Here is a 114876-nt window from a genome sequence, read left to right on the forward strand (position 1 = left end):
AAACTGAACAGGATTTAAGGTCGCGTCATGGCAGGCGCTGGCCTCCTGCCGTATAAGCAGGAAAACACATAACTTCGTCGCCTGAGAGCCCCGCGCTCTGCTATGCGGAAAGACAGAACCACCATGGATCAGCAGACGGCCAGCTCCAGCGACCGCCTTACGAACAGCACCGCCCAGTCCTCGCCCCCTCCCGCACGGTCCCGTCGTCGGCGCTGGATCCTCTGGGGCGCTGTTCTCCTGATCGCTCTTCTGATCCTTTTCGCGATTTTCCGCCCCCATGGCGCAACCCACAAGCATGGCCACAGCGCCGCGGCTGACGGAAACGTACAGCCCGTCGCCGTCGCGACCGCCCATACCGGCAACATGCCCGTAGTTTTTCAAGAACTCGGAACGGTCGTCCCAGTCACGAATGTGACGATCACGCCGCGCGTCAACGGCCATATCTCGGCCGTCTATTACAAGGAAGGCCAGCACGTTCATAAGGGTGATGAGCTCGAACTGATCGACCCGCGCCCTTACGAGGCCACGCTCTCCCAGTATCGTGGAACACTGGCCGCGGATATGGCGCAGCTTGAGAAGGCCCGCGTGGACAATGCCCGCTACCAACGCCTGATCAAACAGAACTCGACCTCCGCCATGACCGCGCGTGATCAGGAATTCACGGTTCAGCAACTTGAAGGTCAGGTCGAATTCGACCGCGCGAATGTCCGCAATGCCGAGCTCAACGTGATGTACTGTCACATCATTGCGCCTGTCGAAGGCCGTGTCGGTATCCGCGTGCTCGACGTCGGCAACTATGTGACGGCAGGCCAGTCCGGCGGTCTGACCATCCTGACCATGATGCAGCCCATCTCCGTGATCTTCACAGTTCCGCAGAACCAGCTGCAGGAGGTCATGAAATATCTGGACAAGACCGGCGAACTGTCCGTCGAAGCCTGGGACAGCGATAACACCCATAAAATCGCGACCGGCACCGTCAAGGCCCTCGACAGCCAGATCGACACGGCAACGGGTACGGTCCGGATGCGTGGCATCTTCGCGAACGAGGACGAGCACCTCTTCCCGAACCAGTTTGTGAACCCGCATCTTCTGGTCACGACGCTGCATGATGCCCTGCTCGTTCCCGGAAATGCCCTCCAGACGGGACCGGACGGACGCTTCGTCTACCGTGTCAAGCCAGACATGACCGTGGAAGTCGTGCCCGTCACCGTCGGCACGACAGACGGCACGAACGCCGTGATCGAAAAGGGCCTGAGCAGTGGGGACCGTGTCGTGACGGATGGTGTCAGCCATCTGCGCCCCGGCCAGAAAGTGTCCATCCCCGATACGTCTTCCCCGGCGGCACAGACGACGGAAGCCGAACACAAGAGCGCCAGCCAGCACCGTCATCACCGCGACGGACAGCAGAGTTCCGATGCGCCCCAGCAGAAGAACGACCCGTCCTCGCCCGCCGACACCGGCAACCACTGACCGACGTCCAGAACAGTCAAACAGGGAACATCAAGATCGTGAATCCGTCCCGCCTGTTCATCGAGCGCCCGGTTGCCACCAGCCTCCTGATGTTCGCCATCCTGCTGAGCGGCCTGCTCGGCTACCATTTTCTGGCCGTCTCAGCCCTGCCGCAGGTTGAATATCCGACGATCACGGTCTCGACTTTCTATCCGGGCGCCGGGCCGGACGTGATGAGTACGTCCGTCACCGCGCCGCTGGAAACCCAGCTCGGCCAGATGGCCGGTCTGGACCAGATGACGTCCCAGTCCTCCGGTGGCGCTTCGGTTGTCACGCTGCGCTTCGGGCTGGACATGTCGATGGACGTGGCCGAGCAGGAAGTTCAGGCCGCGATCAACAATGCCACCTCTCTGCTGCCGAGCGATCTGCCCGCCCCTCCGATCTATGCGAAGGTCAACCCGGCGGACACCCCCGTCCTGACGCTCGGCATTACGTCCAAAACGCTGCCGCTTCCCGAGGTCGAGGATTACGTCAACACGCGGCTTGAACAGAAGATCAGCCAGATTTCCGGGGTTGGTCTTGTCACCCTGTCAGGCGGTAACCGCAAGGCGTACCGGATTCAGGTCAACATCCCGAAGCTGACGTCCTACGGCATCGCGATCGATACGCTGCGCACCATCATCAGCACGGTGAACGTCAACTCCCCGACCGGTACATTCGACGGTCCCAAGCGTTCCACCTCCCTGCGCATCGACGGACAGATCCAGTCCGTCGCACAGCTCATGAACCAGGTGATCGCGTATCAGAACAACGGTCCGATCCGCGTACGGGACATCGCGACCGTCGTTGAAGGTGCGGAGAACGCACAGCTTGCCGCCTGGGCCAACCGCACACCTGCGCTGATCCTGAACGTGCAGCGTCAGCCCGGCGCGAACGTCATTGGCGTCGTGGACAACGTCCTGCGCGTCCTGCCACAGCTCAAGCTCGACCTGCCGCCGGGCATCGACGTCACGCCTCTGACCGACCGCACCACGACCATCCGCGCTTCCGTCAATGATGTGGAATACGAACTGGCGCTCGCCATGCTCCTCGTCGTGGGCGTGATTTTCGTGTTCCTGCGCAATGTTCCGGCGACGATCATTCCCAGCCTTTCCGTTCCGCTGTCTCTGATCGGCACGCTGGCGGCGATGTATCTGTTGGGTTTCTCGCTCGACAACCTGTCGCTGATGTCCCTAACTATCGCGACCGGCTTCGTCGTCGATGACGCCATCGTCGTGATCGAGAACATCGCCCGTTACGTCGAGGCCGGTGAAGACCGCTACACCGCCGCACTCAAAGGTGCGGGGGAGATCGGCTTTACCATCATCTCGCTGACGGTCTCGCTGATCGCCGTGCTGATCCCGCTGCTGTTCATGAAGGATGTCGTCGGGCGCCTATTCCATGAATTCGCGATGACGCTCTCCATCACCATCATCATTTCCGCTGTCGTCGCCCTGACGCTGGTACCGATGATGTGCGCGCGCCTGCTGTCTGACACGCATGCGCCCTCCACGAAAAACACGGTCTGGAGCCGCCTGTCCAACCGCACCGAGCGAGGCATCAACGCCTTGATTGCAGGATACGGGCGCTGGCTCGATGTCGTGCTGCGCTTCCGGGTCACGACCCTTCTGGTGACGCTCGGCACGATCGTTCTGACCGGTATTCTGGCCTGGACCATCCCCAAAGGCTTTTTCCCGACGCAGGACACCGGCGTCATCCAGGGCATCTCCGTGATGTCGCAGGCCATTTCCTTTGAAGGCATGAAAGACCGTCAGGCCGCCCTTGGAGACGTGATCCTGAAGGACCCGGATGTCGCCAGCATCTCGTCTTTCGTGGGCATCGACGGCCAGAACATGACTCTGAATGTCGGCCGCTTCCTGATCAACCTCAAGCCGCGTGAACAGCGCACGTCCAGCCTTGAGGCAATCATGCGGCGCCTGTCCTCCGTCGGGGATCAGGTGATCGGGGCGCAGCTTTACGTCCAGCCGATTCAGGATCTGTCGCTGGATTCCTCGATTTCCGCCACGCAGTACCAGTTCATGCTGGAAAACCCGGATTACGATACCTTCAAGACCTGGGTGCCGAAATTCGTGGATGCTTTGCGCAAGGAACCGTCGCTGCGGGATGTCACGTCGGACCTGCAGGCCGAGGGACTGGTCGCCCAGCTTTCGCTCGACCGTCCGACCGGTGCGCGATACTCAATCACGCCGCAGACGGTCGACAATCTCCTGTATGACAGCTACGGCCAGCGCCAGATCACGACGATCTATACGCAGTCCAACCAGTACCGCGTAATTCTGGAAGCCGACCCGAAACTCCAGACCGACCTGACGTCCCTGAGCCAGCTTTATCTGCCCGGCATTTCCTCGCAGGCCGGTGGCAGCACGTCCGGCCCGACGCGCCAGCCGACATCGGGGCTCGTGCCGCTGTCGCAGGTGACGACGATGACGCATGTCCTCGCCCCCCTGCTCATCAGCCATTTCGGCCAGTTTCCGGCCACGACGGTGTCGTTCAACGTCGCCAGCGGTTATTCGCTTGGGGCCGCGACCAACGCCATCGAGCGCGTGGAAAAGCAGATCGGCCTGCCGCCGGAGTTCCAGACTGCCTTCCAGGGCACGGCGGCAGCATTCCGCTCGTCGCTGTCCAACGAGGTCTGGCTGGTCATGGCAGCCGTGATCGCGGTCTATATCGTGCTGGGTATTCTCTATGAGAGCTATATCCACCCGATCACGATCCTCTCCACCCTGCCTTCCGCCGCCATCGGTGCGCTGATCGGGCTCTATCTGTTCGGGATGGATCTCGACATCATGGGCATCATCGGCATCGTGCTGCTGATCGGCATCGTGAAGAAGAACGCCATCATGATGATCGACTTCGCTCTCGAAGCCGAACGCCTGGAGGGCCATACGCCGCTTGAATCCATCAAGCGCGCGGCGATGCTTCGCTTCCGTCCGATCCTGATGACCACGCTGGCCGCCCTGTTCGGAGCGCTGCCCCTGCTGATCGGCACGGGCGTCGGCTCCGAGCTGCGGCGTCCGCTGGGTGTGGCCATCGTTTTCGGCCTGATGATGTCCCAGCTTCTGACCCTGTTCACCACGCCCGTCATCTATCTGTTCATGGATGAGCTGGGAACGAAAACCCGTGCCTTCATGCAGCGTCACCGCCGCAACAGCCCGCCTTCGCAGCCCCAAGCCCCCAGCCCTCACACAGGCGCTCCGTGAATCTGGTCCGCCTCTTTGTCCTGAGGCCCGTTGGCACGACGCTGCTGGCGGTGGCTCTCGTGATCGGCGGCGTCATGGGGTATTTCGCCCTGCCTGTCGCCGATCTGCCGGACGTGGACTTCCCGGTCATCATGGTGACCGCGAACCAGCCCGGCGGCTCCCCCTCCGAAATCGCGAGCACGATTGCCGGCCCTCTGGAGCGGCATCTGGGCGCAATTTCCGGCGTCACGGAAATGACCTCGGAATCCACGGTCAACCAGACGCGCATCACCCTTCAGTTCGACCTGGAGCGGGACATCAACGGTGCTGCGCGTGACGTGGAAGCGGCCCTGCAGGGCGCACGGCAGGATTTGCCCACCAGTCTGCGCAGCAACCCGACCTACATGAAGGCGAACTCCAACGGTCCGCCTATCCTCGCACTGACCCTGTCGTCCAGCACCCGGACGCCGCAGGAACTCTACGATTTCGCAAGCAACATCCTCATCCCGCAGCTCAGCCAGATCCAGGGCGTCGGCGATGTGGAGATCCGGGGCGCGTCTCTTCCGGCCGTACGTGTTGAAATCAATCCGCTTCGCCTGTTCCATTACGGGATCGGTTTCGAGGATCTGCGGGCCGCCCTTGCCTCCGCCAACGCCCATACGCCCAAGGGTTTTCTGGATGCCAATGGCGAGCGCATGATGCTCTCCACCAATGACCAGGCCACGGACGCGGAAGAATACCGCGATCTGGTCATCGCCTATCGCAACAGCCAGCCTGTCCGCCTGACGGATCTCGCGGACGTCAAGAACAGTGTCGAAGATCTTCGTCAGGCGGGGTATCTGAACGGCAACGCTGCCATCATCTGCACGGTCTTCTCGCAGGGTGGCGCAAACGTCATCAAGACGATCGACGGCATCCGTGGCCGCCTGCCAGCCCTTCAGTCCGCCCTGCCCGGCAATACCGACATTTCGATCCTGATCGACCGCTCCAAGACAATCCGGGCCTCGCTGGACGATACGAAACAGACGCTCGTCATTGCCGTCGTGCTCGTGGTCGTCGTCGTCCTGCTGTTCCTGCGCAGCCTGTCCGCCATCATGGTTCCGGCCATCGTGGTGCCAGTCTCGATCGTGGGAACCTTCGGGGCCATGGCGCTGATGGGATACCAGCTCGACAACATGTCGCTGATGGCGCTGACGATTTCGACGGGCTTCGTGGTCGATGACGCCATCGTCGTTCTGGAAAACATCGCCCGCTACATGGAGATGGGCTACGACCGGCAGGATGCCGCCATCAGGGGCACCACCGAAGTCGCGTTCACGGTCGTTTCGATCACGGTCTCGCTGATCGTGGTGTTTGCGCCGATCATGCTCATGGGCGGGATAGCCGGGCGCCTGTTCCATGAGTTCGCGATGACCATGGTCATCACGCTCTGCATTTCGCTGCTCCTGTCCCTGACGCTGACGCCCATGATCAGCGCCCAGCTCCTGACCCACACGGACGATAACGGTCCCGGTCTGTGGAAGAAGACAGGCCGTTTCCTCGAACGCATGATCAGCGCCACCACTTCGGGTTACGGCAGGTCGCTGGACTGGGCCCTGGGGCACCAGTTCCTGATCGCGATGTCGCTGCCCGCCACTCTGGTGCTTGCCGGCGTGCTGTATGTGAAGATGCCCAAGGGGTTCTTTCCCTCCGAAGATACCGGGCAGATCATGGGGCGCGTGGTCGCCGATCAGTCGATCTCGTTTCAGGCGCTTCAGAAAATCGTGGTCAAGGCCATGAAAAGCGTCGCGTCCGACCGGGATGTCGTCGGCGTTATGGGGGGCGTTGGCGGGCGTTCGGCCAATTCGGCGAACATGTTCATCGCTCTCAAGCCCAAATCCGAGCGTACGGACGATCTTGCGACCACCATCCAGCGCCTCACCCGCAGATTCTCTCACATTCCCGGCGCGCAGCTCCGTCTGATGGCGCCCGGCAGTGTCCGCACGGGTGCCCGCCCCGGCGACGCCGCCTACCAGTATTCTCTGGAAGGCCCCTCCGCCGAAGACCTGTTCGAATGGACGCCAAAAATTACGGCCGCCTTCTCGAAGCTGCCGGAACTCATGGATGTAACCTCGAACGTCGAACAGGGCGGTCAGGGGATCAACATCGCCATCAACCGCGATACGGAAGCACGCTATTCCGTCACGCCGCAGCTCATCTCCAACACGCTTTATGACGCATTCGGCCAACGCGCGGCATCCATTATCTACGGCAACCTCAACCAGTACCGCGTCATCATGGAAGCAGCCCCCCGCTACTGGCAGGACCCGTCGATGCTGCAACAGATGTGGATCAGCACCTCCGGCGGAACAGCGGCGGGTGGTACGGCATCGAACAATATCCGCGCGCGTGCCACAACGGCTGTCACGACCCTGTCACAGAGTGAACAATCCTATCAGAACTCCGTCGCTAACGCTCTGGCAGGCGGAAAGTCAGCGTCGAGCGGTGCGGCCGTCGCCACAAGCGTGGACAACATGGTGCCCCTGTCCGTCCTCTCACGGCAGCGCAACACCAATACGGCCCTGACCGTCAGCCATGATGGGCAGTCCGTTGCGACGACCGTGTCCTTCAATCTTGCGCCCGGTGTTTCGCTTGGTACTGCCGTGGATGCCGTGCAGGCTGCCATGGTGAAGCTGCATGTCCCCTCGGACATTCACGGCGGGTTTGCAGGCAATGCGGCAGCTTTCCAGAAATCCGCCGGCAGCGAAATCCTGCTGATCCTGGCAGCACTCGCGGCCGTCTATATCGTGCTGGGCGTCCTGTATGAGAGCCTGATCCATCCCCTGACAATCCTTTCGACACTGCCGTCCGCAGGCGTTGGCGCCATTCTGGCACTTCAGATCTGCGGGGAGGAATTCTCCCTCATGGCTATGATCGGCGTGATCCTGCTCATCGGCATCGTCAAGAAAAACGCCATCATGCTGATCGACTTCGCCCTCGTGGCGCAGCGCGAAGGCCTGTCGGCCAGAGACGCCATCCGTCAGGCCAGCCATCTGCGTTTCCGTCCTATCCTGATGACGTCTCTGGCGGCTGCGTTCGGTGCCGTGCCCCTCATCATCGGCAACGGATATGGCTGCGAACTCCGGCGACCGCTAGGGATCGCCATTCTCGGCGGTCTGGTAGTCAGCCAGTTGCTGACGCTCTACAGCACACCCGTCATTTTCCTGTATCTCGACCGGTTCGGACGCGCCATGGGCCGTCTGCGTGCCCACGTCGCTTCCTTTTTCCATCTCTCAGCCCGGGGAACACAGTCCTGATGCCCGCCCTCCGTAAGTCCACCCTGCGCACTGCCCTGCTGGGGGCGGCGACCCTGCCTTTCCTGAGCGGCTGTATCGGCGGCATGGTCGGGCCGAACTACCATCGCCCGAAAGCCATCATCTCCGCCAAATTCAAGGAGGCGCCTCCGCCGCCGGGCTGGCAGATGGCTGCGCCCGATCTGGCGAAAATGCCCAAAGGAGACTGGTGGACGATCTTCAACGATCCCGTCCTCAACGAACTTGAGGAACGCGTGGCGACGTCCAACCAGAGCCTGAAGGAATATGAGGCGCAGTACCGCAAGGCAGCTGCCACGATTGACTCGATCCGCGCCCAGCTTTTCCCGACCCTGAGCGGAAAGTTCAGCTTCAACCGCAACTCACAGGGCGGCAGCACGTCGAATGCCAGCAGCGGCATTCCCTACACCTCCAGCCAGTCCTACACGTCCAACACATGGACCACTGGCCCATCCGCCAGCTGGACCGTCGACGTCTGGGGCATGATCCGCCGGCAGGTTCAGCAGCAGGTTGCTGCCACACAGGCTGACGCCGCCCTCGTCGCCAACATGCGGCTGTCCTATCAGCTTCAGCTCGCGCAGGACTATTTCGATCTGCGCTATCAGGATAGCCTGATTGCGCTCTATGCCCGCAACGTGGATCTCTATCGCCACAATCTGGAAATCCTCCAGAACCAGCTTGATGCCGGTGTCGCGGATCCGGCGAGCGTCCTCCAGGCGCGCTATCTGCTGCAATCGACGCAGGCCAGCCTGTCCAACGCCCATATTGCCCGCGCGCAGTACGAACACGCCATCGCCATGCTGACAGGCCGTGCTCCGGTCGAACTCACACTGGCACCCTCTCCCCTCCCCGAAACGATCCCGGCAGCTCCTGTCGCCGTGCCCTCCATGCTGCTTCAGCGCCGCCCGGACGTGGCGCAGGCCGAGCGCAACATGGAGGCCTATAATGCGGAGATCGGATACGAGATCGGCGCCTTCTTCCCGCAGGTCACGCTCTCTGCGTCCTATGGCTATAGCGGCAATCCTCTCGAACAGCTGATCCAGGCTGCGACGCGCACATGGAGCCTTGGTGCGGCTGCAACCGAGACGATCTTTCAGGGCGGCGCACGATCCGCTGCGGTACGCAGCGCTGAAGCCGATTACGATAATGCTGTGGCAACCTACCGCCAGACGGTTCTGGCAGCGCTTCAGGACACCGAAGATCAGATGTCCGGCCTGCGCTATCTCGATCAGCAGCTTGCCTTGCAGAATGCTGCCGTGAAAACCGCACAGAGTGCCGTTCAGGTGTCAATGAACGAGTACCTCGCCGGAACGCAGATCTACACCACGGTCATCACGGCCGAACAGAACGCCCTTCAGTATCAGGAAACCCAGCTCAGCGTGCGACAGCAGCAGTTCCTCGCAGAAGTCAAACTCATGACGGATCTGGGCGGCGGCTGGACCACACAACAGCTTCCAAGCAAGGGTTCGCTCCAGACAGACAATCCTTTTCTTCCCTCCTTCATTCAGAGAGACAAGAACGGGAACTGAAGAGCATAAAAAAAGGGCGGGGCCATCGGCACCCGCCCTTTTCATTTCAGCCCTGAAAATCTCAGCTCTGAATCAGGCCCTTACAGGGCATGCAGGCCCGCGACACCGGCGAGAATGGCCAGCACGGCCAGCACGATGAAGACGATGAAAAACAGCTTGGCAATTCCTGCCGTAGCCGAAGAAATGCCCGAGAAGCCGAAAAACCCGGCAATGATGGAAATGATGAAGAACACAATCGCGTAGTGCAGCATGACGGTGGTACCTTGCCCAAGAGTTCGTGGTCATGTCGTAACGTCACGCGCCTGCGGAAGTTTAATTTTTCCCTAAAAGACGCTTTCCCAACAAAAACCCGATAAAAGATGCGGTCAGAAGCCAGAGTAGCGGCTGATCCACCATCAGATCACTGACAAGTGCTTCCGTTTCTCTTGCCCCCCGAGAAAGTTTTGCTGCCAGCCTGCTTCCGTAGGGGCATGTGTCCGCTCCTCCCCGCAGGCGTTCCAGATCAGCGCTCATAGGTCTTCTCCCTGCCATGACATGCTCCCAACGTAAAAAAGGCAGCCCGGTCACGGGCTGCCTTTTCTTTTACATCGTCAGAGCACTCAGGGGATGTCCTGAATCAGGGTCCTGCTCAGTGACCAACGGCAGGAGCGTCTTCACCCCGCAGCGCAGCCTCTTCATTGTAACGACGGGCTTCGGGAGAGATGGTCAGAGCCATCGTCATTCCGGCGGACAGAAGATAGATCACAGCAAACGTCCAGATCACATACTGCATGCCCGGCCCAAAGACCGCTTCACACCCGGCAACAACCGCCGGTCCAACCCAGGTGGATGCCCCGGCACCCAAACCAAGGATAGACAGCGCAGCCGCTTTTTCACGCGGACAGATCTGCGGCATCAGACCCGACAACGGCACGAAAGCGGCCACCGTTGCACCATAGAAAATCCCTGCCGCAGCCACCGCCCAGAAATTTCCCGGGAACCAGAGCGGTACGTAATAAAACAGTGGAATGGCCACAAAGCCACCGATCCCGCCGAAAACCGCCACAACAAAACGGTGTCCCAGCGTATCTGCCACCATGCCCGAGACAAGGTTGAACAGGATGTTGCTCAGGAAAATGAGTGACAGGAGGTTCAGCCACTGGGCAAGGGAGAAGCCAAGATGATCCACGAAAAACGCGGGCATGATCGCAAGGAACGCATATTCCGAAGAAGTATCAATCACGCGGACGATACCGGCAATCAACGTCTTCGGCTCACGCCACATGATACTCATGGAACCGAAGAAAATATCCTTGGTCGGAATATGGTCCGGAAGAAGGCGCTTCTTGCCTGTTGGCTCATGCGTGAACAGCAGCGCAACAAGACCACCCAGGATCACAAGCCCCAGGGAGCACCAGAAGGTGCGAAGTTCGCCAATTTCCGGAATGGCAAAGCGTGCAAACTGCGATCCCAGAGTGGGAAGACCTGCTGAGAAGGAAAACCAGAACCAGCCTGCGGCCGAGCCCAGCATGGCTGTCGGCGTAGCGGCAGCAATCCAGACAAGGAAACCGTATGCAAACAGCGGGTAGGCAAACCCTCGCAGCGTATAAAACAGTAGGATCATGGGTCCGCTGTTCGGCCCCAGCCCCAGAGCCAGGAACCCGACTTCAAGGACAGTCCATAAAATGAGGCCAAGCCACATGACTTTTTTTGGCCCCATGAGATCTGACAGAGGCCCGGAGAACCAGGCCGCGATCATCACGGTGATGCCATAAAACGTGAACATTTCATTCACGAAACCCTGCGTATGGCCGTGGTGCAGCATATAGGTATCGAGATACCCCGCTTCCACGCCATCGCCGACCATGAACAGAAGCTGACCTACGAACGCCCAGAAGAGCGCTCTGGGTATTCCAAGGGTTTCCGCCAACCCATGTTTCGGAGGGGAAGATTCGGACATTATAACGCTCTCCAAACGCTGGACGCATCACGAACCCATCCGGGCCTCATTGCCGGGATACATATTCGATGCGTCGTGGCAGGCCCTACGAGAGTGCTCGGACCTGTTTCTCAGAATTGTGCAGACCCCACACGAAGAACGACACAACATTCTTCAAAAAGGGAGAAACCGCATCCTGTAAGGAAGCGGAAATTCAGACTGCCTCAGAAAGAGACAGGAAAAATTCTGCAAAGAGTGGTGACTGCATATCACACAACATCGTGGCAAATAAACCACGAATCAAAAAAGGCCGGGACATTCCTGCCCCGGCCTTTCTCAATGCTTCAAAAACAGGAGCCTCAGGCGGCTTCCTGCTCCTCGGCAACGTTCTGCTTCGGTCCGCTGTCCTGGCCCTTGGCAGCGACATCGCGATCAACCAGTTCGATCACGGCCATATCGGCATTGTCGCCATAACGCACACCAGCTTTCAGAACGCGGGAGTAGCCACCGGCACGTCCCTTGTAACGCTCGGCAACAGCCGAGAACAGCTTCGTCACGACGGCATCGTCACGCAGCTGCGCGAAAGCCTGACGACGGGCGTGCAGGTCGCCACGCTTGCCGAGCGTGATCAGCTTCTCGACCACCGGGCGAAGTTCCTTCGCCTTCGGCAGGGTCGTCGTGATCTGCTCGTGCTTGATGAGAGCCACGGCCATGTTGCGGAACATGGCAGCGCGGTGAGAAGAGGTGACATTGAGCTTACGCCCGCTCACACCATGACGCATTGCTAGTTTTCCTTACCTTGAAAGTTCTCAGAACGTCTCGTCGAGACGCTTGGCCAGATCCTCGATGTTCTCGGGCGGCCAGGCTGGGACGCTCATGCCGAGCGACAGCCCCATACCGGTGAGAACTTCCTTGATCTCGTTGAGCGACTTGCGCCCGAAATTAGGCGTACGGAGCATTTCCTGTTCGGACTTCTGCACCAGATCGCCAATGTAGACAATGTTGTCGTTCTTGAGGCAGTTGGCGCTACGCACCGAGAGCTCGAGTTCGTCAACCTTGCGAAGAAGATTGCGGTTGAACGGCAGGTCATCCTGCGGTTCTTCATGCTGGACCGGACGCGGCTCATCGAAGTTGATGAACAGCTGCAGCTGATCCTGAAGAATCCGGGCTGCAAGAGCCAGGCTGTCTTCCGGCGTCACTGCACCGTTGGTCTCTACCGTCAGCAGCAGCTTGTCATAGTCAGTGACCTGACCGACACGCGTCTGCTCGATCTTGTAGGAAACCCGACGGACCGGCGAATAGATCGCATCGATGGGAATCAGGCCAATCGGGGCATCTTCCGGACGGTTTGCTGCAGCTGCAACATAGCCCTTGCCCATATTGACGGTGAATTCCATGCCGAGCTTCACGCCGTCATCGAGCGTGCAGATCACGAGATCGGGATTCATGATCTCGATGTCATGCCCTGCCTGGATCTGTCCTGCCGTCACTTCACCCGGGCCGGTGGCCGTCAGGATCATGCGCTTGGGGCCTTCACCATGCATGCGAAGAGCAAGCTGCTTGACGTTCAGGACGATGTCCGTGACGTCTTCGCGCACGCCCGGCACGGCGGAGAACTCATGCAGCACGCCATCGATCTGGATGGCGGTCACGGCAGCACCCTGCAGCGACGACAGGAGAATACGACGCAGTGCATTACCAAGCGTCATGCCGAAGCCGCGTTCCAGAGGCTCGGCCACGACAGTGGCGATGCGCGAGGCAACCGGTCCGGGCTCGACTTCAAGCTTCTCCGGCTTGATGAGGGACTGCCAGTTTTTCTGGAGAACCAAGGTCGTGGCCTTTCAAACAACGAAGCACGCCAAGGGAAATTGGCGGCACCTGGGCCCGCACCAGCGGTGCGGTAAAAGATGCAATCACTTACAGATGCTGCGTATCGCACGCGATACGCAGCAAAGCATCACTCAGACGCGACGACGCTTCCGGGGACGGCAGCCATTGTGCGGCACAGGCGTCATGTCGCGGATGGACGTAATGTTGAACCCTACGGCCTGGAGGGCACGAAGCGCGCTTTCACGCCCCGAACCCGGACCGGAGACCTCGATCTCAAGCGTTTCCATGCCATGCTCGCGCGCCTTGCGGCCGGCATCTTCTGCAGCGACCTGGGCAGCATACGGCGTGGACTTACGGGAGCCTTTAAAGCCCTGCGCACCCGACGACGACCAGGCAATCGCGTTGCCCTGTGCGTCAGAAATGGTGATCATGGTGTTGTTGAACGTGGAGAGCACGTGAGCAACACCGGAAATGATATTCTTGCGTTCCTTTTTACGGATACGCGGAGCAGCGGCCTTCGCCATGAGAGAGGTCGTCCTAAAAGTTTAAGCAAAAACGTCGATGAAGAGATCAGCCGCGGATTAGCGCGTAACCTTCTTCTTGCCAGCAATCGCCACAGCCTTGCCCTTACGGGTACGGGCATTGGTATGCGTACGCTGACCACGGACCGGCAGGCCACGACGGTGACGAAGGCCACGGTAGCAGCCGAGGTCCATCAGACGCTTGATGTTCATTGCGGTTTCGCGGCGAAGATCGCCTTCGACGCGCAGTTCAGAATCGATCAGTTCGCGGATCTTTACGATCTCATCGTCAGACAGCTCGTTGACGCGCTTGGCATCGGGGATCTCGAGCTTGCTGCAGATGGACTGCGCTGTCGCCGGGCCAATGCCATAGACATAACGCAGGGCAATGACGACCCGCTTGTTGGTCGGAATGTTTACGCCGGCAATACGTGCCACGCCTGTTACTCCCATTGAAGCGGCCTGAAGCCGCCTCAGACTGTTATATCCCCGGCCATAGCCAGGTCGATGATCTTGCAGCCAAACCTGTCACCCACCGATTCCGGCAGACGCACGAACGGTCTGGCTACACCTATGTCGAGGGCGCGCAATAGACTGCTCACCCCACCTGAGTCAAATAATAGAGATCACTTTTTCGTGATATCGTTCTCAGACTCAGTTTTTTACAGCGCCCGTCACGATGGCATCAATCGCTTTGCCAACGGCTTCAACGTCTTTCATGCCATCGACATGAAGCAGACGCCCCGCCTTCTGGTAATAGGGAAGGATCGGAGCAGTCTGTTTGCGATAGACGTCAAGACGCGCGCGGACAACCTCGGGATTGTCGTCCGGACGCCGCGTTCCGTCCTCGCCTCTGCGACTGGCGATACGGTCCACGAGTTCATCTTCGTTGACATCCAGAAGAATGACCGCACCGATTGTCAGACTACGATGAGACAGCATGGCGTCCAACGCCTCAGCCTGGCTTTCGGTCCGGGGGAAGCCATCAAGGATGAATCCGCGCTGGCAATCCGGTTGTGCGATACGGTTCTGGATCATCGCCACGATGATCGGATCAGGAACAAACTGCCCCTTCTCCATAATCGCCTTGGCTTCATTCCCGATTGCCGTACCCGCGGCCACCTCGGCACGCAGCATATCACCAGTAGAAATCTGCTTGAAGCCGTAAAGGGTTTCAAGCCGCTTGGCCTGCGTGCCCTTTCCTGCCCCGGGAGGGCCAAGAAGAATGATGTTCATCGACGCCTTGTGCCTCCCTGCACGCCACCCCGGCTTCCACGGCTGCGTTGCTTGCGGATCAGACCCGAATACTGGTGCGCCACCAGATGGGACTGAATCTGTGTGACCGTATCAATCGTGACTGAGACGATAATAATCAGGCTCGTGCCGCCAAAATAGAACGGAACATTGTATTTGCTGATCAGGATCTGTGGCAACAGACAGACCACCACAAGATACATCGCACCGATCGCCGTCAGACGGGACAGGATTTTGTCGAAATACGTAGCCGTACTTGCGCCGGGACGAATGCCAGGAATGAAGCCGCCCTGCTTGCGCAGGTTCTCTGCCGTTTCCTCGGGATTGAATGTAATCGCCGCATAGAAATAGGAGAAGAACAGGATCATTGCGGCATAGAACAGCATGTAAAGCGGCTGTCCCTGGCCTAACTGCTGGCCCAGGACCGAGAGCCAGCCCGGCATCGAGTGCCCGTTCATGAAACCGGAAATGGTCACAGGAATCAGGAGTACGGACGACGCGAAGATCGGGGGGATGACGCCCGCAGTGTTCACTTTCAGCGGCATGTGGGTGGAGTCACCGCCAAAGATACGGTTTCCGACCTGACGCTTCGGGTACTGGATCACAACCCGACGTTGAGCCTGTTCCATGAAGACAATGAAGCCAATGACGGCAATTGCCAGAACAAGGAAAATCACCACGAAAATGGGTGAAAGTGCTCCTGTTCGCCCAAGTTCGAAAAGGCTGGCCAGAGCATTCGGCAGATTGGCAACAATGCCTGCAAAGATGATGAGGGAGATCCCGTTCCCGACACCTCGGGATGTGATTTGCTCACCCAGCCACATCAGGAACATCGTGCCGCCAACAAGTGTCACCACGCAGGATGCGATGAAGAACGCTCCAGGGGCCACCACAGCATTCGCACCATGCGCCGTCATATTCTCAAGGCCGACAGCAATGCCGTAAGCCTGGAAAAGAGCAATAAAGACCGTAAGATAGCGCGTATACTGGTTAAGCTTTTTACGGCCCGCCTCACCTTCCTTCTTCATTGCTTCCATGGACGGAAGCGCCGTGGAAAGAAGCTGGATGATGATCGAGGCACTGATATACGGCATGATGTTCAACGCGAACACGGTCATACGCCCGAGCGCACCACCGGTGAACATGTCGAACATTCCCAGAATGCCACCCTGATGCTGGGCAAGAAGCTGCCCCATCACGGTCGCATCGACACCCGGAACCGGAATATACGTGCCAAGTCGATAGACGATCAGCGCGCCTAGGGTAAACCAGATGCGCTTTTTGAGTTCGGTCGCCTTGGAAAACGAACTCATATTGAGATTGGCGGCGAGCTGCTCTGCTGCGGAAGCCATCCACCTGTCCTTTCATGAAAACAGCGTCGCCGCACATAAGCACGGGACGCTGTTCACTATCCAACCCTAACCCGGGCCGAAGCCCAGGGAAGAAAACTCAGGCCTCAGCCTGAGCTTCCTTCTTGGTCTCGAGTACCTTGACGGTACCACCAGCCTTCTCGACTGCTGCCAGAGCAGCAGCAGAAGCACCGGCAACTTCGATGGTCACACCATGCGAAAGTTCACCATGGGCCAGGAGACGGACACCGGCCAGCTTGCTTCCGTTGACGAGACCAGCCTTGCGAAGGGTCTCCTCGGTGACGGTAGCAGCCTTGTCCAGCTTTCCGCTTTCGATGGCCTTGGAGATCGCGCCGAGGTTCACCGGAGCATATTCCTTGCGGAAGATGTTCACGAAGCCACGCTTCGGCATACGACGGTACAGCGGAAGCTGACCACCCTCGAAGCCGTTGAGCGACACGCCCTCACGGGCCTTCTGACCCTTGACGCCACGACCTGACGTCTTGCCCTTGCCGGACCCGATGCCACGTCCAAGACGCTTCTTGCGATAACGGGAACCCTCGTTATCGCGCAGTTCGTTGAGGTTCATTTCAACCCTCCACCTTGATGAGGTGGGCAACCTTGCGGATCATTCCACGCACGGCCGGAGTATCCTCCAGCGTACGCGTGGAACCAATTCCACGCAGACCAAGACCGGTGATGGTCTCAGCCTGGCCCGGTTTACGACCGATGACCGAAGCGATCTGCGTAACCTGAACGGTCTTGCCATTCTCAGCCATTTGTCACCTCCGCTTCCGTCTGGCCCTGCTCGCGCTTGCCAAACAATTCCGCAGCCTTCTTGCCACGACGGGAAGCAACATGACGCGGGCTGCTGGCCTTTTCGAGCGCAGCAAAAGTCGCCTTGATCATGTTGTGCGGGTTACGCGTTCCCAGGCTCTTGGCCACAACGTCGTTGACGCCAAGGCTTTCGAACACTGCACGCATCGGACCACCAGCGATGATACCCGTACCGGCTTCAGCAGCACGGACAACAACCTTGCCAGCACCGTAGTGACCGAACGTGTCGTGATGAAGGGTACGCCCCTCCTTCATCGGCACGCGGATCATCGTGCGCTTTGCACGCTCGGTTGCCTTGCGGATTGCTTCGGGAACTTCACGGGCTTTACCTGCTCCGTAACCGACGCGACCCTTCTGGTCACCGACGACGACGAGGGCAGCGAACGCGAAACGGCGACCACCCTTTACGACTTTGGCAACACGGTTGATGGTAACGAGCTTGTCGACCAGATCATCGCCCTGCTCGCGCTCACGACCACCACGGCCGCCTTCTCTTGGCTCACGTGCCATGTGTGATCCTCCTTAGAACGAGAGTCCGCCCTCACGGGCAGCCTCTGCCAGGGCTTTGACCCGGCCATGATACAGATAAGAGCCGCGGTCGAACACGACGGTCTTGACGCCAGCTGCAACACCGCGTTCGGCAATCAGCTTGCCGATAAGGGTGGCCGCAGAGGTATCGGCGCCGGTCTTGCCAGCATCGCGAAGCGTCTTTTCCAGCGTGGAGGCGCTGGCGAGCGTACGACCCTGGGCATCGTCGATGATCTGGGCATGAATATGCTTGCTGGAACGGAAGACCGACAAACGCGGCCGGCCGCCGCTCTTGCGACGAAGCTGGAAACGCAGCCGCTGACGGCGACGTTCCTGCAATCCTTGCTGCGATGCCATTACTTCTTCTTACCTTCCTTACGACGCAGAACCTCGGTCTCATACCGAACGCCCTTGCCTTTGTAAGGCTCAGGCTTGCGGAAGCTGCGAATATCGAGCGCAACCTGACCAACACGCTGCTTGTCGTTGCCTTCAACGACAATCGCGGTCGGACGCGGAGTGGTGATCTTGATGCCTTCCGGAATCGGATAGACAACATCGTGCGAGAAGCCGAGGTTCATCACCAGGTTCGAGCCCTGAACAGCAGCACGGAAACCCGTACCCTGAATTTCAAGCCCCTTGGTGAAGCCGTCCGACACACCCTTGACCGTATTGGCGATCAGAGCGCGGGTGGTTCCCCACATGGTCCAGTTTTCACGGGAACGGCGACCAAGAGGAGCAACAGAAACATTGCTGCCTTCGATCTTCACTTCCACATGACGGGAAACCGGAACGGTCAGCTCACCGAGCTTGCCCTTGGCTTTGAAGATGCCATCAGCAACGGAAACCTGCACGCCAGCCGGAACTTCGACGGGATATTTACCTACGCGAGACATGCGATCCTCCTTAGAAGACGCGGCAGAGGACCTCGCCGCCAACGTTGGCAGCGCGAGCCTCGACGTCCGACAGGACGCCACGCGGGGTGGACAGGATCGACACACCAAGGCCGGCATAAACGCGCGGAAGTTCCTTGATCTTCGAGTAGACGCGACGGCCGGGCTTGGAAACGCGATGGATTTCCTTGATGACCGGCTGGCCTTCTACATACTTCAGCTCGATACGGAGCTGTGCAACACCCTTGCGGAGCTCTTCAGCAGCGAAGCCACGGATGTAGCCTTCACGCTTCAGGGCTTCCAGAACGCTTGCGCGCAGCTTGGATGCAGGCGCAACGCAGACAGCATGACGGGCACGCTGCGCATTGCGGATCCGGGTCAGCATATCGCCCAGTGGATCAGACAAAGACATTCGATCTACCCTTTACCAGCTCGACTTGACCATGCCAGGAATCTGGCCGGCGGAGGCAAGATCGCGCAGAGCAATACGGCTCAGTTCGAACTTGCGATAGTTGGCACGGGGGCGACCAGAAAGCTTGCAACGCAGTCGGACGCGGGTTGCGGATCCATTGCGCGGCATCTGGGCCAGCTTAAGGGTCGCATCAAAGCGGTCTTCAACCGACAGTGTGCGATCCTTGATGATGTTCTTGAGAGCGGTCCGCTTTTCCTTGTCGCGCTTCACCAGGGCAGCGCGATGGTTATTACGGTTTACCGCTGAGACCTTCGCCATCTCGAATTTTCTCCCGGAACCTGTCAGGCCTATCCCGACGGTTTTCCAATCAGCGTGTCTATAAAGGAAAGCGGCCTTCCAATGGAAGGCCGAATCCTGATTTTAACCGTGATCGGTCTGAAAAATTATGGATCAGCCGTTGAACGGCAGATCAAAGGCCTTCAGCAGGGCCTTTGCTTCAGCATCAGACTTGGCGCTGGTCACGAAGATGATGTCCATACCGCGAACGGCATCGATCTTGTCATATTCGATCTCAGGAAACACGATCTGTTCCTTGATGCCCATGGCGAAGTTACCATGTCCATCAAAGCCCTTGTTTGCCGGCAGCCCACGAAAATCGCGGATACGCGGCATGGCGATCGTCACCAGACGGTCAAGAAACTCGTACATGCGGGCACGACGAAGCGTGACCTTGCAGCCGATGGGCAGACCTTCACGAATCTTGAAGCCGGCAATAGCCTTGCGAGCAAGGGTCTTGACAGGCTTCTGACCCGAAATCACGGTCATTTCCGCAAAAGCGGCATCAAGCTTCTTCTGGTCACCGGCGGCTTCACCAACACCCATGTTCAGCACGATCTTCTCGAGCTTGGGAACCTGGAGTTCGTTGGCATAGCCAAACTGCTCACGAAGCTGCTTCTTCAGCACTTCTTCGTAACGCTGGTGCAGACGCGGCAAAGCGTTCTTCTGTTCGCTCATTGTTGCGTTCCTCAGCCTTCGATCACTTCGCCGGTTGCCTTGGCAACACGAACCTTGCGACCGTCTTCCAGAATGCGGAAGCCAACACGCGTCGGCTTGCCGCTCTTCGGATCAACCAGCTTCAGGTTTGAAAGATGGATCGGCATTTCGCGCTCGATGATTCCACCTTCTCCGCCTGTGCGGTTGGGCTTCGTGTGGCGCTTGGCGATAGCCACGCCGCGCACAACAGCCTTATCGGCCTTCGGCATCACGGCGAGAACTTCGCCGCGAACGCCACGGGACTTGCCGGAGAGGACCAGAACCTGGTCACCCTTCTTGATACGAGCAGCCATTACAGCACCTCCGGAGCCAGCGAGATGATCTTCATGAACTTGCGCGCACGCAGCTCACGAACCACCGGGCCAAAGATACGCGTACCAATCGGCTCCTGCTGCTTGTTCAGCAGAACAGCGGCGTTCTTGTCGAAACGGATGGCGGAGCCATCTGCACGACGAACTGGGTAGGAGGTGCGAACGATGACGGCCTGATGCACGTCACCCTTCTTCACCTTGCCGCGGGGAATTGCTTCCTTGACGGACACGACAATGACGTCGCCGACCGAGGCAGTCTTCCGCTTGGAGCCGCCCAGCACCTTGATGCACTGCACCCGACGCGCACCGGAGTTATCGGCGACGTCAAGGTTGGTCTCGGGATGAATCATGTGCCTACCCCCTTATGCGCTGACGGAAGAGGACGCTGAAGCCAGCTCCTCGCCGTTGCGCGACACGACAGACCACGTCTTGCGCTTGGAGATCGGTGCGCATTCTTCAATGCGAACCAGATCGCCCGTCTGGCAGACGTTTTCTTCGTCATGAGCCGCATACTTCTTGGAGCGGCGAATAAACTTCTTGTAGAGCGGGTGCATGATGCGACGATCAACAAGAACGGTAACCGTCTTGTCCATCTTGTCGCTCGTGACCCGACCCGTCAGGACGCGCCTTGGCATCGTCCGTCTCCTCTCAGGACTTAGCGGCGGACGTTTTGGCGCCCGCACGGTTCTTCGATGTGTGAGCCAGTGTCTTGATACGTGCTACTGCACGGCGCACGACCTTGACGCGGCTTGTGTTCTCCGACTGCCCCGTGGCAGCCGAAAAACGATGGTTGATCTGTTCGCGCTTGAGATCGAGCAGAAGAGCATTCAGCTCGTCCTCGCTCTTCGCGCGCAGATCGGCAGGCTTGTACGTGTCGGCCATTACGCGTCTCCGATACGCTGAACGAACTTGGTCTTGATCGGAAGCTTCGCAGCCCCCAGACTCAGGGCCAGCTTGGCAACCTCAGGCGGAACGCCCTCGATCTCGAACAGGATACGACCCGGCTTGACACGTGCGGCCCAGTACTCGGGGTTACCCTTACCGGAGCCCATACGCACTTCTGCGGGCTTTGTCGAGACCGGAGTGTCCGGAAAGATACGAATCCACACACGACCGGCACGCTTCATGGCACGCGTGATCGCACGACGGGAGGCTTCGATCTGGCGAGCGGTAATCCGCTCCGGCTCCAGCGCCTTCAGGCCGAAGGCACCGAAGTTCAGCTGGGTTCCGCTTTTCGCCAGACCGTGAATGCGGCCCTTGTGGGCCTTACGAAACTTTGTCCGCTTTGGGGAAAGCATGTTGTTAAATCCTCAAATCAGCACCAGCAAAGGAACTGTGAGCTTTCGCTCACAGTCTTAGCGCTGGGGAGCCTGCTCCGCAGCACGACGGTCCTGTGCCAGCGGGTCATGAGCCAGGATCTCACCCTTGAAGATCCATACCTTCACACCGCAGGTACCATACGTTGTCTTGGCAGTTGCCGTACCGTAATCGATATCGGCGCGAAGGGTATGCAGGGGAACGCGTCCCTCACGATACTTTTCGGCACGAGCGATTTCAGCACCACCCAGACGACCACCGCAGGTGATCCGGATGCCCTGGGCACCCAGACGCATTGCGGACTGGATTGCGCGCTTCATGGCACGACGGAATGCAACGCGACGCTCCAGCTGCTGAGCGATGTTCTCGGCAACAAGAGTGGCGTCGATTTCCGGCTTGCGGATCTCGACGATGTTCAGCGCCACATCGGTCTTCGCCATACGGCTCAGTTCCTTCCGGAGCGCGTCGATGTCCTGACCCTTCTTGCCGATCACGACACCCGGACGGGCAGCGTAGATCGTCACGCGGGGCTTCTTTGCCGGACGCTCGATAACAACGCGGGACACGCCTGCGCCGGAAAGCTTGCGACGCAGGAATGCACGAAGCTTCAGATCTTCATGCAGCAGACGTGCGTAATCTTGACCAGCGTACCAGCGGCTGTCCCAGGTACGGTTGACGCCGAGCCGAAGCCCGATCGGATTGACCTTGTGTCCCATGGATCAGGCTGCCTTCTGCTCTTTGTTGGTTCCGCGAGACGGCTTCGTCTCTTCCGGTGCTTCCGCACGCTCGGCAACAACAATCTTCAGGTGGCTGAAGAACTTCTGGATCTGAGAAGAACGGCCACGGCCACGAGCGTGGAAACGCTTCATGACAATGGACTTGCCGACTTCTGCAGTCTTGACCACCAGCTGATCGACATCGAGCTGATGATTGTTCTCAGCGTTGGCCACGGCACTCTCAAGAGTCTTCTTGACCTGCTGCGCGATACGACGACGCGAGAAGGCAAGAGCGGCGATAGCCTTGTCAGCCGGCTGGTTGCGGATCATCGCCGCAACCAGGTTCAGCTTTTGCGGGCTGACGCGGATGTTGCGGGCAATGGCCTGCGCTTCCGTGTCAGCAAGCGTGCGGATATGCTTTGGCTTGCTCATTTTCAGCCCCGCTTCGACTTCTTGTCAGAGCCATGACCGGTGTAGGTCCGCGTCGGTGAGAATTCACCGAACTTGTGACCGACCATGTTCTCCGTGACCTGCACAGGCAGGAACTTGTGACCATTATAGACGCCGAACGTAAGTCCAACGAACTGCGGAAGGATCGTCGAACGACGCGACCAGATCTTGATCACTTCATTACGACCCGAAGCGCGTGACGCTTCAGCCTTGCCGAACAGATACCCGTCAACGAACGGGCCCTTCCAGACGGAACGTGCCATCTCTGTTTGCCCCCTCTTACTTGCCGGACTTACGGCGACGGATGATCAGGCTATCCGTCTTTTTGTTAACACGTGTCTTGTAACCCTTGGTCGGAACACCCCAGGGCGTAACCGGATGACGGCCACCAGAGGTCCGGCCTTCACCACCACCATGCGGATGGTCGACCGGGTTCATGACAACGCCACGGTTATGCGGACGACGTCCGAGCCAGCGGGAACGACCGGCCTTGCCCATGTGCTGGTTCATGTTGTCCGGGTTGGACACGGCACCAACGGTTGCCATGCATTCACCACGAACAAGACGCAGCTCACCGGACTGCAGCTTGATCTGCGCGTAGCCGGCGTCCTTGCCGACCAGCTGCGCATAGGTGCCAGCCGAACGGGCCATCTTGCCACCAGCGCCCTGCTTGAGCTCGATGTTATGCACGATCGTTCCGACCGGCATTGCACCCAGCGGCATGGCGTTGCCGGGCTTTACGTCCGTGTGGGCGCCGGAGATGACGCGATCGCCAACCTTCACGCGCTGCGGAGCAAGGATGTAGGCGAGTTCGCCGTCTTCATACTTGATCAGCGCAATAAACGCCGTACGATTCGGATCGTATTCGAGACGCTCGACCGTTGCGGCCACATCGAACTTGCGACGTTTGAAGTCGACATAACGATAGGACTGCTTGTGCCCGCCGCCACGGAAACGAACTGTCGTACGACCGTGATTGTTACGGCCACCGGACTTGTTCTTGCCTTCCGTCAGCTGCTTGACCGGCTTGCCCTTGAAGAGCTCGCTGCGATCAATCAGTACGGTGCCGCGTGTGCTCGGCGTCGTGGGATTAAAGTGCTTGAGTGCCATGGTATCCTACCCCGCGTCAGCCCAGCTTGGCTGTAAGGTCAATGGACTGACCTTCAGCAAGCTGTACATACGCCTTCTTGATGTCCGAGCGACGGCCAGGACGACCCTTGACGCGCTTGACCTTGCCCTTCTGGACCAGCGTGCTTACGCCGGTAACCTTCACGTTGAAGAGCTTCTCAACCGCAACCTTGATCTGAGGCTTCGTCGCGCCAGGAGCGACCTTGAACACCACCTGATTACGCTCGGAAAGAAGCGTCGCCTTTTCGGTGATCAGCGGTGCACGGATCACGTCATACAGGGCTTCCTGAGACATGTTCTGTGCAGTCTTGTGTGCGTTCATGACGGTATTGGTGGTCATGCCAGACGCTCCTTAAGACCCTCAAGACCGGCGCGGGTGATAACCAGCACGTCGTGGTTGAGGATGTCATAGACGTTTGCACCAATGGTCGGCAGAACGTCGATCTTCGGCAGATTGGCGATTGCGCGAGCAAACTGCTCGTCGACAGCGCCATCAACGATCAGCGCAGACGTCCAGCCCAGAGCCTTGATCTTCGCTGCGGCTTCACGGGTCTTGGTGACACCGTTGGCTGCATCGAGAACGATCAGCTTGCCCTCGGCAGCCTTCTGCGACAGGGCGCAGATCAGGCCGAGACGACGAACCTTCTTGGGAAGGTCATAGCCGTGATCGCGAACGACCGGACCATGAACAACGCCACCCGTACGGAACTGCGGCGCACGCAGGGAGCCCTGACGGGCAGAGCCCGTGCCCTTCTGACGGAAAGGCTTCTTGGTCGTGCCAGAAACTTCACCCATGCCCTTGGTACGGTGCGTACCGGCGCGGCGCTTTGCCAGCTGCCAGTGCACGACGCGTGCCATGATGTCCGAGCGCGGGGTGACAGCGAAAATCTCTTCCGGAAGCGCGACAGAGCCTGCGCTACCATTATCGAGGGTCTTGATATCGTATTCCATGCCCCTCGTCCTCAACCGGCGGCCGCCACTGTTGCTGCCGGATACGGCGCATCAGCATGGCGAGCCTTCTTGATTGCATCGCGAATCAGCACAAGGCCGTTCTTCGCACCAGGAATTGCACCCCTGACCATGATCAGGTTGCGCTCTTCATCCACGGCAGCGATCTCAAGGTTCAGCGTGGTAACACGCTCGTCACCCATGTGACCTGCCATCTTCTTTCCCTTGAAGACCTTGCCAGGATCCTGGCGCTGGCCCGTAGAACCGTGGGAACGGTGGCTGATGGAGACGCCGTGGGACGCTTCGAGACCTGCGAAGTTATGACGCTTCATAACACCCGCAAAACCCTTGCCCTTGCTCTGGCCCGTGACGTCAACTTTCTGTCCCACAACGAAGTGAGCAGCGGACAGCTTGGTTCCAGCTTCCAGCAGGGCGTCTTCGGAGACGCGGAACTCTGCCAGATGCTTCTTTGGCTCGACCTTGGTCCGGGCAAAGTGGCCACGGTTCGCCTTGGTGACATTCTTCACCTTGGCATTACCAAGTCCGAGCTGAATGGCGGTGTAGCCATCGCGCTCGTTCGTGCGGGCATCCACAACCTCGACATTGTCAAGGTGAAGGACCGTCACAGGCACATGCGTGCCATCTTCCTTAAACAGCCGGGTCATTCCCAGCTTCTTTGCAATCAATCCGGTTCGCATCGTCTGGACCTTAGAGTTTGATCTCGACGTCCACGCCAGCGGCGAGGTCGAGCTTCATGAGGGCGTCCACGGTCTGCGGGGTCGGCTCGACAATGTCGAGCAGCCGGCGGTGAGTCCGAATTTCGAACTGTTCGCGGCTTTTCTTATCCACGTGTGGCGAGCGGTTCACCGTGAACCGTTCGATATGCGTCGGCAGCGGGATCGGACCCCGAACCCGCGCACCCGTACGCTTCGCCGTGTTTACGATCTCTTTGGTGCTGTTGTCCAGCACGCGATGATCGTACGCCTTAAGGCGAATGCGGATGTTCTGGTTGTCCATGTTCTTGTTCGTCCAACTCAAAAATTCGGGTGTCGTCCTACTGCCATTGCCCCTGAAAGGGAACCCCGGTCAGAAAAAATCTGACCGGGGCTGTCAAAGCCAACAGCTAAACGCAGGACTTTAGGCGGTGATGGAAGAAACCACACCGGCACCCACGGTACGGCCGCCTTCGCGGATAGCGAAGCGCAGGCCTTCGTCCATGGCGATCGGAGCAATCAGCTCCACGTCCATGGCAACGTTATCACCCGGCATGACCATTTCCGTGCCTTCCGGCAGCGTCACGACGCCCGTGACGTCGGTCGTACGGAAATAGAACTGCGGGCGATAGTTCGTGAAGAACGGCGTGTGACGACCGCCCTCTTCCTTCGTGAGGATGTAAGCCTCAGCCTTGAAGTTCTTGTGCGGCGTGATGGAGCCGGGCTTTGCCAGAACCTGGCCGCGCTCGACGTCTTCACGCTTCGTGCCACGAACCAGTGCACCGATGTTGTCACCGGCTTCACCGCGATCGAGCAGCTTGCGGAACATCTCAACGCCCGTAACGGTCGTCTTGATGGTGTCCTTCAGGCCGATAATCTCGACTTCGTCACCCACGTTGACAACGCCGCGCTCGACACGACCCGTGACAACCGTACCACGACCCGAGATCGAGAACACGTCTTCGATCGGCATCAGGAACGGACGGTCAACCGGACGCTCCGGCTGCGGGATGTAGGCGTCAACCTGCGTCATCAGTTCGAGAACGCGGTCTTCACCGATTGCTGCGTCGCCATCTTCCAGCGTCACAAGAGCGGAGCCCTTGACGATGGGGATATCGTCGCCCGGGAACTGGTAGGAAGACAGAAGTTCGCGAACTTCCATTTCCACGAGCTCGAGCAGCTCCGGATCATCAACCTGGTCAACCTTGTTCAGGAACACGACCAGAGCCGGAACGCCAACCTGACGTGCAAGCAGGATGTGCTCGCGGGTCTGCGGCATCGGACCGTCAGCAGCGGAAACGACGAGAATCGCGCCGTCCATCTGAGCTGCACCCGTGATCATGTTCTTCACGTAGTCAGCATGGCCCGGGCAATCGACGTGAGCATAGTGACGGTTGGCCGTCTCGTACTCAACGTGAGCCGTGGAAATGGTGATGCCACGAGCACGCTCTTCAGGAGCCTTGTCGATCTGGTCGTAGGCGCTGAACGTTGCGCCACCGGACTTTGCCAGCACCTTGGTGATTGCAGCAGTCAGCGAGGTCTTGCCGTGATCGACGTGACCGATGGTGCCGATGTTGCAGTGCGGCTTCGTCCGCTCAAATTTAGCCTTTGCCATCGTCTTTCTCCAAAACCCCGCTCCACCTGGAACGGGAGTAAGACTGAAAGTTCAAACCAGTCAGTGCACGATCCCGAGATCGCAGCACTGCCGGAAGCCCTTTAACCGGTTCTGATTACCAGCGATAGTGGCTGAATGCCTTGTTGGCTTCAGCCATACGGTGCGTGTCTTCGCGCTTCTTGACAGCGGAGCCACGGTTGTTGACCGCATCCATCAGTTCGTTGGACAGACGTTCCTGCATCGTGTTCTCGCCACGCTTGCGGGAGGCGTCGATCAGCCAGCGGATCGCGAGGGCCTGACGACGCTCGGCGCGGACTTCAACTGGAACCTGATAGGTTGCGCCACCGACGCGACGCGAGCGGACTTCAACCGCAGGCTTCACGTTGTCCAGAGCCGAGTGGAACATGGCCACCGGATCTGCAGTCGTGCCGCCGCGGCGGCGCATGACTTCGAGGGCACCGTAAACGATACCTTCGGCGGTGGATTTCTTACCATCGTACATCAGCGCATTCATGAAGCGCGTAATGACGACGTCTCCGAACTTCGGATCGGGAAGGATCTCGCGCTTTACAGCGCGGTGACGGCGACTCATTCCAAATACCTCTTACTTCGGACGCTTCGCGCCATACAGCGAACGACGCTGACGACGCTTGGCGAGACCCTGTGTATCAAGCACACCACGCAGGATGTGATAACGGACGCCAGGAAGATCCTTCACGCGGCCACCACGGATCAGAACAACACTGTGTTCCTGAAGGTTATGACCTTCACCCGGAATGTAGCTCACGACCTCATACCCGTTGGTCAGACGCACCTTGGCGACCTTACGCAGAGCGGAGTTCGGCTTCTTTGGCGTTACGGTATACACACGCGTGCAAACGCCACGCTTCTGCGGGCAGCCCTGCAGTGCGGGGACCTTGTTCCGCTTTGCGGCCGGCTCACGGCCGTTCGCGATCAACTGGTTGATGGTCGGCATGCGCCCTTCCCAATCCTTGTCCTATTTCAGACAGCAACATTGCTGTTTCTGTCGTGACATTTGTTCCAACCGACATGCGGTAGGACCGCCTGCCATTTCCACATCGTGAAAAGGAAACAGCCTGAACTGTTCCCTCCTCTCTCCAGCGTGCGGCCTTGGCATTTTCTCCAGATAAGGAGAATAGCGGCACCGCATGCGATTCTTTAAACTTCGTCGGCTTTTTCAGCCTTCCGAGAAGGCATGTGCCGAGGGCGCGGAACCTACGAAGGGTTCGACGTCAAGTCAAGTGGTTCAGCTGAAATGGCCCGATTCTTCGCTGAAAGTTTCCAGAATCGGGACAGGAAGATCCCCGCCTTTTTCAAAAGCGGGGATCCTCTTTTCACTCCGCTGCGTCTTCGACAGCTGCCTGCGACGTTCCACCAACACGCTGACGGTCCTGAGTGGCGGCAATGCCCCGCAGACGGTTCATCACGCTGCCCGTTCCTGCCGGGATCAGACGCCCGACAATCACGTTCTCCTTGAGACCGTTGAGGGTATCCACCTTGCCCGACGTGGCCGCATCCGTGAGGACACGTGTGGTCTCCTGGAAGGAGGCCGCCGAGATGAAGGACTGCGTCTGCAGGGACGCCTTGGTGATGCCCTGCAGAACCGGCATGGCCCGGGCAGGCGTATCACCGTTCTGGGTCAGACGCTGGTTCTCGCCCTCGTACTCGATACGGTCCACCGTTTCACCGATCAGATAGGTCGAGTCACCCGGTTCGAGGATTTCCACCTTCTGCAGCATCTGACGAACAATGACTTCGATATGCTTGTCATTGATCTTCACGCCCTGCAGTCGATAGACGTCCTGGATCTCGTTGACGAGATAGTCGGACAGAGCCTCGACACCCATGACCTTGAGAATGTCATGCGGCACGCGCGGACCGTCGACTAGCGGATCGCCCTTCTGGACAAAGTCGCCTTCCTGAACGGAAACGTGCTTGCCCTTCGGGATAAGATACTGCGTCTCTTCACCCGTATCGTCGTTCTTGACGATAACGCAGCGCTTGGACTTGTAGTCCTTACCGAATTCAATGCGTCCCTCGCCTTCGGCGATGATCGCATGATCCTTCGGACGACGCGCTTCGAACAGTTCGGCCACACGCGGCAGACCACCCGTGATGTCACGCGTCTTGGATCCTTCGCGCGGAATACGGGCCAGCACGTCACCGGCATTGACCTCTGCTCCGTTCTCAACCGACAGAATACTGTCAGGCGAGAGGAAGTAGCGAGCATCGTTGCCGTTGGCGAGCTTGACGACGTTTCCGGAAGCATCCTTGAGCTGCAGACGCGGACGCAGATCAACGCCCTTTGCGGCCTGCTTGTAGTCAACGACGACCTTCGAGCTCAGACCCGTGACTTCATCCATACGCTCGACGAGCGTGATGCTGTCGATCAGGTCGAGATACTCGACGGTACCCGCCTGCTCGGTGATGATCGGCAGGGTGTACGGGTCCCACTCGGCCATCTTCTGGGTCCGCGTCACCGCTTCCCCTTCCGAGACCATCAGACGCGCACCGTAAGGCACACGATAGCGGGCACGTTCCACACCGTTCTCGTCGGTCAGCAGGATTTCGCAGTTACGCGACATCACCACCAGAACCTTCTGCGAGTTCTCGACGACGTTCCGGTTCTTGATCGTCACGATACCATCGCGGGACGCTTCGACCATCGACTGCTCGGCGCCACGCGTTGCCGCACCACCAATATGGAAGGTACGCATCGTCAGCTGGGTGCCCGGCTCACCGATGGACTGTGCCGCAATAACGCCGACAGCCTCACCGATATTGACCGGCGTACCACGGGCCAGATCGCGACCATAGCAGTGGCCACAGATTCCAACGCGGCTGTCACAGGTCAGAACGGAGCGGATATCAACGCTCTCCACGCCCGCCTTCTCGATAAGCTCAGCTTCAGCTTCCTCGATCAGCGTGTTGCGCGGCAGGATGATGTCCTGGCTGACCGGATGCAGCACATCCTTGGACAGGGTACGACCCAGAATACGTTCGGACAGGGAAGACACGACTTCGCCGCTATCCATGACGGCGCGAACCGTCAGACCGCGTTCCGTACCGCAATCCGGCTCGACGATGATGCAGTCCTGCGCAACGTCGACCAGACGACGGGTCAGGTAACCCGAGTTCGCCGTCTTCAGCGCCGTATCCGCAAGACCCTTACGGGCACCATGGCTGGACGTGAAGTAATCGAGAACCGAGAGGCCTTCTTTGAAGTTCGCGATGATCGGCTGCTCGATGATCTCGCCCGAAGGCTTCACCATCAGGCCGCGCATACCGGCGAGCTGCTTCATCTGGGCCGGCGACCCACGGGCACCGGAGTGGCTCATCATCCAGACCGAGTTCGTCGGCTTGCCGATGACCTGCTTGGAGATCTCCTTGAGCATCGCGGCCTGGACTTCGTCCGTGCAGCGTGACCAAGCGTCGACCACCTTGTTGTAGCGCTCGCCGGCCGTGATCAGACCGTCCTGATACTGCTGCTCGAATTCCTTGACCTCTTCCGACGTCTTGCCAACCAGCGTTGCCTTGGCGTCCGGAATGATCATGTCATCCTTACCGAAGGAGATACCGGCGCGGGCAGCGTGACGGAAACCAAGCCCCATCAGGCGGTCGCAGAAAATCACCGCTTCCTTCTGACCACAGTGACGATAGACCGTGTCGATCACGTCGGATACGTTCTTCTTCGTCAGCTGCTTGTTGATCAGGCTGAACGGGATGGCCTGATGCTTCGGCAGGATCTGCGCGATCAGGGCGCGACCCGGCGTCGTGACGATCGTCTGACGGACGGACTTGCCGTCAGCGTCAATCGTCGCCAGACGCAGACGGATCTTGTCATGCAGCTTGAGCGAGCCCGAAAGCATGGCGCTTTCGATCTCGGCCACATCCGAATAGGCCGGCGGAGCAGCCGTGACGACCTTGCCATCCTTGATGACAGCCTCGTCCGGCGTTTCGCGGTATTCCGGAACTTCAAGGCTCAGGTAATACAGGCCCAGAACGATATCCTGGGACGGAACGATGATCGGCTTGCCATTCGCGGGGCTGAGGATGTTGTTCGTGGACATCATCAGAACGCGGGCTTCAAGCTGGGCTTCCAGCGACAGCGGCACGTGAACGGCCATCTGATCGCCATCGAAGTCGGCATTGAACGCGGTGCAGACCAGCGGGTGAAGCTGGATGGCCTTGCCTTCGATCAGCGTCGGCTCGAACGCCTGGATACCCAGACGATGAAGCGTCGGAGCACGGTTCAGCATGACCGGATGCTCGCGGATCACCTCTTCGAGGATATCCCAGACTTCCGGACGCTCTTTTTCCACCATGCGCTTTGCAGCCTTGATGGTGGTGGCGTGGCCGTACTTCTCGAGCTTCGAGTAGATGAACGGCTTGAACAGTTCGAGCGCCATCTTCTTCGGAAGGCCGCACTGATGCAGCTTCAATTCCGGACCAACCACGATGACCGAACGGCCAGAGTAATCGACACGCTTTCCGAGCAGGTTCTGACGGAAACGTCCCTGCTTACCCTTCAGCATGTCGGACAGCGACTTCAGCGGGCGCTTGTTCGCACCCGTGATGGCGCGGCCACGACGTCCGTTATCGAACAGGGCGTCCACAGCTTCCTGCAGCATGCGCTTTTCATTACGGACAATAATGTCCGGCGCACGCAGCTCGATCAGCCGCTTCAAACGGTTGTTACGGTTGATGACGCGACGGTACAGGTCGTTCAGATCGGACGTTGCGAAACGGCCACCATCGAGCGGCACCAGCGGACGCAGTTCCGGCGGAATGACCGGAACGATGTCCATGATCATCCAGTCCGGGCGCGAACCGCTTTCCACGAAGGCTTCAACGAGCTTCAGACGCTTGACGAGCTTCTTGCGGGCAGCTTCCGAGGTCGCCTTGCGCAGCTTCTTGCGCATCATGGTCTTCTCGGAATCGCCTTCCATGACCTCAGCGTCATAGTCAAACGGATCCGGCAGGCCCTTTTCCTTTGCCGCAAGGCTCAGGTCGCGTTCCTGGCCGTTCGGAATGCCCCAGTCATAGCTGGAGAGCGCGCGCTTGATGGCTTCCGCACCGATTCCGACGTCGATACCGGCGTCGGGATATTCATCCAGAAGGTCTTCGCAGCGGATTTCGTCCAGCAGATACTGATCGCGCTTCTTGCCGTTCTTGTAGGAGTCGATCTGATCGGATTCACAGACGCCCTTGTCGAGAATCAGGAATTTCTCGAAATACAGAACCGGTTCAACGTCCTTGAGCGGCAGATCCAGCATGGTCGCGATACGGCTCGGCAGCGACTTCAGGAACCAGATATGCGCGACAGGCGATGCCAGCTCGATATGGCCCATACGCTCGCGGCGCACCTTGGCCAGCGTGACTTCAACGCCGCATTTTTCGCAGACAATACCGCGGAACTTCATCCGCTTGTACTTGCCGCACAGGCATTCGTAATCCTTGATCGGGCCAAAGATACGCGCACAGAACAGGCCGTCACGCTCAGGCTTGAACGTACGATAGTTGATGGTCTCCGGCTTCTTGATTTCGCCGTAAGACCATGACCGCACCTGCTCGCTGGATGCGAGCTGGATCTTGATCTGGTCGAAGGTCACCGACTGGCCGGTCTGACCCAGGATCTTCATGAGTTCGTTCATGCGCCGAAACCCCAATGTGTTCCGCGGCGTACCGCGGACACCTTAAAAATGAACCGTAGCGAGAAGGAGGGAGCGGGCAATTAAAGCCCGCTCTGCTCGAGTTCGACATTCAGGCCGAGTGACTTCAGTTCCTTGATCAGAACGTTGAAGCTCTCCGGAATGCCGGCTTCGAAATCGTCCTGTTCGCGAACGATTGCCTCATAGACCTTGGTACGGCCGGACACGTCATCCGACTTCACCGTCAGCATTTCCTGCAGCGTGTAGGCTGCACCATATGCTTCAAGGGCCCACACTTCCATTTCACCAAAGCGCTGACCACCGAACTGCGCCTTACCACCCAGCGGCTGCTGCGTGACAAGCGAGTAAGGACCGATCGAACGGGCATGGATCTTGTCATCGACAAGGTGATGCAGCTTCAGCATGTAGATGTAACCAACCGTCGTCTGGCGCTCGAAGAGCTCACCCGTACGACCATCAATCAGCTGCGACTGACCCGACTTGTTGACACCAGCTTTCTCGAGCATCTCTTCGATGTCGGGAATGGAAGCGCCATCGAACACCGGCGTTGCAATCGGCAGACCCTTGCGAAGGTTGTTCGCAAGCTCGATCAGCTGCTCATTCGGCAGCGTCGCGATGTCGTCATTGAAGACCACGTCTCCATAGACGTCATGCAGACGATCCAGCAGTTCCTGCTTGCGCTCACCCGTCCGCTGATACTCGTCCACCATCTCGCCAATGCTTGCGCCGATATTGGCACAGGCCCAGCCCAGATGGGTCTCGAGAATCTGACCGATGTTCATGCGCGACGGCACACCCAGCGGGTTCAGAACGATGTCGACTGCCTGACCATTCTCAAGGAACGGCATGTCCTCAACGGGAACAACGCGAGAAACAACACCCTTGTTACCGTGACGACCGGCCATCTTGTCACCGGGCTGAAGCTTACGCTTCACGGCAACAAAGACCTTGACCATCTTCATCACGCCAGGTGGCAGTTCGTCACCGCGCTGAAGCTTCTCGACCTTGCTGTCGAAGCGCGCATCAATCCTGCGGGTCGCTTCCTTGAATTCACCACGAAGCTTTTCAAGCTCCGTCATGACGTCGTCGGACGTGACCGTAATGCTGGCCCAGGTCGCGCGATGATGCTCGTCCAGAACCTCTTCCGTGATCGGCGTGCCCGAACGGAGGCCCTTGAACCCGGCACCGGCCGTCTGGCCCACCAGACGCTCACGGAGACGGTTATAGAAGCTGCGCTCCTGAATGCCGCGCTCGTCATCACGATCCTTCGTGAGACGCTCGATCTCGGCGCGCTCGATCGCCATGGCGCGCTCGTCCTTGTCCACGCCACGGCGGGAAAAGACGCGAACGTCGACAATCGTACCGGTCGTGCCGGGCGGCAGCTTCAGGGACGTATCACGGACGTCGGAAGCCTTCTCACCGAAGATGGCGCGCAGAAGCTTTTCTTCCGGCGTCATCGGGCTTTCGCCCTTCGGCGTCACCTTACCGACAAGGATATCACCCGGATTCACTTCGGCGCCGACATACACGATACCGGCTTCGTCGAGGTTGCGCAGGGCTTCCTCACCGACATTCGGAATGTCACGCGTGATTTCTTCCTGACCCAGCTTCGTATCACGGGCCATGACTTCGAATTCTTCGATATGGATCGAAGTAAAGACGTCGTCACGGGCGATGCGCTCGGAGATCAGAATGGAATCTTCGAAGTTATAACCGTTCCAGGGCATGAACGCGACGAGCACGTTACGACCCAGAGCCAGTTCACCAAGCTCGGTGGACGGACCGTCAGCGATGATGTCGCCTGCATGAACCGTATCCCCGACCTTCACCAGCGGACGCTGGTTGATGCAGGTGGACTGGTTGGAACGCATGTACTTGCGCAGACGATAGATATCCACGCCCTGCGTTGCACCAGCCTCGTCCGTGGCACGAACCACGATACGGGCACCGTCGATCTGGTCGATCACACCACGGCGCTTAGCCACGATGGTCGCGCCTGAGTCATGCGCGACAGCGGCTTCCATGCCGGTACCGACCAGCGGGGCATCAGCCTTCACCAGCGGGACAGCCTGACGCTGCATGTTCGCGCCCATCAGTGCGCGGTTGGCGTCATCGTTCTCAAGGAACGGAATGAGCGCGGCAGCGACAGACACAAGCTGCTTCGGCGAAACGTCACAGGCCGTGACCTGCTCCGGCGGGACAACGCGGAAGTCACCCGAACGACGAACGGAAACAAGTTCATCCGTCAGACGACCCTGATCGTCCTGCTTGGCATCAGCCTGGGCAACAACGAGCTTTTCTTCTTCCATGGCGGAAAGATATTTCCAGCCATCCTGAAGAACGCCTTCTTCCACCAGACGATAAGGCGTCTCGATAAAGCCGTACTTGTTCACCTTGGCATAGGTCGACAGCGAGTTGATCAGACCGATGTTCGGGCCTTCCGGCGTCTCGATCGGGCAGATACGGCCGTAATGCGTCGGGTGAACGTCACGGACTTCGAAGCCTGCGCGCTCACGGGTCAGACCGCCCGGGCCAAGCGCCGAAAGACGACGCTTGTGCGTCACTTCGGAAAGTGGATTCGTCTGATCCATGAACTGGCTGAGCTGCGAGGAACCAAAGAATTCGCGCACAGCAGCCGCGGCAGGCTTCGCATTGATCAGGTCATGCGGCATGACCGTATCGATGTCGACGGAACCCATGCGCTCGCGGATGGCACGTTCCATGCGGAGCAGGCCAACGCGATACTGGTTTTCCATCAGTTCGCCGACAGAGCGGACACGACGGTTACCAAGGTTGTCGATATCGTCGATCTGGCCGCGGCCATCCTTCAGTTCACACATGATCTTGATCGTGCGCAGGATGTCTTCCTTACGCAAAACGCGCAGGGTATCTGGTGCGTCCACATCAAGACGCATGTTCATCTTTACACGGCCAACCGCAGAAAGATCATAGCGACCCTGGTCGAAGAACAGACCATGGAACATGGCTTCCGCCGTTTCCTTGGTCGGCGGTTCACCCGGACGCATGATGCGATAGATGTCGATCAGGGCCTCATCACGGCTGCTGTTCTTGTCAGCAGCCAGCGTGTTGCGGATCCAAGGACCGTGCGAGCCGTCAACGGACAGAAGCGGAAGCTCCGTGATGCCCATTTCCTCAAGCGTCGCCAGACGGTCTTCCGTCAGCTCTTCGCCAGCTTCACCGTAAATCTCACCTGTATTCTCATTCACGAGATCATAGGCAAGGAAGCGTCCGAGGATATCGAGACGACCAACCTGCACGACGCGGGTTTTTTCCGCAATCTTACGGACCATACGCGCAGTCAGCTTGGCGTCGGCTTCGGCAACCACCTCACCCGTATCAGCATCAACCAGCGGGCTGAGCAGCTTCAGGCCACGGAATGCATCGGGGTCGAAAGGACGGGCCCATTCACCGCCCAGACGGGTGAAGGGAACAGTCTGGTAGAAATAGGACAGGATTTCATCCTGATCCATTCCACGGATATCGAGGCCGTCTACGTCACCGCCGTCAGCAATCTTCCGCTCACGCTGCGCGAGATAGTTTGCGCCTTCAAGCGCATAAAGAAGAGTTGTGACCGGCAGCTTGCGCTTGCGGTCGATACGGACATAGATCAGGTCCTTGGCATCAAACTCGAAGTCGAGCCAGGAACCACGATACGGAATGACGCGGGCGGCAAAGAGGTACTTGCCCGAAGAATGCGTCTTGCCTTTGTCGTGATCGAAGAACACGCCCGGGCTACGATGCATCTGGGAGACAATGACGCGCTCTGTGCCATTGATGATAAAGGTGCCGTTATCAGTCATGAGCGGCATGTCGCCCATGTAAACCGGCTGTTCCTTCATGTCGTGAATCGAACGTGAACCGGTGTCCTCGTCGATATCCCACGTCGTCAGACGAAGAATAACCTTCAGCGGCGCCGCATAGGTCAGACCGCGCTGAATGCATTCCTCGACATCATATTTCGGATCTTCGAATTCGTAGGACATGAAGTCCAGACGACCGCGACCCGCAAAATCGTTGATCGGAAACACCGAACGGAAGACTTCCTGAAGACCGGCGTCCTGCCGGCTGTCAGGACTTACGTTCATCTGCAGGAATGCCTCATAGGAGGCGCGCTGCACGTCGATCAAATTGGGCATCGGCGCAATTTCGGGAATACGCCCGAAACTTTTGCGGATCCTTTTGCGTCCCGTGAACGATTTGGTGATCGCGTTCATCTCTTCTGCCCTCTGCACCAGACCTTCGAGTCGCCCGCAAACCGTGCCGAGAACAGGTCCCTGCATTGCGGACGACCGGAACGACCGGCCGTTATGAAATTTTCAGTACGTGGCGAGCCGCGCACTATACGCCCGTTCTGCTCCAACGGCAAATCGGGCGGGAACCGCATGCGATCCCCGCCCCATCTGTCTGCCAGGCAGTGGCTGCGACGCGAACGACCCAGCCCGAAATCAGTAGATTACTTGACTTCGACCTTGGCACCGGCGTCTTCAAGAGCCTTCTTGATCTTGGCGGCTTCGTCCTTGGACGCGCCTTCCTTGACGGTCTTCGGTGCGCCTTCGACCAGGTCCTTGGCTTCCTTCAGACCGAGGCCCGTGATGCCACGGACTTCCTTAATCACGTTGATCTTCTTGTCGCCGGCGTCAGCCAGGACAACCGTGAATTCGGTCTGCTCTTCAGCGGGAGCAGCAGCAGCACCAGCAGCAGCAGCAACTGCAACCGGAGCAGCAGCGGAAACGCCCCACTTCTCTTCAAGCATCTTGGAAAGCTCTGCAGCTTCCAGAACGGTCAGAGCGGACAGCTCTTCAACAATCTTTGCCAGATCGGCCATGGTCTTATCCTAAATTGATGTACTGTTGATCAGGTTCAGGCCTACGCCGCAGCGCGGGCCTTCATTCTCAGGCGGCTTCTGCTTCGCCGGCCTTGGCATAGGCACCAAAGACGCGAGCAAGCTGGCCAGCCGGCGCCTGGACAACGCCTGCGATACGCGTTGCGGGGGTATTGATCATACCCACCAGCTTCGCACGCAGCTCGTCCAGGGACGGCAGCTCGGCGAGGGCCTTGACTCCGTCGACGCCAAGCGTCTGGGAACCCAGGGCGCCACCAAGCACCACCAGTTTGTCATTCGTCTTGGCGAACTCGACGATCACCTTTGCTACTGATGCCGGGTCTTCAGACCACGCAAGCGCGGTCGGTCCCTTGAGCAGCGGCGCGATGCCGTCGAATTGGGTCCCATCCAGAGCACGGCTGGCCAGCCGGTTCTTCGCAACCTTGTATGTCGCCCCTGCCGCACGAATGCGTCGACGCAGTTCCGTCACATCAGCAACCGTCAGACCCTTGTTCTGGGTGACGACAACCATGGACGTGCTGCCAAACACATCGGCGAGGAACTCAACAAAGGCCCGTTTTTCCGTACGGTCCAAAACCTGTCTCCTCGTCAGTCCAGCTTTCGCCAGACCAGGTTACCCATGGAACCGCCTCTTTCGAAGCAGCTCCGCTCGCCTGTCCACAGAAGTGAGCGAACCCAGCACATCGCAGCAGCGCCACTGAATACTGTCGCCCCGTCTGACGCCCGCGATCCCGAAAGATCCTTAAGGCCCCGAAGGTCCACGTGCGGTCTTGGACAGGTTTGGAAGCGACCTGCAAGCAGGCCACCCCTCAGCCATCACGCCCGAGGGCGTGACGTCATTTCGTGGTGGTCTTTCCCAGAAGGAAGACCACCTGTCAATCAGGCTTCGAAACTCGAAACGTCAACGCGAACGCCCGGACCCATCGTGGAAGACAGGGCTGCCTTCTTCAGATACGTTCCCTTGGCACCCGTCGGACGAGCCTTCTGCACGGCATCGACCAGAGCGTTGATATTCTCAACCAGCTTGGCTTCATCAAAGGAAGCCTTGCCAACGCCGGCATGAATGATACCGGCCTTCTCGGCGCGATACTCGACCTGACCGGACTTGGCTGCCGTGATGGCACCCTTGACATCCATGGTCACCGTGCCGAGGCGCGGGTTCGGCATCAGACCACGCGGGCCGAGGATCTTACCCAGACGACCCACGAGAGCCATCATGTCCGGCGTCGCGATGCAGCGGTCGAAGTTGATTTCGCCAGCCTGGATCTTTTCAGCCAGATCTTCTGCACCGACGACTTCCGCACCAGCAGCCAAGGCTTCTTCAGCCTTCGGGCCGCGGGCGAACACGCCAACGCGCAGGGTCTTGCCCGTGCCGTTCGGCAGGGAGATCAGACCACGGACCATCTGGTCAGCGTGACGCGGATCGATGCCGAGGTTCAGCGAGATTTCGATCGTCTCGTCGAACTTTGCCTTGGCGTTGCTCTTCACGAGAGCGACAGCCTCGGTCAGGCCGTACGGCTTGTTACGCTCGACAGTTGCCTGTGCGGCGTTCAGACGCTTGTTCTTGGCCATAGGATCAGCCCTCCACCACGTTCAGGCCCATCGACTTGGCGGAACCGGCGAGCATGCGCACGGCGCCATCAATGTCATTGGCGTTCATGTCCTTGAACTTCGTCTCAGCGATCTCGCGAAGCTGAGCCGTCGTCACGGAACCAACCGCAGCGGACTTGCCGACCGTCTGGCTGCCCTTGGAAATCTTGGCAGCCTTCAGCAGGAAGTACGTGTTCGGCGGCGTCTTCGTGATGAAGGAGAACGTGCGATCCGCATAGGCGGTGATGACCACCGGGATCGGCATGCCGGGCTCGAGCTGCTGGGTCTTGGCGTTGAACTCCTTGCAGAACTGCATGATGTTCAGGCCGCGCTGACCCAGAGCCGGACCAACCGGCGGAGAAGGATTGGCTTTACCAGCCGGGATCTGAAGCTTGATGTAGCCAACAACTTTTTTGGCCATATCCGGGACTCCCCTGTTTGTCGTTCCCGAACCGCGGTTCAACGGAGTCGGCCATGCCTCCTCCTCCCGCGTTCGAAGTGAGGCGGACCCCTAGACCAGTTAGGGGCGCCCCGTCAAGCCTTGCGAAACATTGACCGGGGGCTGATCGCCCCGCAGATCGTTGTCCAGCGGGGACGCATGACTGTCGATGCCGCTGACCGGCTTCGGAGTCCGCAGATCCTTGTACTGAAGCGGGCCGAAAGGATCGATCTGCTTGACGCCCGGCAGGTCGCTGGCACTCCAGCCCCCGCCCAGAGCACGCACCAGACGCACGGAAGACTGCACCTGTGCCGTCTGCACCTCGACCTCCGCCAGACGCGCCTGCAGCGCATCCTGCTGCGCCACGAGTGCATCAAGATAGTTCGACAAGCCACCCGTATAGAGCGCCATGGTCATGTTCTGTGTCCGCAGCGCGGCCTCAACAGCTTTCTGCTGCTGATCCTGGGCAATCTTGAACTGCCGCGTCTGGGTCAGACCATCCTCGACATCCTGAAACGCGGACAGGACGACAGAACGGTAATTGTCCACCATTCCGCGGTACTGCGACCACGAGCGCTGCAACGCTGCGCGTCTCAGGCCACCCGTAAAGGCCGGTTCGACCGCCTGCACGGCAATTTTCCAGAAGGCGCGGGAAATACTGGCCAGATCGAAGCCGCCATCCTCGAAGCCGCCTTCCGCACTGAAGGTGATATGCGGATAGAAGGCCGCACGCGACACACCGATCGCACGCGCGGACGCCGCCATCCGGCGTTCGGCAATCGCGATGTCAGGGCGACGCTCCAGCAGGGATGCAGGCAGTCCAGCGTTGATCTTCACCACGCCGAAATGCATCTTCACGTCCTTGACGGGCGCGATATGAAAGCCTGCCGGGGCCGTGTTCAGCAAGACTGCGATGGCATGTTCCATGACATTGCGGCGGGCAATCAGATTGCTTTTTGCAGCCTGCGCCGAATAGAGCTGGGTCTCGGCACGCGAGACGTCCAGCCCCGCACCGATCGACCCTGCCTGACGCAGCTCCGTGATCTCTACAGCTGCGCGGAAGTAGCGGATGGAATCATCATAAACCGCGTTCTGGGCATCCAGACCGCGCAGGGCGACGTAATCCGATGCCAGCTCCGCTTCCAGACTAAGCCTTGCCAGCGCATATTGTCCGGCGGAAGCCTGAGCGAGGTTTTTCTGCATCCGCGTCGTATTGCGAATGGAATTCCAGAAATCCGGCTCCCACGTGGCAGCGCCGCTATAGGCCTGGTTGGATTCATAAACCAGGCTGCTGCTGGTTGCGGGATTGTTGTACAGCCGCCCCACGGAGCCCTTGTTGTAGCTCATGTGAGAGCCGCCCGTGAGCTGCGGGTACAGACGGCTTTCCGTCTCGCGCGCCACGTCCCGGGCCTGCGTAAAGGCTTCCGCCTGGGCCTGCAGATCTGGATTGACGGCGAGCATGCGCTGTTCGAGCCCATTGAGAATGGGATCGTTGAACATGGTCCACCAGTCACTCCGGACGGCACCATCCGCAGGCTGCGCGTCGACCATCAGCCCCTTCCCTTCCCATCCTTCAGGGTAAAGGAATTTCTGCGGATGATACTCCGGGGCCAGATCGCAGGAGGCAAGCCCGATGGACAGAACGCCGCCCAGAGCCGTCGTAAAACGCCAGATGGAACGCTTGCGGGTTGATGCGCTCTTCCGGGAGGGAGATGACTGGGAACTTTCCGGTTTCATCAGCGCGATCCGGCCTCTTCGGGGTTTGCGTCATGCTGGCGGACAGGCTGCTGATCCGCATCCTGCAGCGCCTTGCCTGGCGTGTTGTATCCCGGTGTGGTCGGGACGATCCTGACTTCGTCCCCTTCCAGCAGATCAGCCGTAGGGTTGGCAACCACGCGGTCGTCTTTTGTAATACCGCTGAGCACCTGAACTGTCGTCCCGAAATTGATCCCGACGGTGACGTTCACCAGATGCGCGTGGTTGTTGATGACCTTCGCGACCTGCGTCCCTTCGGCCCGGTAAATGATCGCACCTTCCGGCAGGATCAGGATATTCGGGTTTCCGGGGGCCGAGATATGCGCTGTCGCATAGGAATTCGGCCACAACAGATTATCGTCATTATCCAGGGTCAGTTCTGTCGTCACCGTACGGGTTGCGGCGTTGAAGGCATTGGCCGTCGCAAGAAAGGTCGCCCGGAAATGACTTCCCGGATACTGGGGTACCGTCAGTTCGGCTTCGATCTTCGGCGAAATCACACTCGCAAAATCCTGCGGCACAGAAACGAACACGCGCATCCTGTGGACGTCGGCCACCGAAAACAGCTCCGATGCCGCACCGCGGGAATTCACATTGCCACCGCCCGCATTCACGTAATCACCCACGTTCACCAGACGGGACGTCACGATTCCATCAAAGGGTGCGACGATCTTCTTGAAATCTTCAAGCGCCTGAAAGCGGTCCACGTCATGGCGCGCGGCTTCCAGTTCGGCTTTCTGCGCGGCGGCATTTGCGGCCTGCACGTCCACTTCCTGACGTGATACGGCCTGCGTCCCCTTCAGCGCCGTCCAGCGCTGTGTGGTGATGACGGCCAGATTATAACGCGCCAGAATGACGTTGTAATGCGCCTTGGCAGCCTCGAACTGGGCGTCGATGCTCGGCGTACTGATTTCCGCCAGAACATCTCCGCGCTTCACATGTGCGCCGTAGTCCTTGTACCACATTTTCACATAGCCCGAGACCTGCGCGTAGATCGGCGCCTCGTACCATGCGGCAAGATTGGCAGGCAGATCGACCTGTCGTGTCTTCGGTCCCGGCTGCGGCGTAATCAGCGTAACGGGCGGAATGGCCGCCTCTTCGGTCGCGCCACGCAGGGAGTGATAATGCGTGCCCCGCTGCACGATTCCCCATGCCGCGAGTGCAATCGCCAGCAGGATCACCACCAGCAGAATGAGCTTGCCGCGCGCGCCTGAGCCCGTACGGGCCTGATGGTTTGTCGGAGGCACCTGCCCCTGATCCGTAGAATGGCTCACGCGCGGTCTCCTTCAGGCCCAGCAGGCCGCTTGTAATGAATAAGGGCAAAAACGCAGGGAACAAAAAGCAGGGTGGCAACGGTCGCAACCAGCAGACCACCGATCACTGCCTTGCCCAGCGGCGCATTGTCGGAATTGCTGATGGACATCGGGATCATGCCGATGATCATTGCAAGCGCCGTCATCATGACGGGACGGATACGTTCGTAGCCCGCTTCCAGAGCCGCGAGAATGGCATCACCATGCTCGTCCATCCGCTCACGGGCAAACGCCACCACGAGAATGGCGTTGGCCGTGGCCGTACCCATGCACATGATCGCCCCCGTCAGTGCCGGTACCGACATGGATGTATGCGTCAGGAAGAGGCTCCACGAGATACCGCCCAGAGCCCCTGGCAGCGCCGAGATGATAACGAACGGATCAAGCCAGGACTGAAAGTTGACGACAATGATCAGGTAAACCAGCACGATCGACAGCGCGAGGCCACCTGCGAGCTGGACATACGCATCGTTCATCGTCACAGCCTGTCCACGGACTACCATGGTCGAGCCATGCGGCAGCAGCTTGCGTTGTTCCTCCACGATCCGGTTCACGGCTCTTGAAACCGTTCCCAGATCCATGTCCTCCGGCGCAGCATAGATGTCGAACACGGGCATGATGTTGTAATGCGCGACTTCTGCTGGAGTCCCGGTCTGCACCAGAGCACTCAGCCCTCCCAGAAGCTGCGGCGTCTGGTTTGTCGGGTTACCGTCCCCCTTGTCGATCGGGAGAATTTCCAGATCGTTCATGGTCTGCAGATAATTCGCGGGGGTCTGCACATCAATGAGCTGCGACGTGCCCTGCGCGTTCAGGTAGTAGGTCTGGCCGACCTGCCCGCTACCGGACAGCGTCACAAGAGCATTCAGGGCCACGTCCCGCTCGGTAATACCCGTTCCCAGCGCAAAGCTGCGTCGGTTGTTCACCAGGATCGTCGGCTGCGTCATCGGCTCTTGAATGGAGACATCCGCGATTCCGGGAATATGCCGCAGTTTCTGGGCAATCTGTGTCGCGAATTTGAAGTTTTCGCTCAGATCGCGGCCCACGATCTGTACGTCGATCGGAGATGGCAGACCGAAGTTCAGGATCTTCGCCGTCAGATCGCCCGGCTGAAACGTGAAGACCGTTCCCGGAAAATCGTTCGTCAGACCCTTGCGCAGCCTGCGGCGGTATTCCGGGATCGGGCTTTCGGAATTTCGCAGCTGGATGGTGATGTCGCAGTCCTGCGATCCCACGGTCGGGGACGGAATCATTGCCTGGTTCAGCTGACTGAACGGCAGACCGCAGTTATTGACAATATTGACCACCTGACCCGGCAACAGGCTCCGGATCTTGCGTTCCGCCAACCCTGCAATCTTGCCGGTCTCTTCTAGGCGCGTGCCGATCGGGGCACGCATGTGCATCTGCAAGGTTCCGGACTTGATCTCAGGGAAGAAGTCCTGACCGATGAACAGCAGGAGCGCCATGGACGATACGGCCGCCAGCAGGAACAGCATCACGAAACGACCGCGAATCGCAATCAGGGTTTCAAGGATGACCTTGTAATGCTCGCGGAAACTGGAGAATCGCGCCTCAAATCCCCGCTGGAAGCGCCCGAAAATTCCGGGCTTGCGGTGGTGCCATTCAGGATCACGATGCATCCGCACCTGAGCCGCCAGCATCCAGTTCGCCATCGTCGGCACCAGCGTCCGCGACAGGATGAAAGAAGCGATCATGGCAAAGATGATGGCTTCGGCCATCGGCATGAACAGCCAGCCCGAAATCCCCGTCAGTTCGAACAGCGGCAGCCACACGATGCAGATACAGGTCGTGGACACGAAGGTCGGGATGACGATCTGGTTGGCGGCATCAATGATGGCGTCTTCCAGTTCCTTCCCGGTTTCGAGATGCGCGTCGATGTTTTCGATCATGACTGTCGCGTCATCGACGAGAATACCAACCGCCAGCGCCAGACCGCCCAGCGTCATCACATTGATGGACTGCCCGGCGATGCTCAGCCCGATGATCGAACACAGCATTGCCAGCGGAATGGACGTCGCCACGATGATGGTCGAACGCCACGAGCCAAGGAACAGCAGAACCGTCAGGCTGGTCAGGATCGCGGCCGTGATCATCTCACGCACCACGTCCACGACCGATTCCTTTACGAAGCTCGACGCATCGGTCAGGACATTCACTGTCGTTCCGGCTGGCAGCGTTGCCTCGACCTGCGGCAGGAGCTTCTTGATGCCGCTTACGACGGACAGCGTGGAAGCATCACCACTTTTGAGGATGACAATCAGGACTGCCTGCTGCCCTTTCACAAGGACTGCGTTGATCTGCGGAGGCCCTCCACGATGCACCCAGGCAACGTCACGCAGATAGATCACGGAATTGCCGACCTGCTTGATCGGCATCTTGTTGAAGACTTCCAGATCAAGGGGCGTCGAGTTCGTCTTCACCATCCAGTCAAGCTGGCCGATCCGCTGATCGCCTGCCGGAAGAACGATATTCTGCAGGTTCAGCGCTGTCGCCACGTCTTCTGGAGACAGTCTGTGCGCTAGCAGCTTGATCGGGTCGATATCCACCATGATGTCCGGAGCCAGACCACCATAGGGATTGGGGATCGCGGCCCCGGGCACGGAAATCAGTTCCGGCCGGATCAGGTTGGACGCCATGTTGTAGATTTCCGACCCGGACATGGTCGGATTGTTGACCTGCAACGTCAGAACCGGAACCGACGACGCATCCATTGCCAGAATCAGCGGTGGGGTCGAACCGTTCGGCAACTGTTTGATGACCGTCTGGGACACAGACGTGATCTGCGTCTGCGCCACCGCCGTATTGGTTCCCGGCTGGAAGAACACCTTCACGATGCCACGCCCGTAATAGGACGAGCTTTCGATATGTTCGATGTTGCTGACCGTCGCCGTCAGGGAACGTTCGTAATAATAAACGATACGCCCCGACATGTCCTCGGGCATCAGGCCCGTATAGGACCAGATGACAGCCACGATCGGAATCTTGATTGAAGGAAAGACATCCGTGGGCGTGGAAACGATGGCCCGGACCCCGAAGATCAGGATCATGATCGACAGGACAACGAAAGTGTAAGGCCGCTTCAGCGCGGTAACGACAATGGCATTCATGCGGTCAGACAACCCCTTGGGGCTCTTCCTGGTCCGGTCATTCTCAACGGGTGTCCCCTTGCAAATTGATCCGAGTCATATCCATCGAGACTCAGACGACAAGGAAAATTCTGTTTAAATATCAAGACACGCGGCAAATATTGACACGCTACGCAACATTTTGTGCCTTTTCAGACAGGTGTCGCGGGCGCGAAATGAATGGTGAAAACAGCTCCAGGCAGCGTATGACCGGGCCTTGTGGACACGATATCCACCGATGCTCCATGCAGCCGCAGGATTGCTGACACGAGGCTCAGCCCCAGCCCGCTTCCCGGAACATGACGACTTTTATCCGAACGGTAAAAGCGTCCCATGACGGCCTTGCGCTCTTCTTCTGCAATACCGATTCCCGTATCGCTGACACGCAGCCAGCTCGATCCGTCAGCTCCCAGCCCCGCACTCAGCCGGACCGTTCCCGGCGCGGGCGTGAACTTGATCGCATTGTCCACGAGATTGGCCAGAACCTCGTTCAGCAGGTCCATGTCCCCGAACAGCGGAACCGCTTTATCCGAGTCCACGACCTTAAGGAGAATGCCCTCCGTCTCGGCAATCGGTTCGTACAGATCCACCACCCCGGCCAGCAGTTCACGCAGATCAAGCATTGCAAACCCGGCCCGACGCCGCCCGTTCTCGATTTCACCGATCCGCAGCAGGGCCGTAATGACGGAGAAACACTGTTCCAGATCCAGCGTGGCGCGCTCTATCGCGCCCTGAAGCGCTGCGGGATCATTCGTAATCGACGACACCCGCTCCAGCCGGGCCTTTACCCGTGCCAGAGGCGTCCTCAGATCATGGGCAATGTCGTTGCCCACGTCCCGGATCTCGTCGAGCAGATGCTCCAGCCGGTCCAGCATCCGGTTGACCGATACCGCAAGTCGCTCGATATCGTCGCGTTCGCGTCCGGTCGGCAGACGCTCGTGCAGGTCTCCGTCCATGATGCGGTCGATCGCCTCATGCATATCCTTGACGCGCCCCAGCGCCCGATGGCTCAGAAAAATTCCCGCCATCAGGGCAAACACTACGATCGGCACCACAGACATCAGCGCCGCACGCTTGGTGATGTAGCGCAGTTCATTGGCCATATGCAGCGAACGTGCCAGAACGAGAATGCGGTCCCGGTTTCCCTGCACCCCCTCTACCTCGACGGCCAGATAGCGCATTTCATAGGGTGTATCACCGGGAGGCGCGTCCCATAGACGCTGCGTTCTGGGCGAGACCTCCAGCCCGACGGGCCATTTCTTGATATCGCCCGCAATCCGGTTACGGTTCATGTCGAACAGCGCAGCCCCGTTGAGGATCACGCGCAGATCAGTCTTGCTGCGCTCCCGAACCTCATATTCAAGCTGGGCCGGACTTTCCTGAAGAAGCTGATCGGCTTCACGCTGAAGCAGATCTGTCGAGCGCTGCTGCTCGTATCCGTTCATCTGACCGTAGACGAGCCCGAACTGCAACGCCATTGCGGCGATGATCGCCACAACGAAGGCCAGCGTCAGTCGGAACGTCGCCGTCCGGAAAAGATCAGCCCGGAACAGTTCGGAAAAGCGCAGCTCAGACCGTGACACGCAGACTGAACCCGGCGCCGCGAATACTGTGAATGAGCGGCGGCTCGCCGGGCAGATCAATCTTGCGACGCAGTTTTCCGATATGAACGTCCACCAGATTTGTCTGGGGAACGAAACGGTAATTCCACACATCCTCCAGCAGCATCGTCCGTGTCAGCACCGTATCCGGACGGCGCATCATGTATTCCAGAAGACGGAACTCCCGCGGAAGCAGATCAATTTCCTGCCCGTTGCGGAACACCCGGCGCTCGATCAGGTCCATCTCAAGCGGACCAACGCGAAGCACCGTCACACGACTGTCCGTCGGACGCCTCAGCAGAGCCTCCAGACGGGCAGCCAGCTCTTCCATGGCGAAGGGCTTGGTCAGATAGTCATCCCCCCCCGCCTTGAGGCCACTGACGCGGTCATCCACGGCCGAGAGCGCCGAGAGCACCAGGACGGGAATGGTAATCCGCTGCGCACGCACGCTCTCGATCACCGTCAGGCCGTCCAGTTCCGGCAGCATCCGGTCTACGATCATCAGATCGAACTGCCCGGTACAGGCATGGTCCAGCCCCTCGACACCCGTCGCAGCCCGGGTGACGTCATAGCCGCGCGTCGTGAGTTCCTCCACGACCTCGGCCGCAATGCTGTCGTCGTCCTCGATCAGCAGAAGCCGGGGAGAAGGTTCGGAAAGGCGCTCAGGCGCCCCGGAGTCATGTGCGGACGTCATGGTCATCATCATCACATGGGGCAGCCTACCATGTCATCCAATTAAAATCGGTCTTAAGGCCGGAGCCTCAGGAAGAAGGCGGTTCGTCCAGCGCCTCTTCCATGTCGTCCGTCGTTCCGTCCAGCGCCCGCAGACGCCTCCCGAGCACGCGCGTCCGCCGGCGGGCTTCTTCGATCGTATTGCCCATCGTCCCGGCGTTGCGATGCAGCTTTTCTAACACCTGGTCCATCCGCAGCATCTCCTGTCGCGTTGCCCCCAGAAGCCCGGCAATCGCCTCTGTCCGTTCTTCAAGCGTCAGCGTGACATATCCAAGATGCACGGTCCGGAGCATCGCCGGCAGAAGCGATGGCCCCATCACCATTACACGGTGCAGGCGCCCGATTTCGTCAATCACGCCGGGCATCCGGGCGATTTCGGCATAAAGCCCGTCAGTCGGCAGATACAGCACGGCAAATTCAACGGTCACGGGCGGAAGGATATATTTGGAGGCAATTTTCTTTGCCTCAAACCGGATCACGTTTTCCAGTTCGCGCCGCGCCTGACGTTCCGCCAGCGCATCCCCGGCATCCGAGGCATTCAGCAGTCTTTCATAGGCTTCGGTCGGGAATTTGCTGTCAATCGCCAGCCGTGGCGGCGTCTCCGTGCCCCGCACCGGCATCTTCACCGCAAATTCGACGTTCTCACCTGCCGTTCCGAGGCGGAAATTGGTGTCATAGCTGCCCTCAGGAAGAATATCGTCCAGAATGGAGCGGCACTGCGCCTCGCCCCACCCCCCGCGTGTCTTCACATTCGAGAACAGCCGCTTCAGGTCACCGATCTGCGCCGTCACACTCGTGACCTCGCCCAGCGCTTTCTGCATGGCGCTGAACTGTTCCACAACGCGCTGGAAACTGGTCTGCATCTGCTTTTCCACGGCACCATGAAGCTGTTCATTCACGGTGGCGCGGATGCGCTCGATCTGTTCATTCTGGCTCTGCGCCATCTCCCGCAGTGCATCCGATAGCAGGAGACGCCCTTCGGCCTGATCCTGCCCCAGATTACGGGCCAGCGTACTCAGCCGCTCGCTGGTTTCCAGCCGGAACTGGTCCAGCCGCCCCGACAGGACGCGCTCGACTTCCGACAGATGGGCCCGATGGTATTCAACGTCCTGCGAGCGCTCCTGAGCCTCACGCTCAAGAAGCCGCTCGAGCTGCCCGCCCCCGCTGCCGCCCCGCAGGATCGCCAGCAGAGCAACCACCAGCGCGACCGCCGCAACAATCCAGGGGAAAAACTGCGCCATTCCGGAAATATTCTCCTGCATGACGCATGTCCTACCCGTTCAACGCAATACGGCCAATGCCACGCGTCTTACGGCTGGTGGATATTTCCGTAAGACGCCGCTCCCAGACCCGGGCACGAACACGGAGCCCCGAGCGGAACCTGTGTCGGCATTTTGCAGGTATAGATCCCGGCCTTGCAGGTATAACCATAGCCGGCAATGGGCGTGCCCGGCGGAATCGGCCCCGGCGCCGCCGTCCCGACACACGCTCCCAGCCCCAGAAAAGACAGACCTGCCGCAGTACGCAGAACATGACGGAAAACGGAACGAGACATAATGGATGTGTCCTTAAATCGACCGGATTGAAAACCGGACATCAGAGAAACGCAAACGGATCGCCGCGTCATCGGTTTCCGCCTGATCGAACGCCAGCATGGCAATCCTGTGGCAATGCCCCCCTCAGCGATGCCCGCCTGCCGCCTGCCCTGCCGCCACACCACTTGCCCAGGCCCACTGGAAATTGTGTCCGCCAAGCCAGCCCGTTACGTCCACGGCTTCCCCGATCGCGTAAAGTCCGGGAATTTCCCGGGCCTCCAGCGTCTGGGATGACAGGTCCCGCGTGTCGATCCCGCCGCGCATGACTTCCGCCTTGGCATAACCCTCGGTCCCGGCGGGACGGAGCTGCCAGTTCGAAATCCGCTCGGCCAGCGCCTTGATTGCGCGGTCCGGCTGGTTCGCCAGCATCGTATCGCCCATTCCCGCCGCCAGAACACGCGCCAGCCGCTGGGGCAGCGCTTCCAGCAGGCTCGGCGGGAGGGCTTTCGGTCGGTCTTTCTTCACCTTCAGCAGCACGTTCAGCGCATTCTGTCCCGGCAGCAGGTCAATCTGCGCCGCATCGCCGCTCTCAAGATAGGACGAAATCTGCAAAATTGCCGGGCCTGACACGCCGCGATGGGTGAAGACCATCCCATCCTCGAACCGCGGGCCTTTTTTGCCCACCCGCGCCACGATCGGCAGCGAAACGCCTGCAAGTTCCGGATCGGCATCTCCCAGAACCAGCGGCACGAGCGCCGGGGCCGTCGGCACCACGCGCAGTCCGAATTTCCGCGCCAGCCGCAGCGACAGGTCTGACGCCCCGAGCTTGGGAATGGATAGCCCACCCGTCGCAAGGATCACAGAGCCCGTGCGGATCTCGCCGCCATCCGTGACGACAATAAATCCGTGCTCTGCCCGGCGGACATCCAGAATCCGCGTCTGCATTCGGAATTCGCAGCCAGCCGCCCGACACTCCGAAACCAGCATGTCCACGATCTGCCCAGCCGAGCCATCACAGAAAAGCTGCCCGCGCGCCTTCTCGTGCCAGGCAATGCCATAGCGGTTCACGAGCTTGAGGAAATCCTGCGGCGTATACCGCGCCAGCGCCGAGCGGGCGAAATGTCGGTTCTGGGAAATGAAACAGTTGGGGCCGGTTTCAAGATGCGTGAAATTGCAGCGTCCGCCCCCCGAAATCAGGATCTTGCGTCCCGGCTCCGGCCCGTGATCCAGAACCAGAACCCGTGCACCGTTCTGCCCTGCGACAGCCGCCGCCATCAGCCCCGCTGCACCGGCTCCAAGCACAATCACATCGGGATTCATCATCACAGGCCTCAGAAATCCAGATTGGCGTAATGCGCGGGCGGCGTGATGCCACTGACCTTGTCAGACAGCAGCCCCCGGAAACAGGGCCGGGATTTCACACGGGCATACCAGTCCTTTGCGGCCGGTGCCTTGGACCAGTTCACGTCGCCGATGAAATCGAGCGCCGACAGATGGGCCGCGGCTGCGAAATCCGCGAGCGACAGCGCGGGCCCGGCCAGCCAGGACCGCGTTTCCGCCAGCCAGCCGATATAATCGAGATGAAAGCGCATGTTCGCGTAACCGGCCCGAAGCGCATTGCCGTCCGGATGGCCACGCCCGAACTGGCGCTTGTCCACCTTCTCGCCCAGAAGGTTCCGGGTGACTTCCTGCGCAAAACGGGTGTCGAACCAGTCCACGAGCCGCCGGGTCTCGACCCGCTCGGCAAAGGTGCGCCCCAGAAGCGGCGTATCGGGATAGGCGTCTTCCAGATATTCGCAGATGACACGTCCGCCAGGCACAGCGAGACCATTTTCCTCAACCAGCACAGGCACTTCACCTGCCGGATTGAGACGGAGGAATTCCTCACGCTGCTCCCACACCCGCTCGATGACGGGTTCGAACGGGAGTCGCTTCTCAGTGAGGGCAAGCCTCACAAGACGGCATTGCGGAGAAAGTGGAAGGTGATGCAGGATACGCATTGCCACTTTCTAAGTCAGCCGATACCCGCTCACAAGAGCCTCACCGACTGCCCGACACAGGTCCGACGATTTTCACGATGCCCGATCCCGTTTCCGCACCCTCTTCGACTGCCCCCATGCGCATCCGCGCCCGTGGCCGCTCCTTCCTCGCGCTCGTCCTGTCTCCCGAGGCGCCCCTCCCCCTCTGGCTGAACGGCCTCGACTATCAGGTCGCCCGATCCGGCGGACTGTTCACCGGAAAACCGATCATTCTGGATCTGGGCCTCCTCAACGAAAACACGCCGGGTCTGGCCACGCTTCTGGACGATATCCGGGGCCGGGGTGTCCGGATTATCGGTCTTGAGGGTGGAAGCCGGCACTGGCCGGCTGTCGCGCACTGGGACTGGCCGGAAATGCTGGATGGTGGCCGACCGGCCGGGGAAGTCGAGATTCCGGAAGATCCTTCTACCAGTGCAGCGGGGCCGGTTTCGGGCGGCGGGACCCTCATTATCGACCAGACTGTGCGGTCGGGTCAGAGCATCCAGCATATGCAGGGCGATGTGATTATCCTCGGATCGGTGTCTTCTGGCGCTGAAATCGTGGCTGCGGGTTCAATCCACGTTTACGGAACCCTGCGTGGGCGAGCGATTGCGGGCGTGGGCGGGCAGTCCCAGAGCCGTATTTTCGCAAGCCGCATGCAGGCCGAGTTGCTGGCGCTTGATGGCTATTATGCCGTTACGGAAGACATTGATCCCGCGCTTCTGGGGCACGCCGCGCAGGCCGCTCTGGATGAGGACCGGGTCCGCGTGCTGCCGCTGCCTGCGTGATCCGGGCAATAACGTGACGTAGGCTGCCATGAAAGCACCCCTATTCGCAGGTTGCCGCGGGGTGTAAAACATTCATAGAATAAGAAATCGGCCCGCGTTGGCCTGTTACAGGCAGGCGCAGACCGAAGAGACGTTTTTCTGGAGTATTCATGTCCAAGGTTCTGGTTGTCACTTCCGGCAAGGGTGGCGTCGGCAAGACGACATCAACCGCCGCGCTCGGCGCCGCTCTCGCTCAGAGCGGGCAGAATGTGGTGGTGGTTGATTTCGATGTCGGGCTGCGGAACCTTGACCTGGTCATGGGCGCCGAGCGCCGGGTGGTTTTCGATCTCATCAACGTCGTACAGGGCGATGCCCGCCTGTCGCAGGCGCTGATCCGCGACAAGCGTTGTGAGACGCTGTCGATCCTTCCGGCCTCCCAGACCCGGGACAAGGACGCTCTGACCTCCGAGGGCGTGGCCCGCGTGATGGACGAGCTTCGCGAGAAGTTCGACTGGGTGATCTGCGACAGCCCGGCCGGCATCGAACGTGGCGCACAGCTTGCCATGTATCATGCCGATATGGCCGTGATCGTCACCAATCCCGAAGTCAGCTCGGTGCGTGACTCCGACCGGATCATCGGCCTGCTCGACAGCAAGACCAAAAAGGCCGAACAGGGCGAGAAGGTCGACAAGCACCTGCTTCTGACCCGCTACGACCCGGCCCGCGCTGCGCGCAAGGAAATGCTGAGCGTCGAAGACGTGCTCGAAATCCTGTCCATCCCGCTGCTGGGCATTGTTCCGGAAAGCGAGGATGTGTTGAAATCCTCCAATGTCGGCGCGCCTGTCACTCTGGCTGCGCCCACGAGCCTTCCTGCCCGCGCCTATTTCGAAGCTGCCCGTCGCCTGAGCGGCGAGAAGCTCGAAGTCTCGGTTCCAGTCGAAAAGCGCGGTTTCCTTGACTGGCTTTTCAAGAGGGACGCATGAGTTCATGAGTTTTCTCGCAAATATTTTCGCACGACGCCAGCAGTCCAGCAGCGTCGCCAAGGATCGGCTCCAGATCCTGCTCGCTCATGAACGCAGTTCGGGGGGAGAAAGCGGTGAGTCCGACCTGATCCGCCAGCTTCACAAGGAAATCATGGAAGTCATCGCGCGCCATGTCGCCGTCGATCAGGACAAGGTCCAGATCAAGGTTGATCGTGGCAGTGGCTGCTCCATGCTCGAAATCGACGTCGAGGTTCCGCAGGAACTCAGCGGCAAGCGGACTTCCTAACACTGCACCAACTGCGGCCCGAAACGCCGCGCCTGAAAGAACGGAACAACACGGATGAGCGGCTTTCTCGGAAACCTCATGAACCAGGCTGTGGGCGCGATCGGCGGCCAGCTTGGCGATAAATTCGGCGGCAGCATCGGCGAATTCCTCAAAGGTGACGGCCTTAACATGCTGCTGAGCCAGGCCCAGAGCGCCGGGCTGACCGACAAGATCCACTCCTGGATCGGCAATGGCGAGAACCTGCCCATCACCACCGACGAGTTGCGCAGCCTTCTGACGGACCAGCAGATCCAGACGATCGTGGCCAAGACGGGCCTGCCCGCCGGGACAATCCTTCCTGCGCTGGCACAGCTTCTCCCGGCTGCCGTGGACAAGCACACTCCGGAAGGTCAGGCACCGTCAACAACGGCCTGATACCCGGTTCAGACATACAGGTCTGCAGACGTCCCGGGGGATGAATTCCGCCGGGGCGTTTTGCGTTTCGGGTTCAGGCTTTCTGCCCTTTTGGAACCGCATCATAGGGCTGCGGCTGTTCGATCGGGAAACGGACCAGCAGGTAGGGCGTGACCCGGCGATCCTTGCCGCCATTGAACGACGCCAGACGGTTCCACTGCCCGAACGTGCAATAGACATGATCCGCCGTTGCGAAAATTCCGTCCGGTGACAGGGCGCGTGGATCACGGAGCATCATTGTGAAAGAGCCATCCTGATCGCGTCTCAGGATGCAGTCATGTTCGTAATTGGTCGTATAAAGACGGTCATGGTCATCCAGCGCCAGTCCGTCCGCCACTCCTTTTTCGCCTTCGTCGCGTATAGCAGGCGCCAGGACGGTATCGTCTGACGTCGGGTCTGCCAGAAGGTCCACAGGCAGGCTGTAGAGCCGACGGCTGGTCAGGGGCGAGAAATAGAGATTTTTTTCGTCTTTCGTCAGGGCAATGCCGTCCACGCCTCCAGAGACCAGTTGCGGATGTCCGGGGAGGTAACGGCGCGGCTCGCCCTCGACAATGGCCATGAACCCGGCTTCCGGAAGAATGGCAGGATGGGTGGTCAGAACCCGCCGCGCCTGCTGGGTGGCGACATCAACGATTACGAGGGCAGGTTTTGTGCCGAAAGACGAGTCCGTCACGAAAACGGTCCCCTGAGCGCCGTGCGACAGTGAGACCCGCAGGTCGTTCATGTGACTGTCCGGCAGCAGGGCGGGCGCCTTGAGGATGATGTTGTGAGCGACCCGGTTTGTCGTCGGGTCGATACAGACGATCTTGGCAGCTCCGGGCTGCAGTGGATGTCCGGCGCGCTTGCCGTCATCAATCACCCAGAGCCGTCCCTGACGGTCTGTCGTCATGCCGTGGACAGAAACAAGGCACTTTGCCGGAACGGCCCCCGGAAGGCTCATCTCGGGACTTGGATAAGGCACGACCTTTCCGTCCACCAGTTCGCCGAGCGTGGCACCCTTGTGATCCACGGCGTGGCGGGGAAAGCCGACAAAGGTCCGGCCGTCCGGAAGCACCACGATCCCGGACGGACCGGGGCCATCGAACCGGGCCACAATGTCGAGTTCTCCGTAGGGGCCGGTTCCGTTGTCCTCGTTTCCGGCCGTCTGTGCCTGAGCAGCCGGCAGGGCTGCCGAAACCGCAAGAGACGCTGGGGCTGCCGAAGCTGCCCGCAGGAAATGACGTCGTTTCATGCGCACTCTCCGAAATTCATTTTCAAAACAAACCGTTTCCATAACGCCCGAACCGTGTAAGGAACGCCACAGGCCCTGCAAAATGTGATCGGAATTTTCCCGGAACCGGAAAATTATGTTGACCTTGCGCAAATACGAACCAATTTTGTGGCTCATATAAAATACTAACTTATTGCGTGGTAAAAGTGCTGACCCAGCTTTCCCTTCGTCATCTGACCCTTCTGGGGACCTCCCTTCTCGGCTCTACATTCCTTCTCGTCACTTCTGAAAGCCGTGCTGCTACGCCGCAGCCGGCCCCGGCGCATTCTGCTCCGAGCACGCACAAGCCGGTCCGCGCCACTCCGGTGACCAGAAAAGCGAAGCCTGCCCAGACCCCACGGCCTGAAACCGAGGTTGCGGGGGGTACGGAAGCGGTCGTTGTGACGGGAACGCGCGAGTTCGGCAAAAAGGCGCGGGATTCGATCGCCCCGGTCGATATTGTGACGAACCGTCAGTTGACGGGGACGGGTCAGCCCACGCTGCGTGACTCCCTGGCGCTGCTGCTGCCTTCCCTGACCGTTCCCACAGGGGGCTTCGATGCCGGTGCCCTGACCGACAGCATTTCGCTGCGTGGCCTCAACCCCAACGAGACGCTCGTGCTCGTGGATGGCAAGCGGCGACACACCACGGCCAATATCTACGCAGATGGCGGACCGGCGCAGGGGTCCACACCTGTCGATATCGACATGATCCCCATGGCCATGATCGACCATATCGAAGTCCTGCGCGACGGTGCGTCCGCCCAGTATGGCTCCGACGCCATTGCGGGGGTGGTCAACATCATCCTCAAGAAGCAGAATCATGGTCTAACCATGCGTTCGAACACCGGGATCACGAGCGAAGGCGACGGTTTCCAGCAGGGCGTGTTCATTGATGGCGGCCTGAACCTGAACAATCGCGGTTTTGTTCATATCGGTGGCGATTTCGTCCATCAGGATCACACCTTCCGGTCCGGGAATGACAACCGCACCCACACCGACGTCAACCAGCTTTTGGGACAGCCCGAGCAGACGCGTGAAAGCGTTGCCGTCAATGCGGGCTATGACATCACCGATGATATTCAGGCCTATGCCGGTGCGACCTATGCGCATCGTCATGCGGAATCCTACCAGAACTACCGCCTGCCCTCGTCACTCGCCAAATATCCCGGCTATGCGGCGATCTATCCTTATGGCTATTCGCCCATCGAGGCTCTGGAAGAAGACGATTACGAACTCACGGCTGGTCTGAAAGGCACGCTGGCGGGCTGGCACTGGGACGTGTCGTCGGTCTTTGGTCGGGACTATGATGCCGTGAATGCCGAAAGCACCACGAATGTGGGGCTATACACAGCCACGGGCGAGACACCGACATCTTTCGCTGCACAGTCCTTTAACAACACGCAGTGGACAAACAGCGTCGACCTCAGCCGCAAGTTCCACACGTCGTTCTGGCCGTATGCCATCAATGTCGCGGGCGGCGCGTCCTATCGCTATGAAGCCTATGCGATCGGAACCGGCTCTCCGGCCAGCTACAAGTACTCCAGCTCGGACGGCTTTCCCGGCACCAACCCGGCCAATGCCGGAAAATGGTCCCGTGACGTTGCGGCGGGCTATCTCGACATCTCCACCAACCTGATGAAGCACTGGCAGGTCGATCTGGCCGGGCGTGTCGAGCATTACACGGATGTCGGCAACACCAAGACTGGCAAGGTCTCGACCCGTTACGATTTCAGCCCACGCTTTGCGATCCGCGGCACATTCAGCAATGGTTTCCATGCCCCGACGCTGGCGCAGGAACATTATTCCGCGCTGTCTGTCTCGCCGACCGCTGCCAGTGGCATCATCGCGGCAAACTCTGCTGGCGCACTCGCCAATGGCGCATCGGCATTGAAATCGGAATCCTCCACGAGCGCCGAAGGCGGCATCATTGTCGAGCCGGTCAAGAAGCTGCACGTCACTGTTGATGTGTACCAGATCGACCTGCGGGACCGGATTATGCCGGGTGGGTCCATCTACGGATCTCAGGCTCATAGCGCGCTTGAAATGGACGGGTTCAATCTGCCCCCGGGATCTGAAAACTGGACGGGCAGCCAGCTTGCCACGCACTGGTTTGCCAATGTCGCCAATACGCGGACGCAGGGACTTGACCTGACGGCGACCTATCCGACCAACTTCGGGCGTTATGGCCATGCGGACTGGGATGTTGCGATCAATCTGAACCGGACGCGCCTGCGCCATCAGGCAACCAGCACGACCGGAGCGCCGCTTCTGACCGCGCAGTATATCGCTTACATCACCACCGCGTACCCACGCAGCAAGATCATCTTCGGCGGTACCTGGCATTCCGCGCGCAACAAATGGGCGGTTTCCGTCCATGAGATCCGTTATGGCGAGACGACGTCTCAGCTCACCTATTATACCGGGCCGTATACCTACTCCACGAGCCACTACCTGGAGTTCCAGAATGTGCCGAAATGGACGACGAACGCCTCCGTGACCTACAATATCAGTCCCAAATGGAGCGCCACGATCGGGGGGAACAACATTTTCGCCAAGTTCCCGTCGGTTGTTCCTGAAGGAAACCGCTATCTCGGCGTGCCCAAGTACTACATGAGCACGTCGCAGCTCGGCATGAATGGCGGGTATTATTATCTGGACGTTTCAGCACGCTTCTGAGCAGGTCCGGGGAATGCGGAAAGAATGCCGCATTCCCCGATCCAATACCTAAATCAGGCTTTCCGCACCGTACAAAGCGACGCGATATGGCGTCTGCATAGCGCCATATCAGGCGAAGCACTCTGCTTGCAGGCCAGTTCGAAAGCCTGCGTTTCCCGTGCTGCCAGTGCGAGCGCCGGGAGAGACCAGCGATCCAGTGCCAGACCGAAAGCCGCTGTACGTTTGAAGAATACAGGCGGCTTCAGGGATTTCATGGCTTCGGCTCGTCCCTGACCATCCTGCACAGCCTGCGCGACTTTCTGAAGCCGTACCAGCACACCCAGAACCGTTCGCGCCACCGCAACGGGATTTGCACCGTCAGCCAATGCCCGCTCGAGAGCCTGATCGGCCATCATGCGATTTCCGCATAAAGCTGAAAACGCTGCATCTTCCAGTGAATTTCCGCCGGCATCGCCGACACAGTCCTGAACGGCCTGCAGATCAAGACGGCCATTCGGACCGGCATACAGCAGAAGTTTTTCGACTTCGCCTCGCACCCCGCTCCGGTCGGCCCCCAACACCCCCAGAAGCCAGATGAGGGCATCACGGTCGATAGTAACGCCCGCCTGAGCGAGCGCTTCCGTCACGGTCTGGGAAAGGGCCCGCCCCTCTTCCGGATAGCAGGCGATGGACGCCACCTGTTTGTGGGCCTCCGCCAGAGCACGCAGCTTCGAGCGTGCCGTCACTCCCGAAGCCTCGATAACGATCAGAGCATCCGTACTGGCGTCCAATACCCGCTTGAACTGGGGAGCGAGGCTGTCCTGCCCGTCCCGCACCCAGACGACGCGTCGCCCTCCGATCAGGGAGAGCGCAGTGGCTTCTTCTTCAAGACGATCCTGCGTTTCCCGATCAAGCTGCGCCACCTGAAACGGATCATCCGTCGTTCCAGCAACCCGCCTGACCGCCTGCGCAGCCCGCTCCCGGATGAGGCCGGTATCGTCTCCATGAAGCACGATAGCCCGCCAAGAGCCGGCATCGTCCAGTGTCCGCCCGATATTCCGTGCGTCGATTTTCACCACTTACTGGGCGGATGTACTGGTCGTGCTACGGGACAGACGGCCAGTGGCAGAGGCGGGGAAGCCGTCAACGCCAGTCCGGTCCGTAGCCGCATTCCCGTTGTCGTCAGGCATACGGTCGGTGTTCAGATAACGCGGCAGCTCATCAGGCGCCGCTTTCTCTGGCATGTTGTGACTGCGGAACCAGATCGCCAGCTGCTGCGTCACGGTCTGTGCCAGCGTGTCGGAAACACGCGCCTGAAGGGTTTCATCATTCAGGGTCTGGGCGAAATACTGCTCGAAGCTCGTATTGAAACCATCCAGCGTCGTCGCATCGCCCTGCGCCAGCAGGCGCGGGTTCTGCTCCACCGTGATGAGAACCCAGTGCGCCGAGCCTGTGCTTCGCGTCCGGCCTGACGTATTGTCCTGGTGGATGTCGACTGCTTCCTCATTCATGCCGGAATAGACTTTCAGCATGTATTTATGAGGATCTTCCGGCCCGGCGCCTGCCAGATTTTTCTGCAAGGCCAGACGCAGCAGCTGGCCGTAACGCCCCGGAATGTTGTCCACATAAACCTGGGCCAACTCTTCCGACATGTCGGATTTCGGGGTCAGCTTTCCGTAGAGGGGTGAGAAACCACACCCCCCCAGCAGAAGAAAAGCCGTGAGCAGAAAAGTGCCGCGCCGGTCTGACATCACCCGGCCACCACGAAGTTGACGATCCGGTTCGGAACATGGATTTCCTTCACCAGACGCTTCCCTTCCAAAAGACGGGCCACGTTCGGCTCGCGTTTGGCAGCAGCAAGCACATCGTCCTTCGGTGCATCCGGCGGAACCTCAATGGTCCCACGCAGCTTGCCGAGGATCTGTACACCGATCGTCACACTCTGGACGGCAAGCCACTGGTCCTCGGCTTCAGGCCAGGGGCGGTCCACAACCAGCGCACTTCCCGGCTCGAGAACTGCCATCATGTCTTCGGCAAGATGCGGCATCATCGGTGCGGTCAGCAGACACAGAACGCGCGCTGCCTCACGACGGGTCGCCGCAATGCCGTCTCCTTCGAGACGCTCGGCCTCCGCCAACGCCGAGGTGAGTTCATGCAGGCGCGCCACAGCAACATTTGGTGTGAAAGCCTCAAGAGCTTCACCAACCGCAGCGATTGTCCGATGCGTGATGCGGCGCAGGTCTTCACCGGTCGCACCGTGGACGCTCTCGGCGGCATCGCGAGCCGCGACCGAGGCGACAAGACGATGCAATCTCTGACCGAAACGGGCAGCAGCCGCGACGCCGGAAGCTGTCCACTCCATATCCCTCTCGGGCGGGCTATCGGACAGAACAAACCAGCGGGCCGTGTCGGCGCCATAGTGCTCAATGATATCGACGGGCGACACCGTATTGCGCTTGGATTTGGACATTTTTTCAGAGCGGCCGATCTGCACCGGCGCTCCGGTATCCCGCCGCACCACCGTGTCACCACGACGTTCGACTTCCTCGGGATATAGCCAGCCGCTCTCGTCGCGGTAGCTCTCATGCGTCACCATGCCTTGCGTGAAAAGACCGGCAAACGGTTCGTCCACATCCAGATGGCCGGTTTCATGCATGGCCCGGGTGAAGAACCGTGCGTAGAGCAGATGCAGGATCGCGTGTTCGATACCGCCGATATACTGATCAACGGGGAGCCATCCGTTCGCCGCCGCCGGCACTGTTGGGGTCTCGGCATGAGGGCTGGTGAAGCGGGCGAAATACCACGAGCTATCAACGAAGGTATCGAATGTATCCGTTTCCCGGACAGCCGCCTTTCCGCAATGCGGGCAGCTCACATGCTTCCAGGTCGGATGATGGTCGAGCGGATTCCCCGGACGGTCAAAGGTCACGTCTTCGGGCAGGATGACGGGAAGCTGATCGTCGGGAACGGGAACCGGACCACAGGTCTCGCAGTGAATGATGGGGATCGGGCAGCCCCAGTAGCGCTGACGTGAAATGCCCCAGTCGCGCAGACGCCAGTTCACGACGCCCTTTCCGGCACCCAGACCTTCAAGGCGTTCAATAACTTTCGTACGAGCTGCCGCGGGGTCCAGTCCATCCAGGAAGCCTGAATTGAACAGGGTTACATCGCCCGAAACGGCCTTCTTGCCCAGAACAAAGGTCTCGGCGTCCTGTCCGGTAGGCAACAGGACCTGCGGAACCGGCAGGTCGTATTTACGGGCAAAATCAAGGTCGCGCTGATCGCCACAGGGACAGCCGAAAACCGCGCCAGTCCCGTAATCCATCAGGACGAAATTGGCAATCCAGACGGGAGCCGTCTTTTCGGGATCGAGAGGATTGGCAACGCGCAGTCCGGTATCAAAGCCACGTTTTTCAGCAGCTTCGATCACCTCTTCCGAGGTCCCGAGACGACGGCACTCCTCAATAAAGGCGGCGGCCTGCGGGTTCGCTTCAGCAATTTTGCGGGCAAGCGGATGCTCAGCCGAAATACCGACAAAGCTCAGACCGAACAGGGTGTCAGGGCGCGTGGTAAAGACCTCAATGCTGTCGAGATCTTCGTCATAGCCAACGGGCGGCTGATGGAGGGCAAAACGGACCCGCGCGCCCTCGGAGCGACCGATCCAGCGTTCCTGCATCGTCCGGACGCGCTCAGGCCACCGATCTAGCGTTTTAAGGTCATCCAGCAGAGGCTGGGCAAATTTCGTGATCTTCAGGAACCACTGGGAGAGCTTTTTTTTCTCGATCAGAGCTCCCGAGCGCCAGCCCCGGCCCTCAACGACCTGTTCATTTGCAAGAACCGTCTCATCGACCGGATCCCAGTTGACCAGTGAGTCCCGGCGTTCAACCAACCCGGCCGCCAGCATGTCGACGAACAGCTTCTGCTGTTTACCGTAATACTCGGGAAGGCAGGTCGCGATTTCACGATCCCAGTCCAGAGAAAAACCCAGACGCTGAAGTGTGCCCCGCATGGTTGCGATGTTGTCCATCGTCCATTTCCCGGGATGAACATTGCGCTCACGCGCCGCATTTTCCGCGGGAAGGCCGAAGGCGTCCCAGCCCATCGGATGCATGACAGCAAATCCGCGGGCCCGCTTGTAGCGTGCGACCACGTCGCCAAGCGTATAGTTCCGGACATGCCCCACGTGAAGCTGCCCGGATGGATACGGGAACATCTCCAGCACATAGTACTTCGGACGATCGGCGGGAGGAACATCAGGAACTGCAAAAGTATTCCGGCGCTTCCATTCGTTCTGCCAGAAGGGTTCACGGTTCTGGAAATCGAATGCGGGGGCTGGGGTATCGTTCATGTCTGGCTCAGTTGTCCCGCTCGCCATTTTCGGCACGCAGCTGACGTGCACGCGTCAAGATACGGGTGGTGATATCGGAGGTTGTGGTGGCGGAAACGGGGGTGTCTTCCCACTGTCCATCCTGAAGAACCTGCCGGAAGACGGAAACCCGCAGGGCATCCGAACGCAGGCGCCGGTCCAGGACGTAGGCCGCAATCTTGAAACGCTCGTTCTGACTGGCGGAAGGCTGATACCAGTCCGTCAGAATGACGCCACCCACGGCATCGGCAGATGCCAGTGGCATAAACGACAGCGTATCAATCGCGCCGCGCCACAGATAGGCATTAACCCCGCCGCGAAGCTCGTCGGCGCCGCCTTCAGCTCCCCGGTCCACGCCCAGAAGATGATTGCGCGGGGCGGTCAGGGTGCTGGGATCACGTCCACCACCGCAGGCGGAAAGCGCGGTAAGAGCCAGACATCCAAGGGCAAAGCGGGCCGCTGGTCTGTGAAAGGGTCGAAGAACGGTCAACTGGATGCGAGACATCATGGGTGGTCCTGCGGGCCGCGCCAGGGCCGGTCACGAGCAAGGATACAGACTGGCGAGGCCTGTAGCCGGCAACTTCTTGAGTGTTCATATCGCGACGGCGCCGTAAGGCCAAGCACCTGAGAGAAGATGTCCCTAGCCTGCGACCACACCTGCCTGACGCAGTATCTCAGCCAGTCTCGTCTGCTGCACAGGTTTTGCAAACGTAAAGCGGCTGACAACTTTGGAAATCGTCAGGTCAGGCACCAGACGAAGAAGGTGACGGCAGACCTGTTGGGCCTCTTCGGGGAAAGTCCCCACTTCAGTCAAGGCGATAAGATAGTACACCAGAGCGCTCGGGCAGGACGGATACAGGCCGGAGATCAAACGCCCCATTGCAATGACGTCCTGATACTCTTCACCCAACAGCAGAACCATCATGAAAACAGGCCGCAGAAGTTCAAGGAACTGAGAACGGCATCCGTTCTCCAGAAGGACCTTCACGCTGCAGTTTGCTGATTTGATGTCTCCCTGCAGAAGATTCATGACGACACCCGCCATCAGGATGTCAGGAGAATCCAGATGATTTCTGTCGTTGCGAGCGATACCCGCCATTGCGTTCTGAACGACTGATACAGCCATGGAATGTTTGGCGGGGTCATACATGAGGTATGCGGCCAGCAGGACTTCAACCGCATGCAAGTCTGGCATCAGCGCGACAGCCGCACGCACACTTCGCAATCCACGGGTGAAAATGGCGTCAGCTTCCACACCCCATTCGTTCTGGAAGCGGATATAACAGTACATCGCATCAATAAGAGCGATTGTCCCATCATCCTTTTCAAGATCGACAGCGCATTCCAGAAGAGAATCAATCCGCCCGAAGAGCGAAGAATCATGCCGCAGCAACAGTGTGAAAGCTCTCAGCGCCATACCCAGTGGAGACAGTTCGCTGTCCGGGCGCCCCGCAATACGCCGGGCCTCCGCAACGAAAATACTCCACTGCATGGCCTGCGCAGGAGCCATGATGCTGCTTTGGGCCTGCTCTGGAGCCAAAGACGGGAAGTCATAATGCGTTCCCCAGATGATGACACCGTAGCGTCGGGCATCCAGCACGCGCAGGATAAGACGGCTCTCAGCCCCCTCAGCCCCTGCGCGCAGATTTCCGGAGATAATATAGTCCGCGCCGAGCGCCTGATACATCATCGCGGCGTTGACAGTGTCAGACGGGGGCAGCCCGGGAGACGAAACAATATCAAAGGTTCCCATATTTACGAACATGAGTTCCAGTTGATCCCGCAAAACTTCTCCATGCTGCAGAAGCTTTTCATCGGCACATGAGGGCGCCAGAAAAACCAGAGAAATCTTTCGCGGCTCTCCCGCAGGGCCATGCGAGGAAGCATAATGCAATGGCAGGACCAGCATTGGATCTGGTCGCTGCATGGGAATGGAAACGGACGTATCCGGACCGGGTGTGGACACGGCCGTCTGGGATGAGGTCTTCAGGAGTTCGCTACTGGAACTCTCAGTGCCGATACCATTAATCAGCGTCTGGGTTGCCGGGGCAAGAATATGCCCTTCGACGCCGCCGAAGATGCACACCATCTGATCTGCAAGCGCCGCTGCGCGTGCCTGATCTCCACGACGAAGGGCAGTCTGTACTCTGGCTCGCCAGGCGACCTCATTGAGACTGTCGAACCGCAGAAGGCGTTCAGCCATCTCTGCAACCTGATCTGGATCCGTCAGTTCCCTGACAGCGCCTTCATAAAGCTGTTGAAGATGAGCGGTCAGACGCTCCCTCTGCTGGTTGATCCACTCATCGAGCGCGGGATCCACGCCTACCAGTTCGCCAAGCAGCGGTTCATCCGGCAAAGCCACACTGTCGATTGTCCGAAGACTGGCTGTCAGAAGCCTTTCCGCATCCACGGAGGTCAGTGCAGGCTTCAGGGCGAGGGCATGTCGCTGAACGTCGATAACGTCCACGCCCAAGGGATTCAAAGCATCCAGAAGACGATGGATTTCCTGCCTCAGGGAGGCGCGGGCCATGTCTTCGGGACGCTGGCTCCACAACAGTTCAGCCAGCCGGGAACGCAAAACAGGCTTTCGGTCGGAAAGAGCAAGAATGGCCAGAAGGGCGCGCGTTTTGCCCCCAACAGGCAGCACGCTCTCTCCCGTCAGGGTTTTCGCCTCCATCTGGCCGATCAGCTTCAGCCGCAGGAGGGTAGGGTCAGCCTCTCGGGCATGACGGGCCGAGCTGTCCATCATCTTCATCATCCCCACAGTCAGCGCCCCGTTGCCGAAAGCACAGAACCATCAAACCGCTTCAATATATCGCCGCAAGCAACGCAGATCATGGCCATTCTTAAACCTGTCAAACCTGCACAACCCCTTAGTCAAGAGAGATATCTGTAGGATGCCAGACGCGGATGCGCTCTATCCTACCCAGGATTTGGACTACCAGAAAAAACAGATCCCCTCCCCCTTGGCAGGAAAGAGGCATGGTGCAAGGCCGTAGCAGAAGCACCGCCTCCAAGAATACCCGCAAAAGGTTTAGATAGCCTAAACAAACGCCGTCATTCTCCCTTTAACCGCACACCAATCTCATGACAGCTCCGATTGTCCAGCCTCTCATAACGCATCGCTGAGGGGGGCCGTGATGATGCTCTTCCCTGAAGATAAAACAGACATGGTTGCAGAAACAGCATACCCACTATATGATTTTGATGGTTTGTCCGCGTAGCTCAGCAGGATAGAGCACAGGATTCCTAAGGTTTTGAATTGGGCGCCATGATGGGAAACCGCATGGTGGATTTGCTCAAATTCGGGGAACGCTCTGATCATCTCGATCGTGCCAATCCCGAGCCAAGCGTTCCGGTGCGCTGGAACGAAGGTGTAGAGACTGTACGGGCAACACCTTGGCTGCGGTTTCCGCAGTCGTGGTGAAGAGACAGTCCAGACCACGAACATGCTTCGCGGCATGGCGGTGAAAGCCGAAGTGGTAAGAATCCTGGGGCCGGAGGTTCGAATCCTCTCGCGGACACCACCATCCCTTGGGAGCTTTTCTGCAAGAAGGCAGAAATTCTCCCTGTTTCAGAACCTGTAAGCCAAATATATAACAGCAGCCTGCTCTGTGGCATCTGCTTTTTGTGCGTAAGGTTTCAGGTTCATGCCCTCCTCTTCTCACTCTCATTCGTTCCGCCTGACACCGACGGATTATAGCGCTCTGGTGGAACGGGCGACTGCCGGGCCCGAACTTTACTGGAAGCGTGAAAGCGAGAGACTGTCCTGGAACACCGCGCCGACGCACGCCCAGTGCGAGAAGCAGAGCTGGTTTGCCGGTGGGATGCTCAATGCAAGCGTCAACTGCCTGGACCGCCACCTCGAAACCCGCGGCGATCAGAAGGCCCTGGTCTGGCAGGCTGAGGACGCCGGACGCGTGCTGACTTTCACGTATAAGACCCTTTACGAACATGTCTGCCGGATGGCGAATGTCCTGCGGGATCAGGGCATTCAGGCAGGCGATCGTGTTGCCATTCATCTGCCTTCCGTTCCTGAAGGCCTGATCGCCATGCTCGCCTGTGCCCGGATTGGCGCGATCCATGTGGTTCTCTTCGGCGGGTTTTCTCCCGAAGCCATTGCTGACAGATTGGCTGACAGCGGTGCTGCTCTGGTGATCACAGCCAATGTCGGGCGACGGGGCGCCAAAAGGATTCCGTTCAAGGCCACACTGGACGCGGCCCTCGACCTCCGGCCGGAAACCCTTGCCGTCAACGCTGTTCTGGTAGTAGGCGTGACGGACGACGAGGTCGGTATGAAACCTGGGCGGGACAGATGGCTTGCCCCCCTTCTTGAAAAGGCCGTATCTGACTGCGCGCCCCAGAACATGCCATCCTCGGCTCCGCTGTTCCTGCTTTACACTTCGGGAAGCACCGGCAAGCCCAAGGGCGTCGTGCATGGCACCGGTGGCTATCTGGTATGGGCGTCCTACACGCATGAACTGGTGTTTGATCATCAGGACGGAGACATCTTCTGGTGCACGGCTGATATCGGCTGGATCACGGGCCACACTTACGGCGTTTACGGGCCCTTGCTGAACGGCGGGACGGTTCTGTTGTTCGAGGGCATGCCGTCCTCTCCGGCGCCAGGTCGCTGGTGGAATGTGATTCAGGATCACAAGGTCACGACGTTCTATACGTCTCCGACAGCCATCCGTGCGCTTATGCGGGAAGGCGATGCTGTCGTGCAGCGTTACGACCTGTCTTCGCTACGTGTTCTGGGGACTGTGGGCGAGCCGATCAGCCAGGAAGCCTGGTCCTGGTTCAATGACCATGTCGGTGGCGGGCGCTGCGCTTTCGTTGACACCTGGTGGCAGACTGAAAGCGGCGGCATCATGATTTCTCCCGTTCCGGGGGCCGTTCGTGAAAAACCTGCCTCAGCAACGCTCCCCCTCCCCGGCGTGCATCCTGTTCTTCTGGACGAAAAGGGTACGCCGCGGGAAGGCGCCACAGAGGGCGTGCTTTGCCTCAAGGGTTCGTGGCCTGGACGCGCCCTCTCCATCTGGAACGATGATGGTCTTTTCGAGCGCACCTATCTTCAGCCTTATCCGGGATACTATTTCACGGGTGACGGCGCACGCCGTGACGAAGACGGGTATTACTGGATTACCGGGCGGGTGGATGACGTCATCAATGTCTCGGGACACCGGATCGGCTCTGCTGAAATCGAAGATGCGCTGGCGACTGAAGTGACCATTGCGGAGAGTGCCGCAATCGGCATCCCGCATGACCTCAAAGGACAGGGGATTGTTGTTTACGTCGTCCCGCGCGATAACGCGCCCGACGACCTTCACATCCGGGCGGCGAAAGCGATTACGTCGAAAGTGGGTCGCTATGCGGCGCCCGAGCGGATCCATGTCGTGCCGGACCTTCCCAAGACCCGTTCGGGGAAAAGCGTCCGGCGTCTTCTCCGCAAGATCGCCTGTGGCGAGACTGAAGGGTTTGGCGATCTGTCCACTCTCGCCGATCCCGAGATCGTGGAAGTACTGATCCGCATCATCCAGACGCCCCAAGACTGACTGTTCAGAACTGGCGGGGTTCAGACATCAGTCGTTGCACTCGATGTCTGAACCGGGATGAGCGCATCGCTCAGAACGCCGAAGACAACATGCATGAAATAGACGGAAAACGCGGCCACCAGCAGAACGGCAAACAGTTTTCCAAAAACCCGGAACGCCCCCAGGATCAATCCACCTAGAAGCAGAAACAGCAGAACCGTCTGGACCTGCCCCTGTATTCCAAGACTGCCCAGCACGGAACGGGCCATGACCTCGATGATGGCCACGCCGGCCACCACAACGCCCAGCAGGCCAAGGATCAGACCCCACAACGTATCGAGTATGGATTGCATCACGTAATCTGGCACCGACAGAAAGAGGACAAGATCACTCCACAAAGCCATTCTCCGCGGCTTTGGTCAACTGTCATCTGCAGCAGGGATAGACGAATGTGAGGGTGACCGTTACGAAAGGTGATCTTTTCCTGACCGGATTTCTGATTTCATGAGTCAATTATGACGAATTCGCCTGCCCTGCTGCTGACGATCGTTCAGTCCATTCTCCCGATTCTCGTGACATTGGGCTTTGGCTATTTCGCGGCATACCGAAAAGATTTTGACGCCCAGCAGGCTGGTGTTCTGACACGTCTGGTCATGCTGTATGCACTTCCGCTGGAACTGCTGGTTTCCATCCTCAGCACGCCGCGCGGTCAGGTTCTGGCGGCAGGACCCGTTGCCGCCCTGATCCTGCTGGCCATGGTTGGGGGCTATGGGCTGATCTTTGCCATCCTGCGCGGCCTCCTGAAACGCCGCCTCGGGGAAGCGGCACTGATCGCAATGACCATCACCGGCCCATCCGTCCCTTTCATTGGCATTCCCGTTCTGGGTCAGATTTTCGGTCCTGCCAGTTCCGTGCCGATTTCAATCGCATCTTTGGCCATGAATCTGGTTCAGCTCCCGATCACACTGATCCTGATGGGGCATGACCGAGGCAGCAACCACCGCGTTGGAAATGACAGCGAAGCCCGCAATGATTTCCGCGAACTATTCGGACATCTGATACATTCATGCCGCGAACCCGTGGTGTGGGTGCCCATGATGGCTCTTGTTCTAGTCAGTGCAGGGGCTTTCCTGCCCCAGTTTCTCAAAGGCTCGCTTCAGCTTCTTGGACGTACGACAGGCGGTGCGGCGCTCTTCGCCTCAGGTGTGGTTCTTTTCACCCGTCAGGTAAAGTTCAGCCCTCTGGTGGGGGTCATTGTCAGTGTCCGGAACGTTGTCATTCCCGGCATCATTTATGCACTGGCCCGGCTATGGCATCTGCCCCTGCCTGCACTGCAGGAGAGCGTCCTGACGATGGCCATTCCCAGCGCCTCCATCAATGTTATCCTCGCCATGCGATATCATGTTCTGGAACGTGAAATTGCATCCGTTCTGTTCTTCGGGACGTTATCTTCAATCTTCACCATGGCGTTTTTCATTTGGCTGACAGGTGCATGAACAGTTTTCTTTTTGTCTGTACGGGCAACATCTGCCGCTCTCCTCTCGCTGAACTCGTCATGCGCCGGGAAGCGCGGGAACGCGGCTTGAACCTCGATATCGACTCTGCGGGGACAGGACACTGGAATCTGGGCGAGGCTCCGGATCCACGTGCCTGTGCGATAGCGACCCTGAAAGGGCTGGACGCATCTCCGCTCCGCGCGCGCCTCGTGACAGAGCAGGATTTCAGCCGTTTTGATCATATTATTGCCTTGGACCGTTCCCACCTCACAGCTCTCAGAAAAATGCAGCCGCGTCATTCAAGGGCCCGTCTTTCACTGATGCTGGACCACCTTCCCAATCGAATCGGACAGGACGTTCTTGATCCTTATTATGGACCTGAAGAAGGCTTCATCCGAACCTGGGAAGACGTCGAGGCCGCTTGTGTCGCACTTGCAAACGCTACTCTAGGACCGCACCCCAAAGATTGATGGTGCGGCAAATCAATAACGGAGAATTTCATGTCATCCAGACCCGGCATTCTGACAATTGATCCGATTCTCCCGTTTATGAAAGAACGGCTGGAACAGTTTTTTGACCTCCATCCATACACGTCACTTGAAGAGCTGAAAGTTGTTGCTCCTGTCATTCGCGGGATCACGACAGGAGGCGGTTCAGGTGTTCCTGCCGCCATCATGAACGCCCTGCCCAATCTTGAAGTCGTTTCTGTCAATGGCGTAGGGACCGATCGCATTGATCTTCAGGAAGCAAAGCGTAGAAACATCCGCGTTGCCACGACCCAGGGCACCCTGACAGATGATGTAGCTGATATGGCCGTTGTTCTGATGATGACGGTGATGCGGGATGTCGTGAACAATGACCGGTTCGTCCGGGCGGGAAACTGGCCCAATTCGCCCCTTCCCCTGAGCCGTAGTCTTACAAAGAAAAAGGCTGGCATCGCGGGGTTTGGCCACATAGGACAGGCCATTGCTAAACGTGTCTCGGCTTTCGGCATGGAAGTGGCCTATTTCAATTCCCATGCAAAACCTGAAACCGCTTACCGTTTCGAGCCAGATCTGAAAGCACTTGCAGAGTGGTGTGATGTCCTGATCCTGGCAGTCTCAGGAGGGCCACGTTCTGCAAACATGATCAATGGCGACGTCCTGACATGCTTGGGCAAAAATGGGGTCCTGATCAATATCGCCCGAGGCACAGTAGTAGATGAAGAAGCACTTCTGGTAGCCTTGAAGGAAAAAAGGATTGCTGGCGCCGGTCTGGACGTTTTTCAGAACGAACCCAACATCAACCCTGCTTTTTTCACTCTTCCGAACACTGTTCTGCAAGCCCATCAGGCCTCAGCGACCCTAGAAACCCGGACAGCAATGGGCAATCTGGTTGTCGAGAACCTGATCGCCTATTTCACTGATGGAAAGCTCCTGACTCCCGTCATTTGAGCTCAAGCTACGAACTGTTCGGCAATGATCCGCTCTGAAAGGCCGTGATCAGGATCGAACAGGATCGTAGCCTTCCGGCTGCGGTCTTCCCGCACTACGACCTCGGCCACATCCCGAATTTCTGTAAAATCTGCTACGGCCGCGGTCGATCGTTTTTCCGTATCCAGAAGTGTGAGCTTTACGACAGCAGTCGACGGCAAAAGAGCCCCCCGCCAGCGTCGGGGACGAAAAGCGGAAATTGGCGTGAGAGGAAGGATATTGGAGCTCAACGGCACAATAGGTCCATGAGCAGAAAGATTATAGGCCGTAGAGCCTGCAGGAGTGGAAACAATAATTCCATCGCAAATTAGTTCTTCAAGACGCGTTCGGCCATCGATTTCAATTTTTATACGGGACGTCTGTCTCGTTTGTCTGAAAAGAAAAACATCATTAAACGCCAATGCGCTTCTAACCGCCCCGGAAGCGGTCGTAGCAGTCATGTGTAAAGGATGAAGAACCGAAGGCTGAGCATTTTCAAGACGACGCAACAGGTCCTCTTCATTGGCAGCATTCATCAAAAAACCAACAGTCCCGTAATTCATTCCATAAATGGCAATACTTCTATCCAGAACCTTATGAAGCGCTTCAAGCATGAAGCCATCTCCCCCCAGACAAACAACAAAATCAGCGTTATGAATCTGGGAATTTCCATACCTCTGCGAGAGCCGCTCTAAAGCTAACTGAGCGGTGTCGTTAGAGGAGGCAACAAAATGAATTTTCATACTCGCAGTCATATCAATCTGGATTCCGCTAGGAACACTCTCGCATCAGCAAAGAGTTTAGCAGGTTCTTGCTTCCAAATGGGAGAGAGGAGAAGGCGCCGCACTCAGCTAACTCAAGGTGGCACTCAACACTGGGAAGCAGGAATTTTTAGAAATTAATATGTGACAAGAAAAAATATACCAAAGTTATATCATAAAAATACTCCAATAAAAACAAAATACAATCATTCACAAACAATATAAACTTAAATTATACTACAATATAGTCCCGGAATTTATGATTTTAGCCCTAGAAAACAGTTCTTCTTGAGATAAAACACTAACGGTAGGCTGAATTCTCTCTACTATACGCCTCAGAGGAAGTCTAAGGTTACGAGACGTTAATATTACTGGTATCCTTCCTTCTTTCGAAGAGGACTCAAAAGAATACTTCAAACTTGAAACAAATCTTTGCATCTGGGAAGGCGAAAAATTAATTTGTTTTTCTTCGATCGAAGCAGACAAACTCTCATAGGCAGCCAATTCCCACTCGGGACTAAGAGATAACACTGGTATATACCCTTGGGCATTCATCACAGATGAGCTGATTTGACGCGCCAATCTAATTCGAACATGCGCGACCAGTGCTGCAACTGTTTTGAATCCTTGACCGTAACCTTCTTGAATCGCCTCCAAGATACCCGTTAAGTCTCTAATAGAAACTTTTTCATCAAGAAGAGACTGTAACACTCTTTGAATAATACTCACAGAAACCTGCGAAGGAACAAGATCAGCGACTAATTTCTGCTGATCTCTAGGCATGCCATCCAGTAATTTTTGCGTCTCAGAATAGGATAAAAGGTCTGCCATGTTCTCTTTAACCAGCTCGGTTAAATGAGTAATAATAACACTTGCTGGATCTACGACAGTGTATCCTTGAATTATGGCATTTTCACGTAAATTTTGATCTATCCACAATGCAGGTAAGCCAAAGGCAGGTTCTTTGGTTTTTTCACCTTCAATATTAGGCGCTCCTCCTTGAGGATTCATAGCCAAAAGTTTATTAATTTTGATTTCACCCCGTCCCACTTCTATTTCTTTGATACAAACTGAATAATAATCAGGAGGTAAAACTAAATTATCTTGAATGCGAACGGGCGGCAGTACAAAACCCATATCACTAGCAATATTCCTTCGTAATATTTTAATTTTTTCGGTTAGACGAGCGCTTTCTCCATTGGCTATCGCCAACAAATTAAAGCCCAATTCCAATCTTAATAAATCAACCTTAAGGCTTTCCGAAATTGGTGCGTCAGCTTGAACAGTAGTCTCAGGCACTACAATAGCGTCCGCCTCTGTATCGCCATTAGAAATAGGGGAATTATACCTGAACCACGCTCCCATTGCTGATAAAACTGCAAGGAAAAGAAACGGAAAGGTTGGCAATCCGGGCATGAGCGCTAAAACCAATGAACAACCGGCAGCTAAAGCAAGTGGCTTAGGATTTCCGCCTAATTGCCTGACAAGAGCAACATCTGCCCCCCCCTCAGTCCCTCCTTTTGTTACTACAATACCGGAGGCCGTAGAGACCAAAAGCGCTGGTATCTGGGACACTAGCCCATCACCGATCGTTAATGTTGTAAATGCGGTAGCGGCATCTGATATAGACATACCATGACGAATAATGCCTATCGTTAACCCGCCAACAATATTAATAGCTGTTATTATCAAACTGGCGATAGCATCTCCACGAACAAATTTCGCGGCTCCATCCATTGCTCCGTAAAAACCGCTTTCTTCTTCAAGTTCTTTTCGTTTTTTTCTAGCAACAACATCAGTGATGGCTCCTGAAGACAACTCGGCGTCAATTGCCATCTGTTTTCCAGGCATGGAGTCCAAAGAGAATCGAGCCGCTACCTCCGCAATTCTTCCTGATCCCTTTGTAATAACCATAAAGTTAACAACAAGAAGAATAGAAAATAATATAGCGCCGATAGCGACATCTCCCCCCATGAGAAATCCGCCAAAAGCTGCAACGACATGACCTGCAGCATATGTTCCTTCATAGCCGTGACTCAAAATCAGACGTGTTGTTGCCACTTCCAAAGAAAGACGCAGCAATGTTGTCAGTAGCAACAAGGTTGGGAAGGACGTAAAATCTAAAGGCTTATTTAAAAATAATGCCACCATCAAAACCAATATTGATGATGTAACTGAGAGAGATAATCCAATATCCAAAACAAATGTAGGTAACGGCAAAACAAGTATAGAAAGCAATGCCGCAACAGACAGTGCCAAACCGACATCAGATCCGGGGAAAAATCTCTTAAAGGAGGATAATTTCGAATTTATATTAAATTTATCAAAAATATCCTTCAATGCAGAAGAAAAATTATAATTAATACTATTCATTTTCTTCTAAATTTCCAAAAATAAAGACGATTACCATTTTATTTTTCTGACTTAACAATTTCAGTCATTGTAACGCCTAAACGCGTTTCATCTACCATGACCACTTCTCCTCTTGCAATTAGACGGTTATTAACAAGTATATCAATGGGATCACCAATTTTGCGATCCAACTCGACAACTGCTCCACGTCCCAATCTCAATAGCTGGTTTATAGGCATTGCGGACCTACCCAACACTACGCTTATAGCTACCGGGACATCGTAAATAGCCTCTAAGTCATTAGGTGATTTAACTTCGGAAACATCAGGAGAGAAAAAGTCTTCTCCTTCCATCTCAAAGTTTTTTTTATCATTCTCCAGCATTTTTTCTATTCCCTCTCTGACAAGCAAGCATGATTTCAGAAGTTATTTTTTCCACATATTTATTTGCATTCCGCGACAAAGCCCCAAAATCCCAATAAATCTCAAAATCTCCATTTTCCAATGTTTCATCTAATCTAAAATTTAATCTTTCTTTAAAGAAATCTGGTATTAACTTTTCTATTGTAATAAAAAATTCTTTAGAAGAACTTAATTTAAAATTATTATTTTTATTTATTAGTGGATACAATTTTTGTAAAATAATTTCCGATTCCTCCATTCCATATTTAACGAATAAATTAGGAAACACAGCTTGTATACAGGTCAGCACTGCAAATGCTACTTCTTGATAAAATTTGTTTTCTTGATTTTGAATTTTCTTCTCTATGGATGAAATTTCGGATATGAAATAATTTTTTAATTCTTTTTCTGTGTTAATTTTTTCTTTTTCTATATCGTATTCTTTTTTTCCTTTCTTTAATCCATCCTGAAAGCCTTTATTATAGTATTCATTTAAAATATCTTGAGAAATTACATTTTCTTTTTCTAAAACTGGAGATATAGATTGATCCTCTAACGTATTATTTTTTTTATTTTCTATTTCTCCAAAATCCTCAGCATATAAATTTCCTATTTTTTTTTGCGTTTCCAAAGATTGCTTAGCCATCAAACGATCATTTCATTTCCTGGCTGTTCTTGATCAATCAGATCGATCTCTCCACGATCCACCAAATCTTTAGCAACGATGAGAATTTCATTTTGTGCTATATCAACGTCCTTCACTCGGACAGGACCAAGATCTTCAATTTCATCCAACAGAATACGTCCTGCCCGATCAGACATAGATGCCAGAAATGCTTGACGCAGCCTATCACTTGCACCCTTCAGTGCTAATGGCAGACTTTCCCGAGGAATTTGATTCAATAACGTTATCAAACCCTCTCCGGACAGATTCACAAGTTCTTCAAACGTAAACATGAGGCTCTTAATTTGTTCAGCATCTTCTTGGCTACGTTGCTCCAAAGCAGTCATAAAACGATTTTCGAGCCTTCTATCAAAATTATTAAATATATCAGCTAATACTTCGTGGCTATTACGATTTACCCCTCGAGGCAGGTTAGAAACGAATTCTGACCTCAAAGTTTTTTCGATGCTCTGGATTACGCTTTTTTGTATCGTTTCTGTTTTTAGCATTCTTATCATAATATCTAGAGAGAACTCTTCCGGGAAAAGTGCCAATACTTTAGCTGAATGAGAAGGTTTTATTCTACTCAAGATGACAGATACTGTTTGCGGATATTCGTTTTTTAAGTAATTAGCAAGTACAGCTTCTGGTACATTCCCTAATTTATCCCACATTGTCCGGCCCGCAGGACCGCGAATTTCTTCCATAATCGCCGCTGCTCTATTGGCTGGAAGCGCATTCTTGAGAAGTTTTTCTGTACTTTCAAGATCCCCAACCACTCCTTCAGCAGTTCCTAAACCTTGGCTGAATTCATGACATACTTTTTCCACAATATTTGATGATACAATACCAAGCTGAGCCATTGCTGAAGAAACTTCTCTGATTTCTTCCTCATGCATTTGTTCAAATAACCTAGAGCAATTTTCTTCACCCAGCGCCATCATCAAGATGGCAGCCTTCTGCACACCTGAGATATTTTTTTCCATATCCATTATCTCGATGCTCCTTCTTGGGCAGGCATTAACCACCCTCTCACTAAAGAAATACTTTCTGCAGGGTGTGTTTCTACGAGATCTATGACTTTTTGTACGGATGATGCTCTAATTCTGCCTTGCACTCCATTAACAGAAACAGTTTCTTCATCAACCAAGTCTCTTTCCCCATCGGGAACTGCAAGCAGTGGTAATTTTTGTCTACCCGACTGATTATCGGGGAGGTAAAGCGCGGCTTGGGAGGTTGAGGATAGAGATTGGGGCCCAGCTCCAGAAATTGAAGGGGCGAGAAGCCTTTCAGCCTTATTATCCCCGACTGGTTTCAATAAAGGGCGGACAACAAAAAATAATACCATTGCAAGGCAAAAAGCGAATAAACCAAATCTTACGGCTTCCATTTGGTTTGAGTGAGTGAAAAAATTTCCCCATCTGAAAACCTCGGGCCGCATTTCAGTTTCCATATCGGTAAACTTCATGGACATGACAGTTACCACGTCCCCGCGCCCCTGATCAAAACCAACTGCGCTTTTAGTCAACGCTGTTAGACGAGCCAGCTCTTCTTCATTGCGCGGCTGCCAAGAAGAATGACCTTTTCCATCAGCTTGAGTGATGCCATCGACCATCACTGCCATGCTGATACGTGCAATACGAGGTTGGTCCTGAATTAAAGTACGTACTGTTTTACCAATCTCATAATTGTTTGTCTGCTCCTGCCTATTGCTCTGGCTCCCGTTCTGCTGCTGTCCTGCATTCGCATTAGGAAGATTATTTGAAACTGTCGTATTAGCGGAGCCCTGAGTATTAATATTCTTTTCGCTTTTAGTTTGCTGAGAGCGCAAAACCTGCTGATCAGGATCGTAATTTTCCTGTGTTTCACGAACGTGATCATTGTTCATGGTAACATTCGCTTCTACACGAACGTGCCCAGGGCCAAGCGATGATCCCAACAGGTCCTCAACTTCGTGTGCAATGCGCTGTTCAAATACCTGACGCTGCTCTTCTAAGGACTGACCACCATTTACGCTTCCTTCTCCTTGCTTGAGCAGGACGTGGCCACGATTATCAATCAACGAGATATTGTGTGCATCCAATCCGGGAACTGCGGCGGCAACGAGATTAACAACTGCGGCAACATTTTCTTCATCAAGGCGGCGGCCGCCATCCATGGAAAGAAGTACGCTCGCCTGAGCGTTCTGCTCATCTGTTGAAAAAAGTTCCCTATGACGCAATACAAGGTGAACTCTGGCATTCTGCACCCCATGAATAAGGCGAATAGATCTTTCCAGCTCTCCTTCAAGGGCGCGGGTTTCATTAATAGTCTGTTCGAATTGAGTTGCGGTGAAGCTGTTACCCTTGTCAAAAATCTCATATCCAACTGAACCTCCAGACGGTAAACCTCCCTTAGCGAGAAGTAGCCTGGCACGCGCGACATCATCATCAGGTACCATGATCGTACTACCCTGATCCTGAAGACGATATTTGATATGGGCTTTTGAGAGCTGGTCTACAATTTCACCAGCTTCATGGGGTTCCAGATCACGATACAAGAGACCATTAGTGGCATTGATGCCATGCATGACCAGCACGCCCAACAGGATCAGCATTGAGACGCCAACGCCACCAAGAGCTGCCAGACGTGGGAGGCCGAGCTGCTTGAGGTTTTCCAGAAGAGCTTTCACTGATTGCTCTCTTTCCAATTTTTCAGAGAATCGTAATCGTTGCGATTCCTGTCAGAAAAACCTCCCTGCCCTGCCCACATACGAATCTGTTCCTAAAACTTTACTTTCGATAAACTCCATTGTGGGACAAAAAGGTTAATTCATGACTAACAATCGACCTCAGAGGCTCCTGAAATCAGGTACTTGAAAAGCCGGTCAGGTCGCTCATGTTGATGGTGGCACTACCCATATCAATATTAACCCCCGTGCTTCCCTTTGAAACGCCTGTAACCGTTCCTGTTACCGTAGTCGGAAGCGCAACACTGGTCCCGTCTGTTGAACTCCCTTCTACTGCCACAGTATAAGCGCCATTGCTTAGCTGTATCCCACTGTTATTTTTACCATCCCATGTCCAGGTATTTGTTCCAACTGAAGCATCAATTGTCTCGGATTTAACGACAGTCCCCGTACTATCCGTTATAGCGATCGCGACATCTCCAGCCTGAGGCGCAGTAAAAGACAAAGAGGCCGTCCCACTTTGCAATGGGAGACTGGAAGTACTGGCTGTCGTTGTTTTTCCGATAAGACTGACAGCAGAAGCCATCTGGTTATCCTGCGTCGCTGAAATCAAGCTCGTCAGGTTTGTATTGGTTTGCACCTGCTGTTGCACACCGGCAAACTGGGCCAATTCCGCAGTAAATGAATCAGTACTTGTCGGATTGCTGGGATCCTGATGCTGCAACTGCGTCGTTAACAGTGTGAGAAACTGATTAAAGTTTCCGCCCAGAGAAGACAAGGAGGAACTGCTTGAGCTGCTCGTTGCGGTGCTGGACGACGCAGCGGCATTCGTAGCGGCATTACTTTTGGCTGCGCTTATTGCCTGACTTAAAAGAGATGTACTGCCTGTTGTTGTGCCAACTGAAGAGACCATGATTTCAATCCTATTTTTAGACTGTGAGATCGACGACGCCGCGGAGAAATCGGCGTTCAGCAACAGAAGTTGAAGCTTCAGGAGTATCGCCCCGTAATGAACCTGATGAGCGGCTGTTGCCCTCCTGCCGCTCATCACGAGACGACATGTCAAGAAAAGCTGGCAGCGAAAGACTGATCTGGATATCTGCTTTCACTGTGGACTGCGCGCCAGAAACAAAAGATGAATTATCAGACAGTGCTTCAATTAGTGTACTTTTGTCTTCTTTAAGCGACTGGTAAACCTCCGGATTATCCGTATTAATATGAATCCGATGCTCTTTACTGATAGTTCCATTAATTTCTATATGTATTTTTTCGTTTTCTCCAACATTCATTTCGATATGAGTTATATTATTTCCACTACTTTTTTCTTGATAAAGCTGAACATGCGGATCAGTATGCCGGGAGATTTTCTCTTCATCACCAGGGGGTGCAGTGGTATTTTCTGCCTGCGTCTCAGGAGTTATCTCATTCAATACTTCAGGTAGAATTTTCTCCGAAGAAATCGAATCTGAGTCAATAAAAGAGTTGTTTTCTATTTTTATAGAATTTTCAGATTTATTGGATTCTATATTTTGTTCTTTTTTATCTTCCTCCAATATTCCATTATCGGAAATAACTCTTGAATTATTATTCTCAATAAAATCACTGATCTGATTTGTTTTATTTGAAATAGACTCTCCCTTACCGTCCACCGCAGAGCTTGTCTCCTTCACAGGAAGAGACGTCGTATTGTTATTAACGAAATCATCTCCCTCCGTTTGAGATGACTCATTTTCTGCTGGGCTCAGACCATCCTTCGGCAAAGATTTATCGCTACTTTTCTGCGCAACGGATTGGGGCGATTTATTTGGAACGCTACTATCCTGTGGCTGTTCTTTACTGCCATCAGCGGCGCCCTTCTGTACGGCAGTTGGAAGGGTCTGACTTTGAGGAGCAGCTGCCGGTTTCGGAAGGACAGTATGTTCTTCCAGATGTGAGACTACGGCTGGTCGCACAGGGGACGTCGTTGAGGTCTCGGCTTTTGGAGACTGCCTCTGAGCTGTCCGTTCGGATGGGAGAGGCTCTGCTTTTGTCGTAGACTGGGATTTGACTATTGAGGTTTTTTGGCTGCTTTCAGAGTGCCTGGGAGTTTCCGGGTGAACATAGCTTGCCAGAAAATCGTGGAACCGCTCATTGGAGGCCAGTTGTGCCCCGGGAGCAATATCAGTGCGCCCGAGGCCCGTGGTCGACATAACTGCGGATGTCGTGACATGTGACAAAAACTTGCGCCTCCGGATCTGCCAGCATCGGTAAATCCGGGAAATTTTTGCACAAGAACCGTAAAGAAAGCGTTTAACTACTGCCTAATACTATAACCTGTTGCGGGAGGTCAGGGATGGATCGTGTCGTATGCAGGCGATCCTGGAAAGGCGCCATGCGGGATCGCCGGCGTGCTCGGGCAGATGGGAGGATTACCATCAAGTGCCAGAGCCTGTACCGTATGGGTTGCCACCGAAATCAGTCCTCTGACGGCCAGCTTCTGGTTCAGATGGATATGCGCCAGAAACTCCTGTGGCAGAATCACAGCTGTCCCATCGCTAAGCTGTACGCCAGTAGGCGTAATGTCAGCGACAATCCCCTTGATCACAGGAAGTGGCGTCATGTCATAGACACAGGGAGCAGCTTCCGCTGTGGAGAGGGACAGAGCCAGAACCAGGCTGGCGCAAGCAAGCTTTTTCAATGTCTGAAATGCCTCATGCCGGTGAATACCATGGCGATCCCGGCCGCATCTGCCGCATCAATCACCTCCTGATCGCGGATGGAGCCACCCGGCTGAATGACAGCCACGGCACCCGCCGCAACGACGCTCTCAAGACCATCCGCGAAGGGGAAGAACGCATCCGAAGCTGCAACCGATCCGATTGTCAGCGGAGCCTGCTCTCCGGCTTCCTTTGCGGCATCTTCGCTCTTGCGCGCTGCAATCCGCGCGCTGTCTACCCGTGACATCTGCCCGGCACCAATGCCAACCGTGGCGCCATTGCGGACATAGATGACGGCGTTTGATTTCACATGCTTTGCGACGCGGAACGCGAACAGCAGATCCTTCATTTCCTGATCCGTCGGCGCCCGCTTGGTCACGACCCTGAGGTCGGCTTGCGTTACCCGACCGGCATCGCGACTCTGGGCCAGAAAACCACCTGCGACCGAGCGGAATGACAGCCCTTCAGCGGTCGGATCAGGCACGCCCTGCGTGAGCAGCAGACGCAGGTTCTTTTTCTTTGCAAGGACCTCGACGGCATCGGCATCGGCATCGGGAGCCACGATCACCTCCGTGAAGATCTTACTGATCCTCTGGGCCGTGGCACCATCCAGCGTCCGGTTGAGGGCGACGATACCGCCGAAAGCCGAAACGGGATCGCAGCGCAGAGCCGCAATCCAGGCTTGCTCCAGCGTTGCTGCAGACGCCACGCCACATGGATTGGCATGTTTGACGATCACCACAGTCGGTTCATCAAACTCGGCGACAGCCTCGAACGCCGCATCCGTGTCATTGATGTTGTTGTAGCTCAGCGCCTTGCCCTGAAGCTGCCGCGCGCTCGCCACACCCGGACGCTGGCTGCCGTCACGATAGAAAGCCGCCTTCTGATGTGGGTTTTCGCCGTAACGCAGCAGATCGTCCCGTGTTCCGCTCAGGGTCAGGACGGGAGGCAGGATTTCGCCGGCCTGTTTGGCAAACCAGCGGGAGATCATGCTGTCATAGGCAGCTGTGTGGGCGTAGGCGGAGGCCGCGTAGCCCCGTCGTTCGACCAGCACCGTACCGCCCTGCTCCAGTGACGCGATGACCGCCCCATATTGTTGCGGATCCGTCAGGATCGCGACGTGATCGAAGTTTTTGGCAGCCGCGCGGATCATGGCGGGGCCACCGATATCAATATTCTCGATGCAGTCTTCGTCCCCTGCCCCCGATGCAACGGTTGCGGCGAACGGGTAGAGATTTACACAGACCAGATCAATCGGAGCGATGTCATGCTTCGCCATCTGCGCAACATGATCGGCGAGATCGCGGCGTCCGAGAATGCCACCATGGACCTGAGGCACGAGGGTCTTGACCCGCCCGTCCAGAATTTCCGGAAAACCGGTATGGTCCGAGACATCCTTGACGGTCAAACCGGCATCACGAAGAGCCTTGGCGGACCCCCCGGTCGAAAGCAGTTCCGCACCGTGGGCGGCAAGCGCACGCCCCAGTTCGATCAGTCCCGTTTTGTCAGAAACGGAGAGAAGAGCGCGGCGGACGGGGAGTCGGGTCTGTGTCATGATGAGAATGAAATATCCTTCAAAACATGTCCGCGCAACCGCGAGTGATGCGCAGAAGGGAGATGATGACCCGGAACAGGGCCATTACCGGAAAATCCTGCCCAGCCCAGAAGGCAGAGGATGGGCACAAGAAGCATGATTTCCCCGATGCCGCCAGTCCGGACATAGGGCCAGAGTGAAAGTCGCGAACGGCTGAGGGGGGCGAAAACCTGACAGCCTCCTGTCGGAAGGTCGGCGGCAATATGGGTCGCAGCGCCGAGCAGCAGGGCACCCCACGGTCCGCGAAGACTTTCAGGGCCCATCAGACCATTCATGACGACCGCAACCATGAGCAGCATCAGGCCCGAATGCGTCAGGCCACGATGGCCGAAGGCTTTCGCCAGAAAGCGGGAGAGGATCTTCACCCGGCTTCCAAGCATGGAGCGCTCGGTATCAATGTCGGGTAGCAGGCTGCCCAGCAGCCCGGTGCAGACGGAGAGCGGTTCAGGCGATAGCACATGCCAGCGCATGGCACACAATACGGCAAAGCCGCCGATCAACAGATGGGAACGTCCAGTCACGCGCCCTTATGATCTGCTTCATCCCGTCCCGCAAACCATTTGTTCATAAAACGTTCACGGGGGCCACGACGTGATGCAGGCCCCGTGAAGCGTCCGTGGCGGTGCGCTCAGACCTTCAGGAGGGCTGCGGCCGTTGCGCGCTGACGAACCTTGTCCGCGTCGAAGGCGCCCGCCGTAACCCAGGAGCCACCGACACAGGAAACGGTCGGAAGGGCCAGCCATTCCGGGGCGCTCTCTTCCGTAATACCACCCGTCGGGCAAAAACGGACATTGCTGCCGAAAACACTGGCAAGGCTCTTCAGCGCGGGAATGCCGCCATTCGTCACGGCCGGGAAGAACTTGAAGCGCGACAGACCCAGATCGAGACCGCGCATGATGTCACCCGCATTGGCAACACCCGGCAGGAACGGCACGTCATGCGCGACGGAGGCCTTGACGAGAGCTTCGGTCAGGCCCGGGCTGACGATGAAGCGCGCACCCGCTTTCACGGCACGGTCCATATCGGACGGGTTCAGAACGGTCCCCGCACCGACGAGCGCACCCGGCACCTTGGACATTTCCTCGATGACTTCGAGCGCACAGGGCGTCCGCAACGTGACTTCAAGCGTGGACAGGCCACCCGCCACCAGAGCCTCGGCCATCGGACGGGCCTGCGCCACGTCATTGACCACCAGCACCGGCATGACCGGACAGCGGCTCATGACGGCATCAAGTTTGGCAGTATCGATCATGCGAAATCTTCCTTAGTGAATATCGTCGCCGACGGCTTCGATCACGCGATCCATCTGGGCCAGCATCGCAGACCCGCCCGCTTCGGCCGGATCATGCACCGAACGCAGCAGCGCGAACAGCTCCCGGCCCGTTCCCAATGCCGGGAGCGGCGGGGCGACCGGCGTACGGCTATCCCATTCCGCGGCATCTACCAGGACCTCGATCTGGCCGCTCACGGCGCAGACGCGGATCATGTCACCGTCCCGAACGCGGCCGATCGGACCACCAACCTGCGCTTCGGGGCCGACATGAATGGCCGCCGGCACCTTGCCGCTGGCGCCCGACATACGACCATCCGTCAGAAGCGCCACCTTGAAGCCGCGGTCCTGCAGCACGCCCAGCGTCGGGGTCAGCTTGTGCAGCTCCGGCATGCCATTGGCTTCCGGCCCCTGAAAACGCACAACCACGACGACATCACGCTCAAGTTCGCCATTCTGATAGGCCGTGATGACGTCATGCTGGTCCTGAAACACCCGTGCAGGCGCTTCGACCGTCAGGTGTTCCGCTGCAATGGCGCTGCTCTTGTAAATCGCACGCCCCAGATTGCCCGTCATCAGGCGCATGCCGCCATCCGGACGGAAAGGCGTTGCAACGTCACGCAGGATGTCGGTGTCGGTGGAAGATTTTGCGCGGCTGTAGACGAGGTCGTCGCCTTCAAGCGAAGCGCGACGTGCATAATCGGAAAAGCCGCCGCGCGAGACCGTCAGGATATCCTGATGCAGCATTCCGGCGCTCGACAGTTCGGCGATGACCGTTGGCATACCCCCCACGCGATTGAACGCATTCACGTCTTCCGAACCGCTCGGATAGACGCGGGTGATCAGCGGAACAGCGGAAGACAGGCGGCTGATGTCTTCCCAGTCGATCAGAATGCCTGCAGCGCGGGCGATGGCGGGAAGATGGATTGCATGGTTGGTCGACCCACCCGTTGCCAGCAGTCCGACAGCAGCGTTCACGATAGCCTTTTCATCGACGCACTGCGCGAGCGGGCGCGCATCTTCTCCATTCAGGCCGATCTCTGCCAGACGATGGATTCCCGAGCGCGTCATGGCCTGACGCAGCTTCGTGTTGGGATTGATGAACGCCGAGTCCGGCATCATCAGACCCATGATCTCGACCATCATCTGGTTCGTATTGGCCGTTCCATAGAACGTGCAGGTTCCGGCACTGTGATAGGAGGCGTTTTCCGCTTCCATCAATTCGGCCTGTCCGACCTTGCCCTGCACATAAAGCTGGCGGATACGCTGCTTTTCCTTGTTCGGAAGGCCGGACGGCATCGGACCGGCCGGAATCAGCATGGTTGGCAGGTGGCCAAAGCGCAGGGCGCCCATCAGAAGCCCCGGCACGATCTTGTCGCAGATCCCGAGCAGCGCCACGCTTTCGAACATACCATGGCTCAGACCGACCGCCGTGGACATGGCGATTACGTCGCGGGAGAACAGGGACAGCTCCATCCCCTCCTGCCCCTGCGTCACACCATCACACATGGCGGGTGCGCCGCCTGCGACCTGGGCCGTCGCCCCGACCTCACGGGCAAACAGCTTGATCTGCTCGGGATAGCGGCCATAGGGCTGATGCGCCGAAAGCATGTCGTTATAGGTCGTGATGATGCCGATATTGGTCCCGGTGGGACGCATCAGTTCCGGCTTGTCGGGGCTGGAAGCCGCGATCGCATGAGCCAGATTTCCGCAGGCGAGTCTGGGCCGGAGCACACCTTTGGCCCGGTTGCGCTCCATCAGGGCGAGATACCGGCGCCGGGAGATTTTCGAACGCTCGATGATACGGGCAGTCACACTCTCGACGACAGGATTCAGAGACATCTGGAAATACTCGCTACTCGGCTGATGCCTGCAATGCGCTCCGGAAAGGCCGACTTTCCGGCGCAAGGCACGGTATCGTGATTGAGGCCCCGTTCATACGGAAACCCCTCCTTCAGGGCAAGCCGTTCCCCAAATGAAAACCTCAATATTCTCATTTTTATTTCAATAAATCATTTCATATCGTCGATAAGTTCCAAAAATCACATTCAGGACGCAACAAAAAGAATTGCATCTGTTAGTCACAATCCTCAAGGAAATGCCGCTCGTCAGAGTACATATCGGAAAATTCAAAAATGGACCAACAGTCATTAAATGATCGGTAATTTGTCTGAACTACCCTCATGAAATACCGATAGGGGTCAGAACAGAATATTCACGGAGATAATATAATGAAATTTATTCCCGCCATGGCTGCAATTTCATCCATTCTTTGCGCAACCCCGTTTGCCAGTGCCGATTCACTGCACACACACTGGGAAAAATTTAAGGCACACCGTGCGTTTCATCATCTTTCTGCCGACGGGCAGCGTGCTTTTCAGGATATTCTGAAGGCTCGGGACATTCTCCAGACGACAGGCAAGACCGAAGCCGCCATTCCGGCCCTGTACGATGCCCAGAAGCGCCTTGCTGCTGCGGAAAAGGCTGACAAAAAATTTCAGGCTGCCGAAAACGATCTCCATCCTGCCCCGCAGCATCCTGTTATCGCCAACCGCCAGCCTGTCGTTGGCCAGACGGACTGGCTTCCGGTCGGCGGTGAGTTCATCCTGAGCGAGACGCTGGCCCCCGAAAAGAAAGCCGCGATCGTCTCTGCGAATGCCCAGCTGAAGTCCGGCAACACGGATCAGGCCGCCGAGACCATGAAGGTCGTGGGAGCAGATGCGGACTTCATTATGGCGCTCGCTCCCGTCACGCCGGTGCAGGGTGCGGTCTATCGCGCAACCGTTTTCACCGAAGGGCATAATCCGCAGGAAGCTGTTGCTGCCCTGAACCAGGCTCTGAATTCGGTGGTGTTCGTTTCTGAAAGCACAATCGAAACACTGGCGCCTGCCGCCCCGGCTTCCTCCAGGAAATAATTTTTCAGACACGGGTTCAGGCATAAAAAAAGCGGTGAAGGCCGAAGCCTCACCGCTTTTTCGTGTCCATGATTCAGAACACCTTAACGCCAGGCGGAATCGGGAGCCGGAAGCAAAATCGCATTTTCCATAATGCTCAGATAGCTTGCGACCTTAGGCGGCCAGACCCCGCTCGCTACGGCCTGTGCCCTGATCTCCATACGCGCATTCATATCTGCGTAGGGCCAGATATGGGCCAGCCTCGGCGTGCCTTCGAGAGAAATCATCCCGCAGACCAGCCCGGACAGTTCCAGGCGTGGCGGGAGGGACGCCGCAAAAGCTTCCTCCACCTCCCCCACCTGCCCCAGCTTTAACTCGTAGCAGCGCCATTCATAGACGCTGCCATGGGCTCCCGCGGGAAGCAGAGGCGAAATGATGCGCCAGCTTGTGACATCAACGCTCTGGATGGAGTCTTTGGGGATTGCAGCCAGAAGTTCAGGTCGTCCGTCGAGCAGACCAGCATAGGTATCGGCTGTCCGGAACAGGATAATCCGGTTGAGCACGCCAATTTCGCTCACCCACACGGCAAGCCCCTCACGCCCCGTGAGCGCAGAAACCACTACAGGGACCTGCCCGATCCGAACATCAAGGATAATGGTTTCTGCATAACTCATTGACTGACTCCGGGTTATTTTCCTGCCTGCCGGGCAGCAACAAAATTTTCCAGCCAATGAATGGTATAGTCTCCCTTCTGGAAAGAAGGGTCGGCCAGAATTTTCTGGTGAAGCGGAATGACCGTCTTCACACCATCCACCACACATTCATCCAGAGCACGCTGCATGCGGGCAATGGCTTCAGCGCGCGTGGGGGCATGCACAATCAGCTTGGCGATCATGCTGTCGTAGTAAGGCGGGATGCGATAGCCAGCGTAAATGGCGCTGTCCATACGAACGCCCAGCCCACCCGGAGCATGGAACACCTTGATCGTACCGGGGCTCGGCATGAAGGTTTCCGGATCTTCCGCATTGATGCGGCACTCGATCGCATGCCCGGACATTTTGATATCCGACTGCGTGTAACCAAGCGGCTCACCGGATGCGATGCGGATCTGCTCGCGAACGAGATCCACGTTGCAGACCATCTCCGTCACCGGGTGCTCGACCTGAAGACGCGTGTTCATCTCGATGAAGCAGAACTGGCCGTCCTGATACAGGAACTCGAGCGTGCCAGCGTTGCGATAGCCCATGCGTGAGAGGGCCTCGGTCGCGGTCCGGCCGATCTGTTCGCGTTCGGCATCTGTCAGGGCCGGTGAACCGGCTTCTTCCAGAAGCTTCTGGTGACGGCGCTGGAGCGAACAGTCACGCTCGCCGAAATGCACGACATTGCCATGCGCATCGCCAAGGATCTGAAGCTCGATGTGACGCGGACGGTTGAGATATTTCTCGAGATAGACCTCGTCGTTGCCGAAAGCCGCACGGGCTTCGGCACGGGCCACCGACCAGGCTTCCTCAAGGTCGTCCGCCGTCATTGCGACCTTCATTCCGCGCCCGCCACCACCGGCAGCAGCCTTGATGAGAACCGGATAGCCGACTTTTTCCGCAACCTCACGGGCAGCCTGTAAATTTGCCAGACCGCCATCGGAGCCGGGCACCAGCGGCACACCGAGCGCCCGCATGGTGGTCTTGGCGGCGATCTTGTCGCCCATCGTGCGGATATGCTCGGCGGTCGGGCCGATAAACGCGAGACCGTGTTCTTCCACGGTTTCGGCGAACTCGGCATTTTCCGACAGGAAGCCATAGCCGGGGTGAATGGCGTCAGCCCCTGTGATCGTCGCAGCGGAAAGAATAGCTGCAACGTTCAGATAGGAGTCGCGCGCACTCGGCGGACCGATGCAGACGGCTTCGTCCGCAAGACGCACATGCATCGCATCGGCGTCTGCCGTCGAATGCACGGCAACGGTTTTGATGCCCATCTCGCGGCAGGCGCGCTGGATCCGCAGCGCGATCTCACCCCGGTTGGCAATGAGGACCTTGGAAATCATTACTCGATGATCGCCAGGGCTTCGCCGAACTCGACCGGCTGGCCGGATTCGACAAGGAACTTCGTCAGCGTGCCGGCGCGGGGAGCCTTGATCTGGTTGAAGGTCTTCATGGCTTCGATGAGCATGATCGTCTGACCCGCGGTAACCGGCTGTCCTTCGACTGCGAACGGCGGAGAAGCCGGATCGGGCGTCAGATAGGCAACGCCGACCATCGGGCTCGGCACCATGCCCGGATGCTTGGCCGGATCAGCCGGAGCCGCAACGGCGGCGACTGCCGGAGCCGCAGGTGCTGCGGCGGCCTGCACGGGAGCAGCAGCCTGAACCACGTTGACGTTGCGCGCCACGCGGATACGGCTGTCCGCTTCGGAAATCTCGATTTCGGTCAGGCCGGTTTCGGTCAGAATATCGGCCAATGCCCGGATGGCATCCTTGTCCACGAGCATACGGCTCATCCTTCGTCTTCGATCATGTCGGTTATTGCCTGAAGCGCGTGCGCATATCCCCTGACGCCGAGGCCACAGATCACGCCGATGGCGGCCTGCGAGACGTAGGTGTGATGACGGAACGGCTCCCTGCGATGAATATTGGAAATATGAACCTCAACCACCGGCAGCTCGACCGCCAGAAGCGCGTCGAGCAGGGCAATCGAGGTGTGCCCGTAGGCTGCGGGATTGATCACGATTCCGTCTGCACGGCCGCGACATTCCTGAACCCAGGACACAAGTTCACCCTCTCCGTTCGTCTGGCGGAAATCAATGGCGACATCAAGCCGTTCCGCAGCCTGAATGCACACCTGCTCGACATCGTCGAGCGTGGCGTGACCGTAGATTCCGGGCTGGCGAAGACCCAGCATATTAAGATTCGGACCGTTGAGAACGGTAATCAGAGGGCGTTTCATCTGGCCGCGCGATAGCACTTTCGAAGCTGTCATGAAAGCGTCATTGCCCTATTGCTGCCGTCTTCGGGGTGTCCAAAAGGCGACAGGGCAGCATTTTTGTGCTATCAGGACCAATCTGAGCCCGTCCCGTCCACTGGAGAAGAACCTGATATAGTGCGCTTCAACCTGTCTGTCCTTCGCAATCCCCTAGGCTTCATCCCCCTGCGCAGCATGACATTTGCCGTAGCGCTTGCTGGTCTGGCCGGTCATCACACCGCTCATGCGAGTGACGAGTCCGCCATTGATGGAACGCCAAGAACAAGCTGGGCAGATTCCGTTCGGGCCGCACTGTCCAACCGGGCTCATCAGGCCGCACATGCCTGGTCCCAGCATGGCATGGCGAGCTGGTATGGACGGCATTTCCACGGACGACGCACCGCAAGCGGCGCCACCTTCAACACCAATGACCTGACCGCCGCGCACCCGTCCCTGCCGATCGGGACAAAGCTTCTGGTGACGTCACAGGACACGGGGCGTTCGGTTGTGGTAACCGTCAACGACCGTGGTCCTTTCAACAGCCGCATCATCGACCTGTCCCACGCTGCGGCCGCAAAAATCGGGATGCTGGGCGCGGGTACAGCGCATGTCACCATCGCGAAAATGACGGAAGTGGCACCGTCCACGCAGGCGGGCTCCGAGCCTGAAGTGGCGGAAGCCGATCCTTCGGACACCAGCGCACAGGCAATTGAAGCCGCAGGCACCAATACAGCCCCTGCCTCTCCGCGGGGCAGCACATCACAGCGGATCCCGCACCATCATCACTAACGCTGAACAACTGGCCTGATCCTCAGGCCAGACTTGTTCCTTCCGGCGGCACGGCCTGACTTTTACCAGCCCGGGCCTCAAGGCTGGCGTTCAGTTCCGCTCCGAACAGCACCACATATGCGCTCACGAAAAGCCACATCATGATGGCTGCGACAGCGCCGAGGGGTCCATATGTTGCGCCATAGCTGGCGAAATGCGCGACATACCATGAGAAGCCCAGAGACGTTGCCACCCACAGGATCGTCGCGAGGATCGAGCCCGGAAAAATCCAGCGCCACTCTGTATGCACGCGGCACGGCGCAAAGCGGTACAGCAGCGTCACAGCAATAAAGACGAACAGCAGCATAAGAACCGGCGCAAGCGTATGCACGATCATCGGTGCACCGTAGGACAGCAGAAAATTCACCGGAAATGGCGGATCACTGAGGAAACTGACATGGCGCGGCAGGTAATCCACGAGCGCGGGTGCTGCCACCATCAGCGCCAGAGTGAGCGCAGCGCCCACGATAGCCGTCAGCGTGGTTGACAGCGCGACAGCCTGAAATTTCAGGAAACTCCGCGTTTCCTGAGCATTATAGGCCATGTTCAACGCGGAGAGGATCGACTTCGTGCTTGCCGAAGCGGACCAAAGGGCCACCGCAAGCGAGAAGATCAGACCGATTGTCAGCGACGAATGGGGCTGGGAAATCAGTTCGTGAATCCGGTCACCGATCAGAGCATAGGCCGATGGCGGCAGGAGATGCCTCAGCACTTCGAGTTGAGGTTCGACTGACTGGAGATCAAAGGCCAGACCGTAAAGGGAAATCAGGCTGGAAATGGCTGGAAAAAGCGACAGCGTGGCGTAAAACGCGCATCCCGCCGCAGAGAGCGAAGTCTGGCTGGAGCCGACTTCCGCAAAGAGATGCTTGGCGATGACCCGCCAGGCGGCATGATGCAGTCTGTTCTGCGATGATGCGGCATTCGGATCAGCGGCATCCGTGACAGCAGATGATTGTCCCGACTCCGAAGATACGGCTTGTTCCGGCACGACCCGGGAGCCGGAAAGGGTCGCAGATTCGGGTGTCAAACTCACGCAGGGTTTCCTCGGCAGTGTCCTGTTGGGGCAGCGGTCGCGCTCATGACAGTCCGGATCGAACGACATGAGCCATGTACCTACGCGGAAGATGCCTTCAGCGTTCCGAATTCGCCCAGATTCACCACACCAATATTGGCAAAAGCATCACAATGCAAAATTAGCGGTTGCACGACGGGGCATTTGGTCCCATATGCCCGCCTCACGCAGCAACGCACGTGCCACTGGCCCACTCGAGGTTACGCAACGACGTCAAGCGTTCTGGCCTTCAGGAATCCACCCGTTACGGATTCCCGCTATTCGCCGGTCCGTTCGACCGTTTCGCAACACACTCGCAGGGCGATATTGTTCCCTGACGAGTCCGGTTCTGGGAATTGAGTGTCATGACTCCCAAAATCACCCGTTTCCTTGCCGAGCAGCAGCCGGCAACTCCTTGCCTCGTCGTCGATCTCGACGTCGTGGCCGCGCATTACCGTGCCCTGCACGATGCGCTTGGGGAAGCGAAAATCTATTACGCCATCAAGGCCAACCCGGCCCCGGCCATCCTCGAGCGCCTGGTCGGTCTGGGATCGTCTTTCGATGCCGCCTCTATTGCGGAAATCCGCATGTGCCTCGATGCCGGCGCAACGCCGGACCGGATCTCTTACGGCAATACGCTGAAGAAGCCGGAGTGGATCCGTGAAGCGCATGATCTGGGCATCAGCCTGTTCGTGTTCGACAGCATCGAAGAGCTGGAAAAACTCGGAAAGCATGCGCCCGGCGCCCGCGTTTTCTGCCGCCTGGCCGTGGAAAACGAAGGTGCCGACTGGCCCCTGTCGCGCAAGTTCGGCACCACGCTGAACAATGCCCGCACGCTCATGCTGCGCGCACGCGAGCTCGGCCTGAAGCCTTATGGCCTGTCCTTCCATGTCGGCAGCCAGCAGACCGGTGTTGCGGCTTATGATCATGCCATCGCCAAGGCGGCAGGGCTGTATCATGATCTGCGCGCGCAGGGCGTGGACCTTCAGATGCTCAATCTGGGTGGCGGCTTCCCGACCCACTACCGCGAGAACGTGCCTTCCGTTCAGGATTTCGCCGACACGATCCACGCGTCCCTCAAGACGCATTTCCCTGACGACGCACCCGAAATCCTGCTGGAGCCGGGCCGCTACATGGTCGGGCAGTCCGGCGTGGTGTCGAGCGAGGTCATTCTCGTCAGCCGCCGCGGGGGTGCCGTCACCGATCCGCGCTGGGTCTATCTCGACATCGGCCGTTTTGGTGGGCTGGCAGAGACGGAAGGCGAGGCCATCCGTTACACGTTCCGCACGTCACGCGATTCAGAAGACGGCGCCCGTTCGCCATGCGTCGTGGCCGGTCCGAGCTGCGATGGTGTGGACATCATGTACGAGAAGAACCGCATCCCGATGCCGGATTCCCTTGAATGTGGCGATCGCGTCGAGATCCTCGCCACCGGAGCCTATGTTTCGACGTACTGCTCCGTCGGTTTCAACGGCTTTCCGCCGCTGACCGAATATTACATCTGAAAACGGCGTCTCCGGCCCATCTGTGGGCTGGGGAGGGTTCAGCCTCTGAACGGCTCTTCCAGCCCGGACTGGTACCCCAGTGCGGACAGAAGGTCGTCAGCGGAAATTTCAAGGTTTACGCAGGCGAGCCAGCAAAAACCGACCACGCCCACGGACAGCAGCAACAGACAGACCGTCATGTGTTCCAGCTCCTCAAGGCCCGGAATGCGTGACGCAACGCCATTCCGGACAGTGCGCCTGCCCAGCGACATCATCAGTGCATCACCCTGTTCGCGTCAGGCGCTCCCCCGCGCTGGAGCGGTCCGCTATCCTGCGGCCACAGGACACGCATCCGCGACGGGCTGACCGATCGCCAGCGGCTGATCGACGACAGCGCCCCGCCCCCGGAAATCGTGGTTTCGTCTTTCAGCAGCGTTTTGGGAAGCCAGTGTCCTGCTCCGGCAAGGCAATCCGCCAGAAGCGTCAGGGCCGTGGCCAGACAACCCTGTACGAAGCGGTCCGGAAAAACTTCTGCAAGAAGGATGAAAACGTCACGCTGGCCTTCGTTCTGAGCCGCGACGATCCCGCGCAGGAAGCGCTCTTCCAGCACGGTCAGGGACTGCATGCCCGGCGCGTTCACAGCAAGCCGTGGCTGCCCTGCGACCGCCAGGAGATGGACGGCGTCCGAAAAGGCTCCTTCCGCAGCATCGAGCGCCGGACGGAAGCAGACCGGGAACAGGCCGTCGGTCGTTTTTGTCTCGGGACAGTCCGGCAAACGGTAATGGCTGATGAGGCAGCGGATGCTCCACAGCGCCAGCCGTTCACAGCAGCAGAGATCGGACAGGGAAAGCGACAGCCGTGTCATGGGGGATAACTCCGAATCAGCAGGACCGGAGTTATCCTAATTGAGAATGATTTGCAGTTACAACTCAAAAACACGCTGCGGAACAGAAACATGCTGTTCCGCAGGCACGCTCAGTCAGTGGTGATGGTGGCCACAGTGCCCATGATCGTGGTCATGAGCATCATTTTCCGAGGCGCGAGGCGCCGTCTGGCAGTGATGGCACGCTACCCATTCGGCATCCCCATCCAGATAATGCTCCTTCTTCCAGACAGGAACACGGTGCTTGACCTCGTCGATTATGTAGCGGCAGGCCCGGAATGCCGCATCGCGATGCGGTGCCGAAACGCCGATCCAGACGGCGACCTCTCCGACCTTCAGGCTGCCCGTCCGGTGCATGGCCACGGCCTCGCTGATCTCGAAGCGCTCCAGCGCCTCCGCCACGATACGTTCGCCTTCAAGCTGCGCCAGAGCTTCGTAGGATTCATATTCCAGACCATCTACGGGACGGCCGTCATTCCTGTTACGGACCCAGCCTTCAAAGGTGCAGAAGCCACCCGCCTCGGCCAGATGCAGATCCTCACGCAGCAGGTTCAGATCCAGCGGCGCAGACGCCATCCGAAAGCGGCTCATCCTCCTGTCACCGGCGGAATGAACACGATGTGGTCTCCGTCCTTCAGAGGCTGCGTCCAGGGCGCGAAATCGCCATTGATCGCCACGCGGAGCTTCGAGGCTTCAAAGGGAAAGGCGTATGTCTCACGCAACTCCTCATAAAGCGGCCCGACGGTGGCAAATGCCGTCTCGAGTGACTGCTCCCGCGTTCCGGCAAGCTCCCGGAGCTGGGCGAAATATTCCAGTGTCAGGCGGATCATCGGCACTCCTGTCGGGTCTTCCAGACGCCGGGCCGCATCCTCGCGTTCTCCGGGCGTATTGATGTTGTCGAGCGCACCACGGGCATGGGGCTCCAGCAGTCTGGTCGGGCTGTTGATCAGCAGCTTGCGGGGGCAGGTCCGGCCATCCAGAACCTGCTGCTCCAGACGATCGAGCGCTTCGGGTTCCCAGATGGCACAGAGCGGTTCCGGCAGACCGTCGTGCTCACTGCGATAGGCAACCGCGACGTCTGCGGCCTCCCGCCTTGCGATCAGGTTCTCCAGCGTGCCCCGATCCAGCATCGGCAGATCACAGGCCAGAACCAGCCAGGCGACATCCGGACAGGCCTGATGCGCGGACAGCAGACCCGCCGCCGGCCCGTCGATTTCCACTGAATCGACGATCTGCGGGAAAGCGGCGCGAAGAGGGTCTTCCGTCTGGTCCGCACGCACCGAGACGAAACATTTTTCCACCAGAGGCGACAGAACATCGAAGGCCGCCTGAAGCTGCGGCCTGCCGTGATAGGCGAGCGCGGCCTTGTCCGTCCCCATCCGCTTGCTGGCCCCTCCCGCAAGGATCAGGCCGTAAAGGGGCCTCACGATTCGATCCTCTGGAAGTCGCGCTTGCCACCTGCCTTGCCCATCAGCCGAACCTCGCGGATGACCATGTCGTGGGACATGGCCTTGCACATGTCATAGATCGTGAGTGCCGCCACGGACGCGCCGGTCAGAGCTTCCATTTCCACACCTGTCCGCCCCTTGCACGACACCCGACAGTCGATCACCGCCTCGTCGCCCTCGATCGTGATGTCTACCCGGCAGCCGCTGAGGGCCAGCGGATGGCACAGAGGAATGAGCTGCGACGTCGATTTCACACCCATCACGCCCGCAATCTGCGCCACGGTCAAAACCGCGCCCTTGGCCGTCATGAACCCCGCTTCAGACAATGTCTGCGCCATGTCGGACGGGAAAACCAGACGGGCCTGGGCATGGGCATTGCGCTCGGTCACGTCCTTGCCGCTGATATCGACCATGCGCGGATCTTCGCCGTGTTCGTTGACATGAGTGAGCGTCTTCATCGTCTTCGATCTCCCGGTCCGACTACCGTTTCTATCCGCCGATATAATTCATCTCGATACGGCGGCGTGCGGGTGCATCCGAAGATGCTGCCCGCTCCTCACTATACCTGTCCGTCCGCTGGCGCCACACCCCGGCCAGCAGCGCGCGCAGGGCCGTATCTTCCGCGTCACTGCGCAGAAGCGTCCGCAGATCTGTCCCCTCCGAAGCGAACAGGCAGGTATAAAGCTGCCCTTCCGACGACAGGCGCGCACGCGAACAGTCCCCGCAGAACGGGGCTGTGACGGAAGAAATAAATCCGACTTCTCCGCCCCCGTCACAGTAACGGTATCGTTGTGCAACCTCTCCGCGATAGTGCGCATCGACCGGTTCGAGCGGCCAGCGGGCGTCAAGACGTTCAAGCAGGTCACGCGACGGAACCACTTCCGCCCGCTCCCAGTGATTGCGCGTTCCGACATCCATATATTCGATGAACCGCAGCACGACACCACTGTGGCGGAAGCGTTCGGCCAGTTCTTCGACGCCCGCATCGTTCAGGCCGCGCTGGATGACGGTATTGAGTTTCACGCCGCCTGAAAAACCTGCCCGCGCAGCGCTGTCGATGGCCTCCAGCACGGGTTCAAGCTGCGCGCGGCCTCCGCTCATCCTCGCAAAAACCGCAGGGTCCAGACTGTCGAGACTGACCGTCACGCGATTCAGCCCTGCCGCCTTCAACTCCTGCACATGACGCTCCAACAGAACGCCGTTCGTGGTCAGGGCAACATCTTCCACACCCTCGATGGCCGCCAGACGCGCCACGAGTTCCGGCAGCTTCGGACGCAGAAGCGGCTCCCCGCCCGTCAGCCGCAGCTTGCGCACCCCGAGCGACACCGCCACGCGCGCCACGCGTTCGATTTCATCGAAGCTCAGACGCTCTTTGGGTTCCAGAAAGCGAAAATGCTCGTGATAGGTCGCTTCCGGCATGCAGTACGGACACCGGAAATTGCACCGGTCCATGACGGAAATCCGCAGATCATGCAGCGGACGGCTGAAGCGGTCAGTCAGGGCGTTACCAGCCATAAAACAACACGGCTGTCCCACGGGGCGACACGGCATCCCCGCGTGACAGCTCCACAAACCCGTCCGTGGAGGCCAGAAAGCTGAAATCCCCGGATGTTGGCATTGGACACGGCGTTGCGCGCACCTGTCCCGTCGCATCGTGATGGAGTTTTACGGGCAGAAAGCGCGTCAGTGTCGGGATCCGTTCGGCATCGGCATCCAGCACGACCGTATAGGGTTCGGGACGGCTCAATCCCTGCCCGGCCAGAAGCATCGGCATGACATAACGCACTCCGCAGGTCGTGGCGGAAACAGGGTTGCCCGGCAGCCCGAAAACGCGCTGCCCTTCCGGACCGACCCCGAACCAGAGCGGCTTGCCCGGACGCTGCGCCACCTTGTGGAACACTCGCTCGACCCCGATTTTCGACAGCGCTTTGGGAACGTGATCGAAGGCCCCCATCGAAACGCCCCCGCTCAGGATCAGAACATCATGTCGCGAGAGCTGTTCGCGCAGCGCCACGATCGTCTCCGCGAGATCGTCCGGTACGACGGAGCGTTCAATGCAGTTAAAGCCGCGTGAAAGGAGCGCGCCGGTCAGGGCGAATTCGTTGGAACGGCGGATTTCCCAGTCGCGCACAGGGGCACCCACATCCACGAGTTCGTCGCCCGTCGCCACGATCCCGATGGAGGGAATCCGTGACACGCAGACCTGCGCGTGCCCATTCCCCGCAAGAACCGCCAGCGCCGGACCATCCAGCCGACGCCCCGGCACCAGAAGCTCCGTTCCGGCCGCACAATCGGAACCCCGGCGATGGATGAACTGGCCCCTGCGCGGCTCATAGCCCTCTTCAAAGCGAATCAGTCGCCCTTCGCGGACAAGACGTTCGACCGGCACCACAGTGTCCGCCCCTTCCGGCAGGACCGCGCCCGTCATCACTTCCAGACAGACAGGACCATCCGGCAGGACCTGCTCTGGCACACCGGCGCGCTGGATTCCATGCGACACCAGCGTCTGGCCGCTGCCATAACGGTAGGCAATGCCGTCCATCATCACGCGGTCATAAGGAGGCTGGGCGCGCTCGGCATGGATCGTCTGCTGAAGTACGCGACCGGCCGCCATCGCCAGATCCACCGTCTCGGTCCCGAAGCTGCCGGCATAATCCAGCACCAGATCCATGGCCCGTGTAACGCTCAGGAGATCACTCATTTCCGCTCCGGTCGCTGGTGCGTCTGTTGCGCGGGCTGAAATGCCGACGCCGCGTTCCCTGCCGATATAGACCTCATGGCCCACGGATCAACAGTCTGCGGCTGAAAGGGTATGTCATAATTGTCTTTGGCGTTACCCTGATGCCCTCAAAGCGCATCAGGGACCCTCCATGACGGACGCGGCACAGTTCTCTCCCCTTCCCCCGTGGCCGAATTACGGCCTGACGGACGACCTGCTTCCTACGCTGCAACGCTGGTCCGCAGACGGGAAAAATGCGGCCCTGGCGACACTGGTCAGCATCACGGGCTCTTCGCCCCGCCCGCTGGGAAGTGAAATGGCGATCTGCGAGGACGGGGAGGTTCAGGGATATGTGTCCGGCGGTTGCGTAGAAGCGGCCGTGCGTGCCGAGGCGCTGGAATGTCTGAAGGACGGACAGCCCCGGACACTGGATTATGGCGCGGGCAGCCCGGTTCTGGACATCCAGCTCACCTGCGGCGGTCGGATCGGTATTTTCGTGCGCCCGATTCCTGATCTCGCGACTCATGTTGCCGTCCGCACAGCGGCCCGGGACAGCCGCCGCCCCCTCACACTGGTCACGGACCTCGACAGCGGGAGCATGACGTTCCGGGACGGAGTGCGCCCTCCCGGACAGGAAGCAGGCCGTTTCTTCCGTCCGTATCTGCCGCCCTTACGACTGGTTCTGGCAGGAGGAGATCCAGTCACCCTCGCGATCCTGAACCTGTCCACCATCATGGGACTCGAAACCATTCTCATCCGGCCCTACGGACCGCCCGAGCCTCCTCCGGGACTGCACCCGGCGCGTTATCTGCGCGGAAATCTGGAGGCTGCCCTTCCCACGCTGCCACTGGACCGATGGACGGCGGTTTATAGCCTCACCCACGACGCTCATTCCGATCTGATGCTGACGGCACATGCGCTGAAGTCTGATGCTTTCTGCGTCAGCATTCTCGGCAGCCGCCGCAAAATTCCCGGACGTCTGGAAGCTCTCAGCGCAGCGGGCGTTCCTGCCGAAGCCTTTGACCGGCTGCACCTGCCCGCCGGGTTGGAAATCGGCGCACATGCTCCCATGGAGATCGCCCTTTCCATTCTGGCCCAGATGATCGCGAAACAGCCTCAGTGAAACGCTATTCTGCTCTTCTTCTAGCTGCAGGGGGAAGCACACGGCTCGGACGGCCAAAGCAGTTGCTGACTGTCAATGGCGTGCCACTGGTGCGGCATATTGCAGAACTGCTTCTGGCGACGGGACCGGAGCGCCTGGTCGTCGTGACGGGTGGCGCGGCTGCGCGGATATCTCAGGCTCTCGCAGGTCTCGACATCGTTCTGGTGCAGAATGATAACTGGGAAACCGGCATGGCGTCCTCGCTCCAATGCGGATACTGGGCGCTCGGAGCAGACCCGGCCCCGCTGCTGATCGCCGGAACGGATCAGCCACGCCTGACATGCGACCATCTCCGTGCCCTCCTGAAACAGGGGGAGCAACACAGGGATGTCGTCACAGTTTATGGAGAGGAAGGCCGGGGTATTCCGGTGCTGCTCAGCCCCGCGACGCAGCCGCATCTTGCCGACCTGCAGGGCGATACCGGGCTGCGTCAGCTCTGGAAAAACGGCGCAACCACACCGGCTTTCTTCCACGCCCCGGAACTCGGTTTCGACATCGACACGCCCGAGCAGCTTGATGCCGCAATCCGTGCCGGATGGATTGATCAAGACTGAAAAAAGCCGGGCCCGTTACGAACCCGGCGGAGCGTCTTCAGGAAATGCGGTGAATCCAGCCATGGACGTCGTTCGTCCGGCCACCCTGCACATCCGTCAGGGACTTCTTGAGCTTCTGCGACACCGGGCCGGGCGTCGTTCCATCACCGAACACGGCCTCGCCCGACGGACGGACGAACCTGCCGATGGGCGAGAGAACCGCTGCCGTGCCGCAGGCAAAGGCTTCCGTGTACTTGCCCGAAGCCGCACCCGCGAAAAGCTCGTCGATCTCGACAGGCTCTTCAATCACCTCAATTCCCTGATCGGCAGCAAGCTGGATCAGGCTGTTGCGGGTGATGCCACGCAGAATGGTTCCTCCCAGAGGCGGCGTGACGATTTTGCCGTCCTTGCGAACGAACATCACGTTCATGCCGCCCATTTCCTCGACGAAGCGACGCTCACGCGCATCAAGGAACAGGACCTGATCGCAGCCCTTTTCCTTGGCTTCGGCCTGGGCGATCAGGCTGCCGGCATAGTTGCCGCCACACTTGGCTTCACCCGTGCCGCCGATCGCAGCCCGCGTATAGTTTTCGGACACCCACACGGATACGCAACCGGAACCGAAATAGGCTCCGACCGGACAGGCGATGACGATGAACAGATATTCGTTCGCCGGCTTCACCCCGAGGAAGACTTCATTGGAGATCATGAACGGACGCAGATAGAGGCTCTGCCCCTCTCCCGACGGGACCCAGTCCTGATCCACGCGTACCAGCTCATCAACGGCCTGCACGAACAGGTCTTCTGGCAGTTCAGCCATGCCCATGCGGCGAGCAGACTCGGCAAAACGCGCCGCATTGGCCTCGGGGCGGAAGGTGGCAACATGGCCGTCCTTTTCGCGATAGGCCTTCATGCCCTCGAAGATCTCCTGCCCGTAATGCAGGACCGTCGAAGCCGGATCGATGCTCAGGGGGCGGCGCGGTGTGATTTTCGCATCATGCCAGCCCTTGTCCGCGGAATAGCGGATGATGGCCATGTGGTCAGTGAAGACACGCCCAAAGGACGGATTGGCCAGCAGTTCCGTCCGCTTCACGGGATCGGTCGGGGTTTCGGTCTGTTCGATGATGAAAGGCGTCATGGGAAAACACTTCCGAAGATTCTGGTCTTTAAAACAGCGGACGCACTCTGCCATACATGGTTCGCGCTGGCGATATGGAAAGCTTATTTCTTTTTCAAATTCTCTGTTGAAATTAAGGTTCGTTTATAGTGCTTTTTGAGTTCTTTTCTTAAGAATAAAGGCAGATCCGATTATCCAGAAATCGGGCACAAAAAAACCCGGCCATTTCTGACCGGGTTTTTCGTCGTTCGAAAAGGCTGGAAAAAATCAGCGCTTCGAGAACTGGAAGGAACGACGTGCCTTCGCACGGCCGTACTTCTTACGCTCGACAATACGGCTGTCACGCGTCAGGAAGCCAGCAGCCTTCAGGATGCCGCGCAGGCTCGGCTCGTAATACGTCAGTGCACGGGAGATACCGTGACGGACGGCACCAGCCTGACCGGACAGACCACCACCAGCGACCGTGCAGTACACGTCGAACTGGTTGTAGCGATCGGAAATCAGGAACGGCTGCGTGAGGAGCATACGCAGAACCGGGCGGGCAAAATACGTCGTGACCGGACGGCCGTTGACGATGATGTCACCCTTGCCAGGCTTGATCCATACGCGGGCTACGGCGTCCTTACGACGGCCGGTTGCGTAGGAACGGCCCTGGGCGTCACGCTTGACTTCGTGAACCGGGGCAGCGTTGGAGGTAACGGCAGGAGCAACGCTCGCAAGGTCCTGCAGCGTGCCGGTGCGCTCTTGGGTCTCGGACATGATACAGGCCTTACGACTCGTGGGTTACGGTGTTTTTGCGGTTCATCGCAGCAACGTCCAGCTTGACGGGCTTCTGGCCGTCATGCGGGTGCTCGGAACCGGCATAGACATACAGGTGCTTCATCTGGGCGCGCTGCAGAGGACCACGGGTGATCATGCGCTCGACAGCCTTCTCGACAACTTCACCCGGGTGCTTGCCCGTGAGACGCTGCGTGATGGTGCGCTCCTTGATACCGCCCGGATGACCCGTGTGGTAATGGAACAGCTTCTGCCCGACCTTGTTGCCCGTAAGGACAACCTTCTCGGCGTTGATGACGACGATGTTGTCGCCGCAGTCAACGTGCGGGGTGAACTGCGGCTTGTGCTTTCCGCGCAGGCGGGTGGCGATGATGGTGGCGAGACGGCCGAGAACGAGCCCTTCGGCGTCGATCAGCACCCAGTTCTTCGTCACCTCCGCTGGCTTCAGCGAACGTGTGGTCTTCATTAGTGACATTCCAGCTTGGGGTGCGCCCACAAAGGCCGCACCGTGGATGGCGCCTGCGGTTAAAACGATGCCCGAAAGCATCCCCTCCCCCGCAAGGCGGATCAGGTGGGGCCTTATTGCCGTCTGCGGCGCGCGCGTCAAGCCCCGTTCACACATTGAATTATGTGATTCGCAGCGGTTTTCAGCCGTTTTTGACAATATGGTATCCTGTTACCGCAACAAAAACGACGTCCGCATTGCTCCATGTCGCGACAATGGTATCCTGCCGCAACACAGAACGTTCGCGCCCGACGCCTGTGCGGGGCCGTTTCAGACAGGAACATCAACGTGAAAAAACCCTGGCTCGCGGCGAGCCTGATTTCAGTAACGGCTGTGATCGGCCTGGCCGGTGTTCACCACGAAGCCCATATGGAACTGGTCCGCGGCCTGTCGAGCTTCCGGGCGGCCCTTCCGCCGGGAACCACATTCACTTACGGGACCGCTACGCCATCCATTCTGGCTCTTGGCGCCACCCTGACGGACATTACCCTGCGTGACGGGTCCATCACCCTGCGCGCCTCCCAGATGCGACTGGGTCATCCCCGGCCGATGCCGGATGGCAGGCTTTCCATCCGTTCGGTAGAGGTCCGTGAACCTTTCCTTCAGACACCGACCCAGATTATTCACGGCAGCACGCTCAGCCTGAGGCGCCTGTTCCTGCCACCATCAAGGGCGGCGGCAGAAGGCCATTCCCGCATTGATCTGGCGCACGTAACGCTTGCCCACGGCCAGATCGAACAGCTTTCCATCCAGAATCTGGCACAGTCCTCAGCGCCCGGTCCGGTCAATGTTCACAGCCTCTTTACCCGCCGCCTGACACTCGACAATTACGGCCCGGCCCTGCTGACGGCCCTACGGACCGACGCCGCAACCGTCGCTTATGAACGCACGCTGCAGGTCCCCGGTCATGACCCGCAGCTTGTCAGCGGACAGGCCAGTCTGGAGCGGCTTGATCTGAAACAGGTGAATCTCGCCGCACAGGTCGCAGCGCTCTGGGATCATCTTCCGCTCCCGTCGCAGATGGCCCCGCCCCAGAGTTTCGCCGCGCATAATTTCAGACTGAACATGACATCCGGTCTGTTCCGGCTGGACGATCTGCATGGCACGGGCACTTTGGAAAACCAGATCGCAACCGTGACGCAGGACCTGAAAGGCTTTCATTTCCAGAGCGACGAAAAGCTTCCCTTTCACATCAACGGGGCAGGTTCGACAGCCCATTATGTGCAGGTTTCCAACCTTGCGGATCACACGTCACGAACCAACGCCACCCTCGCAGTTCCGGGTTTCATGACCCTGACTGCCGATGCACGGACCATCCAGACGGATTTTACAGAACGGCATCCGTCACAGCAGCAGATTCTGCAATCCACGGCCCTGCAGAATGTCACAATCTCCCTGCAGGGCGACCGCCTTCTTGATGCCGGTTTTCTCCTCGCCGCACGGCAGAGCGGAAACGGCATCACCGCTGCACAGATCCGCGAACAGACCGCCCAGATCCTTCAGACTGGCCTTGCGGCCAATCCCGCCCTTACGGCGATTCCCGATTACGTGATGCATCCTGCAGGTCGTACCCTGACAGTAATTTATGCCTCGGCTACGCCCATGTCCCTCAAGGCGCTCAATGAGGCCATGTCTTCGCCCGCCGCGATGCTGACATTCCTCGCCTCCCCCGATCTGAAGGCTTTTGCACAATGACGCCCGATGACATCACACACCCTACGACCCCGACCAGCGGTCCTGTCTGCATCATCGGCGCAAGTGGACGCTCAGGGGCAGCTCTGTGCCGCACGCTTCTGGCACAGGGCCAGCAGATCATCGCCGTCGTCCGTAGCCAAGGCAATCTGGCGCCGGACATCGCCCAGGCCTGTCAGGCCGTCCGCATTGCCGACCTGACGGACCCCGGTACGCTCGCGCTGGCTTTCGAAGGCGCTGCGATTGTCGTCAACACGGCCCATGCGCGACATCTGCCCGCCATTCTCGCGGCCACGACAGCTCCGATCGTCGCTCTGGGCAGCACGCGCAAGTTCACGAACTGGCCGGACGATCACGGACGAGGGGTTCTGGCGGGGGAGGGCGCGCTCAAAGCGGATGGTCGCCCCTCGATTCTGCTGCATCCGACCATGATCTATGGCGCGCAGGGCGAAGACAACGTGCAGCGGCTGGCCAGGCTTCTGGAACGTCTGCCTGTCATTCCGCTGCCGGGCGGGGGACGCGCCCTCGTACAGCCCATCGACCAGCGCGACGTAACACGCTGCGTCGTCGCGGCCATCCGCCTCATTCAGAGCGGAGACGTCACAGGCCCCGAGAGCATCGTTATTGCCGGCCCGACCGCTGTGGCCTATCGGACCTTCGTTCGCATGGTTCTGTATTTTGCGGAGCTTGGCGGACGCCCCATCATTTCCCTGCCGGGATGGATGCTCATGGCGCTGTCTCATGTGACGCGCCGTATCCGCAGGCTGCCCCAGATCGCCCCGGAAGAAATCCGCAGACTTCTGGAAGACAAGAACTTCGATGTCGGCCCGATGGAACATCGTCTGGGCGTGACACCCATCCCGCTTGCCAACGGGCTTCATCACCTGTTCGGACGCCGTTCCCACGAGAAGCGCAAACCCTGATCCATTCAGGATCAGGGTTTGCGGCCTGCCTCAGTTGCGGGCGTAAACGTCTTCGATACGCACGATATCGTCTTCGCCCAGATAGGGGCCAGACTGGACTTCAATGAGAGTCAGGGGAATCCGGCCCGGATTCTCAAGACGATGCACACAGCCCAGCGGCAGATAGACGCTCTCGTTTTCACGAACCATGATCTGGTCCGTATCGCGCGTCACGAGCGCCGTGCCACCAACGACGACCCAGTGCTCGGCACGATGGAAGTGCTTCTGCAGCGAGAGCTTCTGTCCCGGCTCGACCACGATCCGCTTGACCTGGAAACGGTCCGCCTGGATCAGGCTCTCATAGAAGCCCCACGGACGATACATGCGGTTATGCGCCACTGCTTCCTTGCGGCCGGCCTTTTTCAGACGGCTGACCATGTGCTTGACGTCCTGCGCACGATCACGATGCGAGACCATGACAGCATCCTGCGTCACGACAACGACCAGATCCTCGACCCCGGCAACTGTGGCAACGATCCCGTCCGAGCGGACGTAACAGTTCTTGGCAGCATCCAGGAAAACGTCACCGAACGTGGCGTTGCCCGCATCGTCCTTGGGAGACAGGTCCCACAGCGCGTCCCAGCTTCCGATATCCGACCAGCCGAATGTTCCCGGCACCACAGCCGCACGCTTCGTACGTTCGGCGACGGCATAATCCACGGAAATGTCCGGAGCCTGACGGAAGCTCGCATCGTCCAGCCGGTCGAAGTCCAGATCGCTGTGACGCGTCTGAACGGCCTGCCCGACATGTTCATAGATCTCCGGCTCGAACGTCTTGATCTCGGAGAGAAAAACGCCAGCCTGCGTCACGAACATACCGGAATTCCACAGATACCGGCCATCACGGAAAAAGGCTTCGGCAGTTGCGGCATCAGGCTTTTCGACAAAGCGCGACACTTCAAAAACACCGTCCAGCCCCGGAAGAGGCGCGCCGCTTTCAATATAGCCATAGCCGGTTTCAACGCGCGTCGGCTTCATGCCGAACGTCACGATCCGTCCCTCGGCCGCCGCAGAGACTGCGTGTTCAAGCGAGGCATAGAGCGCGGCTTCGTCGGTAATTGCGGCGTCCGCAGCCATGATCCACAGGATGGCGTCCGGATCGGTCTCGGCCACGAGGAATGCTGCCGCCGCAATGGCCGGAGCAGAATTGCGTCCGACAGGCTCAAGCATGATTCGGGCGTTTTCGACGCCGACATCCCGCAACTGTTCCGCCACGATGAAACGGTGCTCGGAATTACAGATCACGATCGGCGCCGAGAGTTCTGCCCGGACGCCGCGCAGAGCAGTTTCCTGAATCAGAGTCCGTTCGGTCAGGAGGGGCCAGAACTGTTTGGGATAGCTGCTGCGGGACACCGGCCAGAGGCGGCTGCCTGATCCACCGGAGAGAATGACTGGAACAATCTTCTGAGACATAACTTTTTCATCCAGGAGATGGGGGCCATACAGCCTACCCGAATGGCCAGCACCATACATGAAGGTGAGAGCTATTCCAATTTCGCTTTACAGATACTTTCTCCAAATCCAATATTCACTTAATATTAATGAATTACAACGCAGAAAGAACGATCCCGGCACGCCGCGAAGATTGACTGTCAGCAATAGCAGGCTTTCTTATCCCCGCACGGGAATCAGTCCCGCCCGCGGAGAACAGATCCATGAAACAGAACATTTTCTCCTCGGGTATTCTGCTGGCACTTCTCGGATACGCCGCTTTTTCCATCAGCGATGCCTGTTCCAAAGGGCTGGCCGGACATCTCGACCCTTTTGAAGTCGCCTTTTCCGGCGGTGTTTTCGGTTTCCTGCTCCTGCCGTTCATCCGCCGCCCTGAAGAACCCTATTCCGATATTTTCGCAACCAGCCGCCCGGGCATGTGGAGTCTTCGGGCTGCTTCGACATTCGTCTCGACAGCAGCGAGCGTCATGGCGTTCATGCTGCTGCCCATGCCCGAAGCCCTGTCGCTGATGTTCCTGATGCCGTTCTTCGTCACCATCATTTCCGTGACGATCCTGAAGGAGAAGGTTTCGTTCTGGACATGGCTCTCGGTTGGAATCGGTTTTCTTGGCGTACTGATCGTTCTACGGCCCGGGGCGCGGACATTCCATCTCGGGCATGTCTGCGCTATCGTCGCGGCTCTCGCCAACGCCATCAGCGTTGTGGCTTACCGACTGGCCGGAGACAGGAGTGCACGGCTTTCCTTATTCGGGTCGAGCCTGTTCGGCCCGCTGATCGGCGATGGCCTTCTCATGATAACCCATGCTTCATGGCCACATGGGTTGCGGATCTGGGCCATCCTGTTCGGCTATGGCTTTCTTGCGGCCCTTGGTCAGCTTTTCATGATGATGGCCACGGCCGTTGCTCCCGCGAACCGCGTTGCGCTACCGCAATACAGCCAGATGGTCTGGGCCGTGGCGTTTAGCTACCTGCTGTTTCATCAACCGCTGGACAACTGGACATTCATGGGAATCATCGTCGTAACGCTGTCAGGCATGCTGAACTGGATCCGCCAGAAACTGCGTTTCGAACGCATGGCACTGGAAGAACACTGGGAACACAGACATCACACAGATGCTGCAAAGCCCAGATAGCATTCATTCAGATTTTCAGAAGAAAGTGCTGGGGCGAATGACGGGGATCGAACCCGCGACAACCGGTACCACAAACCGGCGCTCTACCGACTGAGCTACATCCGCCACACAGCGACGCATTCTCTAGAGGAAGGTGGGGGCAGTCGTCCAGTCCTTTGATGCATTTTTTTTGCATCCTGGGTTTTTCCGCCTTCCCCCCTTCCGGCTCAGATCACCGGAGTGCCCCCCGTGACCGCAATCGTGGCGCCGGAGACATAGCTGGCCTCATCGCTCGCCAGGAACACATAAGCCCCGGCCAGTTCCGCGGGCTGCCCCGGACGTTTCATTGGCGTGTCCGCGCCAAAGCGTTCAACATGCTCCACCTCCATGGTCGCGGGAATCAGCGGCGTCCAGATCGGGCCGGGCGCCACCACGTTGGAGCGGATCCCCTTTTCCCCCAGAAGTTGCGCCAGTCCCCCGCTGAAGTTCTGGATGGCGCTCTTGGTCGCGGAATAGGCCAGAAGCTTCGGCTTGGGCTGGTCGGCATTGACCGAAACCGTATGAATGAGCGCGCCACCACGCGGCATGTGCGGCAGAGCCAGACGCGACAGCCGGAACGCAGAGCCGGCATTGATATCGAACGTCTTGTCCCATTCCTCATCACTGACATCTGCCAGAGACGAACGCTCGATCTGAAAAGCCGCGTTATTCACGAGGATGTCGATCTGCCCGAACTCAGCGACCGTCCGATCCACCAATTCGGCGCAGACATCCCTGTCCCGCAGGTCTCCGGGAACAAGAAGAGCGCGCCGTCCTGCCTTGCGGATCCAGGATTCGGTTTCGCGGGCATCGTCCATTTCCTCTGGCAGGAACGATAGGATGACATCCACCCCTTCGCGCGCAAAGGCGATCGCAACGGCTCGACCGATACCGGAATCGCCACCGGTGATGATCGCAATCTTTCCGCGCAAACGGTCATGGCCAACATAGCTCTGCTCGCCATGATCGGGCTTCGGCGTCATGAGTGATGTCTGGCCGGGAATATGATCCTGATGCGGGGTATTGAACGGCGGGGTGGGATAGGTGGCCATGATCTGCTCCGGATGAAGGAAGGTCTGTTCCGTCCCAACGCAAAGACGTCGCCCCTGTTCAATTCGCGGGGAAAACATCCCTCTTCAGAGCCCCCCTCTTCCAATTCAGGTTCTCCAGACCTTCAATCCTGAACCAAGCCGGGTTACACTGCGTGCATCATTGCCGCGCCGGGCCTGAATACGTCGCACTCCGTTCACGCCCTGCCCTCAAGGATTGTCATGACTCCCGCTCTCTATCGTCGCCAGTGGGCACAGAACCCTCTGCGCGAAGTGCTGGCCGGAATGGTTGGAACCTTTGCCCTCATTCCCGAGGTCATTGCCTTTTCCTACATCGCCGGGGTCTCCCCCGCGGTCTCGCTGTTCGCGTCATTCGTCATTTCCGTTTCAATCGCCATTTTCGGCGGACGTCCGGGGATGATCTCGGGGGCCGCCGGGTCTGTTGCTCTGGTGGCCGCGCCACTGGTTCATGCCCATGGCGTTCAGGCCATGCTGCTCGCCACACTGGTTGCCGGTGCGTTTCAGGTCCTGTTCGGTCTGCTGCGGCTTCAGGCCGTCATGCGGTTCGTCCCCGCAGAAGTCCGGACAGGCTTCGTCAACGCGCTGGCCATCATGATCTTCGCCGCGCAGGTCCCGCAGATGCTGGGGGTAAGTTGGCACACCTATGCGCTGATCGCGCTGGGTCTTGTCATTATCTATCTGCTGCCGCGCCTGTCAGATGCCATTCCTTCTCCGCTGATCTGCATCGTGGTTCTCACAGCCATCACGATGTTTTATCCGATGCCGGTTCATACCGTCTCCGATCTCGGCGACCTCCCGACCGGTCTTCCCAGCCTGACCTTCCCCCATATCGCACTGGACTGGGCCACATGGTCCGTCGTGCTGCCTTATGCGCTGGCCATGGCGGCTGTGGGCCTGCTGGAATCCATGATGACGGCCTCCGTCGTCGATGACATCACCGATACCCATGGCGACCAGCGCATGGAGTGCACAGGTCTCGGCATTTCCAACATTCTCGTTGGCGCCTTCGGGGGCATCGCGGGCTGCGGCATGATTGGCCAGACCGTTGGCAACCTGCGCTATGGCGGACGCGGGCGTCTGTCGACCTTCACTGCAGGCGCGTTTCTGCTGACGCTCATGGTTCTGCTGCACCGCTGGGTCGGGCAGGTTCCGATGGCCGCGCTGGTCGCCATCATGATCATGGTCTCCGCCAGCACATTCTCCTGGGGAAGTCTGCGCGACCTCACACGCCATCCGCGCCTGTCCAGCCTGACCATGCTTGTCACCGTGGCCGTGGTCGTCATGACCCACGATCTGGCAGCCGGTGTCGCGGTCGGTGTCATGCTTTCGGGCGTTTTCTTCGCCTGGCACGCCGCAAGCCTCCTGCGCGTTACGGAGCGGCGCTCCGGCGATGTGCTGACTTACAGCGCCTTTGGTCAGATTTTCTTTGCGTCCGCAGACAGCCTCTCGGATGCGATCAACTACCATACCGACGCCTCCACAGTCGTACTGGATCTGACCGATGCCCGTCTGTGGGACATCACATCCGTTCAGACGTTGGAAAAAATCATCAGCAAACTGCAATCGCGCGGCCGCACCGTCGACGTCACGGGGCTCGATCCCGACCGACACGGCATTCTTGCTGACCAGTCGAACGAAGCCCTTCTCGCGCTGTAAAAAACGATCCGGGCGGGGCAGATTGGGTATGAATTCCGTCCAATCTTTAATCTGGCTGTAATCTGCCCCCATACCCCTGCCCGCGCTCTGACGATAAGAAGAGATTATGGAGCCGTCCCAACCCTCCCCATCAGCTTTAACGCGCAAGCTTCCCCGCGATCATCGCGTGGACGCCCTTCGCGGCATTGCTCTGCTGATGATGCTGGTGGACCATGTCCCGGATGACCTGCTCAATCGTATTACGATCCGCAATTTCGGATTTGCTGATGCGGCCGAAATCTTCGTCATGCTGGCAGGCTATGCCTCCTACCTGGCTTACGGGCGCCTGATCGACCGGGAGGGCTGGAAAACCGGCATCCACCGTATTCTGGCCCGCTGCCTGAAACTGTACCTGTACCAGACCGGCATGACGCTGGTTTTTGTCTGGACGGTCCGCCAATGGCGACACTACCAGCCCCTGCCGGAATATACGATCGAGCCCCAGCTCGCACACGGCTATAGCTGGCTGTGGCGCATCCTGACCTTCGATGCGCTGCCCAGCTATCTGAACATCCTGCCGCTTTATGTCGTGCTGCTCGCGCTGTTTCCGCTGATCTACTGGGTTCTCAAGCGCAGCCTGTGGCTGCTTATTGCTCTCAGCGTCGGCATCTGGGCCATCGCCAATCTGGATCCGCGCATTACCATCCCCAACTGGCTCGATCCCAGTGGATGGTATCTCAATCCGTTTGGCTGGCAGTTTCTCTATATCCTCGGCATTCTGGGCGCTGTCTGGGCTTCAAAAAACAACGGCGACCTGCCGTACCGTCCATGGGCCAAAGCCCTGTGTCTGGCCTACCTCGCCGGCGCTTTCGTGCTGTGCTTCCCCTACGAATACTGGCACGTCCCGTTCCTGCGGGTTTTTCCGGCGCCCCCCAACACGGGCAAATCCACGCTGGCCATCTGGCGACTGCTAGACATCATGGCGATCTTCTATCTGGTGCAGTCTTCTGCTGCGCTGCGCCGTATTTCCGCCGACCGGATCGGCCAGAGCCTTGCCCTGCTCGGCCGGAATTCGCTGGAAGTCTTCGCCTGCAGCACGGTGCTCGATCTGCTGGGACGGCTGATGTTCGCCAGCTTCGGCATCAACCTGTGGGAACAGCTTGTGATGAATGTGGTCGGCCTCGGTCTTACCTATGCACTGGCCATACCGCTGGACCGTGTCCGCCAACGCGCCAGAGCCGCCCGTGCCTCTTCACGCAGCGCAGCTCCGGCGACACGAGCGTCCGAGTAGAAAATTCAGGCGTCCGGCTGCACGATCCGGTCTGGATGAAGCAGTTCAAAACGCTCCAGATCCGCCGAGAACAGACGGACCTGCACATCCATCCCGTCATCCCGATCCGTGCGTCCAACCACCTCACCGTGCTGGTAAAGCCAGGCCAGCGCCGCGCCGTCCGTGATCGGCAGACGGACATCGACGGATTTCATGGATCGCGTCAGGTACTGGTCCAGAACCTCGAACAGATCCGGCAGACCCTCGCCTGTGATGGCGGAAATCGCGACAGCATTCTCACGCTTCGGAACCGCTTCGACACCGCCCACCAGATCGGCCTTGTTCAGAACCTCAATCGTGCGATCCGACCAGTGTGAATCCAGCACCCCATCCCGCACCATGCCATCCAGCACGTTCAGGACGTCCGCCCGCTGGGCCACGCTGTCGGGATGCGAAATATCGCGCACATGCAGAATCACATCTGCCTGCGCCACTTCCTCGAGAGTCGCCCGGAATGCCGCAATCAGTTCGGTTGGCAGTTCGCTGATGAACCCCACCGTATCCGACAGGATCACATTGCGCCCGGACGGCAGACGCATGCCGCGCATAGTGGGGTCCAGTGTGGCGAAAAGCTGGTCCTGTGCATGAACGGACGCCCCGGTCAGGGCATTGAACAGCGTGGACTTGCCCGCATTGGTGTAACCGACGAGGGCCACGACCGGGAACGGTACGCGCTTGCGGGATTCACGGTGTAGGCCGCGTGTCCGGCGCACCTGTTCCAGTTCCTTGCGGATCTTGCCGATCCGCTCGGCCAGCATCCGGCGGTCGGCTTCCATCTGTGTCTCACCCGGACCGCCAAGGAAGCCGAAGCCACCCCGCTGACGCTCAAGATGGGTCCATAGCCGCACAAGGCGCGAACGCTGGTATTCCAGATGAGCCAGCTCGACCTGCAACACACCTTCACGGGTGGCAGCGCGCGCGCCGAAAATATCAAGAATCAGCCCGGTCCGGTCCACGACCTTGCAGGCCAGGGCCTTTTCAAGATTGCGCTGCTGTCCCGGGGACAGACGCGCATCAATCACGACCACATCCACATCGTCGAGCTTCACAGCCTCGGCGAGCTGCTCGACCTGACCGCTTCCCAGCAGAGTAGCGGGGCGACGTGCACGCAGCAGAATCGCGGCCTGACGCACCACGACCAGCCCGATCGACGCCGTCAGACCCACCGCTTCCTCAAGGCGCGCATCCGCCGCACGAATTTCTTCCTGCGGTCCGGACTTTTCCCACGGCAGGATGACCGCGGCGCGTGTTGCGGGTTTTTTGGTCTCGAAACCGCTCAAAGCTCTTCTTCCACAAAATTCATCGCCGTTACCGGCATGATCGTACTGACGGCGTGTTTGTAAACAAGCTGCACATGACCATCACGCCGCAGCAGCAGGGTCTGCGCATCCGACTGGGCCAGGATTCCCTGAAGCTTTACGCCATTGACCAGAAAGACGGTCACGGAGGCTTCCGTCCGGCGCAGATGGTCGAGGAAAACCTCCTGAACGGCACGAGAACCGACAGGAGAGGAATGTTCTGAAGTCACGCTGTTATCAGTCGACAGAGGAAAGAGAAGGAAAATCGACGGGCCATTTCAACCACTCACTGGCGTGGACGACGCAGGCGCACGGTCTTCATTTGTCGTCACGCCAAGCTGCTTGAGCTTGCGATGGAGCGCACTGCGCTCCATGCAGACAAAACTGGCCGTACGACTGATATTGCCACCAAAGCGCATGAGCTGCACCTGAAGATACTGCGTCTCGAACAGGTCCCGTGCTTCACGCAGCGGCAGGCTCATGACATCCGCTCCCGAATTGAGGCGTGTCATGGACGGCGCGCCCTGACTGATGGTGGAGGGAAGCATGTCTGCCCGGATCGGATCATTGCCGGTCCCTGGCATCATGATCAGCAGCCGCTCCATCAGGTTGCGCAACTCCCGCACATTTCCCGGCCACTCATAGGATTGCAGCGCGGCAAGTGCATCGACCGACAGCTCCCGGACCGGCAGCCCGGAAGACTGGGCGCAGCGGTCAAGGAAGTGCCGCGCCAGACCCGGAATATCTTCGCGCCGTTCGCGCAGGGAGGGAATCCGTAGCGGCACGACCGCAAGGCGGTAATACAGGTCTTCCCGGAACCGGTGCGCGGCAATCTCGGACTGAAGGTCGCGGTTGGTGGTGGCGATGACCCGGATATCCACTTTCACCCGCGTATTGCCGCCCAGACGCTCGAAGGTCTGGTCCTGAAGCGCGCGGACAATTTTGCCCTGCGTTTCAGGCGGCATGTCCGCGACTTCATCAAGCAGGAGCGTTCCGCGATGGGCGCGCTCCAGCACGCCACGACGCATCGGCTGACCGTCTTCGCCCTCAAGGCCGAACAGTTCTTCTTCGAAGCGGTTGGGCGCCAGCGTCGCACAGTTCAGGGCAATGAACGGCCCTTCTGCCCGGCGCGAGCGCGCATGGATCATCCGCGCCGCCACTTCCTTGCCCGATCCGGCCGGACCGCTGATCAGCACACGGGAATTGGTGGGCGCAACACGCTCGATCTGGGCGCGGATGGCAGAAATGACGGCCCCCTCTCCCGAAAGGGTCGTTTCCGGGCCGGCCCTCAGGCGCAGTTCCGCATTCTCACGTTGCAGGCGCGCCGCTTCAAGCGCGCGCCGTACCACCACCAGCAGCCGGTCCGACTGGAAGGGTTTTTCGATAAAGTCATAGGCGCCAAGCTTGAGGCTCGACACTGCCGTCTCGATGGTGCCGTGACCCGAGATCATGAGCGTCGGCAGCCCAGGTTCCTCGGTCTGGAAAATCTTGAGCAGTTCGATTCCATCCAGCCGGGAGCCCTGAAGCCAGATGTCCAGAATCGCCAGAGACGGACGATGCGCGCGAAAGAGTTCAAGCGCCTGATCCGAGTTGGCGGCTGTCCGGGTTCTGTAGCCCTCATCGTTCAGAATGCCCTCGATGAGGAACCGGATGTCCGGTTCGTCATCGACGATCAGGATCTCATGTTCCATCTGCTGTCCTCATGGTCTGAAGGTCCGTTCCACCCGGGACATGGCTCTCCTGCTCCCATAACGGCAGGGACAGGGTGACGCGCGTTCCCCGCTGCCCGGATGTCGGGCCACGGGAAAGGTCTGGTTCCCGATCAGTGAGCTGAAGCATCCCGGAATGGTCCTCCATGATCTTCTTGACGATCGCAAGGCCGAGGCCGGTGCCCTTCGCCTTGTGGGTTACATAAGGCTCGGTCAGCCGGTGGCGTTCCACCGTCGGCAGGCCGATCCCGTCATCTTCTATGTCTAGCAGGACATGCCCGCCGTGAATGTGCAAGCCCACCACAATGTGTCCTATTGGCTGCACTACCTGTCCTGCGGGCTGTCCGGAGACATTTTCTCCCGGTTTTCCGCGGCCTGCCATGCTGATGGCATCAGCTGCATTCTGTAGCAGGTTTGTCAGTGCCTGTCCGATGAGTCGCCGGTCACAGCGCACGATCGGCCCTGACGGCGGCAGTCCGGCCGTCTCGAACACAATTTCGGGATGGGCATTTCTCTGGAGCACCAACGCCTCCCGACACAGCCGCGAGAAGTCCTCCGGCTGCATGACGG

Annotated in this window: 113 protein-coding genes and 1 tRNA gene (1 of these 114 running past the window's edge); 24 read left to right on the plus strand and 90 right to left on the minus strand. The window is 58.2% G+C overall.

Annotated features, from left to right (window positions below):
* Nucleotides 1-123: 123 nt before the first annotated feature.
* Genes A0U94_RS08870 through A0U94_RS08885 form a run of 4 tightly spaced genes read left to right on the plus strand, consistent with a single transcriptional unit; the run spans nt 124 to nt 9528 of the window.
* Complete coding sequence (locus A0U94_RS08870; RefSeq protein WP_077803137.1) at nt 124-1470, plus strand: efflux RND transporter periplasmic adaptor subunit; 1347 nt, start codon at nt 124-126, stop codon at nt 1468-1470.
* A gap of 38 nt (nt 1471-1508) precedes the next feature.
* Entirely contained in the window at nt 1509-4709 is a 3201-nt protein-coding gene (locus tag A0U94_RS08875; RefSeq protein WP_077803138.1) for an efflux RND transporter permease subunit, read from the plus strand.
* Nucleotides 4706-7984 (plus strand): efflux RND transporter permease subunit, encoded by a 3279-nt coding sequence (locus tag A0U94_RS08880; RefSeq protein WP_077803139.1) that lies wholly within the window; start codon nt 4706-4708, stop codon nt 7982-7984. The genes A0U94_RS08875 and A0U94_RS08880 overlap by 4 nt, the downstream gene beginning before the upstream one ends.
* Nucleotides 7984-9528: an efflux transporter outer membrane subunit gene (locus A0U94_RS08885; protein WP_077803140.1), complete on the plus strand. Its 1545-nt coding sequence runs from the start codon at nt 7984-7986 to the stop codon at nt 9526-9528. The genes A0U94_RS08880 and A0U94_RS08885 overlap by 1 nt, the downstream gene beginning before the upstream one ends.
* An 80-nt stretch (nt 9529-9608) precedes the next feature.
* On the opposite strand, the gene A0U94_RS08890 is transcribed toward A0U94_RS08885, so the two are convergent.
* The 48 genes from A0U94_RS08890 to fzlA form a co-directional block, all read right to left on the minus strand.
* Complete coding sequence (locus A0U94_RS08890) at nt 9609-9779, minus strand: DUF1328 domain-containing protein (protein WP_077803141.1); 171 nt, start codon at nt 9777-9779, stop codon at nt 9609-9611.
* A 61-nt stretch (nt 9780-9840) separates the two neighbouring features.
* On the minus strand, nt 9841-10041 hold the full coding sequence (locus tag A0U94_RS15710) for a hypothetical protein (RefSeq protein WP_149026735.1): 201 nt from the start codon (nt 10039-10041) through the stop codon (nt 9841-9843).
* 115 nt (nt 10042-10156) lie between these two features.
* Nucleotides 10157-11467 (minus strand): MFS transporter, encoded by a 1311-nt coding sequence (locus tag A0U94_RS08895; protein ID WP_062029319.1) that lies wholly within the window; start codon nt 11465-11467, stop codon nt 10157-10159.
* A gap of 338 nt (nt 11468-11805) precedes the next feature.
* Nucleotides 11806-12228 carry a 50S ribosomal protein L17 gene (gene rplQ, locus A0U94_RS08900; RefSeq protein ID WP_011251941.1) on the minus strand — a complete coding sequence of 141 codons (423 nt, stop codon included), beginning with the start codon at nt 12226-12228 and terminating at the stop codon, nt 11806-11808.
* A gap of 27 nt (nt 12229-12255) precedes the next feature.
* Nucleotides 12256-13275 carry a DNA-directed RNA polymerase subunit alpha gene (locus A0U94_RS08905; protein ID WP_011251942.1) on the minus strand — a complete coding sequence of 340 codons (1020 nt, stop codon included), beginning with the start codon at nt 13273-13275 and terminating at the stop codon, nt 12256-12258.
* A 132-nt stretch (nt 13276-13407) separates the two neighbouring features.
* Nucleotides 13408-13800 (minus strand): 30S ribosomal protein S11, encoded by a 393-nt coding sequence (rpsK, locus tag A0U94_RS08910; RefSeq protein ID WP_011251943.1) that lies wholly within the window; start codon nt 13798-13800, stop codon nt 13408-13410.
* Between the two features lie 57 nt (nt 13801-13857).
* Nucleotides 13858-14235, minus strand: coding sequence for a 30S ribosomal protein S13 (gene rpsM / locus A0U94_RS08915; RefSeq protein WP_062029339.1), 378 nt, complete (start codon nt 14233-14235; stop codon nt 13858-13860).
* A 216-nt stretch (nt 14236-14451) separates the two neighbouring features.
* Complete coding sequence (locus A0U94_RS08920) at nt 14452-15033, minus strand: adenylate kinase (RefSeq protein WP_077803142.1); 582 nt, start codon at nt 15031-15033, stop codon at nt 14452-14454.
* The gene (gene secY, locus A0U94_RS08925; protein WP_062029314.1) at nt 15030-16403 is read right to left on the minus strand and encodes a preprotein translocase subunit SecY; all 1374 of its coding nucleotides are present in this window, start codon (nt 16401-16403) and stop codon (nt 15030-15032) included. Before secY ends, A0U94_RS08920 begins: the two co-directional genes overlap by 4 nt.
* A gap of 97 nt (nt 16404-16500) precedes the next feature.
* On the minus strand, nt 16501-16989 hold the full coding sequence (rplO, locus tag A0U94_RS08930) for a 50S ribosomal protein L15 (RefSeq protein WP_062110051.1): 489 nt from the start codon (nt 16987-16989) through the stop codon (nt 16501-16503).
* 1 nt (nt 16990) lies between these two features.
* Entirely contained in the window at nt 16991-17179 is a 189-nt protein-coding gene (gene rpmD / locus A0U94_RS08935; RefSeq protein WP_011251948.1) for a 50S ribosomal protein L30, read from the minus strand.
* Nucleotides 17172-17747 carry a 30S ribosomal protein S5 gene (gene rpsE, locus A0U94_RS08940; RefSeq protein ID WP_011251949.1) on the minus strand — a complete coding sequence of 192 codons (576 nt, stop codon included), beginning with the start codon at nt 17745-17747 and terminating at the stop codon, nt 17172-17174. The genes rpmD and rpsE overlap by 8 nt, the downstream gene beginning before the upstream one ends.
* A 12-nt stretch (nt 17748-17759) precedes the next feature.
* A complete protein-coding gene (rplR, locus tag A0U94_RS08945) occupies nt 17760-18122 on the minus strand; it encodes a 50S ribosomal protein L18 (RefSeq protein ID WP_062029310.1) in 363 nt (120 codons plus the stop codon).
* On the minus strand, nt 18122-18658 hold the full coding sequence (gene rplF / locus A0U94_RS08950) for a 50S ribosomal protein L6 (RefSeq protein ID WP_062029308.1): 537 nt from the start codon (nt 18656-18658) through the stop codon (nt 18122-18124). The genes rplR and rplF overlap by 1 nt, the downstream gene beginning before the upstream one ends.
* 10 nt (nt 18659-18668) lie before the next feature.
* The gene (gene rpsH / locus A0U94_RS08955; RefSeq protein WP_011251952.1) at nt 18669-19067 is read right to left on the minus strand and encodes a 30S ribosomal protein S8; all 399 of its coding nucleotides are present in this window, start codon (nt 19065-19067) and stop codon (nt 18669-18671) included.
* A gap of 12 nt (nt 19068-19079) precedes the next feature.
* Nucleotides 19080-19385 (minus strand): 30S ribosomal protein S14, encoded by a 306-nt coding sequence (gene rpsN, locus A0U94_RS08960; RefSeq protein ID WP_011251953.1) that lies wholly within the window; start codon nt 19383-19385, stop codon nt 19080-19082.
* Between the two features lie 132 nt (nt 19386-19517).
* The gene (gene rplE, locus A0U94_RS08965; protein WP_062029307.1) at nt 19518-20081 is read right to left on the minus strand and encodes a 50S ribosomal protein L5; all 564 of its coding nucleotides are present in this window, start codon (nt 20079-20081) and stop codon (nt 19518-19520) included.
* Between the two features lie 11 nt (nt 20082-20092).
* Nucleotides 20093-20413, minus strand: a complete 321-nt coding sequence (rplX, locus tag A0U94_RS08970) for a 50S ribosomal protein L24 (RefSeq protein ID WP_077803143.1) — start codon at nt 20411-20413, stop codon at nt 20093-20095.
* Nucleotides 20413-20781: a 50S ribosomal protein L14 gene (gene rplN, locus A0U94_RS08975; RefSeq protein ID WP_011251956.1), complete on the minus strand. Its 369-nt coding sequence runs from the start codon at nt 20779-20781 to the stop codon at nt 20413-20415. The genes rplX and rplN overlap by 1 nt, the downstream gene beginning before the upstream one ends.
* A gap of 12 nt (nt 20782-20793) precedes the next feature.
* A complete protein-coding gene (gene rpsQ, locus A0U94_RS08980; protein ID WP_062029305.1) occupies nt 20794-21066 on the minus strand; it encodes a 30S ribosomal protein S17 in 273 nt (90 codons plus the stop codon).
* Between the two features lie 13 nt (nt 21067-21079).
* Nucleotides 21080-21313, minus strand: coding sequence for a 50S ribosomal protein L29 (gene rpmC, locus A0U94_RS08985; RefSeq protein WP_062029304.1), 234 nt, complete (start codon nt 21311-21313; stop codon nt 21080-21082).
* A complete protein-coding gene (gene rplP, locus A0U94_RS08990) occupies nt 21313-21729 on the minus strand; it encodes a 50S ribosomal protein L16 (RefSeq protein WP_011251959.1) in 417 nt (138 codons plus the stop codon). The genes rpmC and rplP overlap by 1 nt, the downstream gene beginning before the upstream one ends.
* 57 nt (nt 21730-21786) lie before the next feature.
* The gene (gene rpsC, locus A0U94_RS08995; protein WP_011251960.1) at nt 21787-22464 is read right to left on the minus strand and encodes a 30S ribosomal protein S3; all 678 of its coding nucleotides are present in this window, start codon (nt 22462-22464) and stop codon (nt 21787-21789) included.
* Between the two features lie 3 nt (nt 22465-22467).
* On the minus strand, nt 22468-22896 hold the full coding sequence (rplV, locus tag A0U94_RS09000) for a 50S ribosomal protein L22 (RefSeq protein WP_062029303.1): 429 nt from the start codon (nt 22894-22896) through the stop codon (nt 22468-22470).
* Nucleotides 22897-22898: 2 nt separating this feature from the next.
* Nucleotides 22899-23177 carry a 30S ribosomal protein S19 gene (rpsS, locus tag A0U94_RS09005; RefSeq protein WP_011251962.1) on the minus strand — a complete coding sequence of 93 codons (279 nt, stop codon included), beginning with the start codon at nt 23175-23177 and terminating at the stop codon, nt 22899-22901.
* Between the two features lie 16 nt (nt 23178-23193).
* Nucleotides 23194-24024, minus strand: a complete 831-nt coding sequence (gene rplB, locus A0U94_RS09010) for a 50S ribosomal protein L2 (protein ID WP_062029300.1) — start codon at nt 24022-24024, stop codon at nt 23194-23196.
* 16 nt (nt 24025-24040) lie between these two features.
* Nucleotides 24041-24337, minus strand: coding sequence for a 50S ribosomal protein L23 (locus A0U94_RS09015; protein WP_174694446.1), 297 nt, complete (start codon nt 24335-24337; stop codon nt 24041-24043).
* 41 nt (nt 24338-24378) lie between these two features.
* Complete coding sequence (rplD, locus tag A0U94_RS09020) at nt 24379-24993, minus strand: 50S ribosomal protein L4 (RefSeq protein WP_062029295.1); 615 nt, start codon at nt 24991-24993, stop codon at nt 24379-24381.
* 11 nt (nt 24994-25004) lie between these two features.
* Nucleotides 25005-25688: a 50S ribosomal protein L3 gene (rplC, locus tag A0U94_RS09025; RefSeq protein WP_041110841.1), complete on the minus strand. Its 684-nt coding sequence runs from the start codon at nt 25686-25688 to the stop codon at nt 25005-25007.
* 10 nt (nt 25689-25698) lie between these two features.
* Nucleotides 25699-26007, minus strand: coding sequence for a 30S ribosomal protein S10 (gene rpsJ / locus A0U94_RS09030; RefSeq protein WP_007282720.1), 309 nt, complete (start codon nt 26005-26007; stop codon nt 25699-25701).
* Between the two features lie 120 nt (nt 26008-26127).
* Nucleotides 26128-27318, minus strand: coding sequence for an elongation factor Tu (tuf, locus tag A0U94_RS09035; protein WP_062029287.1), 1191 nt, complete (start codon nt 27316-27318; stop codon nt 26128-26130).
* 115 nt (nt 27319-27433) lie between these two features.
* A complete protein-coding gene (rpsG, locus tag A0U94_RS09040) occupies nt 27434-27910 on the minus strand; it encodes a 30S ribosomal protein S7 (RefSeq protein ID WP_011251968.1) in 477 nt (158 codons plus the stop codon).
* Nucleotides 27911-27922: 12 nt separating this feature from the next.
* A complete protein-coding gene (gene rpsL / locus A0U94_RS09045; RefSeq protein WP_011251969.1) occupies nt 27923-28294 on the minus strand; it encodes a 30S ribosomal protein S12 in 372 nt (123 codons plus the stop codon).
* Between the two features lie 379 nt (nt 28295-28673).
* Nucleotides 28674-32993 (minus strand): DNA-directed RNA polymerase subunit beta', encoded by a 4320-nt coding sequence (gene rpoC, locus A0U94_RS09050; RefSeq protein ID WP_077803144.1) that lies wholly within the window; start codon nt 32991-32993, stop codon nt 28674-28676.
* Nucleotides 32994-33073: 80 nt separating this feature from the next.
* Complete coding sequence (gene rpoB, locus A0U94_RS09055; protein ID WP_077803915.1) at nt 33074-37246, minus strand: DNA-directed RNA polymerase subunit beta; 4173 nt, start codon at nt 37244-37246, stop codon at nt 33074-33076.
* 239 nt (nt 37247-37485) lie between these two features.
* On the minus strand, nt 37486-37857 hold the full coding sequence (gene rplL / locus A0U94_RS09060; protein WP_062029282.1) for a 50S ribosomal protein L7/L12: 372 nt from the start codon (nt 37855-37857) through the stop codon (nt 37486-37488).
* Between the two features lie 67 nt (nt 37858-37924).
* Complete coding sequence (rplJ, locus tag A0U94_RS09065; protein WP_062029280.1) at nt 37925-38449, minus strand: 50S ribosomal protein L10; 525 nt, start codon at nt 38447-38449, stop codon at nt 37925-37927.
* Nucleotides 38450-38754: 305 nt separating this feature from the next.
* Nucleotides 38755-39447 carry a 50S ribosomal protein L1 gene (gene rplA, locus A0U94_RS09070; RefSeq protein WP_062110027.1) on the minus strand — a complete coding sequence of 231 codons (693 nt, stop codon included), beginning with the start codon at nt 39445-39447 and terminating at the stop codon, nt 38755-38757.
* A gap of 4 nt (nt 39448-39451) precedes the next feature.
* Nucleotides 39452-39886, minus strand: a complete 435-nt coding sequence (gene rplK / locus A0U94_RS09075; RefSeq protein ID WP_008852418.1) for a 50S ribosomal protein L11 — start codon at nt 39884-39886, stop codon at nt 39452-39454.
* Nucleotides 39887-39985: 99 nt separating this feature from the next.
* Entirely contained in the window at nt 39986-41641 is a 1656-nt protein-coding gene (locus tag A0U94_RS09080; RefSeq protein WP_244177983.1) for an efflux transporter outer membrane subunit, read from the minus strand.
* On the minus strand, nt 41641-42852 hold the full coding sequence (locus tag A0U94_RS09085) for an efflux RND transporter periplasmic adaptor subunit (RefSeq protein WP_231865290.1): 1212 nt from the start codon (nt 42850-42852) through the stop codon (nt 41641-41643). The genes A0U94_RS09080 and A0U94_RS09085 overlap by 1 nt, the downstream gene beginning before the upstream one ends.
* Nucleotides 42853-42929: 77 nt before the next feature.
* Nucleotides 42930-46097 carry an efflux RND transporter permease subunit gene (locus tag A0U94_RS09090; RefSeq protein ID WP_077803145.1) on the minus strand — a complete coding sequence of 1056 codons (3168 nt, stop codon included), beginning with the start codon at nt 46095-46097 and terminating at the stop codon, nt 42930-42932.
* A gap of 170 nt (nt 46098-46267) precedes the next feature.
* A complete protein-coding gene (locus A0U94_RS09095) occupies nt 46268-47668 on the minus strand; it encodes a sensor histidine kinase (RefSeq protein WP_077803918.1) in 1401 nt (466 codons plus the stop codon).
* A 16-nt stretch (nt 47669-47684) separates the two neighbouring features.
* Nucleotides 47685-48416 (minus strand): response regulator transcription factor, encoded by a 732-nt coding sequence (locus tag A0U94_RS09100; protein WP_077803917.1) that lies wholly within the window; start codon nt 48414-48416, stop codon nt 47685-47687.
* A gap of 61 nt (nt 48417-48477) precedes the next feature.
* Nucleotides 48478-49710, minus strand: coding sequence for a DNA recombination protein RmuC (locus A0U94_RS09105; protein ID WP_077803146.1), 1233 nt, complete (start codon nt 49708-49710; stop codon nt 48478-48480).
* A 47-nt stretch (nt 49711-49757) separates the two neighbouring features.
* Nucleotides 49758-50003, minus strand: coding sequence for a hypothetical protein (locus tag A0U94_RS09110; protein ID WP_062027258.1), 246 nt, complete (start codon nt 50001-50003; stop codon nt 49758-49760).
* A gap of 124 nt (nt 50004-50127) precedes the next feature.
* Nucleotides 50128-51303, minus strand: a complete 1176-nt coding sequence (locus A0U94_RS09115; RefSeq protein ID WP_077803919.1) for a BaiN/RdsA family NAD(P)/FAD-dependent oxidoreductase — start codon at nt 51301-51303, stop codon at nt 50128-50130.
* Nucleotides 51304-51314: 11 nt separating this feature from the next.
* Nucleotides 51315-51983 carry an FtsZ-binding protein FzlA gene (fzlA, locus tag A0U94_RS09120; protein WP_062027256.1) on the minus strand — a complete coding sequence of 223 codons (669 nt, stop codon included), beginning with the start codon at nt 51981-51983 and terminating at the stop codon, nt 51315-51317.
* Nucleotides 51984-52060: 77 nt separating this feature from the next.
* On the opposite strand from fzlA, the gene minC reads away from it, so the two are divergent.
* The 4 genes from minC (at nt 52061) to A0U94_RS09140 (ending at nt 54451) form a co-directional block, all read left to right on the plus strand.
* Nucleotides 52061-52789, plus strand: a complete 729-nt coding sequence (minC, locus tag A0U94_RS09125; protein WP_077803147.1) for a septum site-determining protein MinC — start codon at nt 52061-52063, stop codon at nt 52787-52789.
* A 149-nt stretch (nt 52790-52938) separates the two neighbouring features.
* Complete coding sequence (gene minD / locus A0U94_RS09130; RefSeq protein ID WP_062027254.1) at nt 52939-53751, plus strand: septum site-determining protein MinD; 813 nt, start codon at nt 52939-52941, stop codon at nt 53749-53751.
* Between the two features lie 4 nt (nt 53752-53755).
* Nucleotides 53756-54037, plus strand: a complete 282-nt coding sequence (minE, locus tag A0U94_RS09135; protein ID WP_062027252.1) for a cell division topological specificity factor MinE — start codon at nt 53756-53758, stop codon at nt 54035-54037.
* 54 nt (nt 54038-54091) lie between these two features.
* The gene (locus A0U94_RS09140) at nt 54092-54451 is read left to right on the plus strand and encodes a YidB family protein (RefSeq protein ID WP_062027250.1); all 360 of its coding nucleotides are present in this window, start codon (nt 54092-54094) and stop codon (nt 54449-54451) included.
* Nucleotides 54452-54524: 73 nt separating this feature from the next.
* Here A0U94_RS09140 and A0U94_RS09145 read toward each other — a convergent pair whose 3' ends face one another.
* Nucleotides 54525-55721: an SMP-30/gluconolactonase/LRE family protein gene (locus tag A0U94_RS09145; RefSeq protein WP_077803920.1), complete on the minus strand. Its 1197-nt coding sequence runs from the start codon at nt 55719-55721 to the stop codon at nt 54525-54527.
* A gap of 176 nt (nt 55722-55897) precedes the next feature.
* Between A0U94_RS09145 and A0U94_RS09150 the strand changes: the two genes are divergently transcribed.
* Nucleotides 55898-58417 carry a TonB-dependent receptor plug domain-containing protein gene (locus A0U94_RS09150; protein WP_077803148.1) on the plus strand — a complete coding sequence of 840 codons (2520 nt, stop codon included), beginning with the start codon at nt 55898-55900 and terminating at the stop codon, nt 58415-58417.
* Between the two features lie 53 nt (nt 58418-58470).
* Here the strand turns inward: A0U94_RS09150 and holA are convergent, their stop codons facing one another.
* From holA to A0U94_RS09175, 5 genes are all read right to left on the minus strand, one after another.
* A complete protein-coding gene (gene holA, locus A0U94_RS09155; protein ID WP_077803921.1) occupies nt 58471-59472 on the minus strand; it encodes a DNA polymerase III subunit delta in 1002 nt (333 codons plus the stop codon).
* Between the two features lie 3 nt (nt 59473-59475).
* Nucleotides 59476-60147: a hypothetical protein gene (locus A0U94_RS09160; protein ID WP_062110014.1), complete on the minus strand. Its 672-nt coding sequence runs from the start codon at nt 60145-60147 to the stop codon at nt 59476-59478.
* A complete protein-coding gene (gene leuS, locus A0U94_RS09165; protein ID WP_077803149.1) occupies nt 60147-62744 on the minus strand; it encodes a leucine--tRNA ligase in 2598 nt (865 codons plus the stop codon). Before leuS ends, A0U94_RS09160 begins: the two co-directional genes overlap by 1 nt.
* 7 nt (nt 62745-62751) lie before the next feature.
* A complete protein-coding gene (locus tag A0U94_RS09170) occupies nt 62752-63270 on the minus strand; it encodes a DUF3576 domain-containing protein (RefSeq protein WP_062110006.1) in 519 nt (172 codons plus the stop codon).
* 132 nt (nt 63271-63402) lie between these two features.
* Entirely contained in the window at nt 63403-65511 is a 2109-nt protein-coding gene (locus tag A0U94_RS09175; protein ID WP_208611625.1) for an AfsR/SARP family transcriptional regulator, read from the minus strand.
* A 537-nt stretch (nt 65512-66048) separates the two neighbouring features.
* On the opposite strand from A0U94_RS09175, the gene A0U94_RS15915 reads away from it, so the two are divergent.
* Both A0U94_RS15915 and acs read left to right on the plus strand, forming a co-directional pair.
* Nucleotides 66049-66189 carry a hypothetical protein gene (locus A0U94_RS15915; protein ID WP_156474566.1) on the plus strand — a complete coding sequence of 47 codons (141 nt, stop codon included), beginning with the start codon at nt 66049-66051 and terminating at the stop codon, nt 66187-66189.
* Between the two features lie 223 nt (nt 66190-66412).
* The gene (acs, locus tag A0U94_RS09180) at nt 66413-68320 is read left to right on the plus strand and encodes an acetate--CoA ligase (RefSeq protein WP_077803151.1); all 1908 of its coding nucleotides are present in this window, start codon (nt 66413-66415) and stop codon (nt 68318-68320) included.
* A gap of 20 nt (nt 68321-68340) precedes the next feature.
* Here acs and A0U94_RS09185 read toward each other — a convergent pair whose 3' ends face one another.
* Nucleotides 68341-68703: a hypothetical protein gene (locus tag A0U94_RS09185; RefSeq protein ID WP_244177985.1), complete on the minus strand. Its 363-nt coding sequence runs from the start codon at nt 68701-68703 to the stop codon at nt 68341-68343.
* A 111-nt stretch (nt 68704-68814) separates the two neighbouring features.
* Here A0U94_RS09185 and A0U94_RS09190 point away from each other — a divergent pair, with 111 nt between their 5' ends.
* Genes A0U94_RS09190 through A0U94_RS09200 form a run of 3 tightly spaced genes read left to right on the plus strand, consistent with a single transcriptional unit; the run spans nt 68815 to nt 71228 of the window.
* Complete coding sequence (locus A0U94_RS09190; protein ID WP_062028054.1) at nt 68815-69795, plus strand: AEC family transporter; 981 nt, start codon at nt 68815-68817, stop codon at nt 69793-69795.
* The gene (locus A0U94_RS09195; RefSeq protein WP_077803152.1) at nt 69792-70265 is read left to right on the plus strand and encodes a low molecular weight protein-tyrosine-phosphatase; all 474 of its coding nucleotides are present in this window, start codon (nt 69792-69794) and stop codon (nt 70263-70265) included. The genes A0U94_RS09190 and A0U94_RS09195 overlap by 4 nt, the downstream gene beginning before the upstream one ends.
* Nucleotides 70266-70295: 30 nt before the next feature.
* Entirely contained in the window at nt 70296-71228 is a 933-nt protein-coding gene (locus A0U94_RS09200; RefSeq protein ID WP_077803153.1) for a 2-hydroxyacid dehydrogenase, read from the plus strand.
* A 2-nt stretch (nt 71229-71230) separates the two neighbouring features.
* Here A0U94_RS09200 and A0U94_RS09205 read toward each other — a convergent pair whose 3' ends face one another.
* From A0U94_RS09205 to edd, 13 genes are all read right to left on the minus strand, one after another.
* Entirely contained in the window at nt 71231-71989 is a 759-nt protein-coding gene (locus tag A0U94_RS09205; protein ID WP_062028050.1) for an NAD kinase, read from the minus strand.
* 255 nt (nt 71990-72244) lie between these two features.
* Nucleotides 72245-74380 carry a flagellar biosynthesis protein FlhA gene (gene flhA, locus A0U94_RS09210; RefSeq protein ID WP_077803154.1) on the minus strand — a complete coding sequence of 712 codons (2136 nt, stop codon included), beginning with the start codon at nt 74378-74380 and terminating at the stop codon, nt 72245-72247.
* Between the two features lie 38 nt (nt 74381-74418).
* Nucleotides 74419-74712, minus strand: coding sequence for a flagellar motor switch protein FliN (fliN, locus tag A0U94_RS09215; RefSeq protein WP_408735625.1), 294 nt, complete (start codon nt 74710-74712; stop codon nt 74419-74421).
* A gap of 16 nt (nt 74713-74728) precedes the next feature.
* Entirely contained in the window at nt 74729-75406 is a 678-nt protein-coding gene (locus tag A0U94_RS09220) for a hypothetical protein (RefSeq protein WP_077803156.1), read from the minus strand.
* The gene (locus A0U94_RS09225; protein ID WP_077803923.1) at nt 75406-76419 is read right to left on the minus strand and encodes a flagellar motor switch protein FliG; all 1014 of its coding nucleotides are present in this window, start codon (nt 76417-76419) and stop codon (nt 75406-75408) included. The genes A0U94_RS09220 and A0U94_RS09225 overlap by 1 nt, the downstream gene beginning before the upstream one ends.
* Nucleotides 76416-78095, minus strand: coding sequence for a flagellar basal-body MS-ring/collar protein FliF (gene fliF, locus A0U94_RS09230; protein ID WP_077803922.1), 1680 nt, complete (start codon nt 78093-78095; stop codon nt 76416-76418). The genes A0U94_RS09225 and fliF overlap by 4 nt, the downstream gene beginning before the upstream one ends.
* 175 nt (nt 78096-78270) lie before the next feature.
* Nucleotides 78271-79005, minus strand: a complete 735-nt coding sequence (locus tag A0U94_RS09235) for a flagellar hook assembly protein FlgD (protein ID WP_077803924.1) — start codon at nt 79003-79005, stop codon at nt 78271-78273.
* Nucleotides 79006-79021: 16 nt separating this feature from the next.
* Complete coding sequence (locus A0U94_RS15715; protein WP_149026738.1) at nt 79022-80281, minus strand: hypothetical protein; 1260 nt, start codon at nt 80279-80281, stop codon at nt 79022-79024.
* Between the two features lie 137 nt (nt 80282-80418).
* The gene (locus A0U94_RS09245; RefSeq protein ID WP_077803158.1) at nt 80419-80769 is read right to left on the minus strand and encodes a hypothetical protein; all 351 of its coding nucleotides are present in this window, start codon (nt 80767-80769) and stop codon (nt 80419-80421) included.
* Nucleotides 80766-82343 carry a bifunctional phosphoribosylaminoimidazolecarboxamide formyltransferase/IMP cyclohydrolase gene (gene purH, locus A0U94_RS09250; protein WP_062028037.1) on the minus strand — a complete coding sequence of 526 codons (1578 nt, stop codon included), beginning with the start codon at nt 82341-82343 and terminating at the stop codon, nt 80766-80768. Before purH ends, A0U94_RS09245 begins: the two co-directional genes overlap by 4 nt.
* Entirely contained in the window at nt 82340-82903 is a 564-nt protein-coding gene (locus A0U94_RS09255; protein ID WP_077803159.1) for a metal-dependent hydrolase, read from the minus strand. Before A0U94_RS09255 ends, purH begins: the two co-directional genes overlap by 4 nt.
* A 107-nt stretch (nt 82904-83010) precedes the next feature.
* Complete coding sequence (gene eda / locus A0U94_RS09260) at nt 83011-83634, minus strand: bifunctional 4-hydroxy-2-oxoglutarate aldolase/2-dehydro-3-deoxy-phosphogluconate aldolase (protein ID WP_062109964.1); 624 nt, start codon at nt 83632-83634, stop codon at nt 83011-83013.
* 12 nt (nt 83635-83646) lie between these two features.
* Nucleotides 83647-85494 (minus strand): phosphogluconate dehydratase, encoded by a 1848-nt coding sequence (gene edd, locus A0U94_RS09265; protein ID WP_077803160.1) that lies wholly within the window; start codon nt 85492-85494, stop codon nt 83647-83649.
* A gap of 389 nt (nt 85495-85883) precedes the next feature.
* Between edd and A0U94_RS09270 the strand changes: the two genes are divergently transcribed.
* Nucleotides 85884-86567, plus strand: coding sequence for a YfdX family protein (locus A0U94_RS09270; protein WP_077803161.1), 684 nt, complete (start codon nt 85884-85886; stop codon nt 86565-86567).
* A gap of 83 nt (nt 86568-86650) precedes the next feature.
* Here the strand turns inward: A0U94_RS09270 and A0U94_RS09275 are convergent, their stop codons facing one another.
* The 4 genes from A0U94_RS09275 to aroQ are packed head-to-tail and all read right to left on the minus strand — an operon-like array spanning nt 86651 to nt 89485.
* On the minus strand, nt 86651-87220 hold the full coding sequence (locus tag A0U94_RS09275; RefSeq protein ID WP_077803162.1) for an NIPSNAP family protein: 570 nt from the start codon (nt 87218-87220) through the stop codon (nt 86651-86653).
* A gap of 14 nt (nt 87221-87234) precedes the next feature.
* A complete protein-coding gene (accC, locus tag A0U94_RS09280; RefSeq protein WP_077803163.1) occupies nt 87235-88587 on the minus strand; it encodes an acetyl-CoA carboxylase biotin carboxylase subunit in 1353 nt (450 codons plus the stop codon).
* Nucleotides 88587-89039, minus strand: a complete 453-nt coding sequence (locus A0U94_RS09285) for an acetyl-CoA carboxylase biotin carboxyl carrier protein (RefSeq protein ID WP_062029003.1) — start codon at nt 89037-89039, stop codon at nt 88587-88589. Before A0U94_RS09285 ends, accC begins: the two co-directional genes overlap by 1 nt.
* Entirely contained in the window at nt 89036-89485 is a 450-nt protein-coding gene (gene aroQ, locus A0U94_RS09290; RefSeq protein ID WP_041112562.1) for a type II 3-dehydroquinate dehydratase, read from the minus strand. The genes A0U94_RS09285 and aroQ overlap by 4 nt, the downstream gene beginning before the upstream one ends.
* 153 nt (nt 89486-89638) lie before the next feature.
* Here aroQ and A0U94_RS09295 point away from each other — a divergent pair, with 153 nt between their 5' ends.
* Complete coding sequence (locus A0U94_RS09295; RefSeq protein ID WP_077803165.1) at nt 89639-90289, plus strand: septal ring lytic transglycosylase RlpA family protein; 651 nt, start codon at nt 89639-89641, stop codon at nt 90287-90289.
* Nucleotides 90290-90311: 22 nt separating this feature from the next.
* Here A0U94_RS09295 and A0U94_RS09300 read toward each other — a convergent pair whose 3' ends face one another.
* A complete protein-coding gene (locus tag A0U94_RS09300; protein ID WP_077803166.1) occupies nt 90312-91361 on the minus strand; it encodes a YihY/virulence factor BrkB family protein in 1050 nt (349 codons plus the stop codon).
* A 383-nt stretch (nt 91362-91744) separates the two neighbouring features.
* On the opposite strand from A0U94_RS09300, the gene A0U94_RS09305 reads away from it, so the two are divergent.
* A complete protein-coding gene (locus A0U94_RS09305; RefSeq protein WP_077803167.1) occupies nt 91745-92884 on the plus strand; it encodes a type III PLP-dependent enzyme in 1140 nt (379 codons plus the stop codon).
* A gap of 38 nt (nt 92885-92922) precedes the next feature.
* Here A0U94_RS09305 and A0U94_RS09310 read toward each other — a convergent pair whose 3' ends face one another.
* The 7 genes from A0U94_RS09310 to A0U94_RS09340 all read right to left on the minus strand — a co-directional run bounded on the left by A0U94_RS09310 (nt 92923) and on the right by A0U94_RS09340 (nt 97895).
* Nucleotides 92923-93138 (minus strand): hypothetical protein, encoded by a 216-nt coding sequence (locus A0U94_RS09310; protein WP_062109952.1) that lies wholly within the window; start codon nt 93136-93138, stop codon nt 92923-92925.
* Nucleotides 93138-93728 carry a hypothetical protein gene (locus tag A0U94_RS09315; RefSeq protein ID WP_077803168.1) on the minus strand — a complete coding sequence of 197 codons (591 nt, stop codon included), beginning with the start codon at nt 93726-93728 and terminating at the stop codon, nt 93138-93140. The genes A0U94_RS09310 and A0U94_RS09315 overlap by 1 nt, the downstream gene beginning before the upstream one ends.
* A gap of 114 nt (nt 93729-93842) precedes the next feature.
* Nucleotides 93843-94337, minus strand: coding sequence for a molybdenum cofactor biosynthesis protein MoaE (locus tag A0U94_RS09320; protein WP_077803169.1), 495 nt, complete (start codon nt 94335-94337; stop codon nt 93843-93845).
* A complete protein-coding gene (locus A0U94_RS09325; protein WP_077803170.1) occupies nt 94334-95173 on the minus strand; it encodes an NTP transferase domain-containing protein in 840 nt (279 codons plus the stop codon). The genes A0U94_RS09320 and A0U94_RS09325 overlap by 4 nt, the downstream gene beginning before the upstream one ends.
* Nucleotides 95170-95652 carry a cyclic pyranopterin monophosphate synthase MoaC gene (moaC, locus tag A0U94_RS09330; RefSeq protein ID WP_077803171.1) on the minus strand — a complete coding sequence of 161 codons (483 nt, stop codon included), beginning with the start codon at nt 95650-95652 and terminating at the stop codon, nt 95170-95172. Before moaC ends, A0U94_RS09325 begins: the two co-directional genes overlap by 4 nt.
* 31 nt (nt 95653-95683) lie before the next feature.
* Entirely contained in the window at nt 95684-96709 is a 1026-nt protein-coding gene (gene moaA / locus A0U94_RS09335; protein WP_077803172.1) for a GTP 3',8-cyclase MoaA, read from the minus strand.
* Nucleotides 96699-97895: a molybdopterin molybdotransferase MoeA gene (locus A0U94_RS09340; protein ID WP_077803173.1), complete on the minus strand. Its 1197-nt coding sequence runs from the start codon at nt 97893-97895 to the stop codon at nt 96699-96701. The genes moaA and A0U94_RS09340 overlap by 11 nt, the downstream gene beginning before the upstream one ends.
* Nucleotides 97896-98064: 169 nt before the next feature.
* On the opposite strand from A0U94_RS09340, the gene A0U94_RS09345 reads away from it, so the two are divergent.
* Together A0U94_RS09345 and A0U94_RS09350 are read left to right on the plus strand one after the other, a co-directional pair.
* On the plus strand, nt 98065-99036 hold the full coding sequence (locus A0U94_RS09345) for an XdhC family protein (RefSeq protein WP_077803174.1): 972 nt from the start codon (nt 98065-98067) through the stop codon (nt 99034-99036).
* Nucleotides 99033-99629 carry a nucleotidyltransferase family protein gene (locus tag A0U94_RS09350; RefSeq protein WP_077803175.1) on the plus strand — a complete coding sequence of 199 codons (597 nt, stop codon included), beginning with the start codon at nt 99033-99035 and terminating at the stop codon, nt 99627-99629. Before A0U94_RS09345 ends, A0U94_RS09350 begins: the two co-directional genes overlap by 4 nt.
* Nucleotides 99630-99666: 37 nt before the next feature.
* Here the strand turns inward: A0U94_RS09350 and A0U94_RS09355 are convergent, their stop codons facing one another.
* The 3 genes from A0U94_RS09355 to rplM all read right to left on the minus strand — a co-directional run bounded on the left by A0U94_RS09355 (nt 99667) and on the right by rplM (nt 101968).
* Nucleotides 99667-100746 (minus strand): branched-chain amino acid aminotransferase, encoded by a 1080-nt coding sequence (locus A0U94_RS09355; protein ID WP_077803176.1) that lies wholly within the window; start codon nt 100744-100746, stop codon nt 99667-99669.
* A gap of 246 nt (nt 100747-100992) precedes the next feature.
* Nucleotides 100993-101484: a 30S ribosomal protein S9 gene (gene rpsI / locus A0U94_RS09360; RefSeq protein ID WP_062028979.1), complete on the minus strand. Its 492-nt coding sequence runs from the start codon at nt 101482-101484 to the stop codon at nt 100993-100995.
* A gap of 10 nt (nt 101485-101494) precedes the next feature.
* Nucleotides 101495-101968, minus strand: a complete 474-nt coding sequence (rplM, locus tag A0U94_RS09365) for a 50S ribosomal protein L13 (RefSeq protein WP_062028977.1) — start codon at nt 101966-101968, stop codon at nt 101495-101497.
* Nucleotides 101969-102295: 327 nt separating this feature from the next.
* Here rplM and A0U94_RS09370 point away from each other — a divergent pair, with 327 nt between their 5' ends.
* Both A0U94_RS09370 and A0U94_RS09375 read left to right on the plus strand, forming a co-directional pair.
* A complete protein-coding gene (locus tag A0U94_RS09370; RefSeq protein WP_077803177.1) occupies nt 102296-103702 on the plus strand; it encodes a hypothetical protein in 1407 nt (468 codons plus the stop codon).
* Nucleotides 103699-104622: an SDR family oxidoreductase gene (locus A0U94_RS09375; protein ID WP_167369372.1), complete on the plus strand. Its 924-nt coding sequence runs from the start codon at nt 103699-103701 to the stop codon at nt 104620-104622. The genes A0U94_RS09370 and A0U94_RS09375 overlap by 4 nt, the downstream gene beginning before the upstream one ends.
* 30 nt (nt 104623-104652) lie before the next feature.
* Here the strand turns inward: A0U94_RS09375 and A0U94_RS09380 are convergent, their stop codons facing one another.
* Nucleotides 104653-106074 (minus strand): mannose-1-phosphate guanylyltransferase/mannose-6-phosphate isomerase, encoded by a 1422-nt coding sequence (locus A0U94_RS09380; RefSeq protein WP_077803178.1) that lies wholly within the window; start codon nt 106072-106074, stop codon nt 104653-104655.
* Between the two features lie 242 nt (nt 106075-106316).
* Here A0U94_RS09380 and A0U94_RS09385 point away from each other — a divergent pair, with 242 nt between their 5' ends.
* Nucleotides 106317-107246 (plus strand): DMT family transporter, encoded by a 930-nt coding sequence (locus A0U94_RS09385; protein WP_077803179.1) that lies wholly within the window; start codon nt 106317-106319, stop codon nt 107244-107246.
* 29 nt (nt 107247-107275) lie between these two features.
* Here the strand turns inward: A0U94_RS09385 and A0U94_RS09390 are convergent.
* Together A0U94_RS09390 and A0U94_RS09395 are read right to left on the minus strand one after the other, a co-directional pair.
* Nucleotides 107276-107351 (minus strand) — tRNA-His (locus tag A0U94_RS09390).
* Between the two features lie 101 nt (nt 107352-107452).
* Entirely contained in the window at nt 107453-108316 is an 864-nt protein-coding gene (locus tag A0U94_RS09395) for an SDR family oxidoreductase (protein ID WP_149026740.1), read from the minus strand.
* Nucleotides 108317-108535: 219 nt separating this feature from the next.
* Between A0U94_RS09395 and A0U94_RS09400 the strand changes: the two genes are divergently transcribed.
* Both A0U94_RS09400 and A0U94_RS09405 read left to right on the plus strand, forming a co-directional pair.
* The gene (locus tag A0U94_RS09400) at nt 108536-109990 is read left to right on the plus strand and encodes a SulP family inorganic anion transporter (RefSeq protein WP_077803181.1); all 1455 of its coding nucleotides are present in this window, start codon (nt 108536-108538) and stop codon (nt 109988-109990) included.
* A 106-nt stretch (nt 109991-110096) separates the two neighbouring features.
* Complete coding sequence (locus tag A0U94_RS09405; RefSeq protein ID WP_077803182.1) at nt 110097-111260, plus strand: OpgC family protein; 1164 nt, start codon at nt 110097-110099, stop codon at nt 111258-111260.
* Between the two features lie 5 nt (nt 111261-111265).
* On the opposite strand, the gene hflX is transcribed toward A0U94_RS09405, so the two are convergent.
* The 4 genes in view from hflX to A0U94_RS09425 are tightly spaced (at most 48 nt apart) and all read right to left on the minus strand, a layout consistent with a single transcriptional unit that may run on beyond the window.
* A complete protein-coding gene (gene hflX, locus A0U94_RS09410) occupies nt 111266-112579 on the minus strand; it encodes a GTPase HflX (protein WP_062028963.1) in 1314 nt (437 codons plus the stop codon).
* Nucleotides 112576-112827, minus strand: a complete 252-nt coding sequence (gene hfq, locus A0U94_RS09415; RefSeq protein WP_062028961.1) for an RNA chaperone Hfq — start codon at nt 112825-112827, stop codon at nt 112576-112578. Before hfq ends, hflX begins: the two co-directional genes overlap by 4 nt.
* A gap of 48 nt (nt 112828-112875) precedes the next feature.
* Entirely contained in the window at nt 112876-114288 is a 1413-nt protein-coding gene (ntrX, locus tag A0U94_RS09420) for a nitrogen assimilation response regulator NtrX (RefSeq protein ID WP_062028959.1), read from the minus strand.
* A protein-coding gene (locus A0U94_RS09425) for a sensor histidine kinase NtrY-like (RefSeq protein WP_077803183.1) crosses the window boundary here: on the minus strand, nt 114278-114876 show its 3' end. It continues 1801 nt past the right edge of the window; only the last 599 of its 2400 coding nucleotides appear in the window; its start codon lies off the right edge, out of view — the gene reads right to left on this strand; its stop codon occupies nt 114278-114280. Before A0U94_RS09425 ends, ntrX begins: the two co-directional genes overlap by 11 nt.

The organism is Gluconobacter albidus (assembly GCF_002005485.1).
GTDB classification, from domain to species: Bacteria; Pseudomonadota; Alphaproteobacteria; order Acetobacterales; family Acetobacteraceae; genus Gluconobacter; species Gluconobacter albidus.

What these genes read in the sequence shown, in the direction of transcription:
- A0U94_RS08870 (WP_077803137.1), top strand. Translation starts at nt 124, where the DNA reads ATGGATCAGCAGACGGCCAGCTCCAGCGACCGCCTTACGAACAGCACC.
- A0U94_RS08885 (WP_077803140.1), top strand. Translation starts at nt 7,984, where the DNA reads ATGCCCGCCCTCCGTAAGTCCACCCTGCGCACTGCCCTGCTGGGGGCG.
- A0U94_RS08890 (WP_077803141.1), bottom strand. Translation starts at nt 9,779, where the DNA reads ATGCTGCACTACGCGATTGTGTTCTTCATCATTTCCATCATTGCCGGG.
- A0U94_RS15710 (WP_149026735.1), bottom strand. Translation starts at nt 10,041, where the DNA reads ATGAGCGCTGATCTGGAACGCCTGCGGGGAGGAGCGGACACATGCCCC.
- A0U94_RS08895 (WP_062029319.1), bottom strand. Translation starts at nt 11,467, where the DNA reads ATGTCCGAATCTTCCCCTCCGAAACATGGGTTGGCGGAAACCCTTGGA.
- rplQ (WP_011251941.1), bottom strand. Translation starts at nt 12,228, where the DNA reads ATGCGTCATGGTGTGAGCGGGCGTAAGCTCAATGTCACCTCTTCTCAC.
- rpsK (WP_011251943.1), bottom strand. Translation starts at nt 13,800, where the DNA reads ATGGCGAAGGCCGCTGCTCCGCGTATCCGTAAAAAGGAACGCAAGAAT.
- A0U94_RS08920 (WP_077803142.1), bottom strand. Translation starts at nt 15,033, where the DNA reads ATGAACATCATTCTTCTTGGCCCTCCCGGGGCAGGAAAGGGCACGCAG.
- secY (WP_062029314.1), bottom strand. Translation starts at nt 16,403, where the DNA reads ATGGCTTCCGCAGCAGAGCAGCTCGCCGCCAATCTCAATATGAGTTCG.
- rplO (WP_062110051.1), bottom strand. Translation starts at nt 16,989, where the DNA reads ATGAACCTCAACGAACTGCGCGATAACGAGGGTTCCCGTTATCGCAAG.
- rpmD (WP_011251948.1), bottom strand. Translation starts at nt 17,179, where the DNA reads ATGGCTGAGAATGGCAAGACCGTTCAGGTTACGCAGATCGCTTCGGTC.
- rpsE (WP_011251949.1), bottom strand. Translation starts at nt 17,747, where the DNA reads ATGGCACGTGAGCCAAGAGAAGGCGGCCGTGGTGGTCGTGAGCGCGAG.
- rplR (WP_062029310.1), bottom strand. Translation starts at nt 18,122, where the DNA reads ATGGCATCGCAGCAAGGATTGCAGGAACGTCGCCGTCAGCGGCTGCGT.
- rplF (WP_062029308.1), bottom strand. Translation starts at nt 18,658, where the DNA reads ATGTCTCGCGTAGGTAAATATCCCGTCGAAGTTCCGGCTGGCGTGCAG.
- rpsH (WP_011251952.1), bottom strand. Translation starts at nt 19,067, where the DNA reads ATGTCTTTGTCTGATCCACTGGGCGATATGCTGACCCGGATCCGCAAT.
- rpsN (WP_011251953.1), bottom strand. Translation starts at nt 19,385, where the DNA reads ATGGCGAAGGTCTCAGCGGTAAACCGTAATAACCATCGCGCTGCCCTG.
- rplE (WP_062029307.1), bottom strand. Translation starts at nt 20,081, where the DNA reads ATGAGCGAACAGAAGAACGCTTTGCCGCGTCTGCACCAGCGTTACGAA.
- rplX (WP_077803143.1), bottom strand. Translation starts at nt 20,413, where the DNA reads ATGGCTGCTCGTATCAAGAAGGGTGACCAGGTTCTGGTCCTCTCCGGC.
- rplN (WP_011251956.1), bottom strand. Translation starts at nt 20,781, where the DNA reads ATGATTCATCCCGAGACCAACCTTGACGTCGCCGATAACTCCGGTGCG.
- rpsQ (WP_062029305.1), bottom strand. Translation starts at nt 21,066, where the DNA reads ATGCCAAGGCGCGTCCTGACGGGTCGGGTCACGAGCGACAAGATGGAC.
- rpmC (WP_062029304.1), bottom strand. Translation starts at nt 21,313, where the DNA reads ATGGCCGACACGTACAAGCCTGCCGATCTGCGCGCGAAGAGCGAGGAC.
- rplP (WP_011251959.1), bottom strand. Translation starts at nt 21,729, where the DNA reads ATGCTTTCCCCAAAGCGGACAAAGTTTCGTAAGGCCCACAAGGGCCGC.
- rpsC (WP_011251960.1), bottom strand. Translation starts at nt 22,464, where the DNA reads ATGGGACACAAGGTCAATCCGATCGGGCTTCGGCTCGGCGTCAACCGT.
- rplV (WP_062029303.1), bottom strand. Translation starts at nt 22,896, where the DNA reads ATGAGCAAGCCAAAGCATATCCGCACGCTTGCTGACACGGAAGCGCAG.
- rpsS (WP_011251962.1), bottom strand. Translation starts at nt 23,177, where the DNA reads ATGGCACGTTCCGTCTGGAAGGGCCCGTTCGTTGACGGGTATCTGTTC.
- rplB (WP_062029300.1), bottom strand. Translation starts at nt 24,024, where the DNA reads ATGGCACTCAAGCACTTTAATCCCACGACGCCGAGCACACGCGGCACC.
- A0U94_RS09015 (WP_174694446.1), bottom strand. Translation starts at nt 24,337, where the DNA reads ATGTCTCAGGAAGCCCTGTATGACGTGATCCGTGCACCGCTGATCACC.
- rplD (WP_062029295.1), bottom strand. Translation starts at nt 24,993, where the DNA reads ATGGAATACGATATCAAGACCCTCGATAATGGTAGCGCAGGCTCTGTC.
- rplC (WP_041110841.1), bottom strand. Translation starts at nt 25,688, where the DNA reads ATGCGAACCGGATTGATTGCAAAGAAGCTGGGAATGACCCGGCTGTTT.
- rpsJ (WP_007282720.1), bottom strand. Translation starts at nt 26,007, where the DNA reads ATGGACAACCAGAACATCCGCATTCGCCTTAAGGCGTACGATCATCGC.
- tuf (WP_062029287.1), bottom strand. Translation starts at nt 27,318, where the DNA reads ATGGCAAAGGCTAAATTTGAGCGGACGAAGCCGCACTGCAACATCGGC.
- rpsG (WP_011251968.1), bottom strand. Translation starts at nt 27,910, where the DNA reads ATGAGTCGCCGTCACCGCGCTGTAAAGCGCGAGATCCTTCCCGATCCG.
- rpsL (WP_011251969.1), bottom strand. Translation starts at nt 28,294, where the DNA reads ATGCCGACCATCAACCAGTTGATCGCGAACGGCCGTGAGCCGGCCGCA.
- rpoC (WP_077803144.1), bottom strand. Translation starts at nt 32,993, where the DNA reads ATGAACGAACTCATGAAGATCCTGGGTCAGACCGGCCAGTCGGTGACC.
- rpoB (WP_077803915.1), bottom strand. Translation starts at nt 37,246, where the DNA reads ATGAACGCGATCACCAAATCGTTCACGGGACGCAAAAGGATCCGCAAA.
- rplL (WP_062029282.1), bottom strand. Translation starts at nt 37,857, where the DNA reads ATGGCCGATCTGGCAAAGATTGTTGAAGAGCTGTCCGCTCTGACCGTT.
- rplA (WP_062110027.1), bottom strand. Translation starts at nt 39,447, where the DNA reads ATGGCCAAGAACAAGCGTCTGAACGCCGCACAGGCAACTGTCGAGCGT.
- rplK (WP_008852418.1), bottom strand. Translation starts at nt 39,886, where the DNA reads ATGGCCAAAAAAGTTGTTGGCTACATCAAGCTTCAGATCCCGGCTGGT.
- A0U94_RS09080 (WP_244177983.1), bottom strand. Translation starts at nt 41,641, where the DNA reads ATGAAACCGGAAAGTTCCCAGTCATCTCCCTCCCGGAAGAGCGCATCA.
- A0U94_RS09090 (WP_077803145.1), bottom strand. Translation starts at nt 46,097, where the DNA reads ATGAATGCCATTGTCGTTACCGCGCTGAAGCGGCCTTACACTTTCGTT.
- A0U94_RS09100 (WP_077803917.1), bottom strand. Translation starts at nt 48,416, where the DNA reads ATGACCATGACGTCCGCACATGACTCCGGGGCGCCTGAGCGCCTTTCC.
- A0U94_RS09105 (WP_077803146.1), bottom strand. Translation starts at nt 49,710, where the DNA reads ATGCAGGAGAATATTTCCGGAATGGCGCAGTTTTTCCCCTGGATTGTT.
- A0U94_RS09110 (WP_062027258.1), bottom strand. Translation starts at nt 50,003, where the DNA reads ATGTCTCGTTCCGTTTTCCGTCATGTTCTGCGTACTGCGGCAGGTCTG.
- A0U94_RS09115 (WP_077803919.1), bottom strand. Translation starts at nt 51,303, where the DNA reads ATGAATCCCGATGTGATTGTGCTTGGAGCCGGTGCAGCGGGGCTGATG.
- fzlA (WP_062027256.1), bottom strand. Translation starts at nt 51,983, where the DNA reads ATGCGTATCCTGCATCACCTTCCACTTTCTCCGCAATGCCGTCTTGTG.
- minC (WP_077803147.1), top strand. Translation starts at nt 52,061, where the DNA reads ATGCCCGATCCCGTTTCCGCACCCTCTTCGACTGCCCCCATGCGCATC.
- minD (WP_062027254.1), top strand. Translation starts at nt 52,939, where the DNA reads ATGTCCAAGGTTCTGGTTGTCACTTCCGGCAAGGGTGGCGTCGGCAAG.
- minE (WP_062027252.1), top strand. Translation starts at nt 53,756, where the DNA reads ATGAGTTTTCTCGCAAATATTTTCGCACGACGCCAGCAGTCCAGCAGC.
- A0U94_RS09140 (WP_062027250.1), top strand. Translation starts at nt 54,092, where the DNA reads ATGAGCGGCTTTCTCGGAAACCTCATGAACCAGGCTGTGGGCGCGATC.
- A0U94_RS09145 (WP_077803920.1), bottom strand. Translation starts at nt 55,721, where the DNA reads ATGAAACGACGTCATTTCCTGCGGGCAGCTTCGGCAGCCCCAGCGTCT.
- A0U94_RS09160 (WP_062110014.1), bottom strand. Translation starts at nt 60,147, where the DNA reads ATGTCAGACCGGCGCGGCACTTTTCTGCTCACGGCTTTTCTTCTGCTG.
- leuS (WP_077803149.1), bottom strand. Translation starts at nt 62,744, where the DNA reads ATGAACGATACCCCAGCCCCCGCATTCGATTTCCAGAACCGTGAACCC.
- A0U94_RS09170 (WP_062110006.1), bottom strand. Translation starts at nt 63,270, where the DNA reads ATGATGTCTCGCATCCAGTTGACCGTTCTTCGACCCTTTCACAGACCA.
- A0U94_RS09175 (WP_208611625.1), bottom strand. Translation starts at nt 65,511, where the DNA reads ATGATGGACAGCTCGGCCCGTCATGCCCGAGAGGCTGACCCTACCCTC.
- A0U94_RS15915 (WP_156474566.1), top strand. Translation starts at nt 66,049, where the DNA reads ATGGTGGATTTGCTCAAATTCGGGGAACGCTCTGATCATCTCGATCGT.
- acs (WP_077803151.1), top strand. Translation starts at nt 66,413, where the DNA reads ATGCCCTCCTCTTCTCACTCTCATTCGTTCCGCCTGACACCGACGGAT.
- A0U94_RS09185 (WP_244177985.1), bottom strand. Translation starts at nt 68,703, where the DNA reads ATGGCTTTGTGGAGTGATCTTGTCCTCTTTCTGTCGGTGCCAGATTAC.
- A0U94_RS09190 (WP_062028054.1), top strand. Translation starts at nt 68,815, where the DNA reads ATGACGAATTCGCCTGCCCTGCTGCTGACGATCGTTCAGTCCATTCTC.
- A0U94_RS09195 (WP_077803152.1), top strand. Translation starts at nt 69,792, where the DNA reads ATGAACAGTTTTCTTTTTGTCTGTACGGGCAACATCTGCCGCTCTCCT.
- A0U94_RS09200 (WP_077803153.1), top strand. Translation starts at nt 70,296, where the DNA reads ATGTCATCCAGACCCGGCATTCTGACAATTGATCCGATTCTCCCGTTT.
- A0U94_RS09205 (WP_062028050.1), bottom strand. Translation starts at nt 71,989, where the DNA reads ATGAAAATTCATTTTGTTGCCTCCTCTAACGACACCGCTCAGTTAGCT.
- flhA (WP_077803154.1), bottom strand. Translation starts at nt 74,380, where the DNA reads ATGAATAGTATTAATTATAATTTTTCTTCTGCATTGAAGGATATTTTT.
- fliN (WP_408735625.1), bottom strand. Translation starts at nt 74,712, where the DNA reads ATGGAAGGAGAAGACTTTTTCTCTCCTGATGTTTCCGAAGTTAAATCA.
- A0U94_RS09220 (WP_077803156.1), bottom strand. Translation starts at nt 75,406, where the DNA reads ATGGCTAAGCAATCTTTGGAAACGCAAAAAAAAATAGGAAATTTATAT.
- A0U94_RS09235 (WP_077803924.1), bottom strand. Translation starts at nt 79,005, where the DNA reads ATGGTCTCTTCAGTTGGCACAACAACAGGCAGTACATCTCTTTTAAGT.
- A0U94_RS15715 (WP_149026738.1), bottom strand. Translation starts at nt 80,281, where the DNA reads ATGTCGACCACGGGCCTCGGGCGCACTGATATTGCTCCCGGGGCACAA.
- purH (WP_062028037.1), bottom strand. Translation starts at nt 82,343, where the DNA reads ATGACACAGACCCGACTCCCCGTCCGCCGCGCTCTTCTCTCCGTTTCT.
- eda (WP_062109964.1), bottom strand. Translation starts at nt 83,634, where the DNA reads ATGATCGATACTGCCAAACTTGATGCCGTCATGAGCCGCTGTCCGGTC.
- edd (WP_077803160.1), bottom strand. Translation starts at nt 85,494, where the DNA reads ATGTCTCTGAATCCTGTCGTCGAGAGTGTGACTGCCCGTATCATCGAG.
- A0U94_RS09270 (WP_077803161.1), top strand. Translation starts at nt 85,884, where the DNA reads ATGAAATTTATTCCCGCCATGGCTGCAATTTCATCCATTCTTTGCGCA.
- A0U94_RS09275 (WP_077803162.1), bottom strand. Translation starts at nt 87,220, where the DNA reads ATGAGTTATGCAGAAACCATTATCCTTGATGTTCGGATCGGGCAGGTC.
- accC (WP_077803163.1), bottom strand. Translation starts at nt 88,587, where the DNA reads ATGATTTCCAAGGTCCTCATTGCCAACCGGGGTGAGATCGCGCTGCGG.
- A0U94_RS09285 (WP_062029003.1), bottom strand. Translation starts at nt 89,039, where the DNA reads ATGAGCCGTATGCTCGTGGACAAGGATGCCATCCGGGCATTGGCCGAT.
- aroQ (WP_041112562.1), bottom strand. Translation starts at nt 89,485, where the DNA reads ATGAAACGCCCTCTGATTACCGTTCTCAACGGTCCGAATCTTAATATG.
- A0U94_RS09305 (WP_077803167.1), top strand. Translation starts at nt 91,745, where the DNA reads ATGACTCCCAAAATCACCCGTTTCCTTGCCGAGCAGCAGCCGGCAACT.
- A0U94_RS09310 (WP_062109952.1), bottom strand. Translation starts at nt 93,138, where the DNA reads ATGATGTCGCTGGGCAGGCGCACTGTCCGGAATGGCGTTGCGTCACGC.
- A0U94_RS09315 (WP_077803168.1), bottom strand. Translation starts at nt 93,728, where the DNA reads ATGACACGGCTGTCGCTTTCCCTGTCCGATCTCTGCTGCTGTGAACGG.
- A0U94_RS09320 (WP_077803169.1), bottom strand. Translation starts at nt 94,337, where the DNA reads ATGAGCCGCTTTCGGATGGCGTCTGCGCCGCTGGATCTGAACCTGCTG.
- moaC (WP_077803171.1), bottom strand. Translation starts at nt 95,652, where the DNA reads ATGAAGACGCTCACTCATGTCAACGAACACGGCGAAGATCCGCGCATG.
- moaA (WP_077803172.1), bottom strand. Translation starts at nt 96,709, where the DNA reads ATGGCTGGTAACGCCCTGACTGACCGCTTCAGCCGTCCGCTGCATGAT.
- A0U94_RS09340 (WP_077803173.1), bottom strand. Translation starts at nt 97,895, where the DNA reads ATGAGTGATCTCCTGAGCGTTACACGGGCCATGGATCTGGTGCTGGAT.
- A0U94_RS09345 (WP_077803174.1), top strand. Translation starts at nt 98,065, where the DNA reads ATGACGGACGCGGCACAGTTCTCTCCCCTTCCCCCGTGGCCGAATTAC.
- A0U94_RS09355 (WP_077803176.1), bottom strand. Translation starts at nt 100,746, where the DNA reads ATGACGCCTTTCATCATCGAACAGACCGAAACCCCGACCGATCCCGTG.
- rpsI (WP_062028979.1), bottom strand. Translation starts at nt 101,484, where the DNA reads ATGTCCGAGACCCAAGAGCGCACCGGCACGCTGCAGGACCTTGCGAGC.
- rplM (WP_062028977.1), bottom strand. Translation starts at nt 101,968, where the DNA reads ATGAAGACCACACGTTCGCTGAAGCCAGCGGAGGTGACGAAGAACTGG.
- A0U94_RS09375 (WP_167369372.1), top strand. Translation starts at nt 103,699, where the DNA reads ATGACGCCCGATGACATCACACACCCTACGACCCCGACCAGCGGTCCT.
- A0U94_RS09380 (WP_077803178.1), bottom strand. Translation starts at nt 106,074, where the DNA reads ATGTCTCAGAAGATTGTTCCAGTCATTCTCTCCGGTGGATCAGGCAGC.
- A0U94_RS09385 (WP_077803179.1), top strand. Translation starts at nt 106,317, where the DNA reads ATGAAACAGAACATTTTCTCCTCGGGTATTCTGCTGGCACTTCTCGGA.
- A0U94_RS09395 (WP_149026740.1), bottom strand. Translation starts at nt 108,316, where the DNA reads ATGGCCACCTATCCCACCCCGCCGTTCAATACCCCGCATCAGGATCAT.
- A0U94_RS09400 (WP_077803181.1), top strand. Translation starts at nt 108,536, where the DNA reads ATGACTCCCGCTCTCTATCGTCGCCAGTGGGCACAGAACCCTCTGCGC.
- A0U94_RS09405 (WP_077803182.1), top strand. Translation starts at nt 110,097, where the DNA reads ATGGAGCCGTCCCAACCCTCCCCATCAGCTTTAACGCGCAAGCTTCCC.
- ntrX (WP_062028959.1), bottom strand. Translation starts at nt 114,288, where the DNA reads ATGGAACATGAGATCCTGATCGTCGATGACGAACCGGACATCCGGTTC.